We start from the raw sequence: 115,343 nt of genomic DNA on the forward strand, positions 1-115,343 counted from the left end.
CGTCATGAGGGCCCCTCTCTTTTATATCAATATGTTTTGACCAGTCAGTCATTAATCATCTGATTTAGAAAATAGTCGTAGACAGCCGATAAAAGCAAGCCCCATCAAACCTAGGATAACAAGCATGGCAATTTTTGAGCCTAGTGTTGTTGCGTTTTGTAGGGATAGGTGACTATTTTTCTGAACAAAATTAATAATCACTGCTACGAGGGCTGTTGCAACCGCTCCTGCAAATTGTTGTAAGGTATTGAATACTGCATTGCCATCACTCTGCAAGTCTTTGGCAATTTGGTTCATGCCTACAGCCATTAAATTACTATAGCATAGGCCAATACCAATCATATAGAAGACATGACCAGCAACGACACCTAATGCACCAATATGACCTAATGAGAAACTAAGTCCCCCCCAACCTATCATCGTGATCAGGATACCAATCAATATGGGCCGTTTCGCACCGAATGTATCTAGTAGTTTTCCAGAAATTGGTGCTAAAATCGCACCAATCAAAGCACCTGGAATCATGACTAATCCAGATTGAAATGCTGATCCACCACGCACGATTTGAATGTAATTCGGCACGATGAATGAGATACCTAACAACATCGTTTGACAAATCAAGAAGCCGAATAAAAACAGTCTAAATCTAGGTAGCTTGAAGAGTGATAGTTGAATCAATGGTGATGGGTTACTTTTTGATCCCTTATAAAAGATAGCAAAACCAATCACAGTAATCACTAAATAAACCAAGCTGATTAATTGCTCAATGTTACTTAGGAAGAACAGTGCACCGCTGAACATCAGAATCACACCTAATAAACTTGTTTTATCCAAGGTTTCAGTTGTTTCAACTGCTTCTTTTGGTATGGCGAATAGACCAAGGACTAGTGAAAGCAAAATAATGGGAATTAAGAGTAGAAAGATTGCATGCCATGTGTAATTGGTTGAAAGAAGTCCGCCATAAGTCGGTCCTATTGCCGGTGCGACTGAGGTAATCAAGAAGCCTAAGCCAATCATGGTCCCTCTTTTATTTAGCGGGGCATAGGTTAGGATGATATGAAACATAAGTGGCAATGCGATACCCGTCGCCAAGCCTTGGAAAAATCTACCCAATAGTAGGATGATAAATGATTTAGCCGTATAGTCTGTTAACAAACCTAAGAAAAACATCAGATTTGCAAATAAGAACAGGTATCTGAGTGGGAATTTCTTTATCAAATAACTTGATAGGGGGACAGTGATAGAAATGACTAATAAGTAAATGGTTGTAATCCACTGAATACTGGCTGTTGACACCTTAAACTCAGACATAAGTGTTGGGAATGTCACAGTCATCGCTGTTTCGATTAATACGCCACAAAATGACATAATGCCACTAGCTAGTAAAGCTAAACCTAACTTTAATTCTTTTTTATTTTGCAATTGGATCACCTTTCGATCGTTTAATTTTAAATCATTTGAAGAAAAATAAAAATAGAGGGATTTCTATTTCTAGAAACCGCCTCTATTTCGGCATTATTCAGTTCATCTGTAAAAGGTTGCCCTCTATAGATGCGTGTCAAATGCTATCTGTACGATTGATACCTTACTAAGTTATCATAATTACTTAATAAAATCAACATAATCAACCTGAACATGAATAGGATAAAAGACATTTTTCAGTTATTTGTATAGTAACTGAAATTTCTCAAATACAACTAAGGAAGCAGGGGTAAACTTAATGCCACTTTCGGGTGTATAGGCATGTGTGAAAAAGTCAATATGTGCCCGACGCCAATAAGCCAATGTCCTATCTCCTTCTGATTCTAGTAGGGCATGATGCGCTGTCACATCATTAAAAGGTAATACCTCTATAGCCGTATTAATAACGACCGATGTCGGCCGACCTTTTCCATCTAAAATCACACAGACATCCCCTACTTTAGGGAGGGGTTCATTTTCTACTTCATAGGCTTGGTATAAACTCGTGGTACCTTGCTTATGACCAGCAACAACCAAAGCTGCCAGCTCATCTGCCATCACTTCCCCACCACCAAAGGCATAAGCTGCTATGTCTTGATCTTGATAGGTTGGATTTTGCTGCTTAAAATTTGCGATATAGCTTGCTAACTCAGTCATTTGATAAGGCCATCCTTTTGATTTTCATGTTGGGGGCACCAACATTATTTTTATACATTTTCTTCTATATAGCGTTTATATTAATAGTATTTATATTGAATCATACATTTTTTTACTAGCAGACCCTAAACCAGACCCTATTTTACTGAACACTATCCTGCTCAATCAACTTAACCAGCAACTGATCAAGGATCATTAATTTGTATCACCTACAGTATATCATCTTTTAGAGTTACTTATCTACCTACATTTTAAAATTATTGCACTTATTTATACAAAATCGTTAATTATTGATAATTCAAAGTATACAAAATATATGCTATATTATTTGAAAATGAATAAGGTGGTTGACTATGTTTGTATCACATTTTACGAAGCGAGAATGGTTAAAAATATCGAGAAATTTTTACTTTGATTACTATTGGAAATATGCTATATCGTTAAAAAAGAAAAAATTATTATTATATCTTGGTTTTATATACCTTATTCTACTTGTTTTTTTCTTCAAATATTCCCCATCCTATTGGACTAAACTAACATTAGCTATTATATTTTTGATGTGTTTAGCACCATTCTCTACTATGTTGATTTGTTCACCTACTACATTAATCTGTTTTTACAACATGCCTTCAGAAGAGGAAAAAGAAAAAATAAAGACAATTTATGGCGTTACACATAATAATCCATACGGGCTATCATTGGACTATGAAAGAAATATCTTATTAAGAAACAGGCCTTATGACGTTTTGATTGACACAACCGACTACTTCCTGGTTTACAGTTTCGAAAACGCACGACGCCCTAGGCCCACTACGCTATTAGTCATAAAAAAAGAGGAAAACAAAAGTGAGATAGGTGATGAAGGTCAACATTTTTTGAAATTAGTACTTCCTCATTGTAAAAAATATATAAAGAAAGCCTGATTAAAATATTAAACAGGCTTTCAAATCGCAGACAGACCCTAAACCAGACCCTAAAAATAAAGAACCCTTATTTTAAAAGGGTTCTTTTCGTATACAAGGAAAGCACGGGATTCGAACCCGCGCACGTATTGCTACGTCTAACGCCTTTCCAAGGCGTCCCCTTAAGCCACTTGGGTAACTTTCCATTTAAAATTCTCTCAACAGAGAATTTTAGGTCTATCTATGCTATTAGAACTGATTATGCATCAAGTTCATTTGATTTTTCAACTTCTTTGGCAAATTTATTGGCAACTGCTTCAAGCATCAAATCAGTTTCATCACCGATATAGTTATCATCATCTATTTCATCCAAATTAGCAAACATTTCGATGTGATTTTTAAGATTAAGCAGTGTAATAGGCGCATCCCCACCATACTCGCCATCCAAATTAAGCATCATTTTATCATCGGTTTGTGGTTCAATCTTAATTTCACTTGTTTTGATATACTCAATTTTCTTGTCTTCTATGTGTTTTCCACCATTGATGACGAGTCCAATCAAGTGGATCATTTCAAATAAGTTAGCTGTTTTAACTAGAATGAGGGTAAACAGGCCATCATCTAACTGCGCATCTGGTGCAATTTGCTCAAACCCACCTACCGAGTTGGTGAGGGCAGCAAAAAACATAGAAATTTCCCCATCAAATACGCCATTATCATGTGTAATTTTGATTGGGACTGCTTTTACACGTGGGAGTAATTCTGCACCTTTCGCTAGATAGGCCAGATAACCAAATGCTGTTTTAAGTTGTGATGGCACACTATACGTTAACTCCGTTAGTGACCCACCAGCAGCAATATTAATAAAATAGTGATCTTCGCCTGCACGACCAATATCGATATTTAGTGTTTGATCCTTACCGATAATTTTGGCTGCTGCAACTGGATTGTTGCGTGGTATTTTTAGCGCACGCGCAAAATCGTTAGTCGTTCCTGCTGGAATAATGGCTAGTTTCGGTCTTGTTTCGAGTGGCGCAATCCCATTAACGATTTCATTAATCGTGCCATCACCACCTGCTGCGATAATTAACTCAAACCCAGCTTCTGCAGCCCGTTTAGCCTCATTTTTAGCCGAATTTTCGTCAGCCGTTGTCGCAAAAGCTGATGTCTCATGACCGAAACCCTCTAAGACATCTAAAATTTCTGCGATATTTTTTTTCATCGCTTCCTGTCCTGATGTTGGGTTATAGATCAGTCTCGTTTTCATAGTTTGATTAGCTCCTCTTCGCTCCATACGTCAATTCCCAATGCTTGGGCCTTGGCTAGTTTACTGCCAGCATCGCTTCCAGCGACTACTATATCCGTATTTTTAGAGACACTTCCTGTCACATTAGCCCCTAAGGTCTCCAGTTTTTGCTTGGCTTCTAATCTCGTCAACTGGGCGAGTTTTCCTGTCAAGACAACATTTTTCCCTGATAATGGGGCATCGTCACGTTTAATTGGCCCTAAATAGTCGAAATTCAGGCCAACTTCTGCTAACTCAGACAGTAATTTTTTAGTCCCATCCAAGGCAAAATAAGTGGTTAAGCTCTCCGCTAATACACCACCAATAGTGGGGATAGCAGATAACGCCTCAGCACTCGCTTTTGAAATAGCGGTTAAATTTGATAGACTCTCAGAAATAATTTTGGCTGCTTTAGCACCTACGTGGCGAATGCCTAGGCCAAAAATTAATTTCTCTACTGAATTTGCCTTAGATGCTTGAATCGACTGGTACAATTTTTCAGCAGATTTTTCCTTGACTTTATCAAGTTTCAATAAATCAGCTACTGATAACTTGTACAAGTCTGACACATCCGTGATCAATTGTTTATCAAACAGTTGTGTCACAACAGCGATGCCTAAACCAGTGATATTCATAGCACCACGGCTTGCAAAATGAATCAATTTTTCCCGAATTTGTGCAGGACAAAGTGGATTAACACAGCGTAGTGCGACTTCTCCTTCAAAATGTTGCAAACTTGCCTGACAATCCGGACAAGTTGTTGGGATTGCTAAGATGACTGAATCCTGCTGTCGCTTATCTAACAAGACGCGCTGAACAGCTGGGATGATATCTCCCGCTTTGTAGATAATGACTTTATCTCCTAAACGGATATCTTTTTCTTTAATATAGTCAACATTGTGCAGCGTCGCGCGTGCAACTGTTGTTTGCGCGAGTAACACTGGCGTCATATTCGCTGTTGGTGTGACAACTCCCGTTCTACCAACCGTCCAGTCGACACTTAAAATGTCTGTTTCAGCAAGTTCTGCAGGAAATTTATAGGCAATTGCCCATTTTGGAAACTTAACTGTAAAGCCTAAGGCATCTTGTTCAGATAAGTTATTAACTTTAATCACCACCCCATCGATATCATAGGCAAGTGACTCTCTCAACTCTGATACTTTTTCGATGAAAGCCCAGATTTCAGTCATATTCGTCGCAAAAACACGTTGCTCATTAACGACTAAACCTAACTTTTCTAGATAGCTTAATACCGCTTCCTGGGTGTCATTTGTTGCTGGGCTAGCTTCCTGATATAAAAATGTTGCTAGACCACGTTTGGCGACAACTTTAGTATCTAGCTGTCTCAGGGTTCCCGCGGCAGCATTTCGCGGGTTGGCAAATGCTGCTAAGCCTTCTTCTTCTCGTGATTGATTGAGTTTTTGAAAATTTTTACGAGGTAAGTAGGCTTCACCACGGACGACAATATCGATCGGCTCAGTCAAAACCAAAGGGACGTCCTTTATTCTCTTGACTTGCTCTGTGATATTTTCACCGATACTCCCATCACCTCGAGTGGCCGCAGTTTGTAGTACGCCACCTTCATAAACGAGGGATAAGGATAAGCCATCTATCTTGAGTTCGCAGATATACTCAGGATTCTCAACTAGCTTACGAACACGATTATCGAATGCCTCGACCTCTTCACGAGAAAAGGCATCCTGCAGACTAAAAAGTTGGTAGGCATGGGTATATTTTTCAAATCCTGATAAAACGACGTCGCCTGTTCTATGGCTTGGAGAATCTGCACGAACTAAGTTTGGATGGGCATCTTCTAGCGTAGTCAGCTCTCTATATAATTGATCATAGGCAGCATCTTCGACTAATGGTGCGTCTAAAGTATAATAAGCATGCGCATATTGGTTAAGTTGTTCTGTTAATTCTTTGATTCTTAAGTCGACGGTCATACCTTAATTTTAACACAAAAAATCGAAAAATATTGTCTAAAACAGTTGCAATCCACACACCCCATAAGCCAAATCCCAATCCTGTACCTAGAAGCCATGCACAGCCAATCCGTATCGTCCACATACCAATCAAGGTCGCATAAAATGGTGTTTTAGCATCACCCATGGCTTGTAATGCGGCAGTATAGATGATGACACCCGACACGATAGGTTCACTGATAAATGAGATGAAAATCACAATACGAGCTGCCGATATAGCCGTCGCATTATCTGTAAAGAAACTGATGAAAACAGGAGAAATAGCAAAGATGACCCCACCGAGAATGGTACTCAATATGGCAGTGATGACAAACGATTTTTTAGTGAGTGAGCTGATCTCTGCTTTGTTTTTCTGTCCAAAAGCGCGGGCGATTAAAATACTAGCCCCCGTCGCAAAGCCAAAAGCAGGCAGATAATTATAGGCTGTGATTGTCTCGCCAATGGCATTTCCCGCGAATACATCTGTCCCATAGACGATGATAATCACAAATATCACGATATCACCTAGTCTCATCATCAATCGCTCACCCATAATCGGTAGTGCTCTCTTGACAATCTCACTTTTGAAGAGATGTAATTTCCCAGAGAAAAGCTGCCCCTCTATTCTGTGACTTGTTTTCTGTAGTGCCAGCACTAGCATGACAACACCAACAAGTCTCGCTAATGCCGTCCCAATACCTGCACCGAGAATACCAAGTTTTGGCAATCCGAATAACCCGAAAATCAAGATCACATCAAAGATAAAGTTCAAAATGTTGACAACGATATTGATCATGAGGGGTAGCTTAGGTCGACCTGCACTCCTAACCAATTGACCTAAAACAATCATTAAGACCATCAAAATACTCGTACCTGCAACAATCCTTAGGAAAATGACCCCTTGCGATAGCACAGCACCTTTTGCGCCCAATGCCAACAGAATTGGGTGGGCAAAAAGGAGTGACATAACCGAAAATACACCACCCACTACGAGTGATAGCACGATAGCTGTTCTCACTGTTTCTGATAGTTTATCCGTTTGCTTCTCCCCAGTGATACTTGACACAACGGTTATCACCGCTACTGCTAAAGCAATAAAGACTGCTTGATAGACAGCCATTACCCCATTTACTAGGCTGACTGCAGAGACAGCTACGAGTGATATTTTAGCAATCAAAACACTATCAACAAATCCGACAGTTGTCTGTAAAATATTTTCAAATACAGCTGGTAAAGCATAATTGATCAGTTCCTTAGAATTTTTTTTCATATCCTACTTTCTATATAAAAACGATTACTTAGTATTTTTCACCTGATGATAAGGTAGGTCTTACTATTATAGCTTATCATAATCGCTTTCTCAACAAAGCAGTGCTATCGTTAAAGCACTACCCGACCTTGTTTTTCCTATATCATATCATGTGTTTGCAAGATTTGAGGGCAGATATAAATCAGTCATCTAGACGATAACTAGCAGCTAGTTTTTTTATATTAAATTGACAACGCTTTCTTTTTATGCTTTAATAGCATGAGAAGTGAAGATTGTTACTGGCGTTCATGCAGGCTATACTTTATTTCAGAAACAGCATTTTATCAGCTAGCTGGTTGAATCTCACTGAGGAGATGTATGGAAGTAAAAAAGTAATTAACAATAACATTATCAAGTCTACTAACGACGACGGTCAAGACATTTTGGTAATGGGTAAAGGCATTGGCTTTAAAAAAGCGATTGGCGATGAAATTGATGCACAATCGATTGAACAAATCTACACAAGTCATACTGATGTGACCACGAATAAATTGACACAGCTATTGTCAAATGTCCGTTTGGAACATTTACAGGTAGCTAATGAAATTATTGGGTTTGCAAAAGTTTCTCTAGGAAAAAAACTCAATGAGAACATCTACCTGACTTTGACCGATCATATTGATTACGCAATCGAACGACATGCCGGCGGTTTACCTGTCAGTAATGCCCTTTTATGGGAAATTAAACGTTTCTATAATCATGAATATTTGATTGGCAAGGAAGCATTATCGATGATTCAGAATCGATTAGGTGTTTCATTACCAGAAGATGAGGCCGGCTTTATTGCCTTGCATATCGTTAATGCTGAACTTGATTTATCACAGGTCAATCAAGTTTCTGAAATGATGAAAATCATTCAGACTATCGTCAATATCGTCAAATATCATTATAAGACAGATTTAGATGAATATACCTTACACTACGAACGGTTCATCACACACCTGAAATTTTTTGTGCAACGTTTATTTAGTGGAGTAGAATTAGATAAAGACAAAGATGAAGGCTTCTTGTTTATGTTAAAAGATAAATACCAAGCAGAATATCTTTGTGCTTTAAAAATTCGAGAGTATATCTTAAAAGAATTTGATCGAGAGTTAAAAGAAGACGAGATGATTTATCTCACGATTCACATTAGAAGAATTACAAATAACTAAAGGATTGTTACGGTGAGAAAATCACGGGCTATACCTAAGAAAAACTTCGATTGAAGTTTTCTTAGGTATTTTATTTTACAGGAGAAATTGCAAATGAATTATCAAGAGTTAGCAGATAAAATCATCGACTATGTCGGTGGTCAGGAAAATATTGGCGGTCTAACGCATTGCGCGACTAGACTACGTTTTAATCTGAAGGATGAGACGAAAGCTCAGACACAGAAAATCAAAGATACGACAGGTGTCATGGGCGCTGTTTCAAAAGGTGGCCAGTACCAGGTCATCATTGGCAGTGATGTTGGCAGTGTCTACAAAGAGATTCTAAAAAAAGTACCTGCCTTAGATGGGCCTAGAGAAACACCTGAAAACGACAATCGCAACGTTGCAGCAAAGGTTATTGACACAATTACCGGTATTTTTACACCTATCTTGCCAGCGATTACTGCAGCAGGTATGTTAAAAGCTGTGCTATCTTTGTTAGTCGTCTTTAAGTTAATTGATAAAACAGGACAAACCTACATCATTATCGATTTTATGGCGGATGCAGCATTTTATTTCTTGCCAATCTTACTAGCTGCTTCTTCTGCACAAAAATTCAGAACTAATATGTATCTGGCTATGATGCTGGGTGGTGTTTTACTCCATCCCAATTTCATAGCTATGGTCAATGTGATCAAAACGTCTGGTAAAGGCAGCATTCACTTATTTGGCTTACCTATTTCACCAGTTACTTATGGGTCATCGGTCATTCCGATTATTTTAACGGTTTGGTTCATGTCGTATGTAGAACCGATTGCGGACCGTGTCTCTCCCAAAGTGATTAAGTTTTTCAGTAAACCTTTGCTGACAATCGCAATCGTGGGGACTGTTTCTCTTGTCATCATTGGCCCATTTGGCTATTTAATCAGTGATGCCATCTCAACAGGTATTAAAGCATTAGAAGAATTTAGCCCATGGTTAGTCCCAACAATTATTGGCTCATTTACCCCTTTATTTGTTGCAACTGGTACCCACTATGGCCTAGTCCCAATCGGGATCAATAACCGGATGGCCGCAGGATATGATACTGTGATTTATCCAGGTATGTTAGCCTCAAACCTCGGACAGGGCGCTGCATCTTTAGCGGTTGGCTTGAAAAGTAAAGATTCAACAATCAAACAATTGGCTGCATCAGCAGGACTGACAGGATTATTTGGTATTACAGAACCAGCATTATATGGTATCAACCTAAGATTCAAAACACCACTTTACGCAGCAATGGTAGGTGGCGGTCTTGGCGGTTTATTTATGGGGATTAGCCGCGTAAAAAACTTCACCGGCGGAGCACCTGGCTTACTGACACTACCAAGTTACATCGGAAATGATACCTTGAAATATTTATATCTTGCTTGTATCGGTTCAGCAATTAGTATTGTGATTGCCTTTGTGGTATCTTATATTCTGTATAAAGATCCCATTGTTGAGGTAGCACCCGAAGTAGAAAACGATGTAACAACAGCACCGACATCAGCTATTGGGGATATCGTAAATGTTGCCACACCTGTAAAAGGTGAAGTGATTACCTTAAAAGCTGTAGCTGATGGGATGTTCTCTGAAGAAATTTTAGGAAAAGGATTTGCTATAAAACCAGTAGAAGGTATCGTTTACGCACCATTTTCTGGCGTGATTACTGCTGTTTTCGACTCAAAACACGCGATTGGCTTAACAAGTGATACTGGCGTTGAACTATTGATCCATGTTGGTATTGATACTGTCCAACTAAATGGAGAAGGCTACGAGTATGCTGTAACAAAAGGACAACAAGTAGCGTTAGGCGATAAACTAATCACCTTTGATTTGGCTAGCATATCTGAAAAAGGATACGATACTGTTGTCCCTGTTGTTGTCACAAATTCGTCAGATTTTGGTGACATCATCACTTTGACAAAAGCCTTATCTGAGCCTGGTGAAGAGGTGATGAAAGTCATTCGCTAATCACAACTTAATCAACAAACAAATGGAGGAATTATCGTATGTCTTTTAGAAAAGATTTTTTATGGGGTGGTGCAACTGCTGCCAATCAATGTGAAGGTGGTTACAACGCAGGTGGTCGTGGTTTAGCCAACGTAGACTTAGCACCGGTTGGAGCTGATCGGTTTTCAGTAATCACTGGTAAAAAGAAAATGGTTGATTTTGACAGCCAACATTTCTATCCAGCCCAAAATGCAATCGATATGTACCATCATTACAAAGCTGATATTGCTTTGTTTGCAGAAATGGGATTTAAAACGTATCGCTTATCTATTGCTTGGACCCGCATCTTCCCATTAGGAGATGAAACTGAACCAAATGAAGCAGGTCTAGCATTCTATGAAGATCTCTTTAAAGAATGTCGTAAATATAATATTGAACCATTGGTAACGATCACGCATTTCGATTGCCCCATGCATTTAGTCGAGAAATATGGCGCTTGGCGCAGCCGTGAAATGGTTGGTTTCTACGAAAATTTATGTCATGCCATTTTCAATCGGTATAAAGGTCTGGTCAAGTATTGGTTGACTTTTAATGAAATTAATATGATTCTACATGCCCCATTCATGGGCGCCGGCTTGTACTTTGAGGATGGAGAGAATCAAGAGCAGGTCAAATATCAAGCAGCACATCATGAATTAGTGGCGAGTGCAATTGCGACTAAAATCGCGCATGAAGTGGATCCAGAGAACCAAGTGGGTTGCATGTTAGCGGCTGGCACAAACTATGCTTATACCTGTAAACCAGAAGATGTTTTAGCAGCTCGTAAAGCTGACCGTGATAACTTTTTCTTTATAGACGTCCAATCACGCGGTGAATATCCAGCCTATGCGCTAAAAGAGCTTAAAAGACAAGGGATTGAGCTGCCGATTGAAGATGGGGATCTTGCCTTATTAAAAGCCCATACAGTCGACTTTATCTCATTTTCTTACTATGCGTCACGTGTGCAATCAACAGATCCCAAAATCAATGAAAAAACAGCAGGGAACCTTTTCGCCTCTGTCAAAAATCCATACTTAGCTGCCAGCGAATGGGGATGGCAGATTGACCCACTAGGCCTACGCCTCACAATGAACGATTTGTATGATCGCTATCAAAAACCACTGTTCATCGTCGAAAATGGCTTAGGTGCCGTTGACGTCCCAGATGAAGCTGGCTACGTTTCCGATGACTATCGAATTGACTACCTAGCGGCGCATATTCAAGCCATGAAAGATGCGGTAGAACTTGATGGTGTTGATTTATTAGGCTATACCACTTGGGGCTGTATTGACCTTGTATCCGCTGGAACGGGTGAAATGAAAAAACGATATGGCTTCATCTATGTTGATCGTGATAATGCAGGTAATGGCACCCTAAAACGCTCGAAGAAAAAATCATTTGACTGGTATAAAAAAGTAATCGCATCTAATGGCGAAGACTTAACGAACTAACTCATGATCAAAAGCAGGCCTTAACTTTTTATCTTTTCTGAATGCTAAAACAAAAAAAGCAGTCAATTCTGATCGAATTGGCTGCTTTTTTATGTTAATCTTTATTCAAGTTTCTTAAGAGTTCATCAATTTTTCCGCCATAAGCCACAGATTCATCTTTGGCAAACGTTAAGTCTGGAATTTTATAAAGTGTCATGCGTTTAGCAAGTTCACTTTTAATTGCACCAGTTGCCTTTTTAAGACCTGTTTTAGCTTTTTCATTATCAGATGCAAGATCTGATAAAAGACTATAATAAATCGTCGCTTGACTCAAGTCACCTGTAATTTGAACGTCAGAAATATTAACGTCCTGTACGCGTGGGTCCCGGATTTTTAAGCGCAAAATATCGTTGATTTCACGCATGAGTTCAACCGCAACACGGTCACTACGATGTGTATTTGACATCTTTTTTCCCCTTCATCCCAAAACACCTGATTGCTCAAGCATTTCTTCTTATACGTCAGTTCAGCAAACGGTTTAACGTTTAATTTCAACCATTTCGTAGACTTCAAAGGTATCATCAACTTCAATTTCGTTGTAGCCGTCGATCATGAGACCACCCTCATTACCTTTTCTGACTTCTTTGACATCATCTTTAAAGTGTTTAAGTGATGATAAGCTACCGTCGGCAATCACAATACCACCTCGGATAACACGAACACTTGCATCACGTTTAACAGATCCTGATAAGACCATGAAACCAGCAATCGTACCAACTTTTGAAACTGTAAAGGTTTCGCGAACAACTGCTTCGCCGATAACTTTTTCCTCAAATTCAGGATCAAGCATCCCCTTCATAGCTGTCTCAACTTCTTCAAGCACTTTATAGATAATGCTGTTCAGACGAATTTCAACGTCATCATTTTCAGCTTGCAGGCGAGCAAGCGGAGTCGGACGGACATTAAATCCGATGATGACCGCATTAGCTGCTTCGGCTAAAGAGACATCTGATTCATTAATGGCACCAACAGCGCTATGGACGATATCAACTTTTACACCTTCAACATCAATTTTTTGTAATGATGCTGCAAGTGCTTCGGCTGACCCTTGTACGTCAGCTTTGATGATGACATTTACTGATTTGATTTGACCTTCTTTAAGCGTATCAAACAGATTCTCTAGGCTAACACGGTGTGTGCTGCTGCGTTGATTAAAGAGCGCACGTTTTGCACGTTCTTCACCAACTGAGCGAGCTGTCTTTTCATCTTCAAAGACGGCAAAGTGGTCACCTGCTTGTGGTACATCATTCAAACCTGTGATTTCAACTGGACTTGATGGTCCTGCTGTTTTTTCACGACGACCTAAATCAGTTACCATAGCACGTACACGGCCAAAAGTATTCCCAACAACGATTGGGTCTTGTTGATGAAGTGTGCCTTGTTGAACGAGTAAAGTCGCAATAGCTCCCTTACCTTTGTCCAGACGCGCTTCTACAACAGTACCGATTGCTTTTACAGTTGGGTCTGCTTTGAGCTCTTGGATTTCTGCAACTAAGAGAACTGTTTCTAAAAGTGAATCAATATTTGTATTGAATTTAGCTGAAATTTCAACAAACTCAGATTCTCCACCCCATGCTTGACTCATGATACCATGTTCTGATAACTCTTGAATCACACGTTGTGGGTTGGCACCTGGTTTATCAATTTTGTTGATGGCAACAATAATTGGGACACCAGCTGCTTTTGAGTGGTTGATTGCTTCGACTGTTTGTGGCATAACACCATCATCAGCTGCTACCACAAGAATCGTGATATCCGTTACAGATGCACCACGCGCACGCATGCTTGTAAAGGCTTCGTGTCCTGGTGTATCTAGGAAGGTAATTTTCTTACCCTTCTCATCGATTTGGTAGGCACCGATATGCTGTGTGATACCACCAGCTTCTCCACTCGTCACACGTGAATTACGTAGTGTATCAAGCAAGGTCGTTTTACCGTGGTCGACGTGACCCATGATTGTAACAACTGGTGGCCGTTCAATCAATTTGTCTTCGTTAAGATAGCCTTCTTCGATGAAGAGACGTTCGATATCTGTCTTATCTTCTTCAACTTTTTTCTCAGGTGTTACACCATAGTCTAGAAGCAAGAGTTCAATCGTATCCGCATCCAATGATTGGTTTTGTGTTGTCATGATACCCATCAAGAACAATTTTTTTACGAGTTCAGCAGGTTCACGTTTCAAACGTTTTGCCAAATCAGCAATTGTCATGCCTTCAGAATAAACAAGGCTTTCAGGTAATTCATGAAACTTACGTTGCACAACTGGTTGTGGTGCAACTTGCTGAGCACCACGTTTACCTTTACGTTTCTTGTTGCTGTTCCAGTTAGAGTTACGGGCATTACGGACTTGATTTCGGTTATCATTTACACGTAATGGACCACCTTGACGATTACCGCCCGCATTGTTTTGTCCTTGGCCTTGACCTTGTGCTTGTCCAGTACCAGCAGTGTTGCGATTTTTTTTATTTTTATTGCGATTTGCATTAGCATTCCCTTGACTTGCTGCTGAAGGTGCAATATCCGCAGCGCGTTGAATGACTTTGATGCCACCATTTTTAGGTTTAACATCTGCAGCACGTGTAATGACTTTGATACCACCATTAGCTGGTCGCTCAGGTTTTTTAGGCGTTTCCGCTTTCACTTCTGTCTTCGTTTCGACGGTCTTTTCCACCTTATTTTTTACTTGTTCATTTGTTGCGATTTCAGCTACGACTGGTGTCGCTTTAGCTTCTGTTGTTTTTGCGACTGGCGTTTCTTGTTTTACTGGGGCAACTGTTTTACCACCCACAGAAATCACACGAGCACTACCAATTTCTTTGTCTGATAACACTTTTTTACCGCCAACAACGATCGGGCGATTACCAGTTTCTGTTTCAGAAACAACTTTTTTACCGCCAACACTAATCACACGATTTTGACTAGCTGTTTCCTTTTTAGCATCTAGCACTGGTTTTGTTGTTGCTTTGTTATCAGTTGATCCAGAGTTAAGCGAACTTAAAAGTATTTTCGTTTGTTCTGCATCGATACTTGAGCTATGCGATTTGACTGGCAATCCAATTTTTTGTGCGTGATCCACAAGTTCTTTATTAGTAAGGCCACTCTCTTTAGCAATTTGGTTAATACGTTTTTTTTCAGACATAATGATGTCCTCCTCGTTTATCTTATTTCATAAGACTCTCCATTTTCTTGGCAAATCCTTTATCTTGAACAGCGATGACTTTCCGATCACTACCGATAGCGTGGGAAAGTTCTGCTGAAGAAAATATGTCTAGCATGGGAATTTCATAATAGGTTGTTTTATCAGTAATACGTTTAACAAGATTAGGTGCTGCATCATGTGCGACAAACACCAATCTTGCGCGTTCTGCTTGAATCGATTTGATGACAAGTTCTTCACCTGTCGCAATACGTCCAGCTTTTTTTGCCATTCCTAAGGAATTTGACAACTTTGTTTTATTTAGCTCTGTTATTTCAGTCATTTTTCAGCCTTAAATTTCTGGTGCGTCATCAATTGAATAGGTCACCGTTGCTAATTTTTCACGTTCGACCTGGTGGTCTACGTAAAGGATCAGCTCATCATAAAAATTATCTGCAATCGTTGTCTGAAATACGCGATCAAATACGCGCCTTTGTTTGGCTTGTAAGGCTTCATCATTTTTAATCGCGATATAAGCACCACGACCAGGTGCTTTACCTGTTGGATCAATGCTAATTTCACCGGCTTTATTGCAAACAATTCTTAATAACGCTTTTTTGGGAAATTGTGCATTCGATACGACAGATTTTCTTAAGGGTACTTTTTTAGTCTTAACCATCAACACTTACTCCTGTTAATCAGTTACTTAATCAAGCACGTCCTCTGAAAGTGTAGTTTCAAGTTCTTCAGCCACAACTTCTGACGCTTCTTGATCAAATTTCGTTTGTGATTTAATGTCAATCTTGTTGTTGGTCACATGAGCCGCTAGGCGAACATTTTGACCACGTTTACCGATAGCAAGTGAGAGCTGATCGTCTGGTACAACAACAACCGTTTCTCCAGTGATCTCATCAACGATAACATCATTGACCTGTGCTGGTTTCAAAGCATTCTTAATCATCGTTGCACGGTCATCATTCCATTCGATGATATCCATGTTTTCACCATGTAGCTCATCAACCAAGGTACGAATACGTGAACCACGAGGACCTACGATTGTACCGATGGCATCAACATTGGCATCATTTGATTTGACGATGACTTTAGCACGATCACCAGCTTCACGCGCAATGCTGACAATTTCAACTGTGCCATCATAAACTTCAGGAATCTCTTTTTCAAACATTCTTTTAAGGAGTTCAGGATGTGTCCGACTGACATAAACGATCGGGCCTTTTTTAGATTGTTCAACAGCAGAGACATAGACTTTGACTTTATCGCCAATTTGGTAACGTTCGCCAGGAATTTGATCACGTTTACCAAGCATACTATCCACTTTACCAAGGTTGATGAAAATCGCACGATCATCAACACGCTCTACCGTGCCTTGAATGATTTCATTTTCATAACGCTTAAACTCGTTATAAATGATCGTGTGTGATTCTTCACGCATCTTGTTCATGATAACTTGCTTGGCAGCATTTGCAGCCGTACGTGCAAAATCTTTCGGTTTTTCTTCGAACCGAATTTTGTCACCGATCTGATAATGTGCATTCAGTGCAAGTGCATCATCAAGACTCATCTCAAGACGGCTATCAAATACTTCATCTACGACTTCCCGAGTTGAATAAACGATAAAGTCACCCTTGGCATCATTATACTCAATCGTCACGTTTTGAGATTGATTGTATTGTTTTTTGTAAGCTGCAGTTAGGGCCTCAGCGATTGCGCCGATAACAACTTCAGGTGAAATCCCTTTTTCTTCCTCCAAAAGGGTGAATGCAGCTTGCATTTCCTTACTCATGTGCTTCCAACTTTCTTTTATTAGTTTAACGTCATACGTCGTGTTTAAAGTTTAACCTGTGTACGTGCTTTGGCAATGTTTGACAACTCGATGTCAACCGTCTTTTGACGTGTCTTATCAAGATAAGTCAGCGTAAGCATATCGTCATCGAAGGCAACGATATCCCCTACAAATTCTTTTTCTCCCGCAACTTTCTGATAAAGCTTAACAAAGACATAATCGCCAATGTGCTTGATGAAATCTGCTGCCTTTTTTAGTGGCCGTTCAGCACCAGGACTTGCAACTTCCAGCAAGTAATCTTCTGGAAATGGGTCAGGTGAGATTTTATCCAGTTCAGGACTGATAATCTCTGATAAATCTGCTGTATCTTGAAGCGTAATGCCATCCGGTTTATCAATCAGTACAGACAAGACATGGTCCGCCCCCATTTTCGACCATTCGACGTCAACTAACTCAAAAGGCTCTGGTAACTTGCCTGCAAGATGTTCTAGGACAATTTCTGTAATAGGTGTAGACATAAATTTCCTTTCTACATGAGCGATACGATAGGAGACAGCTAAAACCTGCTAAAGGTAAGCGGCAAGTTTGATCAACAAACTTGACCAATCGGCATACCTCCACTTTTTCTAGTGATATCCCATCCCTTAAATCGCTATTAATTCAAACAACAGGAGCGCCCAATGTGAGCGCTCCTTTCTTTGTTCTATAGTTCCATTATAGCATAACTTCAATAGAATGCAAGTTTTTACACCATCAGGCACGCTCACATAACACCATGCATCTATTTAGCAAGCAGTGTCGATGACACGCTTACTTACCTATGAAGCCGCATTTAAGCATTAAAGGCTGTCACATCGATCAAGCGACTCATGGCAAGGCCACCTTTTGGACTTGGGTGTAACTTATCACCAGAGTCATATAAGGGATTGGCTGTCGTGCGATTTGTTGGATCTGATAGCAGGGCGTCAAAATCATAGATGCCCGCAACCTCACGATTGTGACGGATCCACTCATTTATCTGCTTGCGAATCGCCTCTTTTTCTTCATTTTTAACAGCGACTGTGTAGCCGATAAATGGGCTAAGTGTTGCTAAAAAAACTCGGCAGTTGTGTTCTTTAGCTACCTTGATCAAATGCTGGTAACCTGTTACTAATTCGTCGAAGGTGGGTAACTCATCAATCGGAAATTGTGCCTCCGTACCCGGCTGGTGTAAATCATTTACACCTAGCGCAATCACGACAGCAATGACATGGCAATTAACCTCAAATACATCATGCATAAAACGTTCGACGCCTGCTAAGCCAAAAAACTGTGTCCATCTTGGTAAGTTAGCAAATCCCTTTAGCAAGCGATTACCAGATATGCCGGCATTGACTAGACTATACCCAGCACCAAGTTTATCTGAGACTTGTGCTTGCGTCGGCCCTACCCAATGGCCTTGTTCTGTTATTGAATCACCGAAGGCTACGATTGTCCCACCTGCTACTTTTGTGTGCACATCAACGCCTTGTAGGGTTAGGGTGAATCGCGTTTCACTCTCACTTAATGACTCGCCATATTTTACGGCATAAGGGTCATCTATCATCGTATCACTAAATACATCATCACAAATTAAGGGGGTTGTTTTTGTGAAATTCCCTTTGATAGACCGCTCAGCACACCTTGCAAAGGTATTACCAGAAATAGCTCGATTAACTTGTGGCTGGTCTGGATAATAGATACGCACATAAATAGCTGTACCAGCTGTCACAAGCAGCTCGATACTATCCGTCTTGACAAGCCCACGGGCATCAACAACAAAGGCTTCTGAGCCATTAACGGTTACTGGTTGAAACCCACTATCCTTGTCTAGAGAAACAGTGACGCTAGCAATAGATAGGGAGACCTCACTATAGTAATTTCCTAGTATCAGTGCTACCCGATCTCCTGTATTTTGAATCGGAATTTCATAGGCTACGGTGTGATCATTATCATTTACCGGAAAGAAGCCAATCCCTTTTTGAGCTTGACTCCAGGTGGTGACCCAATTCTCTCGTACCTTGCTAAATTTAGGATCTTGATTCGTCATTACCGTCATACTTACCTCGCTGTCTACTTTAATTTAACACTTTTTTAAAGAAACCGCAATGAAAAGCTTGTATACGGTTTCACAGCATCTAGAAAAATGAGATCTTCCTGACAAATACGGCCTACTTTGTTAACTCTCATATCTTTTGGTCGGTCTTTCAAAGCAATTTGCACCTCACCCTTGTATTGACCATAGGCCTCATTTAGAATCAAAACATCACCACGTTTAATTACTGACGCATCTTCTTTTTCAGGGATTGACCTTGTGTAATAAGTGAATCGTGGCATGGATGAGCGGATCATATACTCAGACCTATCACCGCGATAGGTATGTGCTGTTTCCTCGATGATTTCCTTTTCTAAATCAGTTAGAGTTGCTTCTGGATTGATAGATAAGGTAAGCACATCCGAATAAAACGCTTGACTCATTTTTTTAAGCTCATCTTCTGATGCATAAGCATTCCCTATGATAATATCATCAACGACATTTAGAAACTTCAAGTGTTTCACTTGATGCTCAATCGGTAGATGGCGATGGGCTTCTATCGTACAAAGGCCTTCGTGTAAAGACCAGGGACCTATTTCACCTACTTGCGACGTTACAAAAGCAGCTGTATGTAAATTTCGCTCAAGGAAACGGTTAGAACAATGAATAAAATAATCGACAGATAGGCCTGTAAAGGCTTGTGGAAAGAAATTATGACAACCAACTAATTGCTGCCGGTTAGGTTGATAGTCAAAAATACGGTCCAGATAATGATCATCATTACTCATATTAATTTCAATTTTCAAACCAAGATTGTTTTGTGTCATCTCAGCTTCTTCTTTACCTGTGAACCCCATATCTAGCCGAATGCCTTTAACACCCATATCTGCAAAGAACGACAATTCTTTTGGTGCTATGTCAAAGGCTTTTAAGGTATATGGATTGACATCAATAAAAGTAGCAAATCCTAGTTGATTGCCATAGGCGATGGTTTTCCATAATCTTTCAACCAGTGGGCCAACATTTTTAGCCTTAAATAAGAGTAAATTCATGAAGATTCTAGAAAATCCGTATTTTTTTGCTACCGTCAAATACGCTTTATCCGCTTGATAGTCGCTTTTTTCAGGGTACAAGCTAATGCCTAGTGCGTTCATTGGTTCTCCTATTTTTTTCTTAAAGTAACTCAGCAATTGCTTGCTGAGTTACTTTTCTATAGTTGACTTGTTATTCAGTCACTAAACGATCTGACGCTTCTGTGGCCAATATAGCTTCTTCTGCTACTGCCTTTTTATCTGCTACCTTAAAGAATGGATACCAGATAATCACACTGATTGTTAGACAAACCACACCTATCAGCAAGAGCTTAAATCCACCTCGGAAAAACATGGTAATCAAGGATGGTGTTGTCCATGGAAAAGCGATGGTTGGATTATAGTTACCAAGATCAACTAGCTTAGCCATTCCCCAAGCTGATAGCCCCATAACCAATGGCCCAATAGCCATTGGGATGAAGAAAATCGGGTTTAATATAATCGGCATCCCAAATATCAATGGCTCATTGATATTAAATAGAGAAGGGACAGATGTTAGTTTCAACATTTCTTTATACCGTTCTGATTTAGCACGTAACATGGAAATGACCAAGCCTAAGGTCGCCCCTTGCCCACCAAAACCAGTGCCACATGCCATCCCTACGATTGAAAACATCAAATAAGGAATTGGTTTTCCAGACGTGTAAGCCACGATATTCGCAGTTGCATTAGCAATAACGATAGGTGTGACCACACTATAGACAACTTGTGGATGTATACCGAAATACCAGAATAGATTCGCTAATGAGAGAATCAAAATAAGTGAGAGTGGTGAGCCGACAATATTTTGCAATGGTGTTTGAATCACGCCAGTGATGAAGGCAAAAATATTACCATGACCAGATAAATACGGGGCAAACTTAAAGATCAGGCGGAGCACAAACATCAAGATCATAATTGCGCCGGAAATGAAGGTCGGGCTGAGTGATTCAGCCACATTTGGTGGCACACTCTCAGGTAGTGTGATAACAAAATGTTTATCATTCAAGAAAATATACAAGCGCGCTACGATATAACCGATAATAATCGCAACCAGAATCCCTGAGGCACCAATATAGTCAGTAGAAAAAGCGTTCAAATCTGCTACAGCTTGTACTGTCCCCTTAGCAGGGAGTTGTGCGCCTACACCAGTAACAGTATACAAAGCATATTGTTGCGGAATCATAATCATAAAACTGGATAACGATAATAAACCAGCAACGAGTGGATTATATTTTGTTGCGTTTATTTTCACATAACAATAGGCAAATGTAAAGGCTAAGAATAAGCCTAAGGCATTAATTGTTGCATTTTGAACAGCGACAAAATCAGCATATATCCCAACTGACTTAATCCATGTCTGCCATGCATTTATTGGAAAGAAACCAATTATCATTAAAACAGAAGCCCCTAATGTTAAGGGTGTCATCCTAATAAACGCATCTGTTAATGACTTGAAAAAAGGACTCTTATTCATGTACATCGCTATTGGTCCAAAAACTGTGTCAATAAACTTTTCCATATTTCCCATGTTAAACGTCTCCTTTAATTACCTGAGATACTGCACCAATAATGCCTGCGGTATTTCCTAAAGCACAAGACTTTATTTTTGGAAATCCGATAGCCGACATATCTGAATATCTCACCAGTAATTGCTTAATTGCTGTTTTAATACCAGTCATAATCGTCGTATTTTCACTAATACCACCACCAATGATAATTAATTCAGGATCGATGGACACACTGATATTCACTAACAGCACCGCTGTATTTTGATAAAACTCTGCTAAACTTTCTTGCGCTTCAACTTGGCCTGCTGCTGCTAAATCAAGAATGACCTTGATATCACGTTCCCAGTCTGTAAATTTTCGCTTGCCCAATTTCGCGTTATAAATACGACAAAGTCCGGCAACTGCACCACAATAAAAGCTGGCTGACTCGTAGCCAATAGGCTCTGTTTTGCCAACACCCATCAAGGTCATACCGAATTCACCGGCTGCCCCAGATCTACCTTTGATGAGCTGACCATTGATAAATATCGCACCACCAACGCCAGTGCCTAGAGGCAAGCAAACAAAGTTATCATAATTTTTACCCGCGCCTATCCACTTTTCCGCATAGGCAACTGCATTGGCATCATTTACGAGTTGCACTTGCGTCTGTGTTTCTGCAGAAAGCACCCCACTGACATCATACTTGTATAAATCTTGAATCGCGCCTGACGTTACCAGTCTATTTTCTTGATTGATCACACCTGGAATGCTAATCCCAACTTTATCAATACCGTAGTCCTGCTTCAACTGCCTAATCAGATTGGCTAGATCATCAAGCACACGCTTAGGCTTCGTTCGATCGGTCGGACACTTATCTGAAAATAAAACGGCACCAGTATCAGTCACAATACCATATTTGATGAAAGAACCGCCGATATCTATTCCTGCGTATTTTGTCAAACCACTCACCTACTCATCTAGACCATTATTTTTAATCACAGTTTGGAACCAGAAGAAGCTATCTTTTTTATGACGGCTAAGGTCTTTCAAGTCAAAATCATCTCGGTTGACATAGACAAAACCATACCTTTTTCTAAAGCCTTCATGTGTACTAATCAAGTCAATCGCACTCCATGGACAATACCCTAGGAATTCAACCCCATCTTCGATAGATAAGCGCATTTGTTCGATATGCGCAGCTAAATACGCAATCCGATAGTCATCATGGATTTTACCATCTTCAGTCATGGTATCTTCTTGACCAAGACCGTTTTCTGTGATCAATAACGGCAAACGGTATCGGTCATATATTTGATTGGCAGTTACGCGTAAACCAGTTGGATCAATCGGCCAGTTTGCAAATTCAGTTGTCTTCAAATGCTCATTTTTTTCAGATTTGAAGAAGCCTGCTATTGAGAAACCAGATTGTTGGTCTTTACTTTGTTCACTCCCAGTTGCTGCTGGAGCTGAAACTGTCATTGAATTATAGTAGTTAAACGCAATGAAGTCAGCTGTATTTTCTTTCATAACAAGTCGGTCTGCTTCTGTGATCACAGGGACCGCATCGATTGCTTTCAAAATACGCATTGCCATGTGGTTATACACCCCATATACTGCTGCATCTAAGAACAACCAGTTCCTAAAGGCACTCATGTATTCTGCTGCCAACATATCCTCAGGTTTTTCTGTTTTTGGATAGACACAAGCGATATTTGGCGCTGGTCCGATTTTTCTGCCATAGTTACCTTCATGATAGACTTTCATCGCTTTAGCTTGGGCAACTAACATATGGTGGTTACCTTGGAAGATAGACCGCCAACTTGCCTTACCACCATCCAACACTCTACCTGCAAAAACAAGCATATTTTGCTCATTAATTGTTTGCCAATAGGTCACACGGTCACCATAGCGATCAAACAATAACTTACAGTAATCAACAAAAGCATCGATTGTGTCACGATTTCCCCAACCACCTTTTTCATGAAGCGAAGCAGGTAAATCGAAATGGAAAACCGTTGGAATGGGTTGAATATCATTGGCAATCAAGTCATTTATTAAGTCATCATAAAACTTAAGACCCGCTTCATTTACTTTGCCATAAGGTAAGACTCTCGTCCAGGCGATTGAAAAACGATAGGCTTTTAAGCCCAATTCTTTAAACAGTTGAATATCTTCTTTGTATCGATTATAGTGGTCTACTGATACTTTGAAATCCGTTGTATTCGGAAACGGCTCTCTGATATCTTGAACTGATGGTTCTTTACCATCCTGGTCCCAGCCACCCTCAACTTGGTAGGCACTTGTTGATGCACCCCACAAAAAATCTTTTGGAAATGTTTTCATATGCGTTCCTCTCTCTACTTCTATATACTAGTTTAGCAATAAAAACGCTTACATTATATTATAATTAAAAGGTTTATACTATATTTTAAAGATAAATGAGCTAAATTCAGTCAATTTACAGTAGTCTATGACAGACACGATTTTGACATTTTGGCATAACATGTTAGTATGGAAGTATGCTTATAAAAACAATACTTGTCTTATTTGGTTTTATATTGATTATCATCGGTGCAGATTTACTTGTTGATGGTGCAAGAAATATTGCCAAAAAATATCGCATACCAGATGTCGTGATTGGGTTGACCATCGTCTCACTTGGTACGTCCTTCCCAGAAATCATGATCACCATATCATCAGCCAAAAATGACTATCATGATTTGATTTTCGGCAATGCCTTGGGCTCAAATATTGTTAATTTAGCACTCATTTTGGGCATCATTGCCTTGATAAAGCCTGTTCATTTAGATCGTGATACAAAAAATGTCCATCTGCCACTTGCCGTCATGGCGACAGCAGTACTTGCCTTTATGGGTAATGGGTTAATAGGTGGACATCTCGTTATATCAAGGCTTGAAGGCTGGCTCTTAATTGCCATGAGTGTTATCTATTTCATCGTGCCTGCCTACAAATCGCTACACCGTATCCAGTTATCCAAACAGCATGCGCACCCTACTGCTGATCATATTTCTGTAACAAAGTCAGTTATCTATATTGTTCTAGGCTTTATCGCCCTCAAATTTGGTGCTGACTTTGCAGTCGATAATGCAAAAATCATCGGTGAAAGTATTGGTATACCAGAAAGTATCATCGGCTTAACGATTGTAGGTATGGGAACCGCCTTGCCTGAACTAATCACTTCTATTACAGCAACCCTTAAAGGCACTGAAGGACTTGCCATCGGTAACTTGATCGGGTCATGCATCCTAAATCTCTTTTTGATCATCGGTCTAGGCGCTGTTATCAATCCGCTAGATTACCTGCCTATTTTTAATCTAGAACTTGTCTTCCTATTCGGTCTCACCTTCCTAGTCTGGGTGTTCTCTTACATCGGAAAACGCAATACCCTTTCCCGAGTAGAAGGTAGTATCTTGATCGCCTGTTTCGTAGGGTATATGGTTATCTTATTAGGCTGATAATATCGGTTGATCTAGCAACTAGTTACTCCATATAAAAAAGCTTCTGAATGCAAGATTCAGAAGCTTTTTTATTATTTACGTTTACGTGAAATGAGATGAATTGGTGTCCCTTCAAATACAAATGCTTTTCGAATTTGATTCTCTAGCATACGACCATAAGAGAAATGCATCAACTCTTCTTCATTAACAAAGACAACGAAAGTTGGTGGTTTGATGGCCACTTGTGTCGCATAAAAAATCTTAAGACGACGGCCTTTATCAGTTGGTGTTGGGTTGATAGCAATCGCATCCATGATTACATCATTCAGGACTGCTGAAGGGATCCGCATATTTTGCGCTTGACTCACTGACTTGATCAACTCAGGCAATTTATGCAAGCGTTGTTTTGTTTCTGCTGAAACAAAAATAATCGGTGCATAGCTTAAATATTGGAACTCATCACGGATTTTTTCTTCCCAATTTTTGAGGGTTTTATTATCCTTCTCGATCGTATCCCATTTATTGACAACAATGATGATACCACGACCAGCTTCATGAGCGAATCCTGCAATCCGTTTATCGTACTCACGGATACCTTCTTCGGCATTAAGAATCATCAGCACAACGTCTGAACGGTCAATCGCACGCATGGCACGCATGACAGAATACTTCTCAGTTGATTCGTAGACCTTACCACGTTTACGCATACCAGCAGTATCAATCATGGTAAATTCTTGATCTTCGGCATCCGTAAAGTTAGTATCGATAGCATCGCGTGTTGTGCCCGCAATCGGACTTGCAATCACACGATCTTCTCCTAAGATCGCATTGATCAAGCTTGATTTACCAACATTTGGTCGACCAATTAGTGAGAATTTGATGATATCTGGATTTTCTTCTTCGGTGTCTACTGGTAGATTCTCTACGATGGCATCTAAGACGTCACCTGTACCGATACCATGGACAGCTGATACTGGATATGGTTCGCCAAGTCCTAAACTATAGAAATCAAAAATTTCCATCCGACGTTCAGGATTATCGATTTTATTCACTACAAGAATGACTGGTGTATCTGTTTTATATAGAATTTGCGCAACATACTCATCCGCGTCTGTTACCCCATTTTCGCCATCTACGACAAAAACGATGACATCAGCTTCATCCATGGCAATCTCGGCCTGCGCCTTGATTTGCGACATGAAAGGGGTATCTGCCATTTCTATACCACCTGTGTCAATCATGGCGAATTTATTATTTAACCATTCACTTGTTGTATAAATACGGTCACGTGTAATACCGGGAATATCTTCAACAATAGAGATACGCTCTCCAGCGATCCTGTTAAAAATTGTTGATTTGCCGACATTTGGTCGGCCTACTATTGCTACTGTTGGTAATGCCATTTATTTTCTCCTCTATGTTACCGTGCTCTCCACTTGATAAGCACTCAGATACTAGTATAACATAAATAAGCAAGATAAAAATGCTATCTTTTGTTCGATAGCATTTTTATAGGGATACTTAATTTTACTGTACTTAAAACTAGCCTATCGCTATCCGAGCCATGAGGATGCTACAAAATTAGCGATTACGTCGATTTTCACCCGCTAAGGCATACTCAGTCGACAGCTTACGCACACGTTCCATGACACGTTTTGCTGACCAGGTCTCATCCCCTTTTTTCGTCATCGCCAAACGTTGCTCAAGTTCAAGCATTGTCAGATTTGAAGTGAAAAATGTCGGAAGATTTTCTTGCATCCGATACTGCAAGATGACTTGCAGAATATTATCACGGATCCAATCATTATTACTTTCTGCGCCAATATCATCTAAGACCAATACTTCGGTTTTCTTAACTTCGTTAGCTTGTGCTTTCAAGTCATCAAATCCTGAATTATCCGAAATAAATGATGGATAGTGAATTAGGGTGGTTGAGATACCTTTTTCAGCCAATTCATTTGCCATAGCAGCCATCATGAAACTTTTACCAACCCCAAATTGACCATAAAGATAGACGCCACCTTGATTTGGATAATCAGAAATAAAAGCCGCTACTGCTTGGTAGGCTGTAATTCGGTTGGCATCATCCAACAAGACATCATCCCAAGAAATATCAACCATATCTTTTGGCATGCCGATCAATCTAACACGGCGTTTTTTACTCAGCTCAGCTTCTTTTGCTAAAGTATCAGCTGTCGCACGATAGGTAACATCAGCAAAGCCTTCATTATTAAATAAAATCGGTTCATAACCAGCAATTTTTGTCGTTTCACCTGAGACAAATTTTGCTTTTTCAGTCACATATTCATTAAACTTTGATAATGATTTGTTAACTTGTAGTGGTTGAAAGTCATTTTTGGATATAAAGTCTTGAATTTCTTGATTTTCTAAAATCTTCTCTGACAATTGGTGATATCTATCCCAGTCAAGCCGCGTTTTCATCCCATCTGCTATCGAGTCAAAAGCCATTTCAGTCACCGCCATTCATTTTTTTAAGCGTCTCTTGCTTGATTCTTTCAAGTTCAGCCTGCTGTTTTGCATCTGTTTCATTTTTGTAAGCAGGATCATACCAGTCGGGCGTTTTACTACCAACTGGTGCTACTTTTGCTTGTGACTGCGTTTTTTTCTTTGCTTTATCAGCCTGTTTATTCTGATAGGTTGATAACCATTTTACAGCTAGTTCTGCAGTCGTCACTTGATCTTTTTTCCAACGATTAGCCTGCTCTTCTATATAATCAGAGATATTTGAATAGCCTCGAATCTCTAAGAAGTAAATAATCAACATATTTTGAATATCGTCAGCTACACCATCTCGTGATAAGCGTGCTAATAACTGCTTTTCTTTTTGTGTTGGATGACCATCGAATCGCCGTTTTTTTATCTGAGCTAGTAAGCTCTCAGGCCGTTCAGATTTTGCAGTTCTAATCAAAGCTTGTTCTGCTTTAGAGAAATCTAGCAGACGCGGTTGCTTTTGATTTAATGTAATTAATCTACGGGACATATTTGCTGTATTTAAAGACTGATCCGCATTTTGAGTTGTCTCAGCAATTTTAAACAACTGATACCAGTCTAAACCAAACTTCTCTGAAAGGGCATAAAGTGCTAACGTATCTTTTGTCTCATCAGAAAACTGAATCCCTTGTTGCTGCATAGCAGCCTGAAAAGCCGCCAGATCTAGTGTTCCCGTTACTTGTGATGAGGGTTCAACAGGTGTTTGGATGTCATTTACTCGGTAAATATCAGAAAAGCGTTTTGAGATATTTTTACCAGAAAACGTGTTTGATTGTGCTAACTTGTCTACAGCTGTCTGGCCTATCTTATCTATTAATAGTTGCTTATATAGTGGGTCTGACAAGAATTGTTCTGGACTTAAATGACTATGCAGGACAAATGTTAACTTACCATGATCATCATAGATGTCCATTACCTTTAAAGCAGATAGTTTTTCAATACTCAACTCTAAGGCATTCATGCCATAATCTAATTGGTTTAGCAAATCAGATAACCGCCCATTTTGTTGCGGAAACACCCGTAGTAATTGATAAAGGGCAAACCCTTCAAGTCCGATAATCGGTTGATAATACATGACAAAAACACCAGCATCAAAGCTGATTTTTTCATTGTTTTCAACGCTGAATTTATCAATTGGTCTCATATCAACTCCTTGCTGAAGTGCTTATAACAGCTAAGCCTATCCTGCTAAATTTGACGCTTTATTTATTTTTTTTTGTAATATTTCTAAGTAACTCTTCAAGATCACTGACATCTTTAAAACTACGATAGACACTGGCAAAACGCACATAGGTGATTTCATCTAAGTCAGCCAGTTCTTCCATGACATATTCACCGACAATCTCAGAACGTACTTCATTTTCAGATAGCATCCTGATTTTACGCTCAACACGTTCAACGGCTTTTTCTATTGCTTCTGAGGAAACTGGACGCTTTCTTGCACTTCTAACAATACCAGTAATGATCTTGTCTCGATTAAATATTTCACGTGTATCATCTTTTTTAATGACGAGCAAAGGCATTTCTTCTATCCGCTCGAAGGTCGTAAAGCGATTATGACATGCTTCACACTCCCTACGACGTCTTATGGCATTTTCAGCTTGCCGACTATCGACAACTTTAGATTCATCAGATTGACATTTTGGACATTTCATCTTGAAATTGTGCCTCCACACGGTAGATCACTTGACCTTTTTCAGAAAATTTTGCTTCATATTCTGTCATCACATTTTTTTCTGCGAATACAGTATCTGCATGTAGATCCAACCAAACTTGATTTAGCACCATACCATATCGGCTCATTGCACTTAATGAATATTCAAAAAGACCACGATTATCTGTTTTAAAATGAACTTGTCCATTTTTTACTAATATGGTTTCATACGTTTCAAGAAAATCCTTATAGGTCAATCGGCGTTTTTCATGACGTGTTTTAGGCCATGGATCTGAAAAATTGAGATAAACAAGATCAACTTCACCAGCTTCAAAATAATTGGTTAAACTACTACCATCAACATGTAAGAGCTGAACATTTGGTAATGCTAAACTCAGCACTTTATCCAGCGCAAAAGATAAGACCGTTAGTTGCATATCAATCGCAATGTAATTAATATCTGGATTTTGTTGGGCCATCCCTGTAATAAAGCCACCTTTACCAGATCCTACTTCGATATGAATAGGGTTATCATTGCCAAATTTTTCTGACCATTTACCTCTAAAGGCTTCTGGGTTTTCAACGACATATTGGCGATTTGCTGCCATCATCTCTGGCGCGCCCTTACGATTTCTGACTCGCATTTTTACTCCTATTCTACTATTATTACTAGCTAATGCTAGCCACTTGAATGTTTCCCGTTAACAGAAACAAGGAGACATTAGTCTCCTCTTTATTTTATTTAAAAATTTCTCTAAAATTTCTCAAGCCTATTATTTCTGAATTTGCAGCCTGTAGATTATCTGACCATAAATTTTCATTAATCTGTTTTAAAAATGACAGCATGCCATACCACTCTACTTTGGCATATGCTTCCTCATCTACTCGGTAGCCTGAATAATCTAGCCAATCTCGCCACTTACTTGGCGCAACATAATGACTCAGCAGGTGGGCAACATCTACAAAAGCATCCGATAAGGCAACTGTATCCCAATCAACCAGGTATATTTTCCCGCTGTGATCATTTCTCAGCCAGTTATGGTGATTAACGTCACCATGAACTAGCACTGCTTGCTGTGCATCAAATTTTGGTGTTGCTTCACGTAATTGGCCGAGGGCCTCTGATAAATAGGTGTTCTCAAGCAGACGTCTATGCGCTTGTTTGTACAAGTTATCAATTAAATTCTTAGGCGTCGTGACATCATCACCAAATTTTTTGAAGGCTTCTACCAGCATTTTACTGTGGTGTAATGTGCCTAGTGTTTGATTAATCTGTATGTCACCCATCTCAGTAGCAGCGAGTACAAGACCATCTACCCATGATTGTGCTGTTAACATATCACCACTGCTGTTACGCTTGGTCCAAATAATTTTTGGTGTCAAGCCAACTTGTGAAATCGATGCTAAGAGTGGACTTGCATTTACTTTTACAAATGCTTTTTGGTTGCCAAACGTTGCATAAAAGACATTATTGATACTTTGACCAAATGAATTATTTAAGGGCACATAATGCCAATCGACATCATTTTCTTGCATCATGTTGATAGAATCCTCCTTTCTTTATCATAATCAATGGATCTCTTTAGCCTTTATAATGAATTAACATAGACTGTGTTAAAATATCTGCATACATATAAGATTCGACGATTTTCTGACCACGAGGTAAGAATTTTTCAACAACAAAATGCGTATCAAAGACCTCAGTCAAGGTTACTTTATGTCTGTTTTCACGTTTACGACCGTAATGATCTGTGATATCAACTTCTTCACCTAAGTGTGATGCAACTTCTTTTTTGATTTCAATAATTTTTCCGACTTCTTGGCTATCCATATTGCTCTCATTTCTTTGAATTCTCTTCATTCACCTAGATGAACTTTTACAGTATTTCTATTATAACATGAAAGGCCCATTAAAATCTACACTAGATTTAGTAGCTTGGTCCTGACTCATGATGTGTATCAATGCTCGTAAACTTAGTAAATTGTCCCACCCACATTAATTCTGCTGTCCCTGTCTCACCAGATCTATTTTTCGCAAAGATAATCTCTGCTTTATTATCTAGTTCAACTTCTGGATCATTTGGATTTTGATAATAGGCTTCACGATGAATGAAGGCGACGATATCTGCATCCTGCTCAATCGATCCAGATTCCCGTAAATCGGATAGCTTAGGCCGTTTATCTTCACGCTGTTCAACACCACGACTCAGCTGACTTAGTGCTAAAACAGGTACTTTAAGTTCTTTGGCCAACACTTTAAGTTGTCTAGAAATTTCGGAGACTTCTTGTTGCCTATTTTCTTTACCAGTCCCTGAAATCAACTGAAGGTAGTCGATTAGAATCAAACCTAGACCACCTTGCTCTTGTGCCAGTTTACGAGATCGTGCTCTAATCTCTGTAATTTTTATACCGGGTGAATCATCAACATAAATGCTTCTATCTGCTAGAGCACCTTGGGCAATAATTAGATTACTCCAATCATCATCGTTCAGCTTTCCCGTTCTCAATGAATAGGCATCAATCAAGCCTTCAGATGATACCATCCTGTTGACCAAACTCTCCGCGCCCATTTCCAATGAAAAGATGGCAACTGTCTGACCTAACTTACCAATATTAGCAGCAATATTCAGTGCAAAGGCCGTTTTCCCCATGGCTGGGCGGGCAGCCAAAATAATCAGCTCCCCCTCATGTAACCCTGTTGTTTTTTCATCAAGCGCAGGATAACCTGTTGAAATACCTGTCACTGTTGATTTTTGCTTTGACAGGCGTTCAATCTCGTCGTAGTTGGTATCGATAATCTCTGAAATCTTTCGAAAACCAGATCTTGTCCGACCTTCTGTGACCGCAACAATCCCTTTTTCAGCTAGGGCAATAATATCATCTGCTGGCTCATCCTGAGAATAGGCACGCTCTACTGATTCTGTTAACTGGCGAATCAGTTTACGCAGTAAGGCCTTCTCAGATACAATCTTAGCATAGAAGGCGGCATTAGCAGCCGTTGGTGTACTTGCAGCTAACTCTGCAATATATGAAATACCACCTATCGTTTCAAGGTCGCCCTGATTATCTAGTAGTGTATGAACCGTTAGGACATCGATTGGGCTACGCTCATCTTGTAACCGCATCATAATTCGGAAAATGATCTGATGAGATGTCTTATAAAAGTCATCTGCAGCGATAAACTCCGATACTTCAATCAAGCGTTCGCTATCAAGGAAAATCGCCCCAAGCACAGCCTGTTCTGCTGCTAAGTCTTGAGGCGGCGCCTTTAGCACATCAATATCTGCCATTTATTTCTCCGAAATTTTGACGCGAATTGTCGCGATCACATCTTTATGCAGTTTTACAGGAACATCTTTTAAGCCAATCGCTTTCAAGGGATAAGCTAACTGGATTTTATGTTTGTCCAATTTTAAATCGAACTGCTCATTAAGTGCATCTGCAATTTTTTTAGAGTTAATTGCACCAAACAAGCGCCCATCAGCCCCAACTTTTTCTTTAATCTCAACAACGGTCGCTTCCTTTTCAAGCTCAGTCTGAAGTGCTTTTGCTTCCGATAAAATTTCTGCTTCTGCTTTTTCTTCTGCTTTAACTTGACCACTTAAGGCAGCCATTGCTTGACCAGTTGCTTCTTTAGCAAGATTTTTTTTGATCAGAAAATTTTGAGCAAAACCAGTTGGGACTTCCTTAACCTCACCACGTTTACCTTTTCCTTTGACATCTTGTAAAAATATAACTTTCATTTTGTTTCTCCTTTTTCTTAATCAAGTGACACTTGAAGCTAGCTGTGCCATCGCCTAGTTAGGCTTACTTATCTATAATCGTTAATAAGTCCTCTTTGACCTCAGCTGGCGTTTTATCATAGACCTGGGCAGCTGCATTATTAAAATGACCACCACCACCTAGTTTTTCCATGACACGTTGCACATTATAATCCCCAGATGATCGTGCAGAAATTGCCACATAGCCATTTTCATGATTGACAATCGTGAATGACGCAACAACACCTACCATATCAAGTAGTGTGTCTGCGGCCTTTGCGGTCGTGACATTATCATACATCTTGCGATAAAGACCAATCCCAATTGCCACATGATCATGAAACTCTGCATTTAAGACAATTTCGTTCACTTTTTTATATTTATCAAACTCAGTCGCCAATAAATTTTTGATTAGCTCGTTATCAGCACCTTGTGAACGCAAGAAAGATGCGGCTTCAAACGTTCTCGTTGTGGTTCCTTTAGAAAAGTTTTTGGTATCGACTGAGATACCTGCTAAGGCGATAGATGCTTCAACTTTCGACATTTTTTGATGTTGTTCATTTTGATACTGCAAGACTTCTGTGACCAATTCTGATGCTGACGATGCACCACTTTCGATATAGGTCAGCAAGGCATTTTTGGGGAAATCATCATCCCGCCTGTGGTGGTCAATGACGACGACCTTGGCAAAGCTTTTATAAAATTCATAATCCATGGTTTGGCTCGTTTTAGAGTGGTCCACCATAATCAAAAGAGAATTTGCCTTTTTAAGTTCTCTTGCGGTGTCCATCCTGATGATATGTGCAAACCCATCTTTTGACTCATTTAACTTGTTGATTGCACGCGCAACATCTGGCAGTAGTTGCTTTTCGTCATAAACAACAAAAGCTTCTTTGTCATTCATATTGGCGAAAATTTTAGTCACAACAGCCGCACCTAGAGCATCCATGTCGGGATACTTATGTCCCATAACAAAGACATTATCCGAATCTCTGACAATCGTCCTAAGGGCTGTAGCAATCGCTCTTGCCCGTGTTCTTGACTTCTGAATGTGACTGGCTGAATTACCACCAAAATAAATCGGTTTTGCAGTATTAATATTTTCTTTGATAACAACCTGGTCCCCACCTCGAACAAGGGCTAGCTCTAAGTTATCGAGGGCAGTTCTGCCAATCTTTGAAAAATTTTCTAAACCATAAGACATACCGATAGATAGCGTCAATGAAAATTTTTGCTCCATCGCCTCTTCACGAAAACTTGTCACAAATTCAAACTTATCGTCCATGATTTTTTTCAAGGTCAGATAATTCGTATAGACGTAGTATCGACTGGCATTATAGCGACTTGTATAAACGTTATACTTACTAGATATGGCATCTATCTTAGTCGCGATAAAACTGTTAATGAGCGTCCGACTACTATCAGAAATCAAATCCGTCGCATCATCATAATTATCCACCGAAATGATGCCAATCACTGGTCTACTCTCACGTGTGATGGTCTTTGCAACCACTTCACTTGTTGCATCTATAAAATAGAGTAATTTTTTTTGATGGTCCACTTTAACTGCATATTTTTTCTGATCTACAGGTAGATATTGCATGCCCTGATCATCGATATCTTGTACAATTTCTTTGATTTTATCTGCTGACAGTTTTTCTTCATCATTGGCAAAGATGATATCAACATAAGGATTAAACCACTCTGGTGAATAATCCTTATCTGAGTAGCGAAGGACACCTAAAGGCATCGTATCAAGCGTCGCATTTAAGGAATTTTCTGCAAGCTCATTTAATGCCCGAATATTGTCGATATTTTTTGCACTTGCAGCCTTTGAGCGGACAATTAATGTAATCGCAATGATCAGGTTCACTACTAATAACAAAACAATTTCTGTTTTCTGAAATTTAGCCACTCGTAAGATTAATACCTCACATAAATAAACACCTGTCATGAAGCTCATAATTACCAGGGGTAAGAATTTTTCAAATCGTTTCACTTCACACCTACCTCTATACAAAAACATGATGCCGACTACTGTCACAGATCATGTCTATTTTAACACGACAAAAAATTGCTATAATAGCTTATTTTATCATATTTTACAGCCTTTATCAAAGAAACACCTATCGCTACTATCGGGCATTTCACAGGTGGGCATCAATCTGTGTTAAGGTGTCAAAAAGTCGATTTGCGCGACGCTGATCTAGACCAAAATGATAATCTTTTATGCCCCATACCGTTGCACCCGATGCCACGCCAGCTGCAATGCCTTTTTGACTGTCTTCTATAATAAGCGTCTCGTCAGCTGTCACAGACAATCGCTTCATGGCAACCTCATAGATTTCTGGATTTGGTTTTGACTCCTTAAATGATTCTCCAGATAAGATAATCTCAAAGTAAGGCAGCAACTGAGTCACCTCTAGGGCCCTTAATATCTCTACTTTTGCTGTACTAGAAGCCAAACCAAGTCGATATCCTTTTTCAATCAGACTAAGGATGGTTGCTTTGGCATCAGAAAAGACGAGCGTCTCATAGGGAATCCGATTTGCTAGTTTGTAGCGGAGATATTCTGCTTCTAAGGCAGGCACATCCCATTTTTCATAGTCCTCAGCCAAAATCATGTGCCAAACTTGCTTCATATTACCACCTATAAACACAAGGGGCGATAAGTGGTCAATCGAAATGCCTTTACGCGTTAAAAAGGTTTTCCGCCTGTCATAATAATAGGCCTCGGTATCAACCAAAACGCCGTCCATATCAAAAATAATCACTTTATATTTACTCATGCTTCTATTTTAACAAATTTTTTGATAAAATTTTAAGAATTTTGTATTGAAAATTTTCTGAATTTTCGGTAAAATAGGGTATTACTCGCTCATCCTTATATATAGCAACACTTAACAGTTAAATCTTAGCGTTCTCCTATCACTTAAGATAGGGCTTATAAAGAACAAACAATCAAACCGAGTGTCAACATATTAACTTAATCAAAGGAAATCTTATCTTGAAAGTCATTAAATTTGGCGGCTCTTCCCTTGCAAGTGCCCAACAACTCACAAAAGTCCTGAATATTGTTAAAACTGATAACAGCCGTCGCATTGTGGTTGTTTCTGCTCCTGGTAAACGAAATAGCCAGGACACTAAAGTAACAGATGCATTGATTGCTTATTATAAAGCTTACAAAAATGGTGATGACACCTCAGAGAATCAAAGCTGGATTATCTCACGTTATCAAAGTATCTGTGATGAGCTAGGTATTCCTGGTGCTGTCATGGGAAGTATTACCGAAAATATTAACGCATTAGCCAGCTTACCAATCACTGGCAATCAATTTTTATATGATGCTTTTTTAGCAGCAGGAGAAAATAATAATGCAAAATTAATTGCAGAATATTTCACTGAAAATGGGATTAACGCACGTTATATCCATCCTAAAGAGGCAGGCATTATCGTTACACCTGAACCAGGTAATGCACGTTTATTGCAGTCAAGCTATGCTAAACTAAGTGCCTTAGGCAATTTGTCTGAGACCCTAGTCATTCCAGGGTTTTTTGGTGTCACAGAAAATGATGATATTTGTACTTTTTCACGAGGTGGATCTGATATTACTGGGTCCATCATTGCTGCTGGTGTGCATGCTGAACTGTATGAGAATTTCACTGATGTCGATGGCATTTTCTCTGCACATCCCGGGATCATTACTGATCCTAAATCGATCACTGAATTAACTTATAAAGAAATGCGTGAGCTTGCTTACGCTGGCTTCTCTGTCCTACATGACGAAGCCTTGCTTCCTGCCTATCGTGCCGATATCCCTCTTGTTATCAAGAATACCAACAATCCTGATCATCCTGGTACCAAAATTATCGCTAAACGCACCATGCCGGGTAGTCCGGTCGTTGGTATTGCAGCTGATGGTAACTTCACTTCTTTAAATATTTCAAAATATCTGATGAACCGGGAAGTTGGATTTGGTCGTAAAGTCTTACAAATTTTGGAAGACTTCAACATTCGGTTTGAGCACATGCCTACTGGTATAGATGATATGAGTATTATCATCAGAAATCGCTATCTAACGCCAGATATTGAGCGCTTAATCACTGAGAAAATAACGGAAACCCTAGCGCCAGATACGCTCTACTTTGAAAAAGATTTATCGATCATCATGATTGTTGGTGAAGAGATGAATGAACATATCGGTGTCACAGCTCGTGCTGCCAATGCCCTTGCAACAGCAGGCATTAATATCGAAATGCTATCACAAGGCTCATCAGAAGTTTCAGTCATGTTTATAGTTAAAACAAATCAAGAAATCGCCGCAATTAGAGCATTATATGCAGAGTTCTTCTAAAAATAAAAGCTAAAAAGACGACAGATAAACTCACTTGTCGTCTTTTGCTTTGCTTAATTTACTCATAGCAACCCGAATTTGTCTGTCCAATTCAGCTGTTATTTTCTTTTCTGGTGCGAAGTCCGCCTCCCAATTTTCTGGTTTTTGGATTTTATGGGTGTCAGGATCAAATCGCGGTTTCCCATCTGGGAAAATCTTGCCCATATTCGCTTTATGAACGATGTTAAATATTTCATGAGGATCTACACCCATTAAGGCAAATGACCCATACGTAAAATAAAGCAAGTCTAAAAGCGCATCGACTTCTCCAACCAAAGTATTCTCACCATCGACAAGCGGTTTAGCCTTTACTTTGTTAGTCGCCGCATTTATCGCACCATGTAACTGCTCAGTTAAGTCGTCGAATACAGCCATATCAGCATTTGATGCTGCAAACAAGAATTCTACAATCTCTTCAACCTTGAATCCAGCTCGATGACCGGCTTCTTCTGGCAAAAAGACACGTGGTAACTCTTGTGTTTTTTCATCCATGACGCGATGGAATTCCTTGACTTGATTAAAATGCTGATCTTTACTGATAAAACTAACTGCATTCTTGAAGTTAATCAGACCAAAATGCGCCAGAGCTTTGGCAATACCATCTGAATTATTGTTGTCCGTGATATAATCCGCGATATGTTTAATACTCGTCGTTGCATTTCCCATCCCAACGCCAATACCAACACCTGATAACATCTCAAAATCATTGTCCGAGTCTCCAAATGCCATGACTTGAGACAGCTCAAATCCGAACTGGTGACCCACTTTTTCGATTCCTTTGAGTTTTGAATTGCCTTTAGCAATCAAATCTGCTGAATAAGGATTTGAACGTGTCGCCTGTAAGTCTGGAAACCTGGTCATAATCTCATCCGTTTCCGTACTTGTTGCGATCATGATCACTTGATAAACTGGTTGCCGAATACTTCTGGATAAGTTTGACGACTGAGGTTTAATCTTGCGAATCACATTTTTAAAGCTATTTTTGGTTAAGCTTGATATATTTTTAGGCAGCATATTTGCAATCAATTGGGCTGTGCGTGTTTCCCCAAATTTCAACAAACTACTACCATGCACTCCATCAGCCATCCCCAAAGAAATATCTCGTCCATGCTTTCTAGAAAATTCGACAATATCACGTAGCGTTTTTTTATCAATCGGTGTCGTAGACAGAATAGCATCCGGTGTGAAGATATATTGGCCATTATAGGCCACAGCAAAATCTAAGCCCAGTGTTTCCATGAGCGGTAGCACAAAAGCAGGACCACGACCTGTCGCGACACCAACTAAAATCTTATTTTTATGTAATTCAACAATGGCACGTCTCGTCGTCGCTGCCACATTTCTAGTGCTTGTAAAAAGCGTACCATCTAAATCAAAAAATACTGCTTTAATCTCCATACATGTCCTTCTCTTCTATGCGCTTCTACTTTACATACGATCGTCTGTTATCAAGTCAGCGTTACTAGGCTATGTTTGTTACCGTTACGATCTTAAAAACCCTTAGTCCAAGACTACTACGCCTTTTCATGAAAATGCTTTATTTCTATTATACACCTATCTTGCCGAAAAGTCTGAAATTTTTATTATGGATACTCAAAAAGACACGCCTTTAATGCTTGACAATGACTGAGTTGCTTATGTAGGCCTATAAACTCGGAAAAAAGCAGACCATACCTGATAGTCAGCCATACTCATATCACTAACAAAATATCCGACTTTTTTTAAAGGACTATGCTACAATTAATGTAATATTATGTTTTTTTATAGTAAGTCCTGACAGTATCATGTCATTTATAACTAGCATATATGATTAAAAATGAGTAGTTTAATGAATTGATGACCTGTTAAATAGGAAGCACTCCTGTCATCTCTTATTTTTTTATCAACTATTAGCAACCACCCAATCTTGACAAGCAAAGATTGAAAGGAAATTGAGGTAATTTAATGTCTAAGCAAAAGCAGCCGCCAACTAACCTGCCTAATCAACCAGAATCGATGCACAATCAGTATGCTCGTTTCCAACCTGATTATGAATCTGGTTTAACAACTGCACAAGTTAAAGAACGTATCGAGCAAGGCCTAACAAATTTACCTGTTGATACGAATTTTAAGTCTATTCCAAAAATTATTAAAGAAAATACCTTTACTTATTTCAATCTGATTTTCTTAATTTTTACCATACTCCTGGTCTTGGTTCAGTCTTACCATAATTTAACTTTTTTACCCGTCATCGTGGGTAATATTCTCATTGGGATCATACAAGAGATTCGGTCTAAAAAGATACTAGATAAATTAACCGTCTTAAATACCACGCACGCGACAGTGGTTAGAGAGGGTGTTGAAACTGCTATTGCGACAAAGGATCTAGTTTTAGACGATATCGTCATGTTCAAAGCTGGTGATCAAGTCCCAGCAGATGCCCAGGTCATTTATGGGACAGTAAAAGCAAATGAATCTCTCTTGACAGGAGAATCAGATGAAGTGCCGAAAGCAAACGGAGATGAGTTGATGTCGGGCAGCTTCATCGTTTCAGGATCATGCTATGGCAGACTAGAAAAAGTTGGGGCTGATTCCTACATCTCAAAACTGACGAATCAAGCCAAAGCCATGAGTAATGAAGAACAGTCTAAGATGATTATTTCTTTAAACAAGCTTGTCAAGTGGGTCGGCATTTTTATCATCCCCATCGGTATTACACTCTTTTCTCAAAGTTATTTCTTTAATGGCAACTCTGTTCAAAAAAGTATTGTTACCATGGAGGGTGCCTTAATTGGTATGATTCCTGAAGGTCTCTACCTTTTAACAACAGTTGCTTTAGCTTTGAGTGCAACGCGTTTAGCTAGAGAAAAAGTCCTGCTTCATAATATGAAGAGTATCGAAACACTTGCACGTGTCAACGTCCTATGTGTCGATAAAACAGGCACAATTACTGAAAATGAGATGTCCGTTGAACGCTTGGTTGAAGCCAAAAGCTATCAAAGTGATGATAAGCAAAAACAAAACCTAGCTGAACACGTCGGTGATTTTGCTGCAGCCATGTCTGAAGATAATGCGACAATGGCTGCCATCAAAGCCCATTTTACAAAAACGTCTCATCGCAAAGCGCTATCTTTTACTACTTTCTCATCAGTAGATAAATTTAGTAGTGTTACCTTTGATGATGGGACCTATATCTTAGGGGCTCCTGAGATGGTGCTACGTGATCAGTATGCACAATACGCTGCGGAAATCACCCCTTTTGCCGAAACTGGGTCCCGTGTCCTTGTCTTTGGCCGATATGAGGGTGTTTTGACTGAGAAACTGTTAGTTAATCCAGTTACCCCACTTGGCTTTGTCTTATTATCTAATGCCATCCGTGCTAATGCAAAGGAAACCTTTACCTATTTTGCAGAGCAAGATGTTGCCATCAAGGTCATTTCTGGCGACAATCCACTTACCGTTAGTCATATTGCAAAAGAAGCTGGCATCGAAAACGCTGATAAATATGTTGACGCTCGTGAGTTGACAACACCTGAATTAATCGCAGCAGCTCTGAAAACAAATGCCGTTTTTGGTCGTGTCACACCGGAGCAGAAAAAAAGTTTTGTGGAAATCTTGAAAAAAGAGGGAAATACGGTCGCCATGACAGGAGATGGTGTTAACGATATTCTAGCCATGAAAGAGGCTGATTGTAGTATTGCTATGGCATCCGGAAGTGATGCAACTGCACATGCCGCACAAGTTGTATTATTAGAATCTGATTTCTCTAAAATGCCACAGGTCGTGATGGAAGGAAGACGCGTTGTTAACAATATCGAACGCTCATCAAGTCTATTTTTAGTCAAAAATATTTTTTCTTTATTGATGTCGCTATTTGCGGTGATATTCTCAATTACCTACCCGTTACAACCCTCACAAATTACCTTGATTAGTCTCTTTACCATTGGGCTACCATCATTTTTCTTGGCACTCGAGCAAAATAAGCAACGTATTCATGGCAACTTCTTACTCAATATATTAGGTAAAGCCATACCTGGTGGGGTGACCGATATGTTGATCGTCGGCGCACTAGTAATCTGTGGCACGATTTTCCGTCTGTCACCTACTGATATCTCGACAACTGCAACCTTACTGTTAATCGTCGTTGGGTTTATGGTACTGTATAAAATCAGCTCCCCTATGAATCGCTTTCGTCAACTGATCTTCTTTTCATCCTTAGCAGGTATGTTGGTCTTTAGTCTTTTCTTTAGTAAACTATTCTCTCTAACCAAAATTTCACCAACCTCAATACTCCTCTTAGTCATTCTCTTCTTTACTGCCGAATCAATCTTTAGATTTTTAACAAAAATATCTGAACTCATCGGTCAATATATACAGAGTGTCGATCGGACTAAAATGACAAGTATGCGCTATGTATGCAAAAGTTTGTACAGGTTCATGTTTAAAAGAGGCCCTCTAAAAACCACCGAAGATAGCATGAGCTAGTTTATTACCAAGTCCTATCCGTTAGTAGACTAGTGCATCCTAGGTTTTGTCAATGATAACTAACTCTATAAGAAAACAAATTTTATTTGATTTTAAACTTGTTTTGTGTTAAAATAGATAAAAAATAGATTAATTAAAAAGAGGAAATAATAATGAATAATATCAAGAAAAAAGCTTACAGAAATACACCCGCATTCGTTATGTTAGCATGGCTATCTTTTGTCTTCTTCATTGCCTTAATATTAATTGGTCTGTATACACTAAAAGAACCACTCATGGTTAAGGGCTATTATCTAATGGGATCTGTTGGCCTCATTTCTTCTTCTTTCACGCTATCTAAGGTCGTTAGAGATAATCAAGAAGATGAAGAACGTTACAACCAGATGTTTAGAGCACAAGACAAACAGATAGTCGAAGATTAACCGACTTATGACACCTATTTCAACTGAATACAAACAAGATCCTTCAGAGGCTACTAGCTCTGAGGGATTTTTCTTTAGCAAACAAACAAAAAATCAAGCATTGACTACTCGATTTCAAAATTTTATATTTTAGGGTTCACATCACTCAGAAAACTGACTGACCAGATTTTTTAATTCAATGATACTAGTTTCTTGCCATGGGAAATACTTGCCCCCTTTAGGAGACATGGAAAACACTCGCTTTTTATCATCCATAAGGGTATGGATGTGCAACTCTATTCTGCCAATTTTTTTATTTAAATCTATTTTCTTTATATCATTAAATGCAATATAAGTTACAATGTGTGCTACTAATACAGGCGAATATTTTTTCCTTTTAATAAATAGTAGTCCAGACTTCTCAATACTCAAATTATACATCGTTAAAAATAAAGCTGATAGTGCAAATCGTCTTTGTAAATAATTCCCCTTATTCATAAGAGTGAGATTGGCAGAACATGGGTTATAACCAATACTTTTTTTGATTGCATTTATGTAAGAGTCATCATGCCATTTTATTATTTTCATGTCATCCTCCTTCATTGTATTTTCTATCAAAAGAAAGCCGATACTACCATCATCATACGTTTAGCAATTGTCGTGGCTAACCTATTTAGATAATTATATAGAACAAGTAAAAACTGCAGAAAATCAGGGAAAACACGTTGACTTCTGCAGTTTTAGTCTTGTAAATACTGCTATTTCTAACTGCTTGTGTGGCCCTATACTACTTAAAACTAAACTGTTGGGATAAATAAATTACCTAGCGTTGCTGCCATCACAGCTTTAATCGAGTGCAGGCGGTTCTCAGCTTCTTGAAAGACGACAGAATTTTCACTTTGGAAGACAGCTTCTGTCACTTCTAATGCTGTCAAACCTGTTTTATGATGGATATCAGCCATCGTTTTCGTTTCTAAATCATGAAAAGCTGGTAAACAGTGCATAAAGATACAGTTAGGATTATCTGTTTTAGCAAGTAAGTCACTATTGACTTGATAAGGCAGAAGCATAGCAATACGCTCGTCGTATTTATCTTCTTCTCCCATACTAACCCACACATCGGTATAGATGATATCAGCACCCTTCACCGCAGCAGTATCAGCAGTAATAACAATCTCACTACCCGTTTCCAAGGCTTTCTCTGCAGCAATATTTTGGATAGCAATGTCTGGTTGTAAGGCTTCTGGTGCTAAAATCGTAATATGCACGCCTAAAATAGCAGATGTCACCAAAAGTGAATTGGCCATGTTATTTCGACCATCTCCAACATAAACGAGGTGTTTGCCAACATAGTCACCCAGTGTCTCTTTGATTGTCATAAAGTCAGCTAACATCTGTGTTGGGTGCCAGGTGTCTGTCAAACCATTCCAGACAGGTACGCCTGATTTAGCAGCTAAAATCTCAACATCACTTTGCTTAAAGCCTCGAAATTGAATACCATCAAACATGCTACCTAAAACTTTTGCTGTATCAGCCGTCGATTCTTTTTTACCAAACTGGATATCATTTGGCCCAAGAAATTCTGGATGCGCCCCTAAATCATTTGCTGCAACAGTAAAGGCAGCACGCGTTCTAGTTGATGTCTTTTCAAACAAGAGGGCAATGTTTTTTCCTGCCAAATAAGCATGGGGAATATTGTTTTGCTTAAGTTTCTTTAAATGAATCGCAAAATCAATCAAATAGGTTAACTCTGCTTGGGTGAAATCAATTTCTTTTAATAATGAACGTCCTTGAAACATAAAATAGACCTATCTTTCTATGGGCAGATCTCATTTACTATTGAAAATAAACAAAACCAGAAATGAATAATAAGTCTATTTTAATGCATATTTATTCATTTGTCAAGTCTTGTTAGACAAGAAAGACAACTGATTACGAGTCGTATAAGCTATTTTTATCATAAAAGACGTTTCATCCTCTATGACAAAGAACGCAGTCAATTCAATAGACTTGTGACCTAAATTTAGCAGTTTGCATGCGACTATTTAATGTTTAAGACGCTTTTCTTAGGTTTCTGTAGCTAATTAGCCCGATAATGATAAGACCAGTTAGTAAAAAACCGATGATGCTCTGTTTAAAGTTACTGGATTCACCAGTTTTAGGCAGGACAGATTTTAATGACTTATTTTTTGATGACTGTGGTTTAGGTAATGCGGTTCCTGCTTTTTTTTCATTAGGGGAACTATTTTTTTCTTTATTTTCCTCTACCGCACTACTTGGGATAGCTTTTCGATAAACCACTTGTGACGTCATATCATTTGTATCACCCGTAATATCATTTACCGCGTCTATTTTCAGATAGTCTGCTGTCGTACCAGATATAGTTGGTGAGGCGATTGAATCAAATGTCGTACTGCCATCTTGAGATACCCAGGCACCATACTTAGTATCTCCCGTCACCTCATTTATGATTTCCAATCTAGTAAAATAGATGACTGTCGTTACATCATCAGCTGCTTTTGTGCCATCTTCATAGGTATAACGGATGGTTCGACTGACTTTTTTTGTATTCATTTTTTTTGAAATCTGATGCTTTAAATGGACCTCAAAGGTTTGAACAACCCCTGGTTTATCATAGGCTAATCCACTTGACGGAAAAGCGTCCGAAACAAGGACATAGCCCTGGTTGATATAGTCAGCTATCATCGACGCTGTAGCATAGCCATCTCTTGTCTCATATAGGCCAGATAGTTGATCCATCGACAGGATACGATTTGTCGTATCATCTATGTAAGATACCGTAGCTGATTCTTGATCCGCCTGCCACTGTGCATAGAGAATAGCCGTACCGTTCTGCTCAGTTGATAAATTTTGAATCTCCTCATCTGCTATATGGCCCTGACCTTGACCGTCCTTTTGCGTATTCCAGCCCTTGAACTGGTAACCTACCTTCTCAAACTTATTTTTTGAAACAGTTGCCTTTTTATCATAGGTCATGGCTTGATTGTCCATCGTTCCAAGACCACTATTTCCATCAAACTTGATCTGATAGCGATTTGCGATCGCCTCTTTAGGATACAAGGTCAGACCGCCTATTAACATCTTAAGACTATTATTTACATCATACGTATTAACACCGTCCGTTAATTTGGTTAGTCGATAACCTGGTTTTACGTCACTTGCTTTTTTTAATTCATCTGAGCTGATCGTATCCCCATTCTTTTTTTCTACATAGCTTCCCTCGGGATTAATTTGTTTTCTTTTTATCTCCCACTCTGACTTATCTGGACAGACATATACCCTAGACGTTTCTTGATTTAATCCCCATGGTAATACAAACTCGTCTACCTTTGGATGGCCCATCGCAGAAACCTGGCTACCTCCATGATAAGGTCCAATCACTTGGGCAGCATTATTTAGTAGAGGACCTCCTGACAAACCACCTGAATGTCTGGAGGTCCCATAAACTGTGTAGACGCCTTTAATTCTAGTCACATTATAGTTGGAAAAATGTTGCGTACGGCCATTAAAGCTTGGATAACCGACTAAGGCGAGGTTATCACCAGTAAAAAAAGAATGATTGGCAGCATCAGTAAGCAGGGTTAAGGGTTTCACCACGTCACCAATATGTGTATAGGAGCCATCGTTGTTCTTCCTAGGATTGACTTTGATGACTGCATAATCATCTCGACCATAGCCGCCTTGATAGTATGGGCTCGTCTTTGACTTTTCTCTATCTCCAGTCCATTTTCCAAAAGGATGCGAGTTATTACTTCTGAGACCTGGTATGATATCAACCGTCTCCCAACCATTATTCACATGCCCAGCGGTAAGGACGTAATCCCTACCGATAACCACTCCAGATCCTCTACTGCCATTACCCGCAGGAAACTTTTTTGATAGATAGACAACAGATGAATAGGGAAAGCCTGTGACTTCCTGATCAGACACACTATAATCTGCGGATGGGACGACAAAATCTTTGGCATCAATTTTCCCGATAAAGCAAAAATTGCTTAGTAAGATGATGCCCAGAATCACATATTTTTTCATAACTTTTCCTTTTAAATCCAGATAGTATGTAGGCCCGCCTAAGAGCCTACTCACTCATTATTTAAGTCCTCTATATTGATATTTTATCATATCTTACATTATAATAACAGTTAAATTAACATGAGATACTTGTTTTAAATTTATCATAAATAATTTATTTTTTATTTATTTATATATCTTCAAATACTTACGACTAGTAACATACCCGTTAAGGAATACGACAAAAAAAGTTGTCCGAAGACAACTTTTATAGCATTATTTAAGACAATTTAGTGCTGCCATCACATAGTTGACCGAACCCAATCAATCCAACTACTACTTATATAATAAGCCTCAGTAAACGGCCTCAACAAGTGGATCATAACTGTCCTGTTTTAGCTAATCGTCAAAACGGTTTATATAAGAAAAGCGATAGCTTGATAGGGGTGTAGGCTATTTGCAGTGTAGGCTGAATAATTATTAATCAAAATCTCACTATTTTTAAATTCAGTTACTATGTCAAAGTTAACAACCTGATTTGAAAAATTGTTAAGCACAAGTAGCTTACGATCTCCGAATTCACGGATAAAGCCATAAATCGTATCTGAGTCTTGATAGGCTGCTTGGTAACTCCCCTCAGCAATCAAGTCATCTGATTTACGGAGTGCAATCAATTGCTTATAAAAGCGATATATTTCACCATCTTTATCATTTTCAACATTAATCTCCTGATGATTGCCTGTTGCAAGCCAAGGCTGTCCTGTTGAAAAGCCTGCATTTGCTGTATTGTCCCACTGCATCGGTGTTCTAGCATTATCACGGGACTTGATTTGAATGATTTCGAAGGCCTGCGCATGACTGTGACCACTCTCTAGCAGGTTTTGATAGGCATTTTTAGATTCAACGTCTACATAATCAGACATATCCTTAAAATCTGGGTCGATCATGCCAATCTCCTCCCCCATATAAATATAAGGTGTCCCACGACTGAGATGGATACTTGCTGCCAGCATGGTTGCGCCCTTAATCCGGAAGTTTTTGTAGTCGATAAATCGATTAATTGCACGCGGTTGATCATGGTTGTTCCAAAAAAGCGCATTCCAGCCATGACCATCGCTCATCTGTTCTCCCCAGCTATGAAAAAGGGTTCTTAATGCTTGAAAATCAAAGGGTGATTTGGTCCATTTTTGACCATCAGCATAATCTACTTTCAGATGATGGAAATTAAAGGCCATCGATAGTTCATGCCGGTTAGGTTGGCTATAGAGGATACAGTTATCAATGGTTGTCGAACTCATCTCCCCAACCGTGATACTCGCCTCGTCTTGACCAAATGTTGCACGATTCAGCATGTGTAGATAGTCATGTGTCAGCGGTTTATCCGTGTATTCCGCTTTGCCCTCATTCACTGGATTTGACTTAAGCAGCGTATCTTTACCGATCAGATTAATCACATCGAAGCGGAAACCATACACACCTTTCTCCCGCCAAAAATTGACCACCTCAAACAAGGCCTTTCGGACATGCTCATTACGCCAGTTGAGGTCAGCCTGTGTGACATCAAATAAGTGGAGGTAATATTTGCCCGTATCACCAAACGGTGCCCAAGCGTTACCACCGAATTTTGATACCCAGTCAGTCGGTGTGTCTTGAATGAAGAAGAAATCTTGATAGTAGGTATCCCCTGCCAAGGCCTTTTGAAACCACTCATGTTCGATAGATACATGGTTAAGTACCATATCCAGCATGACATCAATGCCGCGTTGCTTAGCTGCGGCGATCAGCCTATCAAAGTCAGTCATTGTCCCAAATACTGGGTCAATAGCTGTATAGTCTGAAATGTCATAGCCATTATCACGCTGAGGACTTGGGTAGATCGGATTTAGCCAGATCATATCGATGCCAAGATCAGCTAGATAATCAAGCTTTGAGATAATCCCTTGTATATCTCCTATCCCATTTCCTGTTGTACCTAAATAAGATTTAGGATAAATCTGATAGATTACTTTATTTTTAAACGTCATGCTATTCATCCCCTTAATTAACAAAAGGGCGTTCTCCTTGCGGTTAGCCCCTTTATCATTTACTTGTACTTGTTCTTATCGTTTAGTGGCAGTCATGATCCCTTCACCTGCCAACGTCGCATGTGGCACCTGCCCTAGTAAATCTGCTTGAAAACTATCTTGATTTGTCACAATAACTGGTGTTTCGATGACAAATCCTTGATTTTTGATGAAGTCGATATCAAATGTCAGTAATTTCTGACCTTTTATGACATGATCACCTTGCGCAACAAAGGTTTCAAAGCCTTTACCTGCTAAGGAAACAGTGTCCATACCGATATGAATCAGCACTTCTACACCGGCATCAGAAATGAGGCCAATCGCATGTTTAGTTGGAAAGACAGCTGATACGACCCCAGCAAAGGGGGCTGATAACAGGCCTTCAGAAGGTAGGATAACCACACCCTCACCCATCATACCCTCACTAAAGACAGGATCGCTAGCAGTTGAGAGTGCCCGTACCTCTCCTTTTAAGGGGCTAGCAATCTCAACTGTCGTCCCGATAGCTGTTCCCGCTTTTGCGGCACTTTCTAAAGCATCAAGCGTTGCATCCTGTTCAGATAAGTTTACTGCGCCAGCACCTACTCTGTCAAGTTTATTAAAAATACCCGCTTGACGGAAGAAGAAGGTCAATACGATTGGTACAACTAGTGCGATTAACATTGGCAATAAGAATTTCAACATGTCTTCACCACGAATGGCTAGAATACCAGGCAGTCCACCAACACCAATCGAGTTAGCCCGAACACCCATGAACGTAGAGACCATGCCTGCGATACCTGATCCTATCATGGCAGCGACAAAGGGATAGAGGTATTTTAAGTTAATCCCGAACATGGCTGGTTCAGTTACCCCTAACCATGCTGAAATCGTAGATGGCACTGAAATTTCTGCTTCTTTTTTGTTCTTTTTATGGAGAAGATAAACAGCAAATACTGATGCACCTTGGGCGATATTAGACAGATCGATCAATGGCCACAAATTGGTTGAGCCATAATCGGCAATCAACTGGGCATCAATGGCTAATGTTGTATGATGCAAGCCTGTAATCACGAGTGGAGCATAAAGAATACCAAAGACACCACCGAATAACCAAGCAAGAGAGGACGTTAGCCCTGTATTCACCACAAAGGAAATCCCTTGTCCAATTTTCCAACCGATCGGGCCAATGATTGCGTGAGCCGCAATGATTGTTGGCAATAGTGAGAATAAAGGTACAAAAATCATAGAAATAGCTTCTGGAATGTGTTTTCTAAAGAAACGTTCTAAATAGGCTAATAAGAACCCTGCTGCCATAGCAGGAATAACTTGCGCTTGGTAGCCGATTTTTTCTAGGGTAAAGAAGCCAAAGTCCCAAGTCCAATTTTTGGCAATTTCAGCAGCTGTCGTCCCATTTACAGCATAAGCATTTAAAAGCTGTGGTGAAACTAGGGTAATCCCAAGGACAATCCCCAAGATTTGCGTGGTGCCCATCTTACGGGTAACTGACCAGGTAATCCCAACTGGTAAGAAGTGGAAAATCGCTTCACCAGGCAACCATAGAAAACTATTGACACCATTCCAAAATGGTGAGACCTGCACGATTGTATTCCAAACTGGTTTACCTTCTGAAGTGACTTTTAATACGCCATCGACAGCAGCTTGACCTAAGGCTTGTATCTGCACACCTTCCAAAATATTACGGAAGCCTAGGATAAGCCCCCCTACAATAATTGCTGGTAATAAGGGTGTAAAAATCTCAGACAAGGTACCAACTAATTTTTGAATAACATTTTGATTGGTCTTAGCAGCTGACTTGGCAGCTTCTTTTGAGACACCTTCTATCCCACTGATTGCTGAAAAGTCATTATAAAAGTCAGCAACGTCATTGCCGATGATGACTTGAAATTGTCCGGCATTTGTAAACATGCCTTTGGTCGTTGAAATAGCTTCGATTCTTTTTTTGTCTGCTTTGTCATCATCGTTGAGCACAAAGCGCATGCGCGTTGCGCAGTGGGTTACTGCGGCAACATTTTCTTTCCCACCAATCGCGTCGAGCAGCTCCTTGGCTTGTTTTTCAAATTTTCCCATACGGGTCTCCTTTAAGATAGCATTATATAAATAAAAAAATGGCAGTTACAATACCTTTAACTTGTACGTACAAGTTACTTACAAATTCATTCTACCATAAAAAAAATATTTTGCAAGCGTTTTCTGTTTTTATTTTATATGTCTTTGTAATCATACATAAGCAGCAGTTTAACTTAGGAAAAATATGCTTATAATCAGGTATCTCTTCTTGAGATTAGCATGTGTCAAAAAAACGCTTATTGCAAATGCAACAACCGTTTTTCTAGTATGAAAATTTAGTGTACTTTATCAAATTAACTTATTTAACATCTTCAACCAGTGCAAAGACATCATCGATAAGCTGCAAGACTTTGCGAACTTGCTCATTTTTAACGATTGGGTGTGCACCATGTCTCATAACATCAAAGACATTCTGATAGAATGGGACAAAATCAGCAGGTATTGGCTTGATAGCATGTTTGAGCGTTGCTTCCTCGGATGGTGGTGCCATCGTCTTAGTCAGGCCAACACCGGCTTTGATTGGCTTAGGCGCAAGGACATCTGCTTTATTTGTTGCCACGACAAGTTCACCTGATAGATCCCAGTTTTCTATTTTCGCAGCACCATTTAGGCCTTTAACATACCAGCGCGGTAATTGACTATAGTTTGTCGTGCCCACTTCAATTAGGGCACGTATACCATTCTCAAATGTCAAATAAAGGATGAAGCCATCATCAACCTCATTGCCTAAAATATAGGAGAAGTCAGCTGACATCTGTTTGATGGGACTATCGATCAGCCACAATAGCTGATCGATTAGGTGGACACCCCAATCCAGCAACATGCCACCGCCATGCTTTGCCTGCTCTCGCCAGTCACCTGGTATACCATTTGCACCATGGACACGAGATTCAATCTGGAACAAATCACCTATTTGACCCGTTTGATACAGGTCTCGAATCACGAGAAAATCCGGATCCCAACGGCGATTTTGATGCACCATGAAGGTATTGCCAGTTTCCTTTGCAACCGCTAAGATATCATCGAGTTCTGCAACATTCATGGCAACAGGTTTCTCACAAATGACGTGCTTACCAGCATGAAGCGCGGCAATTGCTATCGTTTTATGGGCATCATTTGGCGTTGCGATTAATACCGCTTCCACTGTCTCATCAGCTAGGACACGTTCCAGACTATCATATACTTTAAGTCCCGCCTCACGCGCATTATCCTGGGCTGTTTGTGCAATATCATAAACCCCAACGACCTGCACAAGTTCACTCGGCATCAATTCCTTTTTATGATAACTCCCCATCCCACCGTAACCGATGATCACAAACTTAATCGCTGTCATTTTCTTACCTCTTTTATCCTATCTCTCTTTTAACTGTTATCAGTCCTAACGCGATGCTAAACTTATCTCACTTGCTCTGACTCGGGTCACCTAGGACTAATAAATTAGCTTATAACCACCATGGATTTGCTGGTTGATCCTGAATCATCACTGAACGTAAGTTTATGATCGCACGATTTAAGCCTTCATCAATCGACATGATCGGATCTTCATGTTCAATACTCAGCACATAATCGTAGCCATATATCCGCAATGCCGATACAATATCAGACCAGACTTTTAAGTCATGCCCACAGCCAACTGACCGGAAAGTCCAGGCGCGTGTTGCAACATTATCATACGGCTGCATATCAGTTAAACCATGCATATTGATATTGTCTTGATCCAAATAAGTATCCTTGGCATGGAAATGATGAATTGCGTTTTTTGATCCTAATATTTTTATGGCAGCGACTGGATCAATTCCTTGCCACCACAGATGGCTCGGATCGAGATTACACCCTATAGCGTCACCCGCTGCATCACGCAGTCTTAGCATCGTGTAAGGTGTATGTGCCAAGAAGCCACCATGTAACTCAATACCGATCTTAATTCCAGCAGCTGTTGCTTCCGTGTTGATCCCCTTCCAGTAAGGAATCAATTTGTTGTCCCATTGATAATTGTATGAATCATCATATTCTGTCGGCCAAGGTAGGACTGGCCAGTTGACATGGGTATCTGTTGCATTCCCACCTGCTACACCGGAAAAGCCATTCACAACGGGGACATGCATCAAACTTGCCAGTTTGATTGTTTTGCGTAGTAATTCATCCGCTTCTTTGGCAACATCAGCGAGTGGTGAAATCGGATTATTGTGGCAAGATAGGGCTGAAATTTCTAAATTTTTATCTGATAGTCTAGCCAAATAGTCTTTACGGGCATCACTAGATGCTAGTAATTTATCAATATCTAAGTGGGCATTACCCGGACTACCACCAGTGCCAATTTCGACAGTTTGCAAGCCTTTAGATGCGACTTCAGCTATCATCTCATCAAACGATAAGTTATTAAATAATGGGGTAAAAACGCCTAATTTCATGCCTTAATCTCCTTTTTTTCAAAATGACCATAACTTGGATAACGATTGCCTGTTGGGGCACAAAACGAAACAGCATTCTTGATGATACGCTGTACATTTCCATCATAGTAGCTTGGGTAGGTTTCATGACCTGGTTGGAAGTAGAAAATTTTGCCATTACCGCGTTTGTAGACACAGCCACTTCGGAAAATTTCACCGCCAGGATACCAGCTAACGAGGACCAACTCGTCAGGTGCTGGAATATCAAAGTGTTCACCATACATCTCTTCCATCTCCAAATCGATGAAGTCACCAATGCCCTGTGTAATCGGGTGTCCAGGATTAACATTCCAGATACGACAAGGCTGTTCGTCTTCTCGCCATTTCAAATCACATGATGTCCCCATCAATTTCTTGAATAGCTTGGAGAAATGACCTGAATGTAAGACAATCAACCCCATCCCTTCAAGGACACGTTGATGGACACGATCGACTATGCTATCTGCTACCTCGTCGTGGGCAATATGTCCCCACCATAGCAAGACATCAGTATTGGCTAAGATAGCCTCAGTTAAGCCGTGTTCGGGCTGATCCAAGGTTGCTGTTATGACCTCAAATTCATCTTGTAAAAATGAGGCTAGCTGCCCGTGTATGCCTTTCGGGTACATGCTACTCACTTTGGGATCCATCAATTCATGTCGATATTCATTCCATATGGTGACTTTAATCATTTGCTAACACTTTCTATGCTTTCTGCTGTCTAAACGACTATAAGAAGACGGGTTGACCAGTTTTAGCTGACTCATAGATACCTTCTAATATTTGTGTGACAACCAATGCTTGCTCGGGTTTAACGAGTGGGGCTGTATCATTAACCACAGCATCATACCAACTCTCAGCTTCATTAAAGGCAGGATCATCACCAGCACCATCATAGAAATCAACACCACCAGTTTCAAGCTCAATTTTTTTCTCGTAGAGCAAGCCATGTTCTTCACCATTAATGGTCAAGCCGTTATTCATGTCAGCACCAGCTTTTGTCCCCATCAAGGTTGTTTTGGCTTCTTTGACATCTAATGAGTTGATGGCCCAACTTGATTCAAGGTAGATGGTTGCCCCATTTTCCATGACAACAAAGCCAATCGCTGAGTCTTCTACTGTAAATTTTTCTGGATCCCATGGGCCCCATGCATTAGCCGCATTTTTAGTGCCAGATAATTTATGATAGGCATTACCAACCACATATTTAGGGATGTAGTTGTCCATCATCCAAAGCGTTAAATCAAGGGCATGTGTTCCGATATCGATCAATGGTCCGCCACCTTGGGCTGCTTCATCAAGGAAGACGCCCCAAGTTGGGACTGCGCGACGTCTGATGGCATGTGCTTTGGCTGTATAAACTTCACCAAGCTCGCCCGCCTCACAAATCGTATGTAGATATTGCGAATCTGTTCTGAACCGATTTTGATAGCCAATCGTTAGTTTTTTTCCTGTTCTTTTGGCTGCTTCTATCATCGCCTTAGCTTCTTCGGATGTTTTAGCCATTGGTTTTTCACACATCACATGGCAGCCAGCTTCCAAAGCGGCAATTGTTAACGGTGCATGTGACACATTAGGTGTTAGGACATGAACCGCATCTAACTCAAGTTTTAAGAGGTCTTGATAATCTGTAAAGACCAATGCGTCCTCAGTGCCAAATGCTTTTTTTGCTGCCTCAGCACGAGAAACTTCTAGGTCACAAAAAGCGACTAATTCAACGATAGCTAATTTTGAAAGTGCTGGTAAATGTTTCCCATTTGCGATACCACCGCACCCAATAATGCCAATTTTCAAGCTCATTTTATCCTCCATATCGCTGTATAAGCGTTTCATTTGATACCTTTATTTTAGTAAATTTTGCCACGCAATACTTCCCAATTCTCTAACAGAAAATTCCCAGATATTGCGCATCTTTTCTGAGTACTGAGATGCGCTATTTGATCCACCGTTTTGCCTGTAGTTGCTTTTGATATTGTAAGGGTGAGATGCCTTGTGATTTTTTAAAGACATGATGGAAGGTTTTCACACTTGAAAACCCTGCTTTATCAGCGACGTCTACCATGGGCAACCTTTCCTGACTCAAAATATATCTGGCTTGATCTAACCGATAATCACTTAGAAATTGAATAAAGGTTTGACCGATGTGTTTCTTGAAGAAACGCGTGAAATAGTAGGGACTAAAGCCGACCAGGTCACTAATTGTTTCAAGCGTGATATCTTCTTGAAAGTGGGTTTCAATGTAGCCAAATATTTTGTTAAGTAGCACTAAATCTTCCTTGTATTTAACTTCGGAATGGTTGAGCATTGGCTTACTTGCGTTGCCTTGCGGTAACTCCTCCAAAAACATACCTATGAGTTGCATCAGATAGCCCAGCTGCAAACAAGGTACAGCAAGTGAGCTGGATTGCGTTGTCTCAAATAGCTTATCTAGCAAGTCTGCTGCTGTCTGGGCTAGTGCATTTGGCCAGGACTTGCTACACGTTTGAGCTGTTTCAAATAAGGCGATTAATTGTGATTGGCTAATGCCTAATAGCTTCTCATCAAATATAGCCAAATCGAACTGGTAAACATAACGCGCACTATCAGGTGATGACAGAAATGAATGCGTTGCACCACTTGGAAAAATGATGAGTTCTTTTTCTGCTAACCCGATAATCTCATTTTGATAGGCAATATTGACACAGCCTTTTTTCACATAGATGATTTCCACTTCCTTATGAAAATGTGGAAAGCTAGCTAAGGTATTTTCATTCTCGAACATTTTCAAATTAATCGGACTGTCATATTCAACCAACTCGATGTATTTACTCATTGCCACTCCTATTTTTATTACTTACCTTGAGCCTATGCTATTTTCTATCACTCTATGATCATCAAACATGATCTAGCCCACCTATTTAACAGCGCCATCTGCCATCCCTTTAATAATTTGTTTTTGCAAGAAGATGAACAAGATAATAACTGGAATCACCGTGATCAAGACTGCTGGAAACATGAGATCCCATGGCACTGAATAGGGGCCATCTTTCATTTTTGCGTAATACAAGGCTAAGGTTAAGGTTTTGTGCTCAGAGTCCCCTAGTACTAGGAAAGGTAAGAGGTAGTCATTCCAAACCCACATGGCATTCAGGATGATAACTGTTACCGTAGTCGGTCTCACGAGTGGCATGACGATTTTAAAGTAGACTTGGAAGACATTTGCACCATCTATGATAGCAGCTTCTTCCAAGGATACTGGAACACTCTTCATAAAACCATGATAAAGGAAGGTTGACATGGCTAGACCAAAGCCACCATACATGATGATGAGGCCTGGAACATTTTTCAAGCCCACACTTTCAAACATCGAAATCAAGGGATACATCACTGCTTGAAACGGAATAAGCATGGATGCTGTGAAAACCAAGAGGATAATCATAGCCAGTTTGCTCTTCACACGCACCATCATCCATGCAGCGCTTGATGATAATAAGACGATGAAGGTAACTGCTAGGACTGTGATTAAGACAGTTAAAATAAATGACGGTAGCAAATTGATTTGCGTCATGGCATGTGAGATGTATTTAAAGGTAATCTCTTTTGGTAATGCCAAAGGGGAGTCCACAATTTCAGCTTGTGACTTAAAAGAATTCATGAACATAAAAGCAATCGGAAAGATTGTGACTAAGCCCATCACTAACAGGATGAGAAACATGAAAACCTTGCCTAATTTTTGACCTGCTGTTTCTACTGAATGGTTCATTGCATCTCCACCTCTTTACCTTTCAAAATAACAGTTTGCGTGATTGAAATTGCGGCCACAACTAAGAAGAAAATAACTGCTTCTGCTTGGGCAATACCATAGTTACCATTTGTATCACTTGTTACTTTTAGTACTTGTGCTGCTAACATCCTATAGCCCTGTGGTGCATTATTTGTCAAGGCAATATTTTGGTCGAGTAGCATGAAACATCTAGACAGGACAAGGAAGAAAACGATTGTAAAACTTGGGACCAACATCGGCACCGTGATTTTGAAAAATTTTTGGAAGGCATTGGCACCATCTATAGATGCCGCCTCATAATAATCATCTGAGATATTGGCTAATCCAGTCGTATAGATAACCATCATGTAGCCAGACATTTGCCAGACTGCCATGATCAAAATCGCAAACATCAGTTTATTCGGGTCTTTATCTGTCATGTAAGTCAAGAATTTAATCGGTAACACGCCATCTTTGCCAAATAATACTTTGGTAAAGATATTGTTAAAGATGAAAAGCCAGATAAAGCCGAGTGATAACCCGCCAAGCAAGTTAGGTAGGAAAAACGTGGCGCGAAAGATACCGACAGCTTTTCCGATAGCATTGACTAACAGCGCTTGTGCTAAGGCAACAATATTGACGGCAATAACAGCTAGAACAGTGAATTTCACTGAGAAAAAGAAGGCTGATCGGAATGACTCTTGTTTAAATGCAGCCAGGTAGTTTTTCAAGCCAACAAAGGCCTCGAAAGGATTTGTTGTCCGCCCATTGGCTCCCATGAAAAACGAGCCACGCCAACCAGTAAACGAATAGAAGATACCGATGATAAATGGCACCAAAACGACGATTAGGAAAACGGCAACAGCTGGCAAAACAAATGGAAAGAACCATTTTCTATATAATTTTGACATTAACTCACCTCATTTAGTTGGACCACAAGTCATGATAAGCATGTCACATATCGTACTTGTGATACCTATAGTATCTGAAATAGATAAAATTTCTACTTAAGTAATTAAGCCCTTGTTTTTAAAAATTAAATACCCATACTGCATCAACAATATGGGTACTCAATCTCTTTTTAAGACGTGGTACTTAATTATTTACCACTTTGCTCCTTAAAGTCTACCCAAGTTTTAACTGATTTATCAACGTAGTTGTCGTAGTCTTTTTCAGTCCAGTTCGCTTTGGTCATGTAATCTTTTTTCAAGACATCACCGATCGTATCATTAAATGAGCCAGGTGTCCCATCAAATGGATTACCAAGTGTTGGTCCCGCTGCAACGTAAGACGCAATTGCGTTGTTGAGTTTATTTGGAGAAGTCGTATCTTTCAAGTCATTGTACATGATGAATCCGGCTTCTTCTTTGAGGAATTTTTTACCTCTATCAGACGTATAAAGCCAAACTAGGAAGTCAGCTGCAATTTTTTGTTGTTTCTTGCTGACTTGTTTGTTAACGATAAAGTAGTTTGGTACGAATGCTGGAATCGTTGTATTAAACTGTTTGGCATCACGTCCTTTAACTTTGATATCGCTGTCTTGTACTGGCCATTTGATTGGGACTAAATCCATTGTGTCAATAATTTGTTTATTGATTTTTAACAAGTTTGGATAAATCCAGTTACCTTGTTTCAGGAATACCCCTTTGTGGGCAACAAAGTTGGCAAGTGAGGCATCATAGCTGCCTGTTGCACTATCAATGAAGTCAGGACCACGTTTGACTGGGCCGTTTTTACCAGCCATATAAGAATATTCAAAGTCAAGCCCTTTGATTTCAGATTTCAATGCTGATTTGGCATCTTTAATCCCTTCATCTCCTTTAGCATAGTAAGCTTCAGAAACATTTTTAAAGACAGCATTCAAAGGAAGTGACACCCAGTGGTTTTGATAGGTCCAAATTTCAGCTCCAGATTCAACAAACACACCATTTAACTCTTTAGCTAATCCTTTTTTCTCTGAGGCAAGTGTATAAGGATGACCATTAACAGTTACCGTTGACACAGTGCCATCTTTGATGTAAGCATCAACTGCTTTGACAAATCCTTGCCATGCCTCGTAATTAGGTTCTGCTTTAAGGTCTGCTACCAAAGCATCTGTATCCCCCTCAAATAGATCTTTCAAGACAGTTTTATCTACTTGGTAGCCATAGCCTTCAATGTTATAAGGCAAGCCAAAGTTTTCCCCTTTTTTAGCTGTCAATCGCTGCGCGTCTGGAATTTCATCTGCTAGTTTCTTAAGTTTAGCATTATCAAGTTTGTTGATATCTTGCATGTAATCGCCAGAGTCAGGGCCCCAGTTTGTTAAGGTACCAGATGAGAAGATGGTTGGTGGTGTTTTCGAGCTAAATTCAGTTGTCTGTACTTCGTTACCATTTGTTGTGCCAACTGATAAAGTATACGTTTTAACCTTAATATTATTTTCTTTGCCGTATTCTTCAACTACTTTTTTCAAAGGATCTGCAATTTCTCCCTTGCCATTAAAGACATACAAGAAATCATCTCCACCACTTTTAGAACTTGCATTACCGCAAGCCGCTAGTGACGTTATCGCCGCAACTGTCAGCAAGCCCAACCCTAATTTTTGCCATCTCTTCATCGTATTCTCCTTCGATAAATGGGACTAGTCAATATGACAAGTCTGTTAAAAATTTTATGTCAACCGTTTTCATACTATGCAAAATTTTTTAACAATAGCAACTGATCATGATAGGAAACATGACTAGCCTATTGTCAAATAATTCTCCACAACCACCTACAATGCTGACCCTCCCTCCGAAAGCAAGCGCTTTCATTTCTTTATACTTGCATTTTACTATACTTATTTGACTATGTCAACCCTTTTCATAACTTGTATAAAATGGTAGCAAACTACTGCTGTGTCTGCAATATTTGCTAATAACCTATTATTTTTCTATTATAAAATATTTTTTTCACACATGGTAAATAGGGTATAAAAAAAATCCTTAAACTAGGATTTAAAATCGATTAAGCGGTACCCCTAATGATCAGCTTTGTTTTTAATTCTGGTTTTTCTGGCAAGGCCTTGTGTTCGATATGTGCAATCATGACTGTCGCTACATACTCTCCCAGCTCCTGAATTGGTTGGCGGATCGTCGTCAAACCCGGATATAATACATCAGCAATGGGTTGATCATCAAAGCCGATAATGGCAAGTGTTTCCGGTACTTTAATATTTAAAAGATGACATTGGCTTAAAATCCCAGATGCGACCTCGTCACTGATGACTAAAACCGCATCTGGTTTATTTTCACCCATTGCTAAAATATCCGTTAAGGTACTTCGACCATCACCTATTGATGCGCGACGTAACAAGACATAATCCCAGTTAAGGTCAATGTTAAATGCCGTTAGCGCTTCATGATAGCCTGCAAATCTAGGATCAACATGTATCCTACTTGGTTTATTAGCAGATACATAGGCTATTTTCCGATAGCCTTTAGACAGTAAATAGTAGGTCGCTTCATACGTTGCCTTTTTTTCATCAATCCGGATAAGCGGAATATCCTTATCACCGAGATAACGATTACAAACAACGATTTTACCACTCTCAATCAACTTTAATACCTCAGGACTATCATTGTCAAGACTGGTCATGATCAAGCCATCCAGTTGTCGTTTTTTTAGCATTTCAATAAATTTTTGTTCCCGATCAGCTTCTTCTAAAGTCTGCAAAACAACAATTTGATAGCCAGCTTGATAGGCTACTTTCTCAATTGCATCTACCAAATAGGTAAAAAAAGGGTTGGTCACAAAAGAGATGATGACCCCGATCAGTTTTGTCCCTTTTCCCCTTAACTGCTGCGCGACATTATTAGGATAGTAGTCTAGCTCTCTCATCACGTCAAAAATTTTCTTTTTTGCTTTATCCGATACATAAGGATGATCATTAATTGCTCTAGAAATGGTTGTGATGGAATACCCTGTTTTTTCTGCTACATCACTTATTTTCGCCATATTTTGCCTCTTCTCCGATTACTTGTTGTCAATACATAGCTTTATTATAGCTAAATAACTCAGAAAAGTGTCAGCTAACTGATATCGTTTTCAGTTTTTACGCAAAAAAAAAAANCTCGTTTATTGCCATTCTCCAGCTAAGATATGTGTTATCGCATGTGCCACACCATTATCTGTGTTTGTCAAGGTGACTCGCTTAGCAACTGTTTTAACTGCCGCTTCAGCATTCTCCATAGCGATACTAAGTCCCACAGCTTCTAGCATACTGACATCGTTAAAGTTATCGCCCAGAGCAGCGACATGCTGCAAAGAAACCCCTAGCATATCTGTCATTTTTTCAAGTGATGCACCCTTATGCGCCTCTATATGATTGACTTCGATGTTATTAGCACCTGAGGAAGTGACATGTAAGCCCCCAATTTGGGCTAATTCTGCCTTAGCTAAACGCAAATTAGCGCCATTAACTTCCCCTATAGCAAATACTTTCAGTACTTTAATTTCAGGATTTTCCAATACTGAGTCAAAACTGTCAACATGTGAAATAGGTAAAGTCGACATATGACTTTTAGCATTCTCAAATGCTTGCGCTTCTGATAAGTTGGGAGAGATACTTTTTAACCAATTGGCTACGCTGGCAATTCTATCGGCTAAATTTTCAGTAAACCCACCTTGATTGGTAAATAACTCAAAATAAATCTGATGTTGCCGTAAAACAGGGATTATCTTAGCTATTTTGTCCGTTTCGATAGCAAGTGTAAAGGTATTTTGTCCAGTTGCATCGAAAATCTGTGCACCGTTTGAGGTAATGAATCGACACCTAATATTTGCGGCATCCAAGATTGGTTTTGCTTCTTCAATAGCACGACCTGTTGCCACAACAAATTCAATACCAGCAGCCTGCGCTTTTTTGATCGCTGTGATGTTGGCTTCAGAAATTTCCATTTCACCATTTAGCAAGGTACCATCCATATCTGATGCAATCAGTTGTATCATCATTTTCTCCTCTAGAAATTGTTTTTAGTTATGTCTATTTGCTGACTATCTGTTTAAATAAAAAAAAGATAAGGCATGAACACCCCAATGCTTGCTTGTTTTTTAGAAAATATCCTTATTTATAAAACGTTTACATCTTATTCTACCATATTTCGAGTTGATTTTTGGTAAAATATAGGTATGAAAAAATATGAAAAAATTTTATATGAGTTAGAAGATAAGATAAAAAACAAGGCATTCAAAGAAAATGAACTCCTACCGAGTGAGAACGAATTGGTCAAGTACTACGATGCAAGCCGTGCAACTGTCCGACAAGCTTTAAACATATTAGAGGAGAAAGGCTTAATTCAGAAGCAAAAAGGACGTGGATCCGTTGTGATTGCCTCAAGCAAGCTCAACTTTCCCATATCTGGATTGACGAGTTATAAAGAATTACAGGCATCCTTGGGTTTTGAAAGCATTACACATGTTGTGGTTTTTGAAAAGCTAATCATCGATCAGGAATTAGCCAATCAAACTCTTTTTAAAAAAGGGACTGCTGTTTGGCATATTCTACGTACTAGGCAGATTGATGGACAAGCTGTCGTCCTAGACCGTGATTTTATCAAGTATGCTATTGCGCCTGATATGACACGTGAGGTTGTTGCTGATTCTCTTTATCACTATCTTGAAAATCAACTTAATGTTGACATTTCTTTTGCACAAAAAGAAATCACGATTGATTTTGTCAATGATCAAGACAAAGTACTTCTAGATCTAAATCCGTTAGACAGACATGTTGTCAGTGTTAAAAGTCATGTCTTTCTGAATGATGCAACTATTTTTCAGTATACAGATAGTCGCCATCAGGTCGACAAATTTCAATTTACTGAATTTGCCAGACGGCAAAAACGCTAATTATTTTAGATAATATTGACTTTTTTAAATATTTCCAGACAAATTGTTTGCAATCGCTTCATTTTAGATTATAATAATAGGTGTTACACATATTGTTCAAACAATCACGATACAAATTCCAATCGATTTGTATCAAAAGTAGCTTAAAAAGAAAAGGAAGTTTACTACCTATGAAAACTGTTATTATCGGTTCAAATCACGCAGGGATTGCTGCTGCAAATACTCTTTTAGACAATTACCCGGGTAACGAAGTTGTCTTGATTGACCGCAATACTAACCTTAGCTATCTTGGCTGTGGTACAGCACTTTGGGTTGGCCGTCAAATCGACGGTTACGAAGGGCTCTTCTACACAAACAAAGAAGATTTTATCAAAAAAGGCGCTAAAATCTTCTTGCAATCAAGTGTGACTAACATTGACTTTGATGGTAAAGTTGTCCATTTTGAAGATGAATCTGGTAACCCAACAACAGAAAGCTATGACAAATTAGTTTTAGCGACAGGTAGTAAACCTATCGTGCCAAACATTCCTGGTAAAGACCTTGATGGGATTCATTTCCTAAAACTTTTCCAAGAAGGACAAGCTGTTGACCATGCTATGTCTTCTGAAGGTGTTAACACAGTTGCCGTTATCGGTGCTGGTTACATCGGTGTTGAGATTGCTGAAGCTGCTAAACGTCGTGGTAAAAACGTCCTCTTGTTTGACGCGATGCCAACTTCTCTTGCGTCATACTATGATCCTGAATTCACTGAACGTATGGATGCTAACCTTGAAAAACATGGTATTGAACTTCACTTTGGTGAGCTTGCAACTGAATACAAAGGTGACACACGTGTGACACAACTTGTTACTGATAAAGGTAGCTATGATGTTGATATGGTCATTAATGCGATTGGCTTCACAGCTAATTCTGATCTTGGTCGTGAACATTTGGATACATTCAGAAATGGTGCTTACCTTGTTGATAGTCATCAAAAAACAAGCGACGACAGTGTTTACGCTGTTGGTGACTCAGCAACAATCTACTCAAACGCCCTAGAAGCAACAACTTATATCGCACTTGCAACAAATGCTGTACGTAGCGGTATCGTTGCTGGTCACAATATCGGTGGTACAGTTCTTGATGGTATCGGTGTACAAGGTAGTAATGGTATTTCTATCTTTGGTTACAACATGGTATCAACTGGTTTATCAGTAGCTGCTGCTGCGAAAAACAACATCGACGTCGAATACACTGACTATGAAGACTTACAAAAACCAGGTTTCATCAAAGAAAATGGTGCTGTTAAAATTCGTATCGTCTACGAAAAATCTTCTCGTCGCATTGTTGGTGCACAACTCGCTTCTACAGAAGATATCTCTGCTAATATTCATATGTTCAGCCTTGCAATCCAAGAGCATGTAACAATCGATAAATTGAAATTACTAGATATCTTCTTCTTACCACATTTCAACCAACCTTATAACTACATTACAATGGCTGCTTTAAAAGCTAAATAATACAACATAAAAAAGAACTAAATCAGCATGATTTAGCTCTTTTTTTGTATGCTATTTTTTAAGCAGGCACATCAGATATCACAGAATTCTCTGATACCATCATGAAAGATAACTAATTGGTCAACGCCTTGCACTTTTAACCATGGCTTCAACTCATCAAAGGCAAGTTGATAATGTGACAGGTTATGACCATCTGATCCTAGCGTAAACAATGTGCCACCCAGTTTTAAAACAAGTTCCAAGGCATAGGCATAGAGCGGTAGATGATGATACAAGTGTGTGGACTTGGCATTAATTTCAAATGCTAGGTCTGCAGCTATCATTTTTTGAAAGATAGCGAGTAATTGATCTTCATACTTTTCTAAATCAGAACGGCTGACATCAAATAGGCGAATGCCATAATCAAAATGCGCTAGGACGTCTGCTTGAATCAGATGATTACGGTCAATAGCCACACTTAACTCGGACAGATACTGGCTAAAGACAAGGTCAAAATCCATATCGGCAACACAATCATCCAAATAATCAAATTCCCCATTATGATGCACGGATAATAATTTCAGATCATATGCTTTGTCTGCTAGGTAGCTTACTATTTCAGCCTCTTTAGGCTGATAATAGCCGATTTCGATTCCTTTTAAGACACGGTTGCCATAGTCTTTATTTAGTTGGGCGATTTCAGATGCGTATTGTGCATAATCTGGGGCATCCGTTTGACCTGTCACTGGATTAGCCACATCAAAGTGTTCAGTCGTCACGACATAGCCTGTCGAATTTTCTAAATAATCGATGAAATCTGCTTGCGAATCATAAGAGAAATGCGTATGTAAATGTTGATCATAGTATATCGGCATGACGTTTTCCTTTCAAGAAAAACCTACAGCTGTAGGTTTTATCTTTATCTAATTTCAGCACCAAATTCAACTAGTTTTTTCGTAATTTTAGTCACTGCTGCTGTGATTTCATCATCAGTTAACTGATTGTCAGCTGATTGGAAAGTTAAGGTATAGGCTAACGATTTTTTATCGCTTGCCACATTTGCTCCCGTATAGACATCAAACAGGTCTGCCTTAATTAAGGTCTTAACTTTACTTGACGCGATCACATCTAGAATCGCTTGATTGGTCGTCACACGATCAACCAAAAGGGCGATATCACGTCTAGAGGCTTGGAATTTAGGAATATCAGTGAAAACAACTTGTTCTGGTAAATTAGCTAACAAGGCTGATAAATCCAGATTTGCCACATAAGTTTCAGAAATATCATAGGTTTTAGCCAGAGTTGGATGGACTTGACCTAGGAAACCAACTGCAACATCACCGATTAGAACACGAGCTGTACGACCAGGATGCAATTCAGCAATCGATTGGTCTGCTTCAAAACGGACGTTGTCAAATTGAAGTAATAGCGTTTCAACGATACCTTTAATCGTGTAAAAATCATAGGTCTTACCAGTAAGTGCAAAGGCAACTTGTGGTAATTCTGTAGGACGATTATCTGTTTCATTGCCAAGTTTAGCAAAGACTTGCCCAACTTCATAAAGGGCTAAGCTATCGTTGCCACGTGCTAAATTATAATGCACGATATCGAGAATCCCACTGATCAAATTCACTCTTAGGGTGCTACGTTCCTCACTCATCGGCATAGCAAGTGCTGTCAGATGTTCAGTCGGTAATTTTGTGAATTGCACTGCTTTTTCTGCCGTCGTCAGTGAATACGAGATGATTTCTGAAAGACCAGCACCTTCAAGTGTCGTGCGGACATCTCGTGCAAGTTGTTGTGCCTGTGTTAATTCACCGATTGTATTACCAGCTTGTGGTAGGGTATTTGGAATATTATCATAGCCATAAATTCGTGCCACTTCTTCTATCAAGTCAGCTTCTATGGCGATATCCCAACGACGTGGTGGTACTGTGACATCAAATGTTTCATCTGTAACAGTCGTCGTAAACCCAAGTCTATCAAAAATCGCAACAACTTCTGCTTGGTTAAGTGTCAAGCCAAGTGAGCGGTTAAGCTTAGCAAGGGTAATCGATACTGTCACATCTTTGGCAGTAAAGTCATTGCTAGATACGATACCTGAAGTCAACTCGCCACCTGCAAGTTCAACGATCATCGCTGCTGCATAGTCAAGTGCTGTCGTCACGTCTGCTTGGTTGATCCCTTTTTCAAATCGTGCACTTGATTCTGAGCGTAGGTTGAATTTTTGTGATGTCTTGCGAATACTTGTGCCTTGGAAAATGGCTGATTCTAGGGCAACAGTTGTTGTCTTAGCAGTCATTTCAGTCGTTTTACCACCCATGACACCAGCGAGGGCGACAGGTTGCCCAGCCACTGTAATGACGATATCATCAGTTGAAAGCTCCCGTTCGATATCATCTAAAGTCGTCATTTTTTCAGCTGGCTTAGCTTGACGAACGACAACTTTTTTCTCTTCAAATTGATCATAATCAAAGGCATGTAACGGTTGTCCGAAGTATAAGAGCACAAAGTTCGTCACATCAACGACATTGTTGATTGGGCGAATGCCTTCATTCATCAAGCGATTTTGCAACCACTGCGGACTTGGTGCAACGACTACATTTTCGATCAAGCGCAAATTATAAGTCAATGCCTTGTCTGTCTCTACTGCAACAGCAAGTTTATCACTGGTTTTAAGGCTAGACTCGCGCAAGACTTTTTCATCAAAGTTTACAGTTTTATTGTCATAGATGGCCGCAACTTCATGGGCCACACCACGCATAGACAATGCATCTGCACGGTTGGGTGTGATCGAGAGTTCAAGCACTTCATCATGCATCTCTAAATAATCAAAGATGTCGTCTCCGTTTGTTGCATCAGTTGGCAAATAATAGATGCCTTCGGCAAATGCTTTTGGTACAACATTTTCAGGGAAGCCAATCTCTTGGAGACTACAAATCATCCCAAGACTTTCGACACCACGGATTTTGCCTTTTTTGATTTTGTGATTACCAGCAATTCTCGCACCTGGTAAGGCAACGATGACCTTGATACCTGCTTTAATGTTTTCTGCGCCACAAACGATTTGTGTTGGTGCAGCTTCACCAATGTTGACTTGACAAATATTGAGGTGTGTTTCAGGTATTGCCTCAGTTGATAGGACTTCCCCGACAACTAATTTAGAGAGACCTGCTGAACGCACGTCAACACCCTCAACTTCAATCCCGCTCGTCGACATTTTTTCTGATAGGGCATGTGCTGGTACATCGATATTGACCAGTTCTTTTAACCACTTATATGATACTTGCATTGTCTTTCTTCTCCTTAACCAATAAACTGTTCTGATAGACGGGCATCTCCAAGATAAAAGCCACGAATATCATTAATGCCGTATCGTAACATGGCAATCCGTTCTTGTCCTAACCCGAAGGCAAAGCCTGAGTATTTTGTACTATCGATACCAGCCATCTCAAGGACATTTGGATGGACCATCCCTGCGCCTAATACTTCAATCCAACCAGTTGATTTACAGACATTACAGCCTTTACCGCCACACTTGAAACATGAGATGTCAGCTTCTACTGATGGCTCAGTAAATGGGAAATAACTTGGACGCAAGCGAATTTTGCGTTCCGCACCGAACATTTTTTTAACCAGCATATCAAGTGTGCCTTTAAGGTCACTCATGGCGATGTTTTCATCAATCACAAGTCCTTCTATTTGATGGAACTGATGACTATGCGTTGCATCATCTGTATCACGACGATAAACACGGCCCGGTGAGATCATTTTAAGGGGACCAGTCGCAAAGTCATGCGCATCCATGGTACGGGCTTGTACAGGGCTTGTATGCGTTCTCAGTAGCACTTCAGGTGTGATATAGAAAGTATCTTGCATATCACGCGCTGGATGATCTTTAGGCAGATTCATACGTTCAAAGTTATAGTAGTCAGTCTCGACTTCATAGCCATCAACGATTTTATAGCCCATGCCTAGGAAAATATCTTCGATTTCCTCTGTTGTTTGAGTCAGGATATGACGATTTCCTTTTGCTACTTTTTTACCAGGCAAAGTCACATCGAGCGATTCATTGGCTAATTTTTGGGTGATAATTGCTGCTTCAATCACAGCTTTTTTAGACTCTAGTAAGCCCGTGATTTCATCACGTAGCTCATTTGCAAGTGCCCCAATTTTTGGTCGTTCTTCATTTGTTAAGTCTTTCATCCCCTTAAGGATGTCTGTTAACTCACCTTTTTTGCCAAGTACAGCAACACGCAGGTCATTCAACGTTTTCTCATCAGCAATTTCTGCTAATTTAGCTAATGCTACTGTCCGCAATTCAGCGATTTTGTCTTGTAAACTCATAATTCCCTTTCAATATAAATACCGCAGTCCCACTCCATGTAAAGGAGCGAAAACCGCGGTACCATCCTAATTTCTAGATAAACATCTAGCTTAATTATCATTATTCAACTATTAACATGAAGTGAACTTCACAAACTTTCCCCTAAATGGGTCTCAGACATGCCCATTCTCTCTGTCAAGTTATCAGTTTGCTACTCTTTTCAATATACTTTAAATCATACTAAAATTTTAGGGGTCTGTCAATCTTTGTTACTTTACCCGACCTTTATTTCTGGTGCATCATACCCCCACTTTACTATCAAAAGCAGGGGTCGCTTTCTTGATTTTCTGATGCGGGATTACTTAATCTCTTTATGGTTAAAGACGATATTTAAGACGATGGCAACAAGTGTTGCGATGACGATCCCATTGTTCAAAAACATAGCGACGGTGGTAGGCAGTGCTTGAAAGAGGTTTGTGCCGTTAAAGCCAACACCTGCGGCAACTGACATTGCCGCAATCAAGAGATTATGCTCATTATTAAAATTAACTTGCCCTAACATACGAATCCCTTGAATCGTGACCATACCAAACATGACAAGCATGGCACCACCCAAAACAGGACTAGGGATGATTTGTGCGACGGCCCCAAACTTAGGGAGTAGGCCTAGTAAAACAAGAAAACCAGCTGTATAGAAAATCGGGCGTCGTGTCTTGATCCCTGATAGTTGGACTAAGCCAACATTTTGTGAAAATCCTGTATAGGGAAAAGTATTAAAGATACCACCTAAGGCAACGGCAAATCCTTCTGCACGGTAGCCATTTCTTAAACGTGTTTCTGTAATTTCCTCGCCTGTAATATCTGAAAGCGCCAGATAGACACCTGTTGACTCGACCATAGACACTAAAGAAATGATGGTCATCATCAAAATAGAGGATAAATCAAATATTGGTTTACCAAAGAAAAATGGGGTTGGCACATGTACGATAGGGGCTTGGGCAATCGGTGAGAAATCAACGATACCCATAAATACCGCAACAATCGTCCCAACAATCAGGCCGATTAAAATGGCGATTGAGCGAATGAAGCCTGTCGTCAGGGCATGAATGACTAAGATAATCAAGATGGTCAGGACTGCAAGTATGACACTGGATAGCTGTGGTTTAGGCACATTATTGCCCATGTTCCCCATCGCTACTGGCACCAAGGTCAGACCGATTGTCGTAATCACACTACCTGTGACGAGTGGCGGAAAGAATTTGCGTACTTTTGAAAACACACCAGAGATGAGGATGACGATAATCCCTGATACGATGATGGACCCAAATATGGCACCTGATCCCAGTTTTGCACCTATGATAGATAGGGGCGCTACCGATTGGAAGGCAACACCGAGGACAACGGGTAAGCCAATCCCAAAATATTTGTTGACCTGAAGTTGTAGGAATGTCGCAACACCACACATGAAGATATCTGTCGAGATCAAGTAGGTCAACTCTTTAGAGGAGTAACCGAGTGCACCAGCGATCATAATCGGCACGAGAATCGATCCTGAATACATGGCTAAGAGATGTTGCAAGCCTAAAACAGCCGACTTTGAGTGTTTCATTTCTTGGTTTTGATTAGTCATTAAAGGTCAGCCTCCGTGAACACGACTTGACCTTGATCAAATCCAGCGATTCTAGCCAAACTGAAAACAGGTATGCCAGTTTCTTCCACCAAGGCACGGCCAGTTTGAAATGATTTTTCAATCACAATACCGACACCAGAAATCCTTGTATTTGCAGCCTCTAAGATGCTGATCAAGCCAAGCGCAGCTTGCCCGTTAGCTAGAAAATCATCTATAACCAAGACATTGTCAGTTTCAGATAAAAATTTCCGAGAAATTTGGATCGTTGACGTGATTTTCTTGGTAAAAGAGTAAACATCTGCCGTTAAAAGTTCATCCGTCATGGTCACATTTTTTGCTTTTTTGGCAAAGATCATGGGTACATCGAGTTCTTCTGCGACATAGGCAGCAGGGACATTACCACTCGCTTCTATCGTCACCACTTTAGTGATACCTGCATCTTTGAACTTTTCCGCAAAGACTTTACCGATTTGACGCATCAACTTAGGGTCAACCTGATGGGTTAAAAAGCTATCGACTTTGAGAATGTCTGCACCTAAAACAGTGCCATCTTGCTTAATTCTTGAGATTAAAGAGTCCATATCCAACTTTCTAGAAATAAAAAAAACTTCACGCCAAAACGCAAAGAGACCTTCTCTTTGCTTATTGTTTGACATTACGGTATCAAGTAGAGACGCTCGACCAATTTCGAGCATAAATAAGCTAATATAATATGATAATAAGTTATGTAAAAAAATATCCTGTAATGCCAGAAATCAGAATCGAACTGACGACCTTCACCTTACCATGGTGCTGCTCTACCGACTGAGCTATTCCGGCAACTTGCTTGATGACACGAATAGGTATAGCATGATACCTGCTCATGCCGATTGTAGGAATCGAACCTGCGACCTGCTCGTTACGAGTGAGCTGCTCTACCAACTGAGCTAAATCGGCGAAGATAGCTTAACCTTTTTAGACCTTAGCCTATTCCCACTTAATCACCTATCGGTTCTGATCAAGTTAAGGCAAATAACATCTAAAAATGAAGCAATTCAACTACCTTTCTATTTTACCCAAATTTAGGGGTTTTGACAAGAATAAGTTGTCAAAGAGACATAAAATTTTCAACCTGTTCTCTTTGCTTGAGTTGTTCGGCGATAAATGCCTTTGGCGCATCAAAAGAAACCGTATCGAAGGTTTGATCGATAATGGGTAGCGCCGACTGATAATTATCTTCTGAAACTAAGTGAATATAACCAAATACGATCAGTGCCTGAACAAAAATATCAGGTTTTTTATTTTTAACAATATCCTTTTTCAGGAACTTCAAGAGAAAGGTTGTCATATATTTGAGTGCATATTCTGGATCAATATCCCCAATTAAATCAAATACCTCTTGTTCAACTACTGAAAGTGCTACGCGTTTCTCCACATGATAAAAATAATTGGCAAGGCTATCATCAGTTCGTGCAAAATTAGATGCTAGATGTAACTGAATTGAGTTTTTCTGATTTGACAGTGTCTGTTGCATTTGAGAAGCATTGAGTGCATCCATCAGCTCAGACCCTGCTTCCACAAAAAATGGGTCTGCAAAGACAAGTGTTTTGGGTACTGACACAGGTAAGTTAAGGGCAAAGTCTTCATCTCCAAACACTTGAAAGTTGTTGGTGTAGCGCTTATCAAGACGTGAAATAAGACCTGCTTGGACAAAGTTCTCGATTTGGCGTTCTAAATTCTTCTCACTGTTAAAAGCCGCTTTTATTTTTCGTAAGGTCACATCTTCATGACTTGCTAAAAATGCAATTAATGCCTGAAAAAATGGGGTTTCTGTAAGTTTGGTATGGTTAAATATTTTAATCGACATGTCGTAGACTTCCTATATATTCTAAATCATCTAGCGTGACTTTATTGCTAAGTAAGGGTTTTTGTAGACCTATGGCATGGCATCATACCCGTTTTTTACAGGGATAGCCTCGTTTTCTCGCCATTTTCCCAGGATAATCGTGACATAAAAAAAATGCGCTCAAGCGCACTTTTATAAACCGTAGCTGTGCTATCTTCACTTGCGCTCGATAGACAGTAACAAAACTTACAGGTTGTATTTTTTGTTGAAACGGTCCACACGGCCGTCGGCTTGTGTGAATTTAGCTTTACCAGTGTAGAATGGGTGTGAATCTGATGATGTTTCCACACGGATTAATGGGTAAGTGTTCCCATCTTCCCACTCAACAGTTTCTTTAGAGTTCTTAGTAGAACCGCTCAAGAATTTGTAGCCTGTTGAAGTATCCATAAATACAACTGGTCCATAATTAGGATGGATGTCTGCTTTCATGTTCGATATTTCCTTTCTGCCTTGGTCTGTTTGCCAGTCCAAAGTAATCAATACTAAGCTATTTTACCAAAAAAACGGCTGAGTTTCAAGTCCTAAATCTCATGATAGCCAGCTAATTTAGTAAACCCCAGTATAACAATCAACTTAAAGGGATTGGGACCATAAAACGAGAGCACACACCTAGTTTAAATCTGATTATTGACAAATAACCCCCCTGCTATTCTGTATTCTATCAACAGCTTTTTAAGTTATCGTCATTTTAAATCGTTGAGATCTTCTCTATTGCTTTGAGTTCACAGTTCTCTATGTCTAAAGTAAAATGGAGCATATCAAGATTACCTATGCCATGTAGCTGTTCAATTTGAGAAGCAGTTGATACCGATTTCATCAAGGTTGAGATGGCAGCACCATGACTGACACAAAGCAGGGTCTTGTATGCCTCATTGTCTTGACATATTGTGAGTAGCGTCTCTTTTAATCTATTACTCAACCTTGTCCATGATTCTCCACCAAACGGGACAAAAAAATCACGTCGTTTAGAGATGACTGGTTCAAGATATTGAGGTTGGCCTTCATAAACACCAAAATTTTGTTCCTTAAGTCCCTTTAATTGCCTGTAGGGTGTATTAGGAAAAATAAGCTCAAGTGTATCACAAGCTCTCTCTGAGGTAGACGAAAAATAGGCATCGAATTTAACGGGAAAATTTTCAAAAAATATTTTTGACCGTTTTGCTTGGTTGATCCCATTTAAGGTCAACGGGGAATCACTCCAGCCTTGTGTTCTACCTTGTACATTAAATAAAGTTTCACCATGCCGAATCATATAGATGTCTCTAATCAACTCTTCCACCTCCAAAAGTAAGCGTTATCACATTGACAATTATACACCTTTTACACACGCGCTTCAAATATTAATCAGCAGATACAACGATTTGAAGAGAATAAAAAAAGAACAAATCGCTTTGCTCTCTTGTATCTATCTGCCTATATGCTTATCAAGTGACGAGCTATAAAACTCAGTTTTCATCAACTAATTTAATATCAACACCCAGTGCTGTCATCTTCTCGATGATATTATCATAGCCACGTAGGATGAACTCCACATTTGAAATCTTGGTTTCACCAGTTGCGATGATGCCAGCGTTAACCAAGGCTGCGCCAGCTCTTAAATCTGTCGCAACCACTTCTGCGCCACTTAACACATTTGGTGCATGGTAGCTCACTTCACCATTACTAGCTGAAATCGTTGCCCCCATACGTGCAAGTTCAGCGGCATGGTTAACCCGTTTTTCATAGATGGTATCAATAATCTTACCACGCCCATTTGTCATGAGAAGCAGCGGTGTGATGGGTTGCTGTAAATCTGTTGCAAATCCAGGATATGGGACTGTTTTAATCGTAACAGCTTTGAGATTTTCCGATTTTAAGACTTCTATCGAGTCATCACGAATAATCAGTTTAACACCCATCTCTTCAAGCTTGGCGATGAAAGACTCTAGATGCTCATAAATCACGTTATTGACGATAACACCGTCTCCAAACGCTGCGGCAATACTGAGATAAGTCCCAGCTTCTATCCGGTCTGGAATGACTGTATGACGCGCACCACCCAGTTTTTCAACACCATCGATACGAATCACATCAGTTCCTGCACCTCGAACTTTTGCGCCCATGTTATTCAACAAGGTTGCAACGTCGATGATTTCAGGTTCTCTTGCTGCATTTTCAATGATGGTACGGCCTTCAGCTTTAACTGCTGCTAGCATCGTATTAATAGTCGCCCCAACTGAGACCATATCCATAAAAATAGTCGCAGCTTTCAGTCGCACGCCATCTGTTGTTAAATGCATGGCATTTTCTTTAAAGGTCATCCGCGCACCTAAAGCCTCAAACGCTTTGATGTGCAAATCTATTGGTCTTGGCCCTAAATCACAACCGCCAGGTAATCCCACAGTTGCTTCGCCAAATTTACCTATTAAAGAGCCATTAAAGTAATAAGAGGCACGTAATGAGTTGATTTTACCATAAGGTAACGGCTTAGATTCAACACCGCGAGGGTCAATAATGACCACACCCGCTGCAATATCACGCTCAACTTTAGCGCCCATGATCTCTAAAATCTCAATTAAACTTGCCACATCCGAAATGTCTGGTACGCCCTCTAATGTGACGATGTCATCCGCTAAAATCGTAGCTGGAATCAAGGCAACAACTGAGTTCTTCGCTCCTGATATTGTCACTTCCCCGGAGATTCTCTTACCACCGTTTATTACTATTTTTTTCATATTTATCTTAAGTCCAATTCTTAAATGTCAAATTCATGCCTATTCATTTTACCATAAAATTTCTATTTTGACGCCTATATCGCATAATTAATGAGAATAAACAGGTTAGAAAACTGTCCGTTTTCCCTGTCATATCATCAGTTGCTTATGCTTAATTTCCCTAAAACAGGCACTTATTCAGCTTCCTAACTAAGCGTTTAGCACATAAAAATCGGCAAGTAAGTGACTCACTTTGCCGATTTTTAGTCTTATATCTCAGCTAGTTTAAAGCTGATATTAATTATTCAAATACGAATTGATTGTGGTAAAGTTCAGAATAGAAACCATCAGGTATTTGGAGTAACTCATGATGATTCCCTTCTTCGATCACAACGCCATCTTTTAAGACAACGATTTTATCTGCATTGAGAATCGTTTTGAGACGATGGGCAATAACAAATGATGTGCGGCCAGCGATGGCAGCCTCCATGGCCCATTGAATTTGTTCTTCCGTAACCGTATCAACGTTTGACGTTGCTTCATCTAGTATGAGTAGCTTAGGATTCGTCAAAATCGTCCGAGCAATCGAAATTTGTTGTTTTTGACCTGTCGAGAAGACACTCTCGTCATCGTCAACCAGTGTGTCATACTTATCCGGTAAGCTATCGATAAACTCATGAATGTGCGTCGTCTTGGCAGCGGTAATCACGGCTTCATCCGTCGCATCAAAACCAAATTTGATGTTATCTCTAATCGTGCCACTAAATAAAACAGAATCCTGTAAGACGATACCTACACCACGACGCAATGAATCTAGATCCATCTCTCTGATATCAACGCCATCAAATTTGATACTACCACTATCAACATCATAAAACCGATTCATCAGGTTCATAATGGTCGTCTTACCTGAACCTGTTGGCCCGACAACCGCAACCATCTGACCTTTTTTAACATCAATACTGACATCATTTAAAACCGGTTTGCCTGGTAGATAACTGAAATCGATATGTTCGATTTGCACACCCTCTTTGATATCATCAAATACAAGGCCATTTTCAGGTCTCACTTCTTCTTTTTCATCAAACATTTCTTGCAGACGATGAGCACCTGTGATGGCCATCTGTAATTGAGAAAATGAAGATGAAATCTGCATCAGTGGTTGGTAGTACTGTTGTGAATATTGGACAAACATCACGACTAGGCCAAGCGCTACAGCATTTGACATCGATGCATCATTCAGCGCAATCATTGACCCCGCAAAGATGACGATAGCCAAATTGACAAAGCTCATCCCATTTAACATAGGCATTAGCATACCAGAATAAACTTGACCTTTAAAGGTTGCTTTACGTACCTTATCATTTTGTGCGATAAAGCCATCAATTGCATCTTGCTCAAGGCCTTCGACGATGATCACTTTTTGACCTGAGATTTTTTCGTCCATATAGGCATTGAGATGACCAACTTCTTCTTGTTGCAAGTCGATGTATTTCTTAGCCTGACGAATGATAACAATGACAAGTAACAGGGCGATTGGTGTTGAGGCAATCGTCACCCATGCCAAGGTGACATTTTGACGGAACATCATAATCAAGACGCCGATAAACATGGCAGCTTGGGTAACAATTTGTACAAGGGATTGGTTGAGTGAGTTTTGGATATTATCCAAGTCTGATGTAAAGCGACTTAGAATATCTCCATCTTTATGACGGTCAAAGAATGATACTGTCAAACGCTCAAGTTTACCAAACAAGCCTTTACGCATTGAGTTAGTTGAATGTGAGACGATACGACCAAAGAGTACCTCATACATTAACATAGCAACTGTCATGAAAACGTAGGCGATAAGCAGTTGCCACATAACATGAAAGAAGGCTGTTTTTTCTGGCACATGTTTGGCTAAATCTACTAATTTACTGACATCAGTAGGTAGCCCATTTTTAGCCAATTGGCTGGCCATCGCCTGTGGTAATTCGGCCGGAATATGACCGTTAAAAGAGGCGACTGCTTTTTCAGCACCCTGGTGTTTAAAAAAGTCTGTAACCCATTGTACTAATTCTGTCAAGGCATTACCGATATAAACTGGTGCCTTAACTTGCAGATAAGTTGCTACGATTACTGTGACAGCAATCAATAGCAAGGATAGTTTAAATTTTTTGAAGTAATTCCAGAAAAATTTGATTGCTTTTCTATATTCTCCCATTAATCCTCACTTCCTTTCTGTGTATTATAGATTTCACGATAGGTATCATTGTTAGCAACAAGTTCTTTATGTGTCCCAATCCCGATTAATTTACCAGCATCTAAGACTAAGATTTTATCTGCATGTACGACTGATGATATCTTTTGGGCAATAATAATCTTCGTTGTATTGGCAAGTTCGCCTGCTAAGGCTTGCTGAACGAGTTTCTCAGATTTCGCATCCAGTGCCGACGTTGAATCATCTAAAATCAAAATTTTAGGATCTCCGATAACACCACGTGCGATTGATAGGCGTTGTTTCTGACCACCTGAAAAGTTTGTCCCACGTTCTTCAACAGGGCTTTCAAAAACATCTGACATTTTTTCTATAAACTCACGTGCTTGTGAGATTGCACTCGCACGTGTCATGTCAGCCTCTGTCGCACCTGCTTTACCATGTTTGAGATTCTGTCCGATAGTACCTGAAAATAAAATAGCACGCTGTAAGACGATAGACACTGTCTGACGTAAATTATGGCGGTTAATCTCACGTAGATCGTGACCACCGATTTTAATCGTACCCGCTGTTGGATCAAATAATCGAGGGATCAATTGTGCTAAGGTTGATTTACCAGCACCCGTTGCACCGACGACACCGACCATTTCACCAGCCTTGATACTAAAAGATATATTTTCAAGCGTCAACTCATCATCTGATGGGTAAGAGAAGCTCACCTTATCAAACTCAAGATCACCGCTCAAATCAATATCTGCCGTATCTTTAAAACTCATGGCAGGTTCTGTATGTATGACTTCGCCAATCCGTTTCAGCGAGATGAAGGCACGCGATGCCATCATAGACATCATACCACCCATGATAATCGCAAACATAATTTGCATCATGTAGGTCATAAATGAGGCGATACTTGCCAAATCCTTGGGTGCTTTTTCAACATAGGTCGATACAAACCAGATAGCAGCAAAAATAGCGATATACGCCGCAAATGTAAAGGCTGGAATCATGACTGAGAAAATGTAGCTAACAACTAAGTTATGGCCTAAAAGCTCATCAGAGTTGGCATCAAACTTGGCAGCTTGTTCTTTTTCTTGTACAAAAGATTTGACGACACGTGTGCCACGCAGATTTTCTTTTGCAATCCCATTTAGCTTATCCATTAATTTTTGGAAAGCACCAAAGTGTTTACCCATGCTGCCCATGGCTACTGCTGTGATTAAGACAATCACAACAACTAGGACAACGATGATCCACCATAATTTTGGTAGCGTGTGAATCGCCAAAACAAATGCGCCGATAAACAAAAGTGGCACGCGTAATAAGATCTGGAAAAGAATCATAATCAAGTTCATAACTTGATTGACGTCATTTGTCATACGGACAACTAAGTTACCCGCATTGAACTGCTCGATATTCGCATATGAAAAGCTTTGAATCTTACGGAACGTTTGCTCCCGTAAATCAGCTGATACCCCTTGTGCAATTTTTGCAGCAAAGATAGTATTAATCACACCAGCGATAAGACCGATACCAGCAATAATGAGGAGTTGTACCCCATAACCCGCTATCTTCTCTTTATCGTTTTTAGACACCGCCTCAAGGACTTGTGTCAGAATTTGTGGTTGCCATAATGATGTTGCGACAACGATGACAACCATGGTAAGTGAGCCCAAAGCCCAGAATTTGTATTGCTTGATTGCATTAAATAGCATGTTGTTTCCTTTCACGATAGATACCCGACTATTTTATTATTAATAGCGTCTATCTCTTTTTTCTTAAAATAAATTAGGGCTATTAACCTTTGCGCAACTAAGCTCAGATTAATAGCTCTTTAATGCGTCGCTTTAGTCGCTCGCAATAATGATAAATCGTTGTCAATAACCTTAAATTTGCAATCCCAAGTTTAATAAGCGTTAAGCAAAGACCCCCTTCATTTTATCATACTATTTATTTTTTTCGGTTCCTAAAGTCTGAAAGCGATGAAAAATTTGTTATACTAAGAGTATGAATAATTCACGCTATCAAGATTTAAAACTCGCAGAACGTGGTGCGCTCCTCAGTATATGGGCCTATGTCATTCTCTCAATCATCAAACTTACTGTCGCTAATATGACCCATTCGGAGAGTCTACGTGCCGATGGGTTTAACAATATAACCGATATTTTAGGTAATGTCGCGGTTTTAATCGGCCTAAAAATAGCCCGAAGACCTGCTGATGACGACCATACTTATGGCCACTGGAAAGTCGAATCTGTTGCTTCCCTAGTAACAAGTTTTATCATGTTTGTCGTTGGTTTCTTCGTCCTAAAAGATACAGTGACAGCCATTATCAGTAATACACAGACATCTGTGGACTTGATGGGCTCTTTTGTCGGGATTGGTTCAGCGATTGTCATGTTTGCCATCTACCTCTATAATCGGAACCTTGCAACAAGATCAAAAAGTTCTGGCCTGATGAGCGCTGCAAAAGATAATTTATCTGATGCCGTATCTTCTATTGCAACTTCTATCGCGATTTTTGCAGCTAGCTTTAATTTAACCTTTATCGACCGCTTGATGGCGATCGTCATCACGATATTTATCTTTAAAACAGCTTACGATATTTTTGCTGAATCTGTTTTTAGCCTATCAGACGGCTTTGATGAGGAAAAAATAGATATTTATACCCAGGAAATTTCTGAAATTCCCAAAGTATCAGCTGTCAAATTCATCCGTGGTAGAACCTATGGCAGTAACATCTTCCTTGACGTCGTTGTCGAAATGTCTCCAGATCTATCTGTATTCGAAAGTCATGCAGCGACTGAAGATATAGAGGAAACCTTGAAAGAAAAGTATGATGTGTTTGATATTGATGTACACGTCGAGCCAGCGATTCTGGCTGACGAAGAGCGTGATGCATCGATTGCGCTGGTCATACTGGGCTTGGAGGAACAAGTCTTAAACAATCGGAATCCGAGTTTGCTCTCTGAGACGTTTAGCGAGATACGAGCAGATGGCTCAGTGATTGATAAATCACAAAAGGGGCTGGAACAGCACGAGCATTTAGCAATTGCTGACTACAAACCTGATCGCATTTCAAAGAAAACGATCGTTGTGATTTATCATTATTTCGAGCATAATCAAACGGTTGCTGTGACCAGCATTTGGCGTAGACGCACACAATGGTATTGTGAAGCCCGCCAGTTAACCCAAAAATCCTGAGATTGCTCAGGATTTTTTTATGTCTTTAAGTCAGCATCTCTTAAATTCAAGCAAGATAAAAAGCGAGCATAATTAGCTCACTTTCTTATTTAAATCACTGAGTTTGCAACCTCAAGCGCTTTATCATAATTCGGTTCATTAGTCATCTCACTCAAAATTTCAGAATAGATAATCTGTCCATCTTTAATCACAAATACACTACGTGCCAATAGGTTAGCGTCAGGTAGTACCAAACCATAAAGTTCACCAAACGTATTTTTTTCATCAGATAAAATCGTCATATCTACACCCTCAGCAGCACACCAATTAGCCTGCTCTTTTGCTGTATTATTTGAAATGGATAGAAAAGAGATTGCCTGATTAGCCGCTGCTGCAACATTAAAGTGCTTGGTTTGTAAGGCACAAACACTGGTATTAATATCAGGAAATACACTGATGATAATCGGATCTGTCAATTTAGATAGTGTCACTGGATTTTGATTCAAATCAGGTAAGGTAAAATCTGGCGCTTGACCTGTCGTCAGTGGGCTAATCTCTGCAAAAACATCACCGTGTCTCGTAATAATCATGTTGTATATCTCCATTCTTTTTTCTTCATTGTATTATAAAATCGCCTGAGTATACACTCAGACGACTTACATTTTTTAAAGATGGGATTTATAGACGTTCGTTTAATTCAGCACTAAGGGCTTCAAAACCTGGTTTACCAAGTAACGCGAACATATTTTTCTTGTAAGCTTCAACACCTGGTTGGTCAAATGGGTTAACCCCGTTTAAGTAGCCAGATAAGCCAATTGCAATTTCAAAGAAGTAGATGAGGTAACCAAGCGTGAATTCATCTTGTTTCTTGATTGTGATCACTGAGTTTGGTACGCCGCCATCTGTATGGGCAAGCAAGACACCTTGGAAAGCTTTTGTATTGACGTAGTCAACATCTTTACCTTCAAGGTAGCCAAGGCCATCTAAATCTTCTGCTTCAGCAGGGATGTTGATGTTCAATTTTGGTTCTGCAACTTTGATGACTGTTTCAAAGAGGTTACGGCTACCTTCTTGGATAGATTGACCGATAGAGTGTAAATCTGTTGAGAAGTTAGCTGATGTTGGGTATATACCTTTGTAGTCTTTCCCTTCAGATTCGCCTGCTAACTGTTTCCACCACTCACCAAAGTACTGAAGTGATGGTTCATAGTTTGCTAAAATCTCGATTGTTTTACCTTTACGGAAAAGAATATTACGAAGTACTGCATATTGGTAGGCTTCGTTTTCTTTCAAGTCTGCTGTACTGTAGGCTTCACGCGCTGCTGCTGCACCATCCATTAAAGCTTGGATATCTGCACCACTTGCGGCGATAGGTAACAAGCCAACTGGTGTCAAGACTGTGAAACGACCACCAACAGCATCTGGTACGACAAATGATTCCCAACCTTCAGCATCAGCTTGAACTTTAACAGCACCTTTTTCTTTGTCTGTTGTTGCATAGATACGACGGTTTGCTTCTTCAGTACCATATTTTTTGATCAACATTTCTTTGAAAACACGGAAGGCAATCGCTGGTTCAGTTGTTGTACCAGATTTTGAAATCACGTTAACAGAGAAATCTTTGTCAGCAACGTAATCAACTAATTGTGACAAGTAAGTAGATGAAATTGAATTACCTGCATACACAATTTGTGGTGCTTGACGTTTTTCTTTAGTCTCAAGGTTAACAAATGAACTGTTCAAGAAATCAATCGCAGCCTTAGCACCTAGGTAAGAGCCGCCAATACCGATGACGATCAAAACTTCACTATCAGATTTGATTTTTTCTGCTGATTTAAGAATACGATCAAATTCTGCTTTGTCATAGTCTTTTGGTAGATCAATCCAACCTGTAAAATCAGCTCCCTGACCAGTCCCATCACGTAGGGCTGCATCAAAAGCAGTAACTGCTGGTTGTAAATAATCAAATTCGTGCTGCGCAACAAAAGTTAGAGCAGTTTTGTAATCAAATTTTATGTGTGACATCTTTTCTCCTTATTAGTTGTGTGGGCTACACACCTTACTTAATAACGCCTATGCGCTAACTTAATTTTTTAGATCAGTGATATCGTTTTCACTAAAAAATCAATCTGACTTATTCTACCGCTTTTTACGAGTTTTTTCAAGGATTTACTCAATATTTGTCTCATAACTAGCCAACACCTCACTATTTTAAGCGAAGCCACATTAAAAGACAGTCTATTCGACTATCTTTTAATGACACCTACCTTATTCATTGCCTGTACTAATGCCAATTGCAACCGTAAATGTAAGTGGTACAAATTCATTTAGGACGCTTTGTGCAACGACCGTCCCCTTGGTCTCGCTACTGTTGATATACTGAATTTGATAGGTAATATTAGCCCCTTTAGAGGTATAGTCATTATGAAAGGTACTTTGCAGGTCGCCTTCTGTTTGACCAGATAAATCTTTCATATAGACACGGCCAAGTGAATAAGTCGCTGTTATGTCTGGTATCGTATCTTTGATAAAATACTGGGTGCCAGCAGCAACCGACTGACCGATAAAATCGCCATAAGCTACCCTATCACTATAAACTTGCTTGGCAAGAACTGGCAACTCTTTTGAAGCACCACTTGCCTCTTCAAAGGTAAATTTGGCATAATCAGGGACCAAAATCGGTTTACCAGCAGATAATTTGACGATGATAGTATCCGCTTTCGATACTTTTTCCGACTTAGCGACTGACTGAGAGATGACCTTACCTGCCTCTATCGTATTGCTGCCTTCCTCTTGGATCTCAATCTTAACGCCCTTATCTTTACTCCAACTGTTAATCTGATCTTTGGTCTGACTAGAAAAATCAGGTACCGCAATATTTTTAGTAATTGGTTCCTTACCTTTTGAATAATGAAGTGTTAAATTATCTTCTCGCTTAAAGTTGTCAGAAGTGAGGGATTCATTCGCAAAAACTTGCTTTAAATAGCCCCCTTTTGCAACTGTATCTGAATAAGCCATCTCTATCACTGTATTTTCCAGTTTATTTTTCTTGATAAAGTCACGTGCTTGGTCAACTGATCGTGTTGAAAAATCTGGTAGTTTGATTTTAACCTTCGGATCCGCTCCCAGACTGACTGTCAGCTTGGTGCCTTTTTTCTTAGCAATTGACTTATTTTTATCGGCCTGTTTAATGACCGTATTGACTTTCTTATCCAGTCGATACACCCGATCAATCTCTAGTTTAACTTGATTGTCATCGGCCCATGATTGGGCTTTACTCACTGGCTTATTCGTGAAATCTGGTAGGGTTACATGCGTCTGCTTATAGTAAAATAAACAAATACTAGCTACTGCCAAACAAGTTGCGCCACCGATTATTAAGCGCTTCATCTGCCTTTTTTTAGCAAATAATTGATCTTTAACTAGTAAGCTATTTTTAATAACGGGTTGGGAGTTACTGGCCTGGCCTCTCTTGTCGGTCGCCTTCTCATGTTTATCTGCCAACGAATCAGATGACTTTGTTAGCTCCCTATCGTTTTTCATCTCCCCTTCACTCATGGTTTGATTAGGCTTTGCGCAAGGCATCTCATCCAGATTCCCTTGCTTTTGTGGCGCCTCATCAGCTATTACCTTATCTTTATCCGTATTTGATACTTGACTAGTTGCACCATTTCCCAAAGGATTTTTAGCAGCTTCTGGTTGATACTTACCTTTTGAAAAATTTGATAAAAAATCACTCATACATTAATCCTCCTGTCTTAAATTACCTTTTTTAAGTCGGTAAGTGACATCAGATTTTGCTGCAACTTCTTGTGAATGTGTCACCATGATGACAGCTTTTCCATCTTCATGCGCTAAGCGTTGAAAGATAGCAACAATCTCACTTTCACGCGCTTCATCTAGGCTACCTGTTGGCTCATCTGCTAGGATAACATCACTATTGGTTGCTAAAGCGCGAGCAATGGCAATTCTCTGTTGTTCCCCTCCTGAAAGGGAACTAACTAAACGTTCTGACTTGTCACGCGTAATCCCAATATAGTCTAGTAAATTATAGGCGATCACTTTTTGATCACTCGGTAAGGGATTATCTGTGATGTCCATGGCGACTAATACATTTTCTACTGCAGTTAAATAAGGCACCAGATTATTGTTTTGAAAGATAATAGACACCTTATTTCGTCGGTAATTGTCCAATCCAATTTCTTTAATATCTTTTCCTTCAAAGAGCACTTGTCCATCTTTAGCCACGTCTAGTCCCGCAATCATCGCTAGTAATGTTGTTTTACCAGATCCAGACTCCCCAACGATCGTGTAAATCTTGCCTTTTTCAAAATTAACGGAAATATCACGTAAAATATAACGCTGCATATCACCGTCTTGATAGTAGTAAGCTAATTTTTTTGTTTCGATAATTGACATAGTTGTTACCCCAATAAGATTTTCTTAGGCTTTAATTTGAAGATATAAAGCGTTGAGAGAAGGACTGAAACAATTACTGTACCTAAGCCAGCTAATAGGTAGGTCACGATATAAAATGGCGTGAAGGATACCGTATAATTTTCTGAAATGGTCTTAGCATTTATAGGTGTCCCACTACCAAATAGTGCTGAAGTAGACATCATGTTACCACCCATCATGCCATTAGCAGATTCTTGGCTACTGCTTGAGCTTAGGAAAGCTTCCGATGCGAATCCACCTAAGAATTTACCTGACACTAATGAAATAATTAGCGCAATACTTGCAACAGTCAATACTTCTACCATAATTTGTAAAATAATGGTAGATTTTTTATCGCCTAGTGACAGATAAATACCCAACTCTCTTTTTCGATCGCGCATAAAGAGTAAGATGACTAAGAGAATCAAGATAATCGATAAACTAATGGCTGCGATAATAACTGCTTTAGCAATTTTAGATAATTTGTTGAATTGACCTGCAATTTTATCAAATTCATCTGTTGATGCCATGATAGTATAAGGATTTGGCAATAGGGGTTTGGTATCCGCCTTGAATTTATCCAAATCATCGATTGACTTGAGTTGATAGAGTGGTGTGTAGCGTGATTCACTAACTTCTTTTAAGTCCTTTTCACTCATACCAGTAAATAACTCAGGACTTTTCTCCATCATATACTTCATGTAGCCTTGATTGATGGTATGGACTGCTTTATTTGGCATATAGATCGTATTATAGGACGCAAAATCTAGCATATCTTTATCACCGCCGCCGCTACCAATTGATGCTGCATGCACAACCGACCCATTGTCTGCTTTATCCGATTTACCTGATTTCTTTTGAACAGCTTCAAGTACCTGATAAATCCCCCCTACTTTTACTTTAGTATCAAAGGATTCCTTAGTTGATGCTTGATTTTCTTCATCCATATTACCTGGTTTCATCAAGGTTTGGTCGATGGTCATCTCATCACCGATATGTAGGCCATTTTTACTGGCAAACTCTTTAGAGACTAAAACGACTAGCCTTCCTTTTTTCATATCAGCTTCTGAAAAAATAGCCCCCGCAACCAACTTTATTTTCCCTAGAGCAATATCCATTATTTTAGGATCTTGTACACCACGTATTGGGATATAAGTGTCCATCCCATTAGCCATGCCTGATTTATCGTCCGCTTTTTCTTCGGTCTTATTTTTTTTGCTACCTGATGGGTCAAATGGCTTCAGCTGCTGAGATTCAAATCCCGATGATTCAGAATAGTCATAATTTTTGACATAGGGACTAGCCCCGATTTTTTCTATGAGTTTAACAGATAAGGGATTATTTAGCGCACCATCTGATTTCTCCATCTCTTTCTGTATTTTAGGATCATTCCAATCGATGTCAACTGTTGCAAGTGCGCCCATCTGTTCCTTTGTTGTCTTCTCGACATTTTGGGTCGCTTGTTGGATGATAACACTTCCTGCAAGGATGTTACCAAGTAAGAAAATCACGGCAAATAAAATCAATGACTTTGATTTTTGCCTTGTGACTGAGCGAATTGCGCGTTTAAAAAAATTCATACCTCTCCTTTACTCTACTTAACTCATGAGATTGCGATATTTAAATAAGCGACGACAAAATCATGGACCCATCACAACATAAAAATATCTGACTACATTTTAATTGTAACATATATCTGTTTTTTTAACTTTATAAAACCTGTCATTTTCGGAAATAAATAACGACTTATATCCTTTTATCTAACTTTGATGATAAGCATACAAAAAACACGTGAACGACTGCCACGTGTTTTGGGTTCTTTTTTGAGGTGAGTAAGGTATATGCGCCTACTAGCTATGTCACATGTTACCTGGAAAATTAAGGAGACGGCCTTTGGTAGACCCCTCAGACTGAGGACGACCTATCACTTTAGCAGTTTAAATACCCTTGTTTAAGCTGTAGCTAAAGTTACAGGTAGTCAGACCCCAATATAATTATTTTGCCTGATTATCTTGATATGATTTAATGCGAGAATCTTTCATAATTTGATAAATTACATCTTCGTTTGCCATAAAATGTGTGCCTTTTTTAGTCAAAGTAAAGGACATATCTACCGGATTTTTCACCTTCACTGCATCATAATCTAGATCCCCATAATAAATACCATATAGTTTTAAAGTGATGAGTGATTTGATTGTTTTAACATCTTTATTTTGAGATTGGCGAATAAAGGTATCTTCATCTATACCACCAAAAAGTTTCGTTCTGGCTGTCCCAATAGGATTTGCTTCTTCCAAACTTGCGATTGGTGAGTATGACACGGTCACTTTTGCGTCATCACCGTTTACGTCGACACTCTTAACTTTAAAGCTAAGTCTTTGTGCTTGTTTAAGATAAGCCTTAGCATAATCTTTTACAATATCTGATGCATAATAATTAGACCCATCGATGACGAGATAATAGTCATCCTTGTTTTGATTACTTGCAAACATCTGATCTTGCTTCTCGACTAATTTAGTTAACAAAAATGACGTAATGCCCTCAGAACTTTGATTTGTGACATTCTCTAATTGAGATGATTTTTTGCCTTGATAGAGAAAATCAAGCAATACATTTGCATCATCTTCTGCTTGTTTTTTCACTGTTTGAGCTGATGGTTCAGCCTTAACTGCTTTCTCAGATGACTGACTCCCTTTTGAACACCCTGCCAATAAAAAGATACCAGCAACGACAACAAGTCCCTTTAATACTTTTGTTTTCATAAAACGCCCCCTATAATTTAATGTTTTCACATTATTTATTATATAAAACTTTAATTACATTAGCAACGAATAACATAACTTTGTTTTTTTCAAATCTACTTCTGACAACAGAAGTAGACCAGGGTAACCTTATTCAACCAGAATCGGTATAGACAGCAAGATACCTTATGTTTAAGCCATTGGCAGAAGATTTTAGGCTTTGCCATGAACTTACTCAATCACTCAAATCAAAAAGCCACATTGAGTTCTATTGGTCTTGATGAGGTCGCTAGAGAAGCACTTCTTGATACCATTAACTTTGGCTAACCTATTAAAAATACGCCTGCATATTTTTTACAGGAGTATTTTGATAACTTCAACTAAGTAAAAAATAAAACAGAGATAATAGTTCCAACACATATAATACCAATTATAATAGAAATAGCAATAGTTATCGCATTTCCTATTCTATTATATGGGTTGAGAGCTAGACCATATCCGAATGTCTTCGGTATCCAAAGAGGAGCACCTATCATACCATCGTATGCTTTACTAGCTGTCTTTGAAAAGTTATAGTTAACGTATAACAAAAGACAAATAAGTACCATTGATAATATAGTAATAGATTTCATAATTAACGGGGAATGTTCGAATAAAGGAGTTATAGCGATCAAACCTACAAATAGAACGAGAATAACAGGGAAGATTACGGCATACTTTTTATTAGCTTTCTTCAAATTAATTAGGTCATAGTCCTTTTCTACTTGTTTCATGATTTTTTGGTCGCCTTTCATAATATCAAGTGAGAAATTATAATAATTGCTCAACAAAATTAAAGTAGGAATATCTGGTGAACTTTTACCATTCTCCCAATTTGATAATGTCTGTCTAGTAATGTATAGTTCATCTGCTACTTTTTGCTGTGTATAGCCTCTTTGCTTTCTCTCATTCACTAAAATACTACTTAAGTTCATTTTCTCTCCCTTTTCTATAGCTTTATAATAGATCAAAATTAATTTATTGTCTAGCAAATATGTTTTGCATCCTTCTCTATTCACGATTTCAAGCTTGTTTTTATTATGGTGTCAACGTAATTGACACCACCTTGAATCACTAGCATCAAACAGATGTTGGTGTTTTCTTTACCTCACAATTTGAGCTGTATCTTCTATCTCATCGCGTACAGAAACCTTGGCTGGAATCCTCATGAAATTGGGACCTTTGATATGAGCGTCCTAGCGACAATAGGGTGGCATATAGTAGAAAAGGTGTGTTACAATTAACTAATGAAAACAAATTATGATACGATCATTATCGGTGGGGGACCTTCTGGTATGATGGCTGCGGTAGCAAGCAGTTTCTACGGTCGCAAAACACTGATTTTAGACAAAAATAAAAAGCTGGGTAAAAAACTGGCCATGACTGGCGGTGGCCGCTGTAACGTGACCAATAATGGTAGCCTTGATGATATTCTAGCAGGTATTCCGCATGGCGGGAAATTCTTATACAGTACATTTGCCCAGTTTGATAACCATGACATCATCAATTTCTTTGAAGAAAATGACACGAGATTAAAGGTTGAAGATCACGGTCGTGTCTTTCCTGCAACAGATAAGTCTCAAACAATCATATCTGCCCTACAAGCCAAGATTGTCGAGTTGGGTGCCACAATCGCTACTCAATCAGAAGTCATCTCAACAACTAAAACGGATGATGGTAATTTCCTAATCAAAACGGCTGATCGCGAATTTACCTGCCGTAAATTGATTGTCACAACTGGTGGAAAGTCTTACCCATCTACTGGCTCTACTGGATATGGTCATGATATTGCACGACATTTCAAGCTTAAGGTGACTGAGCTAAGTCCAGCTGAAAGTCCCTTGACAACTGATTTTCCGCATAAAACATTACAAGGTATTTCTCTAAGAGATATCACCCTGCAGATCGGCAAGCATGTGATTAGACACGATCTATTGTTTACCCACTTTGGCTTGTCTGGTCCAGCTGCATTACGGGCCTCAACCTTTGTCAAAGAAGCCGATTGGGTTAGCATTGACTTTTTACCTGATCTCTCTGAAGCTGCTTTGTCAGCCACATTTACAAACTTACGTGATAAATCAGTCAAAAATGTTGCCAAGTCTCTATTACAGGAACGTGTCGCCGAATTTTTAATCACCGCATCTACGATTTCCCCTGATGCTAAAGTGAAACAGCTTTCTGAAAAACAAGTCACAAGTTTAATCGAAAAAATGAAAGCTTTCCCTATTAAAGTAACAGGTACCATGAGTTTAGCCAAATCATTTGTCACAGCTGGTGGCGTTGATTTAAGTGAGATTAGACCTAAGACTTTGATGAGTAAATCAGTCGATAATCTCTATTTTGCAGGAGAAGTTTTGGATATTAATGCCCATACAGGCGGCTTTAATATTACGTCAGCGCTTGCAACTGGATGGGTTGCAGGCATCAATTAAAAAACGAGCAGGTCTAACATGACCTACTCATTTTTTTTACTTCATTTTTTTTACTTCATTTTTTTAGCTTGATATACCGCACCAATCAAGCCGGCATCATTTCTTAAGAGACAAGGTTTGATATCTGCTATCGTTTCATTTTTTAATTGATTTATGCTCCTATGATGCCGCTTAATCTTCTCAATTCTATCTGTGAGTTTGTCCAAAAACTCCTGATTGGCACTGATACCACCGCCTAAGAGTAGCACCTCGGGATCAAACACGCAAATCAAATTTAGTAATCCCTTGGCGACATCATCATAATACTGGTCCATGACTTTGGTAGCTAGGACATCACCTTGTCGGACTAAGTCGAGTATCAGGCGTGCATCAGATATTTTCTGACCAGTCGCTTGATAATAGCGATTGTATAGCCCTAATATCACACCACTCGTAAAGTTCCATGAATCATCTTCTAGATCATGTGTGTAGTCGAGTGGACTTTGCATACTCCAGCCAATTTCTCCAGCAGCGCCATGCGCCCCTTGATAGACCTTGCCATTAATGATGATTCCGCAGCCAACAGCAGTGCCTAATACAACGACGATATAGTTTTCAATACCTTGGGCATTACCCAGCCATTGCTCGGCAATCGCCGCACAATTTGCATCATTTTCAAGCACAACTGGCAAGTGAAAAGCAGCTTCACATTTTTCTTTGAGATTAACTTTATAAAATGGTTTTATGGAACCAGCTGTTACCATATAGCCATCTTTTCTGACTATACCGGGCACACTAATGCCAATACCTTCAATCGGATACTTGGCTTGATAGGTAGCCACTTGGCTTGCCATATTTTTAAGGAGCACCTCACCATCATCAGGCGTTGATGGAAATAAGCCTTTTTCTATCACTTCTCCTTGTTCATCAACCAGACCGTATTTGATAGATGTACCACCGATGTCAAATCCTATGTAATATGTCATGTCATATCTCCTAATTTAATCAAAGGTACTAAAGGCTGATCCAATATTGATCAGCTAAGTACCAAACTGTTCACTGTAAAAAAGCATGCAAGTCACACCCTCTATTTACCTATCAGTTACTTCCTCTTCTCCTACTAATTTTACCAAAATGCCGGAAATAAAGTGACTTTGAACCACAGCTGTCAAGCTAAATGAAAGGGTAAGGACCGGTAGTAAAGCCCATCTTTGATAAATCGGTAGATACAAGCAAAGTAAGCCTGCAACACTGAGCATGATAAGCATATGGGGCACATGTTGTATGGCCAGCATCAGCCCATTTCGCATCATGATGCCAGTCTTATTCTCAAACGTGGCAACTAAAGAAAAGGTATAGGGTAAAGTCCCAACCACAAGGACAATCAGACATAAAAGTGGGAAAAGTACAACTGGATGACCATTTACCAGACTGATAACCACGAATGCGATCGCAACAAAGCCTAGAAAAGCCAGCCAAATTTTTGTAGCTTGGATGCCATTTTTTCTAAAACTTTTCACAAAAGAGCCTGTCATTTCTTTTTCAGTCCCAACTTGCATGCGTAACGTCACATCATAGAGCGCTGTTAGCGCAGCACCGACTGTAACAATCGGGAGGCTGGCTATGATAAATAGTAGATTCAATGCCATCAAATCACATAGCTTCAACATATATTTATAGATGTTGCCATCAATCGCAAATAACCCACGCATCCCCTCAACTCCTTACTGTTTGCTAATCTTAAGCAGAAATACGCTATCTTATTTTTCCCCTAATTTTTTCATGTTATTCTTAATATTTTTGTCACGTGTATTATTGATTTCTTTGATTTTATTGTCTTTTTGGAATTGCTTAAATGTTGCTAATGTTTTGTCAAACTCTGCTGTATCTTTAGCACGAATCAAGCTGACCAAGGTCGTTTGCCATTTAGTTGTGATGGCACTTAAAGCACGTGCTTCTTGTGTACCAGGATCTGGTGAAATATTCTCCATTTTAAACTGAGGTGTCAAATATTTTTGTCCCCATGCTTGTTGTTGCCAAACCGCTTTCACATAAGATGCCTTATTGTAAGCCTTGAAGCGATCATGTCCAAATTGGATGAACTCACCAATCCGATAGTCGTTTTCCCATTTTGTCAGGTCATCTGATTGGATTTTGGCAGCGGTATCTGTCCAACTAATGGCTTCTTTGTTGCCATCTATATAATTGAACGCATCTCCTTCAATACCAAAATTTGTCAAAATTTGCCCGTAATCACTCAATAGATATTCAAATACTTGAATGGCTTTGGCAGGATTTTTTGTCTTCTGAGAAATATAGTTAATCATCCAACCTGAGAGTCCGGCTTGAGATAAAGTTGGTGTCTTACCTTTGGTTGATTGAACCCCATCAATGGCAAGGTATTCCTTATCTGGGTTTGCAGATAGCCATGTTTGTAGGCTGTTTCCTTGACTAACATTTGACGCTATCATCATTGTCGCATATTTACCACTTGTCATTTTTTCTTTAAATGCATCATTATTATCAGAAAAACTGTCATCAGATATATTGCCATCTTCATGAACTTGGCGGAAAGCTTTTAGCCAGGTGATATAATCCTCATCTAGATTACGATCATAGTAGGTATTATCCTTATTTGTCATCGAGACACCAAGCATGTCTTGAACGACATCACCAAGGGAACTTGTGCCACCCGAAAAATCATTAAAGCCAAATGGGACAAGATCAGGGAACTTATCTTTTATTGCTTTCATGGCATTAATAAAACCTTGAGGCGTCTTAAAGTCTTGTGGGCCGATTGCATCAAGTACGTCTTGTCGAATGACAAAAGCATCTCTTGCTGGCACTTTTCCACTCTTAAAATCAGCTTCGGTATTCGAATAATTGGGATAGCCATAGGTTTTCCCATCCGAGAGTTTATACCAGTTTAGAGTATCTTCACGCGCCACTTCATAGAAATAGGGATCATATTTGTTTGCTAACTCTTGCAAGGGTAATGCCCATTTATTGGCTGTGCGGGCGACTTCAGTATTTGGATCAAGCACCGTCACAATATCAGGGATATCGCCACTAGCAAAGTAGGTATTGAGTTTGGTATCATCACCTACGACAAATTTAATATCCAGATTTAGGTCTTTTTTGACCTGTTTAGTGATCAAATCGGTGCCATATTTTTTATTCCACCATTCCGCATTGATATACCAAGTTAAGGTATTATCTTTACTTTTATCTGACTGCCATGCAGGTTTAGACTTGTCCACTTTATAAGTAGGATCCGGTAATTTTGTTGTAATAGCTGATTCTTTTTTCTTGGCACCACATGAGGCAAGTAACGCAATTGCTACTAAACCTGTCATGGATAGCCCTATCATGGTTTTCATTTTCATCATCAACTCTCCTATACTTTCTTTTTGCTATTATTTAAGAATACGGCTAAACCTTACGTTTTTTTAACTATTCGTTTAGCTGTATTTTTAGCATTACTCTTTAACAGCACCCAGCATTGTCCCCGTTACAAAATATTTTTGTAAAAAAGGATATAAAACTAGAATGGGTACCATTGTCACGACGATTGTTGCAAGCTGCATCCCTTTAGATGAGGTTTGAATACTGACCTGTGCGCTCAAGCCAGTCTGGGCAGCAGCTTGGGATTTCAAGATCAGTTCATAAAGTTTCATTTGCAAAGGATAAAGTGCTTCATTTTGGACATACAGTTTTGTAGTCATAAAATCATTCCACTGCCAAACGCCATGAAACAAGGCAATAGTGGCAAGTGCTGGTTTTGACAAGGGGACAATAATCTTAAAGAAAATCCCCCAATCACTTGCGCCATCTATTCTTGCCGACTCTTCTAGAGAGCTTGGGACATCTCTAAAGAAATTCATAAGAATCACGACATCGTAATAACTAAACATAGCTGGTAGAATATAGACCCAAAAGCTGTTCAATAAGCCCAATGACTTAATTAGCAGGTAAGTTGGAATCATACCACCAGTAAAAAACATGGTCACGATCCCCATCGATGCATAGAGCTTACGACCTTTCAAGTCACGTTTACTCAACGCATAAGCGACAATGGCACAAAAAACAACATGGGCAAAGACACCAATACCTGTTTTGGCAACGGAAATAAGAAAAGCTGACCATAGGCTCGCATCTCGAAAGACACTTCGGTAATTATCCAAAGATAATTCTGATGGCCAAAAGATAAACCCTCCCTCGTTTAATGCCTGATTTGAGGCAAATGAAGAGATGAGTACATTCCAGAGTGGGACGACGATAATCAGTGTGAAGATAGCCATCAGTAACATATTCATGATATCAAATGTATTTTTTTTGGCCTTTAATTTGATTGTGCTTGTTTGATGCTGCAAGTGATGCCTCCTTTCTATAAGACTGACTGATTGTTGTTCATTTTCTTCGTCAGTTGATTGGCACCGACTAGTAAAATGACGGAAATAACTGATACTCCTAGGCCAACTGCTGTTGCATAGGCAAAATCACCTTGAGATAAGCCGATACGATAGACATAAGAGTTGATGACTTCTGCTTTAGGTTGATTTTGTGAATTCATCAAAACTAAGGTTTGATCTAAATTAGAATTGAACAAACCAGATACAGAAAGAATTAAATTAAGTGCTAAAATATTACCTAAACTAGGCAGTGTAATACTCCATATTTTACGTAAACGTGATGCACCGTCAATATCGGCCGCTTCATAATAAGTCGGATCAATTTTCGACATCGTCGCTAAGTAGAGAATCGTGCCCCAACCTGCTTCCTTCCACACATCAGATAAGGCAGCAATCAGCCAGTATTTATTTGCATCCAGCATATGATTTGTGTTATTTTTGATGCCAACTGCACTAAAAATATCATTGACCATCCCACTTGAGCTCATCCAAGTAATCAGCATCCCACCCAATATAATCCAGGATAGGAAGTGAGGCAAATAAGTAATCGTCTGAACGAGTTTTTTAAAGGGTGTCCATTTCAACTCAAAAATCAAGATAGCAATGATAATCGGCATGACAAAGCCAACTGATAGTTTAATAGCACTGATACCAAATGTATTAACGACAGATTCCCAGAAGTATTTATCTTGTAAAATCGTCTTGAAATTATCTAGGCCATTCCAAGTTGATCCACCTATACCGCTAATCACTGAATAGTTTTTAAAGGCAAGGGTCAGGCCATAAATCGGTACGAAATTAAAAATCAACATGTAGACAACCCCTGGAATCGCCATACTTTGCAACTGCCATTGACTTTTAAAAGTTTTCAACCATCTAACCAAGCGCTGCCCTAGAGATAGTTTATACGTTGTATCCGTCATGGTCTAAATCCTCTCCGTTTGTGGCAATAACCTGCTTGTACCAAGAAAAAGACTGTTTTTTTCGTCGTTTCATGGTCCCATTACCCGCATTATCTCGATCGACATGAATCATACCATAGCGTTTTTCCATCTCACCTGTGCCAAAACTAACCGGATCAATGATCCCCCAGGGTGTATAGCCGATGACTGGCACACCATCTTCAACAACGGCTAATCTCATCTCTTTGATATGTGCCTTTAGATAGTCAATCCGATAGTGGTCATGAATCTCACCCTGATCAGTTAGCTGATCATAGGCACCAAACCCATTTTCAACGATGAATAAGGGGAGGTTATACCTCTGATAGACTGTGTTCAGCACATAGCGAAGCCCTATTGGGTCAATCTGCCAGCCCCAATCACTCGCTTTGACATAGGGATTTTTAACGATTTTAGCATTTGGATAGTCAGGAATCGGGAACCCTTCAAGACTGTTATCGTCAAGTGTTGTGACCGTTGCTGACATGTAATAAGAAAAGCCGATGTAATCAACGGTTCCTTCACGCAAGACTTGTAAGTCCGCCTCATTATAATCAATTTGATAGCCTTTACGTTCCCACGCTTTCAAGGCATATGTCGGAATTTCACCTTTAGCATGAATATCACTATAAAAATACCGTCTCTCCATGACTTTAACAGCTGCAACTTGATCATCTGGATTAGCTGAATAGGGATAGACTGGCACATAGGCCATCATGGCACCAATCTTAAAGTCAGGATTGATGTCATGACCTATTTTGACGACTTTAGCACTGGCAATCAGTTCATTTAAACTGGCTTGCAAAATCACTTCCTCGGCATTTTCATCTGGTTCAATCAAAACTGCCGAATTCGTCCAAGTATGTAACTTGAATTGCCCATCTGCTTGGTTATTGATTTCATTAAAGGTCATCCAATACTTAACCTTATTTTTATAGCGTCTCATGACAACTTCTGCGTACCTCACAAAAAAATCAATCAGTTGTTTATTCTTGAACCCACCATAAGTTTTATAAAGGTTATAGGGAATTTCAAAGTGGGATAAGGTGATGACTGGTTCCATGCCATTTTTTAGCAGCTCATCAAATAGATCATCGTAAAACTGTAAGCCTGCTTCATTTGGGCAAGCATCATCCCCATTTGGAAAGATACGCGTCCAATTAATTGATGTTCTAAAACACGTGAGTCCCATCTCTTTTAGGAGCTGAATATCTGCTTTATAGTGATGATAAAAATCGATTGCCTCATGATTTGGATAGTAAGTATCCGGCAATACCCCATCAGTGATGTGTCTTTCCTGCATATGACTCCCCGCGGTCATCACATCTGCAATGCTTATCCCTTTACCTGCTTCATCCCATGCGCCTTCTATTTGATGAGCAGCGACGGCACCACCCCAAAGAAAAGCTTTTGGCAAACTTCTTTTACTCATGTCAGATATCTCCCTATAATTTACTGTGCTCTCGCACGATTTAATTTCATAAACACTTTAACTTTATAATAGCAAAAAAAAAACTCGCAGTAAGCGCTTTCTTTGGTTTAGGTCATGTTCCAAAAAGCTGATAAAAAAAACACAAGTGGAACGCTACGTTCCACTTGTGTTAACTCATGTTTCTCGATGCCAAATTTTTTGCGTTAAAGCCTCTACTAAAAATACAGCCTGAATTTGACTAGACATATCATGATAGGTGTTTATCCTAACCAGAGGTGTCTGATAGCCTAGGACATAATCTGACATACGTGCCAGAATTGACACCTCATCAGACGTGATCGTAACGATTGTAAAATCATCCTTATTTTTAAAGGTATTTACCACTTCAATCACTTCATTTGTTGTCCCTGATACGGATAGAATCACAAGCATATTATTAGCTGTGTGCTTCAATTTTTGTGCGACTGGGTAAGTGGGATCGCTCATGGCAAAAGCGTTATAGCCCATGGCTGCAAGTCGTCTTGCAGCATAATCACAGATGGCACCACTTGCACCCATCCCCAGGAACATGATATTTTCTGCATCACTTATCAAATCAGCAACAATTTCTAACTTCATCTCGATATTTTGGGGAAAGGTCGCTTGCGTCAGACTCGCTAACCGATTTGAAAAATCAGGTGACTGGTCCTTGTCTTGCGTTACCTGCTTTAAATTTGTCCGAAACTCGACAAAACTAGCATAGCCTATCTTATGTATAAAACGCATAACCGATGCTGATGACGTATGAGACCCTTCTGCGATTTCTCGAATGCGCATATAAGGCACCTTACTGATATTATCTGCTAAATATCCGTAAATATAGCGATCCGTTTCGGATAATTGGGCTAAGTCAACATTTTCAAAAAAAGACATAAGGTTTCTCCTGCATCTTGCACCGTTCAACTATTCCTGCAACTCTATAGACTAGCTCAATTGCTCAAAGCTCAAGCTTGGTGTGGCGTTTAAATCCCAGTCTGCAAAGTGCTTCTGGTTATATTCACAAACACTAGCATAAGCAATCATCCCTGCATTATCACCACACAGTCTAAGCGGTGGGATCACGACATCAATATCTGTGATTTCAGCTGCAAGACGATCACGTAACCCTTTGTTGGCAGCTACCCCGCCAGCAACGACTAGCATCTTGACTGGATACTCCGTTAAGGCAATCTTTGTTTTTGCTAATAAGACATCCAGAACAGCTGCTTGGAAACTTGCTGATAAATCTTTTACATCAAGGCTTTCACCCTTTTGTTCTGCATTGTGGACGGTATTGATAAAGGCTGATTTTAGACCAGAAAAACTAAATTCAAGTGCTGGATCGTCATGTTTCATCATCGCACGTGGAAAATGAAAGACATCCTTACCTTGGTGGGCTAAGGTATCAATCTCTCGTCCAGCAGGGTAGGTCAACTGCATGACACGACCGACTTTATCATAGGCTTCTCCTACTGCATCATCTCGTGTTTCCCCGATAATTTTGTAGTCGCCTGGCTCTGAAACATAGACAAGTTCAGTATGCCCACCACTAACCAGTAAGGCCATCAAAGGAAATTCAAGTGGTTTGACCTGACGTGCTGCCCATAAGTGACCGGCCATATGATTCACTGGAATAAGTGGGAGCTCATGCGCCCAAGCAAAGGCCTTAGCCGCTGCAATACCGACTAAAAGCGCACCAACAAGGCCTGGGCCTTCAGTTACTGCAACAGCAGTCAAATCTGAAACTGTAATATTAGCTTCTGACAAGGCTTCGTTGATACAAGTTGTGATCACTTCGACGTGATGTCGGCTGGCAACCTCAGGCACAACACCACCAAATCGTTTATGACTATCGATCTGACTGGCAATGATGTTGCTCAAAAGTTCCTCATCATTTTTTAATACGGCAACACTTGTTTCATCACATGATGTTTCAAATGCCAATATATACTTATCTTTCATGACTCTCTTTTCATTAAAATTGCATTTTCTTTTGGATTTTGATAATAATCTTGCCTGATAAAATACGGATCAAATCCATACTTTTCATATAAGCGTTTTGCTGTTTGATTAGATGCCCTAACTTCCAGAAAAAAGGTCCCATCATGACTGATCAACTGCTTTAACAGCAAGCTTGCTACACCTTGACATTGATAGGCTTTAGCAACTGCAAGATTGGTAATTTCTATCTCATCCATGACACTAGTCGTCGCTAGAAACCCAACCACCTGATTCTGGTCATCGCTTGCCAGATAATAGACCGTATCTTTACGACACATATCAGAAAAAGTCTGATCTAGTGTCCAAGGCACATATAAATAAGTATCTATTAAGATATCCTGAATCGCCTGTGCAACGGCCTTGTCGTCATCTGTCATCACATTTATCTGCCTAATTTTTATCACGCTAAGCTACTTTCTCATGTCCTTGAGTTCTTTGACCATCCATAAGCCATCTGATTTATTTTCATAGTATTCAGGTAGAATCTCTTTGGTTTCAAATCCTAACTTGCGATACATGGCTTGGGCAGATGTATTGTCTCGCATCACTTCTAGTGTTAATTGCGAGACGCCAAGCTGTTGCATCAAATTTGCCATGATGCTGACAAGATTTGACCCAATCCCTTGATTTTGAAAAGTAGATAAAACAGCTAGATTAGACAGATGTACGGACTGTCTCTCAGGTACGATACGTGCACCGATAAAGCCGACGATTCTACCACCTGCTTCTGCTGTTAGAAAGATGGCCTGGTCATTGGTCATGATCTCGTGCTCAAAATGAGAAAAAGTCCAAGGCGTTTCACCGCCATAAACATCCCGCTCAATTGTCAAAAAACTGACGATATCTTCACGTTCTGAAATACGGTAGCGGGCCTGATCAATGACAGTATCTACTTCGAAATCATCAAAAGCGCGATACTTTCGAAATTGGTGGTACTCAAATTTTTTTGATATAGTTTGCATCAGTTGCTTCATCATGCGCATGCGTCTCCAACCATTTTTCTTCCGCTTCAACTTTCTTCAAATATTCAGGTGCAAAGAAATCCACGTTAACAGGCACCGCATTGATGCCTAAACAGGCAATTTCATAGGCATTTGGCAAACGCCGTTCTGGATTGTCTATAAAACGCGCATTCGGTAGTGCTTGATGAATGCTGTCACGAAATTGGGCAATCTCGCCAGTAAAATAAAGGGTTTCTTCCTCTGATAGCGTGTCCAATAACTGTGCCAATGGCATATGGCCTTCCGCACTAATCAAGCGTTTATCCTGATAAACACCGGCATAAACATTTTGGCGTCTCGCATCTATTATCGGGACTACCTTCCCAGTAACGCTCGCATTTGCTGCGATAGCCGCGAGACTTGACACGCCAACTAAGTCAATATTTAGCGTGCTAGCCAGTGTTTTAGCTGTCGTTACGGCAATTCTAAGGCCAGTATAACTGCCTGGACCCATGGCAACAGCAATTCTATCCAGTTCTTGCGGCTGTACACCAGCATTTTTCATTAGAAAATCAATGGCTGGCATTAAGGTTAGGCTGTGATTTTTCTTTATATTCAGATCAATTTTACCGAGTAAGCGATCATCTTCGCATAAGGCGACCGATAAAGCTTGACTAGAGGTATCAAAAGCTAATAGTTTCATATCTTGTCGATTCTTCCCATCTTTTTGCACAATCTCACGCCATACTAGGCGACTTGCCTATCAGGCTATGCATGTCTGCATTTCCAATTTGTGCTTGTTGAGTATATTACCATTTTATGATAAAATATAAGTAATTGCAATAATGCGACCTGTATTAGAGGTGCACCTGTAAACTAATTACCTTATAAAATGGAGAAAAAACATGTTATTTAAAGTCTTTTATCAAGAAACAAAAAAACGTAGCCCTAAACGCGAAACAACACATTCACTATACCTAGAATTGGACACAACAGACGTCCGTAGTGGTGTCATCCAAGCACGCGAAATCATGCGTGACAACACTGATTTTCATGTTGAATTCATTGATGCGATCAGTGATGAACAAGCTGAATACGAAAAAGAAGCAGCACATTTTTCAATTACAACCTTTTAAGCAACCTTACAACTTGTGAGCGTCATCACAGGTTTTTTAATAAACTCAAATAAGCATAATAATTATAGAAAAGAGACTTATGAGCGATAATAGCTACACCAATTTAGCCATAAACCCCGATGAAGTGGCAGTTTTTGCCATTGGTGGACTGGGAGAAATTGGTAAGAACACCTATGGTGTTGAATATCAAGATGAGATTATCATCGTTGATGCTGGGATCAAATTCCCGGAAGATGATTTACTAGGTGTTGACTATGTCATTCCTGACTATAGTTACATCGTTGAAAACCAGGACCGAATTAAGGGTGTTTTCATCACCCATGGTCACGAAGACCATATTGGTGGGATTCCTTTCTTACTCAAACAGGCTAATGTCCCGATTTACGCAGGACCTTTGTCACTGGCTTTGATTCGCGGTAAACTTGAAGAACACGGTCTGTTACGGGATGCCAAATTATTTGAAATCCAACCAGACGATGTCATTACGTTCAAACACTTGAAACTCTCGTTCTTCCGGACCACTCACTCGATACCTGAACCGATCGCCATGGTCGTTGATACCCCACAAGGTAAGATCGTTGCGACTGGTGACTTTAAATTTGACTTTACCCCTGTTGGTGAACCTGCCGATCTACATCGTATGGCAGCACTTGGTGATGAGGGCGTGTTACTGTTACTTTCGGATTCAACAAATGCTGAAATCCCGACTTTTTCTCATTCAGAAAAAATTGTCGGCGCATCTATCCAAAAAATATTTGAACGTATCGAAGGCCGGATTATCTTTGCCTCATTCGCATCAAATATCTTCCGCCTCCAACAAGCCGTTGAAGCTGCCGTAAAAACTGGCCGTAAAATCGTTGTCTTTGGTCGCTCTATGGAAAAAGCAATCGTTAATGGGATTGAACTTGGCTATATCAAAGCGCCAAAAGATACTTTCATCGAGCCTGGAGAAGTTAACCAATTCCAACCACATGAATTATTGATCATGTGTACGGGGTCTCAAGGTGAACCGATGGCCGCACTTAGCCGTATCTCTAATGGCATGCACCGTTTTGTTACCCTTCAAATGGGTGATACTGTCGTCTTCTCCTCTAATGCGATCCCTGGTAATACACATGGTGTTAACCAACTGATCAACCGCATTTCAGAAGCAGGCGCTAAAGTTATCTACGGTAAGATGAACAACGTCCATACGTCTGGTCATGGTGGACAACAAGAACAAAAACTCATGCTTCGTTTGATCAAACCTAAGTATTTCATGCCTGTTCATGGTGAATACCGCATGTTGAAAATCCATTCTGGTCTTGCACAAGATACTGGTGTACTTAAGGAAAACTGTTTCATCTTTGAAAATGGTGATGTCCTTGCCCTCACTGCCGACTCTGCACGCCCTGCCGGTCATTTCAATGCCCAGGATACTTATGTAGATGGAAATGGCATCGGAGATATCGGTAACGCTGTCTTACGTGATCGCCATGAACTTTCAGAAGATGGTGTCGTACTTGCTGTTGCTACAGTCGACTTCAAGAGCAAGATGATCCTTGCCGGTCCTGACATGCTCAGCCGTGGCTTTATCTACATGCGTGAATCTGGTGATTTGATTCGCTCAGGCCAACGCGTCTTGTTTAATGCCATTCGCAAAGCAATGAATGCTGAAAATGCAAATGAAGCAAGTGTCTCACGTGCCATGACAGAAGCAATCAAACCCTTCTTCTACCGCGAATTAGAGCGTGAACCCATCATCATCCCGATGATTTTAACACCTGATAAGAAATAATCAAAAAGAGAATCCTAAATATTCAGGATTCTCTTTTTTTTAGTCACAGCATAAACTCATCTGCCAAGTCAGCACGTTGTTGCGGTGACATGAAGCTTGCTTCAAAAGCATAGCGGGCCACTTGTCGAAAGACTGCTTCATCAAAGCCAAACCAGTCGGCAAGTTTCACATACTCGTCTGTCAGTGTGGTATCAGATACAGTTCGATTATCTGTATTGATGGTTACCCTAACACCTGCATCAAATAAGGTCTTAAAGGGATAGTTTTCAGCTTTATCTATCGCTTTTGTTTGAATGTTTGATGTTGGTGCCATTTCTAGAGTAATTTTTTTATCAATCAGCTCAGCCCATTTGTCAGGCATATCTTTGATGGCAACGCCATGACCGATACGTGTTGCGCCTAACTCGATCGCATCCATTACATTTTGGGCACACCCACATTCACCAGCATGCAGTGTCAAAGGAATATGACGTGACGTGACAACTTCAAGTACTGAAGCAAAGTCTGAAACGTAGCCATCTGCTTCTCCACCAGCCAGATCAAACCCCGCAAGATGCGTTAACTCACCTTTTGAAAATAGGTCAACCACTGTCATAACTGTCGCAACAGATTCATGCCGCATACCGCAAAGTAACGCATTAGATTTGACAGAAAAATCGGCTTCTCCTTTTGCCAACCCTTTTGTTACTGCCACAACGACTTGCTCTAGACTAAGTCCCCCTGCAGTATGGAGCGTTGGTGCAAAGCGGACTTCGATATAGCGAACATGATCTGCCTTTGCCTGCGAAATCAAGTCATAGGCTGCAAGCTCTAGTGCCTCTTGTGTTTGTAACATCGGTAATACAAAATCAAATGGCGCCAAATAATCCAACAGACTTTCTGCATTTTCTGGTGCTGTTATTTTAAGACGTAATGCCTCATCTGACTCTGGCATACTAATCCCAGCTTTTTCAGCTAAGACGCGGATCGTTGCCATCGAAATCGAGCCATCTAGGTGGCAATGCAATTCTATCTTAGGGAGTTGATTTAATTCAGTACGCGATAAGCACATTTGTCTAACCTCACTTGTTTTCTTAATTAATTGCTGTTTTAAACGCTCTTCATATATGATAAACTTTAATTCAGCTTTTGACCGACACCTGTCGTGTAGTCGATCTTATAATTGGGCTGAATATTAAACACGTAAACATTGATATCACACGCTTTACCGGCATCTTCGACAGACTTTGCCATCATGTGCATGCCACGTGGTAATAACTCATTATCTTGATAGATTGGCGTAACTTGGTAGCGGACATGCAACTTATCCCGATACAAGACATCAGAAATCTTGGTTTCTAATTCCTGCATGCCAGGTGAATTCATGGCCCGAGTACCAGTTACCAAATTTTTTGGACTGCCAACATCACCAGAAAACATCCAAGCGATGAGATGGCTCCGATTATATAAGGTCAGAGGTGTGTTATTAAACAAGATATCCTGATTATTTGAGCGCCCCTTATAATACCAGCCAACGGGATTATTTGGAATCCTGGGTCGCTTCATTTTTTTAATCTTCATATACTGTGTATAACTGAGACGGGCATTAGCCTGATTTGCTCTATTTAGCTGATCCAGTTTTGAAAAGGTAATCCAATAGTCTGATTGGCTATTCTGCTTGAGGTCTGCTTCAGTAAAAGTTGCACGACCACCATTTATCTCAGTATAGTATTTTCCAGACCCATTCCAGTTTAAGGTTAGGAATTCAGCAGCATCAGTTGCCGTGATGCGTTTCTCTTGTCGTACTGGCTGTTCATGCGTCGATTGTGATACAAAGTAATAGGTACCAAACCCAACCGCTACGATGAGAACAGCAATGAGTTGTTGGGTTTTCGTTAAGCCTTTAAAAACTTTTTCTGTTGCCTTAATCAATTTTTTCTCATCTGATTTTTTCAAGGATTACCCCTCCTTTCCCTTAACAAATTGTAACGGTTTGCCACATTTACCACACCGATATTTTTTAAGATCAATTTTTCTACGTCTCTGATAAACCTGTTTGCAGCTCATACACTGATAGACGAGGAAGGGCGTATCAGGTAAGGCGGGTGCAAATCTTAAGCCACCTACTTGTGCAAGTAAGCCCTTAAAATCTGCATCCCTATGGCGATAGCCCTTACCTGCTCTATACAGATGGTAATGCACCAGCTCATGCTGCACAATCTGCCGAAAGACATCCTCAGAAAAGGCATCATACATCTTTTCATTAAAATCTAGATGGAGGTCTTTGGGAAAGAAACGCCCACCTGTAGACCGCAAGCGACCATTAAATCTAGCCTCATGCTCAAACGGTTTAGCAAAATCAACCAGAGAAATCCATCTAACAAAGGCTAATAAGGCATCATTTTTACTTGTCATCAGCTTTAGCTTGTGGTGGTAACTCAATCATCGATAGACCAACTTTACCACCTCGGCTTTGATCTATCTGATAGACCCAAACGGTTACGATCTGGCCAACAGCTACGACACTAGATGGATCTTTGATGAATTTTTTAGACATACGAGAGACGTGGACTAAACCATCTTCTTTGATCCCAATATCAACAAAGGCACCAAAATCAACAACATTTCTGACAACGCCTTCTAATTTTTGACCCACACGTAAATCTTTAACAGATAAGACGTCAGATCGTAAAATCGGTGCATCAAATTCATCACGTAAGTCTCGACCTGGTTTTAACAAATCAGATATGATATCTTTTAATGTTGACTGCCCAACACTTAACTTTTCAGCTAGCTGCTTTAAATCAGCCTTTTTGAGTTTGGCACGCGCTTCATCAGCTAATTCATCGATACCAAGCTCAGTAAACAGTTGTGCAACCACCTGATAAGATTCTGGATGGACACCCGTATGATCAAGTACATTATCACTCGTCGGAATACGTAAGAAACCAGCTGCCTGTTCAAATGCTTTGGCACCCAGACGTGGGACTTTATTAATTTCTTTACGTGAGTTGATCATCCCGTTTGCCTCACGGTAGCTGACGATATTTTTAGCAATCGTTGCATTAAGTCCTGCCACATGAGCAAGTAAGCTGGCACTGGCCGTGTTAACATTAACGCCGACTTGGTTTACCACTGTTTCAACGACAAAATCCAGATTATCTGTTAATTTTTTCTCAGATACATCATGCTGGTACTGACCAACACCGATCGCTTTAGGTTCTATCTTAACTAATTCGGCTAAAGGATCCTGCAAGCGACGGGCGATCGAAATAGCCGAGCGTTTCTCGACAGTCAAGTCGGGGAACTCTTCACGTGCGATCGGACTTGCTGAATAAACTGACGCCCCACTCTCTGAGACAATCACGTACTTGGCAGATAAGTGATGCGCTTTAATGACATCAGACACAAACTGTTCACTCTCACGAGATGCCGTCCCATTACCTATGGCAATCATCTCTACTTCATAAGTCATAACGAGTTTTGCCAGCTCAACTTTAGCCTGCTCAATCTGTTTAGTAGAAGCCGGTTTAACGGGATAAATCACAGTAGTCATCAACATCTTGCCTGTTTTATCGACAATGGCGATTTTAGCACCTGTCCTAAAGGCAGGGTCAAATCCTAGAATAACCTTACCTTTTAAAGGCGCAACAAGAAGCAAGTTGCGTAGGTTCTTACCAAAAGTTTCAATCGCGCCATCTTCTGCACGTTCTTTGAGTTCTGCACGTACATTTCTTTCCATGGCTGGCACGATTTTTGACTTGAGTGCGTCATGAATGGCAGTTTTTAAATGGGTATTTTGTTTAGCATTATAGCGATTCTCAAACATAGCAATCATCTTATCCCAATTATGCTCAAATTTGACCGTCAAGATACCAAGTTTTTCACCTCGGTTAACGGCTAGCACACGATAGTTGGGGATGTCTGATAGGCTATCTGAAAAGTCATAGTACATCTGAAAGACCTGTTTCTCATCCAGACTGCTATCTTTTTCACTGGTCACCAATCGACCATTTTGCTTGAGCTCAGTTAGGACCCAGGCACGCATTTTGACATCCTCAGAAATCGCCTCAGATAAAATATCCAGTGCCCCTGTTATGGCATCAGCAGCCGTCGGCACATCATCGTTTAAAAAAGTCTCAGCTTGACTTGCCACATCGCCATCTTGCATGATCACTTTTGCTAGACCAAATAAACCACGTTCTTTTGCGATCATCGCTTTGGTACGGCGCTTGGTTTTATATGGGAGGTAGTACTCTTCAACCTCTGACAACTTTTCAGCAGCAAGAATCGTTTGCTTCAGGTCATCAGACAGCTTACCTAGATCCTCAATCTTTGCAAGTACGGCTGTCTTACGATCCGTTAACTTGATCACACGATCATGTTCATCAACAATCGCTTTTATCTGTACTTCATCTAACTCACCAGTCACTTCTTTCCGATAACGGGCAATAAAGGGAATCGTATTGCCTTCGGCAGTCAAGTCTAAAACTTGATTGACTTGCTTGGGTGAAATCGTAAGGAGATCAGCTATTTTCTTGATATGTTCATTATTTTCCATTCTCTTATTATACCAAAAAAAGACGCAATGCGCCTTTTGTCCCATACAAGGTTAAGCAATCTAAATGCTTGTGCTAAACCAATCATTATCTTGATTTGTTACCTCTTACTTTCCTCTATCAGACTTTACTCTGGTAACGCTTTAAGATTTATAACTTGCAATTCAGTAGGTTCAGTTACGCTTAAGTGATTCATAAATGCCGTTTTGCGCAACGTTTAGCCGCGTTTCATACTTGTCAAGCAAGTCTAAGTTATGAAATACAGAAATGACGGTCATCTTTTCAATAGTCGTTATAAAATCTATGATTTTTTCCTCGGATGCTTTGTCTATCTTGCTTGTGGCCTCATCAAGGATTAAAATTTCTGGTTTAGTCAATAATGCTCTGACCAATCCTAGTTTTTGTTTCTGTCCACCTGATAAATTTTTCCCATTCTCCAATATATGAAGGGCCAATCCTTGATTGCTCATATCAAAAATCTCAAATACTTGACATAGGGTACCTAACCACTCCTCATCAATATTGGTCATTCCCATCACAATATTATCATATAGGTTTCCCTCAAATGCAAAAGACTCTTGATCAACATACGTCATCTTTTGTCTATATGTTATCAAGTTTTCTTTATTAATTGGTTGCCCACGATAACTCATAACACCTTTATCTGGAAACAATAACGTGGCTAGAAGTTTGATGACGGTCGTTTTGCCACTCCCACTCTTTCCTATTATCCCTACTTTAGCATACTGTTCAATCGTGATATCGATCTGATTCAGGATAACTTGATCTAGATTATAGGAAAAGCTTACACCATTCAAAGCCAAATAGGCATTCCTTATGCCAGCTGATGGAGATACGAAGCTACTAACTCTTTCCAGTTCAGTAGTCGCATACATCACATCTTTTATTCTATCATAGAGCACTTTAGCATCTTGTACATCTTTTTGCATCATCATCAGTTTTTTGGCGGGACTGAAAAAGTAAATCATTAATGAATTAAAGACAATTAACTCACCTAAAGTAATCTGTTTTTTTGTTACAAAGATACTTCCTAAACAAAATATGCCCATCATCCCTACACTCTCAATAAAGCCAACTATTGATTCTGATGTGACAGATAGTTGTATCAGTTTTGAAATATCTAGACATAACCGATCGATAACCGTTGCTAGTTTTGATTTGAACCATGACTGGCTTGAACTCAATTTTATCGTACTAATACCGTCCACAGACTCCCTTAAAAGCGTAATCGTTTTTGCTTGGTTTACCTGTATTGCCTTATTTTTTTCGCTCATCGGTTTGATAAAGGATAAAACAAGACAGCCGTAAACGAGCATAATTAAGATCGTGAGACCATACAAAACAGGGCTGATCAACATTAAAATAATTGAGCTGCCAATAATTGATGAGAGCAGCAAACATAAGTCTAATACCATGATAACGACTTTGTCTAGTAAGTCTGGAACTGACTGAAACCTAGAGATAAGATTACCTGAATCGAATCTATTGAAAAAATCATTGGGAAGGCTAGACAATTTATTATAGAATGCCATCGTTCCTGATCTGCTCATTCTAAAGCTCAATCTAGAAATTGCACTTCCTTGAATGATACTAAAAGTCATCTGAACAGCATACAGAACTGCTAGCAAAATAAAGATTGATGCTACCAGATTGCCTTTTGATGTACTTTGAATGATTGCGTCTACGATGACTTTATACAAATAACTGCCTAAGAATGACATGATTAAAGTCGCTACGGATAAAATAGTGATCCAAACTAAAGATTGTTTTTCATGACGAAATAATGAAAGCATGAAATTGTTAGCTTTCATTTTTCTTATCGTCGCTTTCGAAACACTTCCAGATGACTTTTTAAAATCAGATCTGTTAAAATGAATCAAATTACCAGTCCAGAGTTTATTTAGTTCTGTTATTTTTAATTTTTTTATACCGAATGCAGGATCAAAAACCTTTGCATATTGACTAGTTAAGTTGATCAGCACGAGAAAGTGCCCTACCTGAGGTTTAATTTCAACATGTAAAATCGCTGGTAAAGAAATGGTCTTACTGCCAATACTAGCTGCTAGCTCCTCTAAATCCCCTACTAACCCTTCTCCTCTGATACCATACGTTTCAGCGGTCTTAATGATTGCATAGATACTAGCTCCTGATTTATCAACTCGCATCGTTTCTCTTAACTGGGTAACAGGTATTAACAGACGATGCATGTTAAAGACACTAGCTAGCGCGGCAGCACCACAGTCAGACTGATCATGCTGTAAAATCCCCCTTGTAATGATCAAAGTAACCTCCTAACCTCATGATGCATAATATTTTTTTTGATGTGTGCTCGTGACGACTAGACTCACCACCATAACCAAACATGCTGTGACGCCAATGATTAATAGATTTGCTGTGAAACTATTACGCAAAACCTCCTCGTTATTAGTCATCTTCTGTAAGATGGTATCGACACTAAAATTATTAATTGGTAAGTACTGTTGCACCTTGTTGGGTAAGGTCCCTACAGTAAAAAGTTTATCTAAGCCTTTTGGTATAACAAATATAACTAATGATATGATCATAGATATAAAAGGTGAATTTGTAAAACTGGAGATCAAAATAGCTAGACTACTGATAAATAGGACGTTAAAGAGTTGAATGCCTAGCATGACAAGATAAACTTGTAAGTGGCTAAGTGCGATTGGAAAGGTAAATGTTGCTAGTTCAAAATTTGCCTGAATACTGCCATTCCAGCCATCAAAGCCATAGAATATAAAGAATGACCCCAAAATCAGTAGACTGATGACAAGAAATAAAGTAACCGAAACAAGTCCTACTGCACAAATTTTCGAGGTCGTTAATCGCTTACGACCATGCTTAGTCGCTAACAAGAGTTGATCTATATTTGCGGCACGCTCGCTTGAAAAGATGCCCGAACATGCCACAATGATCGCCATCACAATGGGGAGATACATCATTTCTGTCATCTTGTACAAATCGGACCATCCGTAATAACTTGTTAATTTGATAGGTTTTATATCTTTGTTGATCCCCAAACTACTGATTGGCTTTACTGGTATGTCATCTATCGATACATTTGGATTTTTATTTACTTGATTGGGCAGATTATCTTTAGGATTTAGCACTGCATCAGCTATCCGATAGGAAAAGACATTATTTGGTAGCTCCTCTTGATCTTTATTCTCGTCTTGTTTTAGTGACTTATAAAAAGCTAAATAATCACTCAAAACCTCCTTAATTTTACTATCAGTTAAGTCGCCTTCATACTTTTTAGCAAATTTCTGGTTATACTGGACAGCCGATCGCTTCGACATCTCCTTGGGACCAATCCCCATAGGGGATATGTAGAAGACAGTCCACATGGCCCCTAAAGTGGTTACCAGTAAAGCGAGGCAAACACCTAAAAATAATTTTGTCTTGACTATCTTTTTCAGCTCAAATTTATATAACATATACATTAACTTTCTCCTATATTTGGAAAATAATAAAGATACAAGTCTTCCAGATTAGGTTGCACATGATGGGCACCCTCAATAGGGGAAACACTTGATACAATCCGTAGCATCAGCTGATTATTGACAACTTTTTGATTGCTAATAATGTATGATGCTTTGAGTTTATCAGCAAGGTCTATCTCCACTTCAACTTCCCAAACTTGGTTGTCTATTTTCTCTAATAATAATTGGGGTGTCGCCTGCTCAAGCAGGATGCCCTTTTTAAGAATGAGTATCTCGTCTGCAACTGCATCGATATCACCAATAATATGCGTTGATAAAATAATGATCTTATCTTTGGACAAGGAACTGATCAAGTTACGAAAGCGAATTCTTTCCTTGGGATCTAGACCAACAGTTGGCTCATCCAGAATTAAAACTTTGGGGTCTCCTAAAAGCGCTTGGGCAATGCCTAATCTTTGTTTCATCCCACCAGAGAAAGACTTTATTTTAGCATATTTTACTGTGTCCAGTCCCACCATCTGTAAAAGAGCGTGTCCCTGCTTCTCAAAATCACTTCTACTCATTCCTTTTAAAGTAGCCATATAGGTGATGAATTCATAGCCGGTAAACTCAGGGTAGTAGCTAAAATCTTGAGGTAAATAGCCCAGACAATCGATGAGTTGACTTTGACCACTTGCTATCGCTTCACCATCATAGTGGATATAACCAGAGCTTGGTTTGATCACGCCACAAATCATTTTCATCAGTGTCGTTTTGCCGGCTCCATTCGCACCAAGAAGGCCATAGATACCATTGTTTAAGGTTAAACAGATATCTTCTAGAATGACTTTATCCTGATATTTTTTATAAATATTGTTTAATACTAACAAGTTTCCTCCATACTTAACTAAAAAACTGCATATTGACAGTCATGCAATAGCAGTTTCCTAATCGTCATCACTAACTAGTGACTAGTTTATACGCGCGTTTAGCAGTATTGACAAAAAATTATCTTATTCTTGTTTCACCATAGTGGCCATATCGTGATTCATGCTCATAGGCTCTTTGACTTGCAGTAGCTCTGAATACATGATCAGCACTCTTAAACCGGCACTCCAAACACTCCCAAGATACCCCACCTACAATCTTTTGAGTTTCATTAACTGTTAATTGTTTCATTTTGAATCCTCCTTTTATTTTTAAAGTAAGCGCTTACTTTATGATGTTATTATACAATATCATAATCGGAGTGTCAAGGATAACCTAAAATTTGTTATTTTTTTAATCTAGCAGATGTTAGCTAGCGTCAGTGTGATCCTGATCATACTATCTGATACCTGATAACGTCAAAAAACGGATAACGATAAATCCGCTATCCGTTCGGATTGAAGACAAAGTCACCATGACTTTGTCTTTTTTTATTAAAACGCTGTAAGATGACTACTTACTATAAAAAAAGGATCCTTAAAATATAGATGCCTATCTTTTATTTACGATACTTAATGACTCTGTAAAAATTGAATTACTTGGATTGCCTTATTTCTACTTTAACTATGTTATTGATTCAACGTTTCAGTATAAACTAACTTCTGTATTTTTTCTTCTTAAATTTGCTTAGTACATGGTTGATATCGTTTTGAGTCTAGAATCTAGCTAAAAAATAGGGCTTGTCGATGATTAGACTTAGTAAGAGATAATTATTATCTCTGGCATACTTGACTAATTCTTCAAACTCTTCAGTCTGAGATACACATATTATAAAGTATATCTTTTTATAGTAATGGTATCAGGTATTGGTCACTTCTCCAGCTATTTTTCAGAGGATAGGTTATATTTACATTTTTGCACGTAGATTTGTTATCCAATTTAATAAAATTATAATTAAAATGGATATGCAAAACATATTTATAAAATTTAAACTGATTAACATGATATCTGACATAAAGCCTGGCTGGAAAAACAATAAGTATAGTAATATTAAATAATATATATATCTCAAAAATTTATTCTTAAATATTTTTTTGGTTATTTTTTTGATTATTAAAGGTACTTTATTTTTTATAGTAGATATATTGTACGAAAAAAAGGAAAATGCGACTATCATTATTAAATCTATTAAGATTGCCCAATAGCCAATTCTCAAATATAAAGAATATATAGAACATATTGTCCATAAAGGAAAAAGTATAAAAAGTATTTTTTTCTCCATCTCATTTTCCTTTCTAATTGTATAAACACATAGTGAAATTTATTCGTATTGTTGACTCTGCTTGAAGATAGGTCCCTAAAGAAACTAAAATAGCCGCGGGCCCCACTGATATAAATCCAATACCTAGAACTTTAGCCAAAGTGACGAAGTCTCCACTTTTTATACTGTTAAAATCTTTTTTGTAAAAAATCTTAACTAAAGTTTTTATCGCTGGGCTACCTAATCCAGCTCCGGCAAATCCCAAATAAGAATAATTGATTTGATCTACATCATTTCGAAAATTAACAGCAACATCACTATTAGATGGATTATTCACTGTACGTTTTCCATGTCTGGCTCTTTGAAACGCATGAGCTGATTCTGTTGACATACTATAACCAAACGTATCATTTCCTAAAATAGACCAGGCTGCTGTTTCTCTACCAAACTGACTTACATGCTGTGTCATCACATCTGTCGAACTATTTAGATAAATACTAGTATAGAAAGTGCTACCAATCAACAATGGATTTTTGGCAATTATAGGTTTATTGGCCACTGCCTTCGGATTCCCCATACTTGTAACCGGTTGATTTTCTACTTTTTTATCAAGAGAACCTACGCCATCTTGCCGCCAATTATACCAGCTCCTTGTCCACTTGTAGTCTATTCCTGCCAATCTGAATGTCTTGTTATTAGCAAGGATACAAAAAGTGCTATTCCACCATGGGTTCCATATTTCATAGTAAGGTGACTTACTCGTATCACCATCATTTGGGGTAACATAGCCAACAATAGCTAACGCATGACCATACCCTTCTTCTGGTGTCGTTGCATTAATATTATAAGCGTCCATTTGAATAATTTTACCAGAATCTATTTCTGTTTTGACCTCAGAGAAGCTCAGTGCTCTATCCACAATCGTGACACCAATGTTATAATTATCTTTTATTTTTTTGGCATTATCCTCAATTGTTGTCCCTGAAACTTTTTTTAATTCATCATCAGATAACCCTGGTCTATTTAATTTCATCAATATCTGAGCAGAAGTGACAGGGACATCAGTTGCTTTACGAAATGCATTAACTGCCGCAGCTTCTACATAGGATGAACACCAAGGTTCTTGATTCTGGGTTTCTCTTATGCCAAAATTGTTATTTGTATTATAAGTAGCTGTTTTTACTGGTGCAGTAACATTTGGTGTGGTTGGCTTAAATTGTGGAGATGCATTCTCTGGTTCAGATTTTTGACGGATATTATAGATTGTTAAACTTGGCAAGTATTTTCCAATCTCTCTTGGTATAGAACTATCCATCGTAAAAAACAAGTCATAATTGAAATTCTTGCTTTTAGCTATGTAGGTTTGATAAGCATTTGGACTACTCCAATTTATCGAATACTCAGGACCAGTGAACTCTGATTTAATAATCGAATTCAATCCAGGTGTATAGCCAAAGTTATTATCACTAAATCCGATTCCTATATTACTTGCTTGTTGATATTTGTTTTTTATATCAACAGCTTTATATGTTGTTAAATACAATTTACCTGAACTTGAAATCGTTTTAGTCAACTCTTTTGTCAATTTTCCACTTACAGTATCACAAGAAAAACCTAATGATTTATACCAGCTAACGATTTGCTCTCCGCTCACATCCTTATCTACAGCAATTTTAGCAAATGCTTCTAAATCTTTGACAGTTTTTTTGTTAGCTTTATCAAAGTAGAAGTTGATAAGAGATACTGCTGATAATTTTGTCTCATTACCTTTTTCCGTAATTGGCTGTGACTGCCCTAATTCTTGAACATCTTGGTCAGTAAAGATTGCATTTGTGATGTCATTTCCCGCCTTTGTCAAGTCAACATTAAACACACCATTAGCTCTGTTGCTAACAACTTTGGAACGACTATCCCATGATGGATCTTTTTTAATATCCGTAATAGATTTTATCCACCTAAAATCAGATGAAGCAATCGTCGTATCAGGATTATCATCTTGATTATCGAATTTAAACGGATTCCCTTCAGTCCCATCTTTAACTTCTAGTTCTCCATGATATGCAGTTTTTATAAAAGAAGCATGAAGTCCATCAGTTTTAGTACCAGTTTCAAGATCACTATGGGCATATAAAACGCCAGTTGTTTCTCTTTCTAACCAGTTAGCTACATTTTGGCTTTCGAAAATGGTGACGATAGGACTAGACTTGTCTAGACTTTTTTTAATTTCATCTGTTGTGAGTGCACGATTCACGATACTAGCTGTGTAACCGATAGTGTTTAACCATGATACTGCTTGCTCCGCAGAGACATTCTCACTTTTCATTTGTTCAATTGTATCTTCTGGATACAACCAAGTTAACATATCTGAAGCAGATAGCCATCCGTTATTCACTATATCAGTATTAACAATTGAGACCACAGTAGCTGCTAGAGATTGTGATATTTTTCCGTCTCTGCTATCTCCCGAATTAATAATTTTCCATGTTGGTTTAGCGACCTCCTTAATTTGTTTGAAATCTACTTTAATGTTATCCTCAGCACCAGAAGCATTTTCAGATGTGAAAGCTAGAACTGCTTGACCAGTATATGGAAAAAGAATAAAGATAACACCTATTAATAGAGCAACTTGTATACCTATTTTTCTAATTCTCATTTATCATCCTCTATCTTTTCTGTCGAGTCAGTTAAAACTTTTATGATTTTTCCATCTTTTTCAACATCTTGTATGACTGGATTTTTAATTTTTTTCTCGATATCTATCATATTTTTTTCGTTAGCGGGTTCTAAAGTACCAGCCAAATTAATATATAAACCATTAGAGATGATGTCTTTTTTGAACTCAGCGATGTTTTTCTTTTCTTCTG

General features: G+C 39.4%; 96 protein-coding genes, 3 tRNA genes and 1 riboswitch (1 of these 100 running past the window's edge). Of the genes, 14 read left to right on the forward strand and 85 right to left on the reverse strand.

What is annotated here, in order from left to right; all coding sequences use genetic code 11:
- Nucleotides 1-51: 51 nt before the first annotated feature.
- Together RU86_RS02740 and RU86_RS02745 are read right to left on the reverse strand one after the other, a co-directional pair.
- A complete protein-coding gene (locus RU86_RS02740) occupies nt 52-1,422 on the reverse strand; it encodes an MFS transporter (RefSeq protein WP_179296184.1) in 1,371 nt (456 codons plus the stop codon).
- A gap of 240 nt (nt 1,423-1,662) precedes the next feature.
- A complete protein-coding gene (locus RU86_RS02745) occupies nt 1,663-2,118 on the reverse strand; it encodes an ASCH domain-containing protein (protein ID WP_245810459.1) in 456 nt (151 codons plus the stop codon).
- Nucleotides 2,119-2,471: 353 nt separating this feature from the next.
- Here RU86_RS02745 and RU86_RS02750 point away from each other — a divergent pair, with 353 nt between their 5' ends.
- Nucleotides 2,472-3,041, forward strand: coding sequence for a hypothetical protein (locus RU86_RS02750; protein WP_096813952.1), 570 nt, complete (start codon nt 2,472-2,474; stop codon nt 3,039-3,041).
- A 96-nt stretch (nt 3,042-3,137) separates the two neighbouring features.
- On the opposite strand, the gene RU86_RS02755 is transcribed toward RU86_RS02750, so the two are convergent.
- From RU86_RS02755 to RU86_RS02770, 4 genes are all read right to left on the reverse strand, one after another.
- Nucleotides 3,138-3,225, reverse strand: a tRNA-Ser gene (locus tag RU86_RS02755).
- A 54-nt stretch (nt 3,226-3,279) separates the two neighbouring features.
- A complete protein-coding gene (locus tag RU86_RS02760; protein WP_096813953.1) occupies nt 3,280-4,287 on the reverse strand; it encodes a diacylglycerol kinase in 1,008 nt (335 codons plus the stop codon).
- On the reverse strand, nt 4,284-6,251 hold the full coding sequence (ligA, locus tag RU86_RS02765; RefSeq protein ID WP_096813954.1) for an NAD-dependent DNA ligase LigA: 1,968 nt from the start codon (nt 6,249-6,251) through the stop codon (nt 4,284-4,286). The genes RU86_RS02760 and ligA overlap by 4 nt, the downstream gene beginning before the upstream one ends.
- Nucleotides 6,208-7,539, reverse strand: coding sequence for an MATE family efflux transporter (locus tag RU86_RS02770; RefSeq protein ID WP_096813955.1), 1,332 nt, complete (start codon nt 7,537-7,539; stop codon nt 6,208-6,210). Before RU86_RS02770 ends, ligA begins: the two co-directional genes overlap by 44 nt.
- Before the next feature lie 353 nt (nt 7,540-7,892).
- Here RU86_RS02770 and licT point away from each other — a divergent pair, with 353 nt between their 5' ends.
- The 3 genes from licT (at nt 7,893) to RU86_RS02785 (ending at nt 12,175) form a co-directional block, all read left to right on the forward strand.
- Entirely contained in the window at nt 7,893-8,732 is an 840-nt protein-coding gene (gene licT / locus RU86_RS02775) for a BglG family transcription antiterminator LicT (RefSeq protein ID WP_096813956.1), read from the forward strand.
- Nucleotides 8,733-8,825: 93 nt separating this feature from the next.
- Nucleotides 8,826-10,706 carry a beta-glucoside-specific PTS transporter subunit IIABC gene (locus tag RU86_RS02780; RefSeq protein WP_096813957.1) on the forward strand — a complete coding sequence of 627 codons (1,881 nt, stop codon included), beginning with the start codon at nt 8,826-8,828 and terminating at the stop codon, nt 10,704-10,706.
- Nucleotides 10,707-10,744: 38 nt separating this feature from the next.
- Complete coding sequence (locus RU86_RS02785) at nt 10,745-12,175, forward strand: 6-phospho-beta-glucosidase (RefSeq protein WP_096813958.1); 1,431 nt, start codon at nt 10,745-10,747, stop codon at nt 12,173-12,175.
- Between the two features lie 94 nt (nt 12,176-12,269).
- Here the strand turns inward: RU86_RS02785 and rbfA are convergent, their stop codons facing one another.
- From rbfA to RU86_RS02840, 11 genes are all read right to left on the reverse strand, one after another.
- On the reverse strand, nt 12,270-12,620 hold the full coding sequence (gene rbfA / locus RU86_RS02790) for a 30S ribosome-binding factor RbfA (protein WP_047915889.1): 351 nt from the start codon (nt 12,618-12,620) through the stop codon (nt 12,270-12,272).
- Nucleotides 12,621-12,692: 72 nt separating this feature from the next.
- Complete coding sequence (gene infB, locus RU86_RS02795; protein ID WP_096813959.1) at nt 12,693-15,353, reverse strand: translation initiation factor IF-2; 2,661 nt, start codon at nt 15,351-15,353, stop codon at nt 12,693-12,695.
- Nucleotides 15,354-15,375: 22 nt separating this feature from the next.
- Nucleotides 15,376-15,693, reverse strand: a complete 318-nt coding sequence (locus RU86_RS02800; protein WP_047915891.1) for a YlxQ-related RNA-binding protein — start codon at nt 15,691-15,693, stop codon at nt 15,376-15,378.
- Between the two features lie 9 nt (nt 15,694-15,702).
- Entirely contained in the window at nt 15,703-16,029 is a 327-nt protein-coding gene (gene rnpM / locus RU86_RS02805) for an RNase P modulator RnpM (protein WP_096813960.1), read from the reverse strand.
- A gap of 27 nt (nt 16,030-16,056) precedes the next feature.
- Nucleotides 16,057-17,154, reverse strand: a complete 1,098-nt coding sequence (nusA, locus tag RU86_RS02810; protein WP_096813961.1) for a transcription termination factor NusA — start codon at nt 17,152-17,154, stop codon at nt 16,057-16,059.
- Nucleotides 17,155-17,198: 44 nt separating this feature from the next.
- Nucleotides 17,199-17,672, reverse strand: coding sequence for a ribosome maturation factor RimP (gene rimP, locus RU86_RS02815; RefSeq protein WP_096813962.1), 474 nt, complete (start codon nt 17,670-17,672; stop codon nt 17,199-17,201).
- 314 nt (nt 17,673-17,986) lie between these two features.
- On the reverse strand, nt 17,987-19,231 hold the full coding sequence (locus tag RU86_RS02820; RefSeq protein WP_096813963.1) for a GDSL-type esterase/lipase family protein: 1,245 nt from the start codon (nt 19,229-19,231) through the stop codon (nt 17,987-17,989).
- Between the two features lie 35 nt (nt 19,232-19,266).
- A complete protein-coding gene (locus RU86_RS02825; RefSeq protein ID WP_096813964.1) occupies nt 19,267-20,361 on the reverse strand; it encodes a DUF871 domain-containing protein in 1,095 nt (364 codons plus the stop codon).
- Nucleotides 20,362-20,431: 70 nt separating this feature from the next.
- Nucleotides 20,432-21,808, reverse strand: a complete 1,377-nt coding sequence (locus RU86_RS02830; RefSeq protein WP_096813965.1) for a PTS sugar transporter subunit IIC — start codon at nt 21,806-21,808, stop codon at nt 20,432-20,434.
- Nucleotide 21,809: 1 nt separating this feature from the next.
- On the reverse strand, nt 21,810-22,730 hold the full coding sequence (locus RU86_RS02835) for an ROK family protein (protein WP_179296185.1): 921 nt from the start codon (nt 22,728-22,730) through the stop codon (nt 21,810-21,812).
- 9 nt (nt 22,731-22,739) lie between these two features.
- Nucleotides 22,740-24,113: a glycoside hydrolase family 1 protein gene (locus tag RU86_RS02840; protein ID WP_096813967.1), complete on the reverse strand. Its 1,374-nt coding sequence runs from the start codon at nt 24,111-24,113 to the stop codon at nt 22,740-22,742.
- A 176-nt stretch (nt 24,114-24,289) separates the two neighbouring features.
- Between RU86_RS02840 and RU86_RS02845 the strand changes: the two genes are divergently transcribed.
- Nucleotides 24,290-25,246, forward strand: a complete 957-nt coding sequence (locus RU86_RS02845; protein ID WP_096813968.1) for a calcium/sodium antiporter — start codon at nt 24,290-24,292, stop codon at nt 25,244-25,246.
- Nucleotides 25,247-25,320: 74 nt separating this feature from the next.
- Here RU86_RS02845 and der read toward each other — a convergent pair whose 3' ends face one another.
- The 11 genes from der to RU86_RS02900 form a co-directional block, all read right to left on the reverse strand.
- The gene (der, locus tag RU86_RS02850) at nt 25,321-26,631 is read right to left on the reverse strand and encodes a ribosome biogenesis GTPase Der (RefSeq protein ID WP_096813969.1); all 1,311 of its coding nucleotides are present in this window, start codon (nt 26,629-26,631) and stop codon (nt 25,321-25,323) included.
- A gap of 178 nt (nt 26,632-26,809) precedes the next feature.
- Nucleotides 26,810-27,697 (reverse strand): primosomal protein DnaI, encoded by an 888-nt coding sequence (gene dnaI / locus RU86_RS02855; RefSeq protein ID WP_096813970.1) that lies wholly within the window; start codon nt 27,695-27,697, stop codon nt 26,810-26,812.
- A 1-nt stretch (nt 27,698) separates the two neighbouring features.
- Nucleotides 27,699-28,883: a DnaD domain protein gene (locus RU86_RS02860; protein WP_096813971.1), complete on the reverse strand. Its 1,185-nt coding sequence runs from the start codon at nt 28,881-28,883 to the stop codon at nt 27,699-27,701.
- Between the two features lie 58 nt (nt 28,884-28,941).
- Complete coding sequence (nrdR, locus tag RU86_RS02865; RefSeq protein WP_096813972.1) at nt 28,942-29,394, reverse strand: transcriptional regulator NrdR; 453 nt, start codon at nt 29,392-29,394, stop codon at nt 28,942-28,944.
- Nucleotides 29,369-30,037, reverse strand: a complete 669-nt coding sequence (gene trmB / locus RU86_RS02870) for a tRNA (guanosine(46)-N7)-methyltransferase TrmB (protein ID WP_096813973.1) — start codon at nt 30,035-30,037, stop codon at nt 29,369-29,371. Before trmB ends, nrdR begins: the two co-directional genes overlap by 26 nt.
- A 94-nt stretch (nt 30,038-30,131) precedes the next feature.
- Nucleotides 30,132-30,932: a phosphotransferase family protein gene (locus RU86_RS02875; RefSeq protein WP_096813974.1), complete on the reverse strand. Its 801-nt coding sequence runs from the start codon at nt 30,930-30,932 to the stop codon at nt 30,132-30,134.
- 43 nt (nt 30,933-30,975) lie between these two features.
- Nucleotides 30,976-31,254: a Veg family protein gene (locus tag RU86_RS02880; protein ID WP_223271039.1), complete on the reverse strand. Its 279-nt coding sequence runs from the start codon at nt 31,252-31,254 to the stop codon at nt 30,976-30,978.
- Between the two features lie 67 nt (nt 31,255-31,321).
- Entirely contained in the window at nt 31,322-32,683 is a 1,362-nt protein-coding gene (gene dnaB, locus RU86_RS02885) for a replicative DNA helicase (RefSeq protein ID WP_096813975.1), read from the reverse strand.
- Nucleotides 32,684-33,136 carry a 50S ribosomal protein L9 gene (gene rplI / locus RU86_RS02890; RefSeq protein ID WP_096813976.1) on the reverse strand — a complete coding sequence of 151 codons (453 nt, stop codon included), beginning with the start codon at nt 33,134-33,136 and terminating at the stop codon, nt 32,684-32,686.
- 64 nt (nt 33,137-33,200) lie between these two features.
- On the reverse strand, nt 33,201-35,153 hold the full coding sequence (locus RU86_RS02895) for a GGDEF domain-containing protein (RefSeq protein WP_245810460.1): 1,953 nt from the start codon (nt 35,151-35,153) through the stop codon (nt 33,201-33,203).
- Nucleotides 35,154-35,301: 148 nt separating this feature from the next.
- Entirely contained in the window at nt 35,302-35,943 is a 642-nt protein-coding gene (locus RU86_RS02900) for an HAD family hydrolase (RefSeq protein ID WP_096813977.1), read from the reverse strand.
- A gap of 218 nt (nt 35,944-36,161) precedes the next feature.
- Between RU86_RS02900 and RU86_RS02905 the strand changes: the two genes are divergently transcribed.
- Entirely contained in the window at nt 36,162-37,508 is a 1,347-nt protein-coding gene (locus tag RU86_RS02905; RefSeq protein WP_096813978.1) for an aspartate kinase, read from the forward strand.
- 30 nt (nt 37,509-37,538) lie between these two features.
- Here RU86_RS02905 and RU86_RS02910 read toward each other — a convergent pair whose 3' ends face one another.
- The gene (locus RU86_RS02910) at nt 37,539-38,945 is read right to left on the reverse strand and encodes a Cof-type HAD-IIB family hydrolase (protein ID WP_096813979.1); all 1,407 of its coding nucleotides are present in this window, start codon (nt 38,943-38,945) and stop codon (nt 37,539-37,541) included.
- 597 nt (nt 38,946-39,542) lie between these two features.
- Here RU86_RS02910 and RU86_RS02915 point away from each other — a divergent pair.
- Nucleotides 39,543-42,011: a cation-translocating P-type ATPase gene (locus RU86_RS02915; RefSeq protein ID WP_245810464.1), complete on the forward strand. Its 2,469-nt coding sequence runs from the start codon at nt 39,543-39,545 to the stop codon at nt 42,009-42,011.
- Nucleotides 42,012-42,163: 152 nt separating this feature from the next.
- A complete protein-coding gene (locus RU86_RS02920) occupies nt 42,164-42,433 on the forward strand; it encodes a YiaA/YiaB family inner membrane protein (protein ID WP_096813981.1) in 270 nt (89 codons plus the stop codon).
- Nucleotides 42,434-42,574: 141 nt separating this feature from the next.
- Here the strand turns inward: RU86_RS02920 and RU86_RS02925 are convergent, their stop codons facing one another.
- From RU86_RS02925 to RU86_RS02995, 15 genes are all read right to left on the reverse strand, one after another.
- Nucleotides 42,575-43,000, reverse strand: a complete 426-nt coding sequence (locus RU86_RS02925; RefSeq protein ID WP_096813982.1) for a hypothetical protein — start codon at nt 42,998-43,000, stop codon at nt 42,575-42,577.
- Nucleotides 43,001-43,209: 209 nt separating this feature from the next.
- Nucleotides 43,210-44,211: an ornithine carbamoyltransferase gene (gene argF / locus RU86_RS02930; protein WP_096813983.1), complete on the reverse strand. Its 1,002-nt coding sequence runs from the start codon at nt 44,209-44,211 to the stop codon at nt 43,210-43,212.
- 253 nt (nt 44,212-44,464) lie between these two features.
- Nucleotides 44,465-46,465 (reverse strand): mucin-binding protein, encoded by a 2,001-nt coding sequence (locus tag RU86_RS02935; protein WP_096813984.1) that lies wholly within the window; start codon nt 46,463-46,465, stop codon nt 44,465-44,467.
- Nucleotides 46,466-46,860: 395 nt separating this feature from the next.
- Entirely contained in the window at nt 46,861-48,468 is a 1,608-nt protein-coding gene (gene treC / locus RU86_RS02940; protein WP_096813985.1) for an alpha,alpha-phosphotrehalase, read from the reverse strand.
- A 75-nt stretch (nt 48,469-48,543) separates the two neighbouring features.
- The gene (gene treP, locus RU86_RS02945; RefSeq protein WP_096813986.1) at nt 48,544-50,577 is read right to left on the reverse strand and encodes a PTS system trehalose-specific EIIBC component; all 2,034 of its coding nucleotides are present in this window, start codon (nt 50,575-50,577) and stop codon (nt 48,544-48,546) included.
- A 298-nt stretch (nt 50,578-50,875) separates the two neighbouring features.
- Entirely contained in the window at nt 50,876-51,910 is a 1,035-nt protein-coding gene (locus RU86_RS02950; protein WP_096813987.1) for a Gfo/Idh/MocA family protein, read from the reverse strand.
- A 109-nt stretch (nt 51,911-52,019) separates the two neighbouring features.
- On the reverse strand, nt 52,020-52,988 hold the full coding sequence (locus RU86_RS02955; RefSeq protein ID WP_096813988.1) for a sugar phosphate isomerase/epimerase family protein: 969 nt from the start codon (nt 52,986-52,988) through the stop codon (nt 52,020-52,022).
- A complete protein-coding gene (locus tag RU86_RS02960) occupies nt 52,985-53,698 on the reverse strand; it encodes a ThuA domain-containing protein (protein WP_096813989.1) in 714 nt (237 codons plus the stop codon). The genes RU86_RS02955 and RU86_RS02960 overlap by 4 nt, the downstream gene beginning before the upstream one ends.
- A 37-nt stretch (nt 53,699-53,735) precedes the next feature.
- Nucleotides 53,736-54,806: a Gfo/Idh/MocA family protein gene (locus RU86_RS02965; RefSeq protein WP_096813990.1), complete on the reverse strand. Its 1,071-nt coding sequence runs from the start codon at nt 54,804-54,806 to the stop codon at nt 53,736-53,738.
- A 133-nt stretch (nt 54,807-54,939) separates the two neighbouring features.
- Nucleotides 54,940-55,818, reverse strand: coding sequence for an AraC family transcriptional regulator (locus tag RU86_RS02970; protein ID WP_096813991.1), 879 nt, complete (start codon nt 55,816-55,818; stop codon nt 54,940-54,942).
- Nucleotides 55,819-55,899: 81 nt separating this feature from the next.
- Entirely contained in the window at nt 55,900-56,748 is an 849-nt protein-coding gene (locus tag RU86_RS02975) for a carbohydrate ABC transporter permease (protein WP_096813992.1), read from the reverse strand.
- On the reverse strand, nt 56,745-57,659 hold the full coding sequence (locus RU86_RS02980) for a carbohydrate ABC transporter permease (protein ID WP_047915920.1): 915 nt from the start codon (nt 57,657-57,659) through the stop codon (nt 56,745-56,747). Before RU86_RS02980 ends, RU86_RS02975 begins: the two co-directional genes overlap by 4 nt.
- Before the next feature lie 188 nt (nt 57,660-57,847).
- A complete protein-coding gene (locus RU86_RS02985; RefSeq protein ID WP_096813993.1) occupies nt 57,848-59,344 on the reverse strand; it encodes an ABC transporter substrate-binding protein in 1,497 nt (498 codons plus the stop codon).
- 389 nt (nt 59,345-59,733) lie between these two features.
- The gene (locus tag RU86_RS02990) at nt 59,734-60,723 is read right to left on the reverse strand and encodes a LacI family DNA-binding transcriptional regulator (protein ID WP_096813994.1); all 990 of its coding nucleotides are present in this window, start codon (nt 60,721-60,723) and stop codon (nt 59,734-59,736) included.
- A gap of 120 nt (nt 60,724-60,843) precedes the next feature.
- Complete coding sequence (locus tag RU86_RS02995) at nt 60,844-61,719, reverse strand: Cof-type HAD-IIB family hydrolase (RefSeq protein ID WP_096813995.1); 876 nt, start codon at nt 61,717-61,719, stop codon at nt 60,844-60,846.
- A 177-nt stretch (nt 61,720-61,896) separates the two neighbouring features.
- Between RU86_RS02995 and treR the strand changes: the two genes are divergently transcribed.
- Both treR and nox read left to right on the forward strand, forming a co-directional pair.
- Complete coding sequence (gene treR, locus RU86_RS03000; RefSeq protein WP_096813996.1) at nt 61,897-62,613, forward strand: trehalose operon repressor; 717 nt, start codon at nt 61,897-61,899, stop codon at nt 62,611-62,613.
- Between the two features lie 170 nt (nt 62,614-62,783).
- Nucleotides 62,784-64,112 carry a H2O-forming NADH oxidase gene (nox, locus tag RU86_RS03005; RefSeq protein ID WP_096813997.1) on the forward strand — a complete coding sequence of 443 codons (1,329 nt, stop codon included), beginning with the start codon at nt 62,784-62,786 and terminating at the stop codon, nt 64,110-64,112.
- Nucleotides 64,113-64,183: 71 nt separating this feature from the next.
- On the opposite strand, the gene RU86_RS03010 is transcribed toward nox, so the two are convergent.
- The 13 genes from RU86_RS03010 to RU86_RS03070 form a co-directional block, all read right to left on the reverse strand.
- Complete coding sequence (locus RU86_RS03010; RefSeq protein ID WP_096813998.1) at nt 64,184-64,966, reverse strand: PHP domain-containing protein; 783 nt, start codon at nt 64,964-64,966, stop codon at nt 64,184-64,186.
- A gap of 44 nt (nt 64,967-65,010) precedes the next feature.
- Complete coding sequence (pheT, locus tag RU86_RS03015) at nt 65,011-67,383, reverse strand: phenylalanine--tRNA ligase subunit beta (RefSeq protein WP_096813999.1); 2,373 nt, start codon at nt 67,381-67,383, stop codon at nt 65,011-65,013.
- A gap of 14 nt (nt 67,384-67,397) precedes the next feature.
- Nucleotides 67,398-68,438: a phenylalanine--tRNA ligase subunit alpha gene (pheS, locus tag RU86_RS03020; RefSeq protein WP_096814000.1), complete on the reverse strand. Its 1,041-nt coding sequence runs from the start codon at nt 68,436-68,438 to the stop codon at nt 67,398-67,400.
- Nucleotides 68,439-68,776: 338 nt separating this feature from the next.
- Nucleotides 68,777-70,048 carry a nucleobase:cation symporter-2 family protein gene (locus RU86_RS03025; RefSeq protein ID WP_096814001.1) on the reverse strand — a complete coding sequence of 424 codons (1,272 nt, stop codon included), beginning with the start codon at nt 70,046-70,048 and terminating at the stop codon, nt 68,777-68,779.
- Nucleotides 70,048-70,629, reverse strand: a complete 582-nt coding sequence (locus RU86_RS03030) for a xanthine phosphoribosyltransferase (RefSeq protein WP_096814053.1) — start codon at nt 70,627-70,629, stop codon at nt 70,048-70,050. Before RU86_RS03030 ends, RU86_RS03025 begins: the two co-directional genes overlap by 1 nt.
- Nucleotides 70,630-70,673: 44 nt before the next feature.
- A riboswitch (purine riboswitch) is annotated at nt 70,674-70,769 on the reverse strand.
- Between the two features lie 25 nt (nt 70,770-70,794).
- Nucleotides 70,795-70,867: transfer RNA gene (locus RU86_RS03035), tRNA-Thr, on the reverse strand.
- A 44-nt stretch (nt 70,868-70,911) separates the two neighbouring features.
- Nucleotides 70,912-70,984: transfer RNA gene (locus RU86_RS03040), tRNA-Thr, on the reverse strand.
- A 151-nt stretch (nt 70,985-71,135) separates the two neighbouring features.
- A complete protein-coding gene (locus tag RU86_RS03045) occupies nt 71,136-71,894 on the reverse strand; it encodes a DUF1803 domain-containing protein (RefSeq protein WP_096814002.1) in 759 nt (252 codons plus the stop codon).
- A gap of 225 nt (nt 71,895-72,119) precedes the next feature.
- Nucleotides 72,120-72,362 carry a type B 50S ribosomal protein L31 gene (locus RU86_RS03050; protein ID WP_047915930.1) on the reverse strand — a complete coding sequence of 81 codons (243 nt, stop codon included), beginning with the start codon at nt 72,360-72,362 and terminating at the stop codon, nt 72,120-72,122.
- A gap of 259 nt (nt 72,363-72,621) precedes the next feature.
- The gene (locus RU86_RS03055) at nt 72,622-73,203 is read right to left on the reverse strand and encodes a histidine phosphatase family protein (protein WP_143468081.1); all 582 of its coding nucleotides are present in this window, start codon (nt 73,201-73,203) and stop codon (nt 72,622-72,624) included.
- Nucleotides 73,204-73,378: 175 nt separating this feature from the next.
- Nucleotides 73,379-74,647 (reverse strand): UDP-N-acetylglucosamine 1-carboxyvinyltransferase, encoded by a 1,269-nt coding sequence (gene murA, locus RU86_RS03060; RefSeq protein WP_096814004.1) that lies wholly within the window; start codon nt 74,645-74,647, stop codon nt 73,379-73,381.
- Between the two features lie 280 nt (nt 74,648-74,927).
- Nucleotides 74,928-76,832 (reverse strand): ABC transporter ATP-binding protein, encoded by a 1,905-nt coding sequence (locus RU86_RS03065; protein ID WP_096814005.1) that lies wholly within the window; start codon nt 76,830-76,832, stop codon nt 74,928-74,930.
- The gene (locus tag RU86_RS03070) at nt 76,832-78,538 is read right to left on the reverse strand and encodes an ABC transporter ATP-binding protein (protein ID WP_096814006.1); all 1,707 of its coding nucleotides are present in this window, start codon (nt 78,536-78,538) and stop codon (nt 76,832-76,834) included. The genes RU86_RS03065 and RU86_RS03070 overlap by 1 nt, the downstream gene beginning before the upstream one ends.
- 292 nt (nt 78,539-78,830) lie before the next feature.
- On the opposite strand from RU86_RS03070, the gene RU86_RS03075 reads away from it, so the two are divergent.
- Nucleotides 78,831-80,027, forward strand: a complete 1,197-nt coding sequence (locus RU86_RS03075) for a cation diffusion facilitator family transporter (protein ID WP_096814007.1) — start codon at nt 78,831-78,833, stop codon at nt 80,025-80,027.
- An 89-nt stretch (nt 80,028-80,116) separates the two neighbouring features.
- On the opposite strand, the gene RU86_RS03080 is transcribed toward RU86_RS03075, so the two are convergent.
- The 7 genes from RU86_RS03080 to RU86_RS03115 form a co-directional block, all read right to left on the reverse strand.
- Entirely contained in the window at nt 80,117-80,596 is a 480-nt protein-coding gene (locus RU86_RS03080; protein WP_096814008.1) for a peroxiredoxin, read from the reverse strand.
- An 88-nt stretch (nt 80,597-80,684) separates the two neighbouring features.
- Nucleotides 80,685-82,031 carry a glucose-6-phosphate isomerase gene (locus tag RU86_RS03085; RefSeq protein WP_096814009.1) on the reverse strand — a complete coding sequence of 449 codons (1,347 nt, stop codon included), beginning with the start codon at nt 82,029-82,031 and terminating at the stop codon, nt 80,685-80,687.
- A 243-nt stretch (nt 82,032-82,274) separates the two neighbouring features.
- Complete coding sequence (locus RU86_RS03090; protein ID WP_096814010.1) at nt 82,275-83,747, reverse strand: PASTA domain-containing protein; 1,473 nt, start codon at nt 83,745-83,747, stop codon at nt 82,275-82,277.
- Nucleotides 83,748-83,750: 3 nt separating this feature from the next.
- Nucleotides 83,751-84,425, reverse strand: a complete 675-nt coding sequence (locus RU86_RS03095) for an ABC transporter ATP-binding protein (protein ID WP_096814011.1) — start codon at nt 84,423-84,425, stop codon at nt 83,751-83,753.
- Between the two features lie 5 nt (nt 84,426-84,430).
- On the reverse strand, nt 84,431-86,023 hold the full coding sequence (locus RU86_RS03100) for an ABC transporter permease (protein ID WP_096814012.1): 1,593 nt from the start codon (nt 86,021-86,023) through the stop codon (nt 84,431-84,433).
- Nucleotides 86,024-86,437: 414 nt separating this feature from the next.
- Nucleotides 86,438-87,205 carry a hypothetical protein gene (locus RU86_RS03105; protein ID WP_096814013.1) on the reverse strand — a complete coding sequence of 256 codons (768 nt, stop codon included), beginning with the start codon at nt 87,203-87,205 and terminating at the stop codon, nt 86,438-86,440.
- A 359-nt stretch (nt 87,206-87,564) separates the two neighbouring features.
- Nucleotides 87,565-88,158 (reverse strand): helix-turn-helix domain-containing protein, encoded by a 594-nt coding sequence (locus RU86_RS03115; RefSeq protein ID WP_096814054.1) that lies wholly within the window; start codon nt 88,156-88,158, stop codon nt 87,565-87,567.
- Nucleotides 88,159-88,470: 312 nt separating this feature from the next.
- Between RU86_RS03115 and RU86_RS03120 the strand changes: the two genes are divergently transcribed.
- The gene (locus RU86_RS03120) at nt 88,471-89,655 is read left to right on the forward strand and encodes a BaiN/RdsA family NAD(P)/FAD-dependent oxidoreductase (RefSeq protein WP_096814014.1); all 1,185 of its coding nucleotides are present in this window, start codon (nt 88,471-88,473) and stop codon (nt 89,653-89,655) included.
- Nucleotides 89,656-89,705: 50 nt separating this feature from the next.
- Here the strand turns inward: RU86_RS03120 and RU86_RS03125 are convergent, their stop codons facing one another.
- The 11 genes from RU86_RS03125 to tsaB all read right to left on the reverse strand — a co-directional run bounded on the left by RU86_RS03125 (nt 89,706) and on the right by tsaB (nt 100,082).
- Nucleotides 89,706-90,620, reverse strand: a complete 915-nt coding sequence (locus RU86_RS03125; protein ID WP_096814015.1) for an ROK family protein — start codon at nt 90,618-90,620, stop codon at nt 89,706-89,708.
- Nucleotides 90,621-90,725: 105 nt separating this feature from the next.
- A complete protein-coding gene (locus RU86_RS03130; RefSeq protein WP_096814016.1) occupies nt 90,726-91,346 on the reverse strand; it encodes a DUF624 domain-containing protein in 621 nt (206 codons plus the stop codon).
- Nucleotides 91,347-91,394: 48 nt separating this feature from the next.
- Nucleotides 91,395-93,023 (reverse strand): type 2 periplasmic-binding domain-containing protein, encoded by a 1,629-nt coding sequence (locus RU86_RS03135; RefSeq protein WP_096814017.1) that lies wholly within the window; start codon nt 93,021-93,023, stop codon nt 91,395-91,397.
- A 90-nt stretch (nt 93,024-93,113) separates the two neighbouring features.
- Nucleotides 93,114-93,950: a carbohydrate ABC transporter permease gene (locus RU86_RS03140; RefSeq protein WP_096814055.1), complete on the reverse strand. Its 837-nt coding sequence runs from the start codon at nt 93,948-93,950 to the stop codon at nt 93,114-93,116.
- Between the two features lie 71 nt (nt 93,951-94,021).
- Nucleotides 94,022-94,969: an ABC transporter permease gene (locus RU86_RS03145; protein WP_096814018.1), complete on the reverse strand. Its 948-nt coding sequence runs from the start codon at nt 94,967-94,969 to the stop codon at nt 94,022-94,024.
- Nucleotides 94,950-96,419 (reverse strand): 6-phospho-beta-glucosidase, encoded by a 1,470-nt coding sequence (locus tag RU86_RS03150; protein WP_096814019.1) that lies wholly within the window; start codon nt 96,417-96,419, stop codon nt 94,950-94,952. Before RU86_RS03150 ends, RU86_RS03145 begins: the two co-directional genes overlap by 20 nt.
- 174 nt (nt 96,420-96,593) lie before the next feature.
- On the reverse strand, nt 96,594-97,331 hold the full coding sequence (locus RU86_RS03155) for a MurR/RpiR family transcriptional regulator (RefSeq protein WP_096814020.1): 738 nt from the start codon (nt 97,329-97,331) through the stop codon (nt 96,594-96,596).
- A 51-nt stretch (nt 97,332-97,382) separates the two neighbouring features.
- A complete protein-coding gene (tsaD, locus tag RU86_RS03160; RefSeq protein WP_096814021.1) occupies nt 97,383-98,399 on the reverse strand; it encodes a tRNA (adenosine(37)-N6)-threonylcarbamoyltransferase complex transferase subunit TsaD in 1,017 nt (338 codons plus the stop codon).
- Nucleotides 98,396-98,842, reverse strand: a complete 447-nt coding sequence (gene rimI, locus RU86_RS03165; RefSeq protein ID WP_245810461.1) for a ribosomal protein S18-alanine N-acetyltransferase — start codon at nt 98,840-98,842, stop codon at nt 98,396-98,398. The genes tsaD and rimI (RU86_RS03165) overlap by 4 nt, the downstream gene beginning before the upstream one ends.
- Before the next feature lie 6 nt (nt 98,843-98,848).
- Nucleotides 98,849-99,415, reverse strand: coding sequence for a ribosomal protein S18-alanine N-acetyltransferase (rimI, locus tag RU86_RS03170; protein ID WP_245810462.1), 567 nt, complete (start codon nt 99,413-99,415; stop codon nt 98,849-98,851).
- Nucleotides 99,375-100,082, reverse strand: coding sequence for a tRNA (adenosine(37)-N6)-threonylcarbamoyltransferase complex dimerization subunit type 1 TsaB (gene tsaB, locus RU86_RS03175; protein WP_096814056.1), 708 nt, complete (start codon nt 100,080-100,082; stop codon nt 99,375-99,377). The genes rimI (RU86_RS03170) and tsaB overlap by 41 nt, the downstream gene beginning before the upstream one ends.
- Nucleotides 100,083-100,284: 202 nt before the next feature.
- On the opposite strand from tsaB, the gene RU86_RS03180 reads away from it, so the two are divergent.
- Complete coding sequence (locus RU86_RS03180) at nt 100,285-100,515, forward strand: RNA polymerase epsilon subunit (protein WP_096814024.1); 231 nt, start codon at nt 100,285-100,287, stop codon at nt 100,513-100,515.
- Between the two features lie 79 nt (nt 100,516-100,594).
- Nucleotides 100,595-102,292: a ribonuclease J1 gene (gene rnjA, locus RU86_RS03185; RefSeq protein WP_096814025.1), complete on the forward strand. Its 1,698-nt coding sequence runs from the start codon at nt 100,595-100,597 to the stop codon at nt 102,290-102,292.
- A 43-nt stretch (nt 102,293-102,335) separates the two neighbouring features.
- On the opposite strand, the gene add is transcribed toward rnjA, so the two are convergent.
- The 10 genes from add to RU86_RS03240 all read right to left on the reverse strand — a co-directional run.
- On the reverse strand, nt 102,336-103,343 hold the full coding sequence (add, locus tag RU86_RS03190; RefSeq protein ID WP_096814026.1) for an adenosine deaminase: 1,008 nt from the start codon (nt 103,341-103,343) through the stop codon (nt 102,336-102,338).
- Nucleotides 103,344-103,408: 65 nt separating this feature from the next.
- Nucleotides 103,409-104,227 (reverse strand): DNA/RNA non-specific endonuclease, encoded by an 819-nt coding sequence (locus tag RU86_RS03195; RefSeq protein ID WP_096814027.1) that lies wholly within the window; start codon nt 104,225-104,227, stop codon nt 103,409-103,411.
- A gap of 3 nt (nt 104,228-104,230) precedes the next feature.
- Nucleotides 104,231-104,686 (reverse strand): SprT family protein, encoded by a 456-nt coding sequence (locus RU86_RS03200; RefSeq protein ID WP_096814028.1) that lies wholly within the window; start codon nt 104,684-104,686, stop codon nt 104,231-104,233.
- Nucleotides 104,676-106,832 (reverse strand): Tex family protein, encoded by a 2,157-nt coding sequence (locus RU86_RS03205; RefSeq protein ID WP_096814029.1) that lies wholly within the window; start codon nt 106,830-106,832, stop codon nt 104,676-104,678. The genes RU86_RS03200 and RU86_RS03205 overlap by 11 nt, the downstream gene beginning before the upstream one ends.
- 171 nt (nt 106,833-107,003) lie before the next feature.
- Complete coding sequence (locus RU86_RS03210; protein WP_096814030.1) at nt 107,004-109,133, reverse strand: peptidase domain-containing ABC transporter; 2,130 nt, start codon at nt 109,131-109,133, stop codon at nt 107,004-107,006.
- Nucleotides 109,134-109,148: 15 nt separating this feature from the next.
- Nucleotides 109,149-110,312 (reverse strand): ABC transporter permease, encoded by a 1,164-nt coding sequence (locus tag RU86_RS03215; protein WP_096814031.1) that lies wholly within the window; start codon nt 110,310-110,312, stop codon nt 109,149-109,151.
- Nucleotides 110,312-111,181: an ABC transporter ATP-binding protein gene (locus RU86_RS03220; RefSeq protein WP_096814032.1), complete on the reverse strand. Its 870-nt coding sequence runs from the start codon at nt 111,179-111,181 to the stop codon at nt 110,312-110,314. Before RU86_RS03220 ends, RU86_RS03215 begins: the two co-directional genes overlap by 1 nt.
- 118 nt (nt 111,182-111,299) lie before the next feature.
- Entirely contained in the window at nt 111,300-111,470 is a 171-nt protein-coding gene (locus tag RU86_RS12005) for a hypothetical protein (protein WP_162542438.1), read from the reverse strand.
- A 1,043-nt stretch (nt 111,471-112,513) separates the two neighbouring features.
- A complete protein-coding gene (locus RU86_RS03235) occupies nt 112,514-115,132 on the reverse strand; it encodes a C47 family peptidase (protein WP_096814034.1) in 2,619 nt (872 codons plus the stop codon).
- Nucleotides 115,129-115,343: the final stretch of a hypothetical protein gene (locus RU86_RS03240; protein WP_179296186.1), read on the reverse strand. 217 nt of this gene lie beyond the right edge of the window; the window shows 215 of its 432 coding nt (coding positions 218-432); its start codon lies off the right edge, out of view; the stop codon is at nt 115,129-115,131. Before RU86_RS03240 ends, RU86_RS03235 begins: the two co-directional genes overlap by 4 nt.

It is taken from the genome of Pseudolactococcus piscium, from assembly GCF_002441695.1.
GTDB lineage: Bacteria > Bacillota > Bacilli > Lactobacillales > Streptococcaceae > Pseudolactococcus > Pseudolactococcus piscium.

What these genes read in the sequence shown, in the direction of transcription:
- RU86_RS03115 (WP_096814054.1), bottom strand. Translation starts at nt 88,158, where the DNA reads ATGAACTTAAGTAGTATTTTAGTGAATGAGAGAAAGCAAAGAGGCTAT.
- RU86_RS02745 (WP_245810459.1), bottom strand. Translation starts at nt 2,118, where the DNA reads ATGACTGAGTTAGCAAGCTATATCGCAAATTTTAAGCAGCAAAATCCA.
- RU86_RS03135 (WP_096814017.1), bottom strand. Translation starts at nt 93,023, where the DNA reads ATGATGAAAATGAAAACCATGATAGGGCTATCCATGACAGGTTTAGTA.
- dnaB (WP_096813975.1), bottom strand. Translation starts at nt 32,683, where the DNA reads ATGGCAGATATTGATGTGCTAAAGGCGCCGCCTCAAGACTTAGCAGCA.
- tsaB (WP_096814056.1), bottom strand. Translation starts at nt 100,082, where the DNA reads ATGAAACTATTAGCTTTTGATACCTCTAGTCAAGCTTTATCGGTCGCC.
- rplI (WP_096813976.1), bottom strand. Translation starts at nt 33,136, where the DNA reads ATGAAAGTTATATTTTTACAAGATGTCAAAGGAAAAGGTAAACGTGGT.
- der (WP_096813969.1), bottom strand. Translation starts at nt 26,631, where the DNA reads ATGGCATTACCAACAGTAGCAATAGTAGGCCGACCAAATGTCGGCAAA.
- RU86_RS02960 (WP_096813989.1), bottom strand. Translation starts at nt 53,698, where the DNA reads ATGATTAAAGTCACCATATGGAATGAATATCGACATGAATTGATGGAT.
- RU86_RS02760 (WP_096813953.1), bottom strand. Translation starts at nt 4,287, where the DNA reads ATGAAAACGAGACTGATCTATAACCCAACATCAGGACAGGAAGCGATG.
- RU86_RS02970 (WP_096813991.1), bottom strand. Translation starts at nt 55,818, where the DNA reads ATGAGTAAATACATCGAGTTGGTTGAATATGACAGTCCGATTAATTTG.
- RU86_RS03075 (WP_096814007.1), top strand. Translation starts at nt 78,831, where the DNA reads ATGAATAATTCACGCTATCAAGATTTAAAACTCGCAGAACGTGGTGCG.
- RU86_RS03085 (WP_096814009.1), bottom strand. Translation starts at nt 82,031, where the DNA reads ATGTCACACATAAAATTTGATTACAAAACTGCTCTAACTTTTGTTGCG.
- licT (WP_096813956.1), top strand. Translation starts at nt 7,893, where the DNA reads ATGTATGGAAGTAAAAAAGTAATTAACAATAACATTATCAAGTCTACT.
- tsaD (WP_096814021.1), bottom strand. Translation starts at nt 98,399, where the DNA reads ATGAAAGATAAGTATATATTGGCATTTGAAACATCATGTGATGAAACA.
- RU86_RS03070 (WP_096814006.1), bottom strand. Translation starts at nt 78,538, where the DNA reads ATGCTATTTAATGCAATCAAGCAATACAAATTCTGGGCTTTGGGCTCA.
- RU86_RS02770 (WP_096813955.1), bottom strand. Translation starts at nt 7,539, where the DNA reads ATGAAAAAAAATTCTAAGGAACTGATCAATTATGCTTTACCAGCTGTA.
- RU86_RS03200 (WP_096814028.1), bottom strand. Translation starts at nt 104,686, where the DNA reads ATGACAAGTAAAAATGATGCCTTATTAGCCTTTGTTAGATGGATTTCT.
- RU86_RS03030 (WP_096814053.1), bottom strand. Translation starts at nt 70,629, where the DNA reads ATGGACTCTTTAATCTCAAGAATTAAGCAAGATGGCACTGTTTTAGGT.
- RU86_RS02910 (WP_096813979.1), bottom strand. Translation starts at nt 38,945, where the DNA reads ATGGAGATTAAAGCAGTATTTTTTGATTTAGATGGTACGCTTTTTACA.
- RU86_RS02955 (WP_096813988.1), bottom strand. Translation starts at nt 52,988, where the DNA reads ATGAAATTAGGCGTTTTTACCCCATTATTTAATAACTTATCGTTTGAT.
- RU86_RS03215 (WP_096814031.1), bottom strand. Translation starts at nt 110,312, where the DNA reads ATGTATATGTTATATAAATTTGAGCTGAAAAAGATAGTCAAGACAAAA.
- treC (WP_096813985.1), bottom strand. Translation starts at nt 48,468, where the DNA reads ATGACGTTTAAAAATAAAGTAATCTATCAGATTTATCCTAAATCTTAT.
- add (WP_096814026.1), bottom strand. Translation starts at nt 103,343, where the DNA reads ATGTGCTTATCGCGTACTGAATTAAATCAACTCCCTAAGATAGAATTG.
- trmB (WP_096813973.1), bottom strand. Translation starts at nt 30,037, where the DNA reads ATGCGAGTCAGAAATCGTAAGGGCGCGCCAGAGATGATGGCAGCAAAT.
- RU86_RS02915 (WP_245810464.1), top strand. Translation starts at nt 39,543, where the DNA reads ATGCACAATCAGTATGCTCGTTTCCAACCTGATTATGAATCTGGTTTA.
- RU86_RS02750 (WP_096813952.1), top strand. Translation starts at nt 2,472, where the DNA reads ATGTTTGTATCACATTTTACGAAGCGAGAATGGTTAAAAATATCGAGA.
- RU86_RS02900 (WP_096813977.1), bottom strand. Translation starts at nt 35,943, where the DNA reads ATGAGTAAATATAAAGTGATTATTTTTGATATGGACGGCGTTTTGGTT.
- treP (WP_096813986.1), bottom strand. Translation starts at nt 50,577, where the DNA reads ATGGGAAAATTTGAAAAACAAGCCAAGGAGCTGCTCGACGCGATTGGT.
- nox (WP_096813997.1), top strand. Translation starts at nt 62,784, where the DNA reads ATGAAAACTGTTATTATCGGTTCAAATCACGCAGGGATTGCTGCTGCA.
- RU86_RS02985 (WP_096813993.1), bottom strand. Translation starts at nt 59,344, where the DNA reads ATGAAGAGATGGCAAAAATTAGGGTTGGGCTTGCTGACAGTTGCGGCG.
- RU86_RS02845 (WP_096813968.1), top strand. Translation starts at nt 24,290, where the DNA reads ATGCTTATAAAAACAATACTTGTCTTATTTGGTTTTATATTGATTATC.
- RU86_RS02975 (WP_096813992.1), bottom strand. Translation starts at nt 56,748, where the DNA reads ATGAACCATTCAGTAGAAACAGCAGGTCAAAAATTAGGCAAGGTTTTC.
- RU86_RS02880 (WP_223271039.1), bottom strand. Translation starts at nt 31,254, where the DNA reads ATGAAGAGAATTCAAAGAAATGAGAGCAATATGGATAGCCAAGAAGTC.
- RU86_RS03100 (WP_096814012.1), bottom strand. Translation starts at nt 86,023, where the DNA reads ATGAATTTTTTTAAACGCGCAATTCGCTCAGTCACAAGGCAAAAATCA.
- rnpM (WP_096813960.1), bottom strand. Translation starts at nt 16,029, where the DNA reads ATGGTTAAGACTAAAAAAGTACCCTTAAGAAAATCTGTCGTATCGAAT.
- RU86_RS03145 (WP_096814018.1), bottom strand. Translation starts at nt 94,969, where the DNA reads ATGACGGATACAACGTATAAACTATCTCTAGGGCAGCGCTTGGTTAGA.
- RU86_RS03065 (WP_096814005.1), bottom strand. Translation starts at nt 76,832, where the DNA reads ATGGGAGAATATAGAAAAGCAATCAAATTTTTCTGGAATTACTTCAAA.
- RU86_RS03045 (WP_096814002.1), bottom strand. Translation starts at nt 71,894, where the DNA reads ATGTCGATTAAAATATTTAACCATACCAAACTTACAGAAACCCCATTT.
- infB (WP_096813959.1), bottom strand. Translation starts at nt 15,353, where the DNA reads ATGTCTGAAAAAAAACGTATTAACCAAATTGCTAAAGAGAGTGGCCTT.
- RU86_RS03090 (WP_096814010.1), bottom strand. Translation starts at nt 83,747, where the DNA reads ATGAGTGATTTTTTATCAAATTTTTCAAAAGGTAAGTATCAACCAGAA.
- pheT (WP_096813999.1), bottom strand. Translation starts at nt 67,383, where the DNA reads ATGCAAGTATCATATAAGTGGTTAAAAGAACTGGTCAATATCGATGTA.
- RU86_RS02995 (WP_096813995.1), bottom strand. Translation starts at nt 61,719, where the DNA reads ATGATGATACAACTGATTGCATCAGATATGGATGGTACCTTGCTAAAT.
- rbfA (WP_047915889.1), bottom strand. Translation starts at nt 12,620, where the DNA reads ATGTCAAATACACATCGTAGTGACCGTGTTGCGGTTGAACTCATGCGT.
- nrdR (WP_096813972.1), bottom strand. Translation starts at nt 29,394, where the DNA reads ATGAAATGTCCAAAATGTCAATCTGATGAATCTAAAGTTGTCGATAGT.
- RU86_RS02820 (WP_096813963.1), bottom strand. Translation starts at nt 19,231, where the DNA reads ATGACGGTAATGACGAATCAAGATCCTAAATTTAGCAAGGTACGAGAG.
- RU86_RS02840 (WP_096813967.1), bottom strand. Translation starts at nt 24,113, where the DNA reads ATGAAAACATTTCCAAAAGATTTTTTGTGGGGTGCATCAACAAGTGCC.
- RU86_RS03140 (WP_096814055.1), bottom strand. Translation starts at nt 93,950, where the DNA reads ATGAATATGTTACTGATGGCTATCTTCACACTGATTATCGTCGTCCCA.
- RU86_RS03120 (WP_096814014.1), top strand. Translation starts at nt 88,471, where the DNA reads ATGAAAACAAATTATGATACGATCATTATCGGTGGGGGACCTTCTGGT.
- RU86_RS02800 (WP_047915891.1), bottom strand. Translation starts at nt 15,693, where the DNA reads ATGACTGAAATAACAGAGCTAAATAAAACAAAGTTGTCAAATTCCTTA.
- rimI (WP_245810462.1), bottom strand. Translation starts at nt 99,415, where the DNA reads ATGATGAAGCAACTGATGCAAACTATATCAAAAAAATTTGAGTACCAC.
- RU86_RS02935 (WP_096813984.1), bottom strand. Translation starts at nt 46,465, where the DNA reads ATGAAAAAATATGTGATTCTGGGCATCATCTTACTAAGCAATTTTTGC.
- RU86_RS02950 (WP_096813987.1), bottom strand. Translation starts at nt 51,910, where the DNA reads ATGACAGCGATTAAGTTTGTGATCATCGGTTACGGTGGGATGGGGAGT.
- treR (WP_096813996.1), top strand. Translation starts at nt 61,897, where the DNA reads ATGAAAAAATATGAAAAAATTTTATATGAGTTAGAAGATAAGATAAAA.
- RU86_RS03105 (WP_096814013.1), bottom strand. Translation starts at nt 87,205, where the DNA reads ATGAAAACAAAAGTATTAAAGGGACTTGTTGTCGTTGCTGGTATCTTT.
- RU86_RS03150 (WP_096814019.1), bottom strand. Translation starts at nt 96,419, where the DNA reads ATGAGTAAAAGAAGTTTGCCAAAAGCTTTTCTTTGGGGTGGTGCCGTC.
- RU86_RS02830 (WP_096813965.1), bottom strand. Translation starts at nt 21,808, where the DNA reads ATGGGAAATATGGAAAAGTTTATTGACACAGTTTTTGGACCAATAGCG.
- RU86_RS02965 (WP_096813990.1), bottom strand. Translation starts at nt 54,806, where the DNA reads ATGAGCTTGAAAATTGGCATTATTGGGTGCGGTGGTATCGCAAATGGG.
- RU86_RS02875 (WP_096813974.1), bottom strand. Translation starts at nt 30,932, where the DNA reads ATGATGCAAGAAAATGATGTCGATTGGCATTATGTGCCCTTAAATAAT.
- murA (WP_096814004.1), bottom strand. Translation starts at nt 74,647, where the DNA reads ATGAAAAAAATAGTAATAAACGGTGGTAAGAGAATCTCCGGGGAAGTG.
- argF (WP_096813983.1), bottom strand. Translation starts at nt 44,211, where the DNA reads ATGTTTCAAGGACGTTCATTATTAAAAGAAATTGATTTCACCCAAGCA.
- RU86_RS03095 (WP_096814011.1), bottom strand. Translation starts at nt 84,425, where the DNA reads ATGTCAATTATCGAAACAAAAAAATTAGCTTACTACTATCAAGACGGT.
- RU86_RS03205 (WP_096814029.1), bottom strand. Translation starts at nt 106,832, where the DNA reads ATGGAAAATAATGAACATATCAAGAAAATAGCTGATCTCCTTACGATT.
- RU86_RS02825 (WP_096813964.1), bottom strand. Translation starts at nt 20,361, where the DNA reads ATGAACGCACTAGGCATTAGCTTGTACCCTGAAAAAAGCGACTATCAA.
- RU86_RS02780 (WP_096813957.1), top strand. Translation starts at nt 8,826, where the DNA reads ATGAATTATCAAGAGTTAGCAGATAAAATCATCGACTATGTCGGTGGT.
- pheS (WP_096814000.1), bottom strand. Translation starts at nt 68,438, where the DNA reads ATGAGTTTACAAGACAAAATCGCTGAATTGCGGACAGTAGCATTAGCT.
- rnjA (WP_096814025.1), top strand. Translation starts at nt 100,595, where the DNA reads ATGAGCGATAATAGCTACACCAATTTAGCCATAAACCCCGATGAAGTG.
- RU86_RS03130 (WP_096814016.1), bottom strand. Translation starts at nt 91,346, where the DNA reads ATGCGTGGGTTATTTGCGATTGATGGCAACATCTATAAATATATGTTG.
- RU86_RS02785 (WP_096813958.1), top strand. Translation starts at nt 10,745, where the DNA reads ATGTCTTTTAGAAAAGATTTTTTATGGGGTGGTGCAACTGCTGCCAAT.
- RU86_RS03235 (WP_096814034.1), bottom strand. Translation starts at nt 115,132, where the DNA reads ATGAGAATTAGAAAAATAGGTATACAAGTTGCTCTATTAATAGGTGTT.
- RU86_RS03025 (WP_096814001.1), bottom strand. Translation starts at nt 70,048, where the DNA reads ATGACTAATCAAAACCAAGAAATGAAACACTCAAAGTCGGCTGTTTTA.
- RU86_RS02860 (WP_096813971.1), bottom strand. Translation starts at nt 28,883, where the DNA reads ATGAGACCAATTGATAAATTCAGCGTTGAAAACAATGAAAAAATCAGC.
- RU86_RS02925 (WP_096813982.1), bottom strand. Translation starts at nt 43,000, where the DNA reads ATGAAAATAATAAAATGGCATGATGACTCTTACATAAATGCAATCAAA.
- rimP (WP_096813962.1), bottom strand. Translation starts at nt 17,672, where the DNA reads ATGTCTACACCTATTACAGAAATTGTCCTAGAACATCTTGCAGGCAAG.
- RU86_RS02980 (WP_047915920.1), bottom strand. Translation starts at nt 57,659, where the DNA reads ATGTCAAAATTATATAGAAAATGGTTCTTTCCATTTGTTTTGCCAGCT.
- RU86_RS03180 (WP_096814024.1), top strand. Translation starts at nt 100,285, where the DNA reads ATGTTATTTAAAGTCTTTTATCAAGAAACAAAAAAACGTAGCCCTAAA.
- RU86_RS03050 (WP_047915930.1), bottom strand. Translation starts at nt 72,362, where the DNA reads ATGAAAGCAGACATCCATCCTAATTATGGACCAGTTGTATTTATGGAT.
- RU86_RS02920 (WP_096813981.1), top strand. Translation starts at nt 42,164, where the DNA reads ATGAATAATATCAAGAAAAAAGCTTACAGAAATACACCCGCATTCGTT.
- RU86_RS03080 (WP_096814008.1), bottom strand. Translation starts at nt 80,596, where the DNA reads ATGATTATTACGAGACACGGTGATGTTTTTGCAGAGATTAGCCCACTG.
- dnaI (WP_096813970.1), bottom strand. Translation starts at nt 27,697, where the DNA reads ATGGCTTTTGACTCGATAGCAGATGGGATGAAAACGCGGCTTGACTGG.
- RU86_RS12005 (WP_162542438.1), bottom strand. Translation starts at nt 111,470, where the DNA reads ATGAAACAATTAACAGTTAATGAAACTCAAAAGATTGTAGGTGGGGTA.
- RU86_RS02990 (WP_096813994.1), bottom strand. Translation starts at nt 60,723, where the DNA reads ATGGCGAAAATAAGTGATGTAGCAGAAAAAACAGGGTATTCCATCACA.
- nusA (WP_096813961.1), bottom strand. Translation starts at nt 17,154, where the DNA reads ATGAGTAAGGAAATGCAAGCTGCATTCACCCTTTTGGAGGAAGAAAAA.
- RU86_RS03155 (WP_096814020.1), bottom strand. Translation starts at nt 97,331, where the DNA reads ATGTCTTTTTTTGAAAATGTTGACTTAGCCCAATTATCCGAAACGGAT.
- RU86_RS03125 (WP_096814015.1), bottom strand. Translation starts at nt 90,620, where the DNA reads ATGACATATTACATAGGATTTGACATCGGTGGTACATCTATCAAATAC.
- RU86_RS03010 (WP_096813998.1), bottom strand. Translation starts at nt 64,966, where the DNA reads ATGCCGATATACTATGATCAACATTTACATACGCATTTCTCTTATGAT.
- ligA (WP_096813954.1), bottom strand. Translation starts at nt 6,251, where the DNA reads ATGACCGTCGACTTAAGAATCAAAGAATTAACAGAACAACTTAACCAA.